The following is a 115,343-nucleotide window of genomic DNA, read 5'->3' on the forward strand; positions in this document are numbered from 1 at the left end:
TATGATATCCTTTTATGAATTTCAATGCTGTCTTTCCAAACATCCCTACCGAATATTTCTGCAATGCCAGCATCTCTCTTAATAATACCCAATAAAATTCGAACGGTTGTGGACTTGCCAGACCCATTGGGGCCAATAAAGCCGACAACTTCACCAGTAGCCACCCTGAAGGCCACATCACTCAACGCCTGAAATTTACCAAATTTCTTTTGTAATCCTTGTACTTTCACAACTTCAGTCATAACTTTTACAGTCCCCTTTTGAAGTTTATAGTCTTTCTTGTTTTTTGAATATGTGGCCTCAAACACCCTTGCATCTCATTCCTATTTATAAAAGCTGTACTTCAGTATCTCAGAATAACTTTTCCATTCTTTGAGGTAATGCTCCCCAAATTCACTAATGTTTTCAAATGTGTCTACTTGACTTAAGCCTTTCTCCCCAAATCCAAACATCGTCCAATTCAGGATTTCTATCGCCTTCCCAATATCAATATCTTCACGAAACATGGAATAATCAATGTTTTCATACATCCTCTTAGTACTTTCATCATAAACGGGGTCAATCTTTTCTTTGATGATTTCCCTTACTTCAGCCGATTCCTCTTGTTTGGCGGAAATGAGAAAATCAAATACTTGTGGAAATTTTCGTTGAATACCGAGTTTTTTCATCCCTATATTTTCTATTCTTTTAAATATATCGGTTTCATTCAAATCGATTTGTTCAACGACTATTTCAATGATTCGCACACAGTACTCAATTAAATATATATACAGATCCTTTTTGCTATTAAAATAGTTGAAAAGTGAACCTTTGGAAATGTCGGCTTTCTTTACAATTTCGTTTGTAGATGCCTTTTCAAAACCACTCTGGACAAATTCCTTTATTGCTGCATTAATAATGTCCTTTTGTTTTTCTGGTTTTAAGTTGATGAACTTGGAATAAATGATAATAATCTCCCTTCATTCAAATTTAAATTGACCATTGTGGTCAATAATAGCTTAACCCAAATGACCGAAATGGTCAATTATGAATGCGATCAGCTTTTCAACTCCATATTATGCAAATTAAAAAAGCCTATTTGAAGTTACATCAACCAAAATAGACTCTTCCTCCACGGTACTAAATTTCACCCGCTATCTACTCTCAAGAATTTATTTCCATAAAAAACGAGGTCTGCTCATCAGCAAACCCCGTCACTTCTATTATTATAAATTTTCGGCTTACATCATGCCCGGCATGCCGCCGCCCATGCCGCCACCCATGTCTCCGCCGCCATTCTCTTCTGGAATGTCGGCAACTACCGCTTCAGTAGTCAGGAACATGGCAGCAACTGAACCTGCGTTCTGCAATGCGGAACGTGTTACTTTTGTCGGATCGACGATACCTGCATCGATCATGTTGACCCACTCATCAGTCGCAGCGTTGAAACCGATGCCTATTTCTTGAGTCTTGAGGCGTTCAACAATGACTGAGCCTTCGAGTCCAGCATTTTCGACGATCTGACGAATTGGTGATTCGAGTGCTTTCAATACAATTTTAACACCCGTCTCAACATCGCCTTCAGCTTCTATTTCTGATACTTTACCGTAGATGTTGACAAGTGCTGTACCGCCACCAGCTACAATGCCTTCTTCAACTGCGGCACGTGTGGAGTTAAGGGCATCTTCGATGCGGAGCTTGCGTTCTTTCATTTCCGTTTCAGTGGCAGCACCTACTTTGATGACTGCTACACCGCCGGATAGTTTGGCAAGACGCTCTTGGAGCTTCTCTTTATCAAAGCTTGAAGTTGTGTCTTCAATCTGTGATTTGATCTGACCGATGCGCGCTTCGATATTATCTTTCTCACCGGCACCTTCTACGATTGTCGTATTATCTTTAGTCACATTGACTTTAGAAGCTGTACCAAGCATATCAACCGTTGCTTCCTTCAAGTCCAGACCAAGATCTTCTGTGATGACTTGTGCGCCGGTCAATACAGCGATATCTTCGAGCATTGCTTTACGACGATCTCCGAAACCAGGTGCTTTGACTGCGATTGCAGTGAATGTACCGCGCAGTTTGTTGAGTACCATATTCGCCATGGCGTCGCCTTCTACATCATCAGCGATGATGAGGATCGGACGGGATTGCTGGACGATCTGTTCAAGCAATGGCAGAACATCCTGGAAGTTGGAAATCTTTTTGTCTGTCACAAGGATATAAGGGTTATCCAAGTCTGCAATCATCTTCTCGGAATCTGTCACCATATAAGGAGATGTGTAACCGCGGTCGAATTGCATACCTTCAACGACTTCAAGTTCAGTTTTGAACCCACGGGATTCTTCAATTGTTATGACACCATCATTGCCGACTTTTTCCATCGCTTCTGAGATGTACTCGCCGATTTCCGGGTCGTCCGCAGAAATTGCGCCGACTTGTGCAATGGACTCTTTATCCTGCACTGGACGGGAAATGTTCTTCAACTCTTCTACCGCCACTTCGACTGCTTGGGAAATACCGGAACGGATGCCGACCGGGTTGGCACCGCTCGTTACGTTCTTCAGACCTTCCTGGATCATCGCTTGCGCTAGGACTGTTGCAGTCGTCGTACCGTCACCGGCGATTTCATTCGTCTGGTTGGCCACTTCAGCGACAAGTTTTGCGCCCATGTTTTCATAAGCGTCTTCAAGTTCTATTTCTTTTGCGATTGTTACGCCATCATTTGTGATGAGCGGGGATGTGAATGATTTATCCAGAACGACATTACGTCCTTTTGGCCCCAATGTCACTTTTACAGCATTCGCCAGTTTATCGACACCGGCGAGCATGGACTGTCTTGCATCTTCAGAGAATTTCAGTTCTTTAGCCATTACTTTTCATTCCTCCTGCGTAGTTTCTTTATATAAGTATTTCTTTGATTCATTTCATTTGATTAGTTGATGACAGCTAGGATATCAGATTCGGACAAGATCAGATAATCTTTGCCTTCATGTTTCACTTCAGTACCTGCAAACTTGGAATACATCACACGGTCGCCTTCCTTTACTTCAGGCTCGACACGATTGCCGTTATCCAGAACCAAGCCGGGTCCAGCTGCTACGACTGTGCCTTCCTGTGGTTTCTCTTTGGCGGATTCCGTCAGAATGATGCCGCTTTTTGTAGTTTCTTCCTTTTGGGTCAAATCAACGATGACTCTGTTGCCTAATGGTTTTAACACGTAAAAGCCCTCCTTTGAAATATTACAGATGTTTTTAGCACTCGAGCGTTCAAAGTGCCAACAATTAAATAATAATCAAAGTTGGTCAATAATGCAAGTATTTTCTCTTTGCTTTAACCACATTCTTTTTTATTGTAGAATAGCAGTATTGAAAAATGGAGGGCTTATCTTGAGAAAGCTATATAGTGCATTAATCATCGTCATATTCCTCGCCGTGCAATTTGCGGTTGTACCCGTATCTATGATCATGGCGTTCATCAATCCATCAATTACAGAAGAAGAATTGCTTAGCGGCGTACTCCCTTACCAAGTCGGTGCATTCGCCTTAGGCGTTGTGGCTGTCATTATTGTGGGAAGGCTCCATCGCAATAAAAACCGGATAGAGCGTGGCCCCCAATCGGATCTACCGGTGACTTTCGCCTGGATCGTCGGAGGTGTGTTCTTGGCTTATGCCACTCAGATAATCGCTGGCCTCATCAATACGAATATCCTCGGAAATCCAATGGAAAGTGAAAATACGATGGGCATCGTGGATATGATAGAGAATGCCCCATACATGATTCTTGTCGTTGCTCTGTTTGGCCCCATCCTGGAAGAATACGTCTTCAGACGGGCTATATTCGCTGAAATCTATGAAGTGATACCAGGCCCGAGAATCGTCGGTTTCCTTGTAGCCGGGCTGCTCAGTGGTTTTGTATTCGCCATCGCTCACTGGGATTTCACCCATATACTGATCTATGTCGTCATGGCATACACATTCAGTTTTCTATATGTCATCAGCGGCAGATTGCTGGTCCCGATCATGGTCCATATGATTATGAACGGTATCGTCGTCGTGCTGCAACTGACATTCAAGGATTATATAGAGCAGATTGAAGAAATGCGCGGTGGCCTCGGTACTATCATGCAGCTTCTATTCTGATAATGAACACCCCGGACTTTAATAGTCCGGGGTGTTTGTACATTCCGAGGCACATGACATTCATCTTTATGCCTTTAAGTTTTCAATTTCTTTTTTCAATCACCCGACTTCGCACTGATTCCGAGTCTTGCCTCACATGTCTCAATCACTTTTTTTAGCGCAGTGATTCTTGCGTATTTCTTATTGTTTCCTGGGATTACATGCCACGGGGCGAAAGCGGTATGCGTCTTTCTGATCATGTCTTCCGAGGCCTCGACATACTCATCCCATTTCTCCCTGTTACGCCAATCTTCATCGGTCAGTTTCCATTGCTTATCCGGATCATCCTCGCGGCTCTCAAACCGTTCAAGCTGTTCATCCTTATCCAAGGACAAGAAGAATTTAATGATGATTGCTCCTGAATTGTACAGTGATTTCTCAAAAGCATTGATTTCCTCGTAGGATTGCTGCCATTGCTGTTTTGAAGCAAGTCCTTCTATGCGCTCTACAAGCACCCGGCCGTACCAACTGCGATCATAGAAGGCCACATGGCCGCTTCTCGGAATATCTATAGCAAACCGCCATAGATAATGATGGAGCAACTCCACATCAGTCGGTGCGCCGGTTGCATTGACCGTATATCCGGTTGGGTCGAGATGTTCACGGATGCGTTTGATATTTCCACCCTTGCCGGCTGCGTCCATACCTTCATAGACGAGGATGAGCGGCACTTTTTCCTTGTAGAGCTGGAATTGGATTTCCCTCATCCTCGACTGAAGATCGGGCAGGATGGCTTTATAGTCTTTACCACTAATTTTTTCATCCTCAAAATCAAAGTCAAAGAACTCTGCTTCATATTTTTTCGTGAAATCACCATCAACTGATCCATCCTGTGTCTGATCTTCTTGCTCCAGACGTGCTTCAAGGCGTTCTACGACTGTGGAAAACAAAGTGTTTACTGCACCTTCTTTATCCTCGAAATCAATGACTGTCCATGGACACCCGGTCAGCATGTCTAAAAATTTCTTCATTTCCTTGATATAATCTGTTTTGTCCAGCTGTTCTTCAAATTCTTCAGCCTTCCATTTAAGTATCGGATTATCTTTGAGCTTTTGTATATGCCGTGCCCTGACTTCTTCTGGGGCGTCAACATAGAGCTTGATGATTTCATAGCCACTGTCCGTCAACATCTGTTCAAAATTCTCCATGTCTTGCCTGATGTCGGTATATTCCGTCCGGATATTTTCCTTGATGCCGTACGACTTATAATTGATGTACTGGGCATACCAGCTTCTGAAGTGGATATTGATGTCCCCGGCTTTAGGCAGATGGTTCCAGAACCGCTGCAGGAAAGGATATCTGAGATCGATCTCCCTAGGTGGTCGCGTGGCCATGAAATTTGTATATTTAGCATCCAGTGCCATATATAAAGCATTTGCCAGCCTCGACTTTCCGGAGGCTGGTGGTCCTTCTATCACAATCATCAGCGGTATGCCCCGATCCTTCGTCTCCCGCGTCAGTTCGCCTAGGCGATTTTCCAGTGCTTCATCAAATTCTGCCATACTATCGCTCCTTTCGTTCCATTATAGATGTGTACCCTTAAATCCCATTATCTGAACATACAGAAGATGATGGAATCTGTGTTACTATATTGTTAGAAACTTATAAGGGGATGAATTGATGGTACATACATTTTCAGAATATGAATATAAAAGGCCGGATATCAAACAGATAGCGGCGGAAGTCGACACATTGCTTAAAGAGTTTAAGGAAAAGGATTCGGCGGACGCCCAAGCCGAAGTCATCGACCGCCTCAACACATACTTTAATCACCTCTCCACAATGAGTAATCTGGCGCTTATCCGTTCAACAATAGATACAAGGGATGAATTCTACGATAAAGAGCGGAATTTCTTCGATGAATACGGGCCAGCCATCCAGGAGATTGATTTTAAATACTATGAGACGCTGATTGCCAGCCCCTATAAAAGCGAGTTGGAACAGCGTTACGGCAAGCAACTTTTTTCGTTAGCTGAAAAAGCTGTTAAAGGATTTGACCCTAAAGTCAAATCACTCCTTCAAAAAGAAAACAAGCTTGATTCAGAATACTCAAGACTGCTCGCTTCAGCAGAAATCGAATTTGATGGAAAGGTGCTCAACCTATCGGAATTCGGTCCCTATGCCCAGCATACCAACCGTCAAATGCGTCGCTCAGCCACTGAAGCGCTCCATGGATTCATGGAGATGCACCTCGATAAGATCGATCGGATTTATGACGACCTGGTTAAGACACGTCACCAGATTGCGGTGGAGCTTGGCTACAAAAACTTTATCGAACTGGGTTATATCCGCATGAACCGCATCGATTATGACAGTGATATGGTACAGAACTTCAGAGACCAGGTTGCAGAATACGTCGTGCCACTCGTCACTGAACTTAAGGAGAGGCAGCGCAGGCGGATCGGTGTCGAGAAACTGAAGATATACGACGAATCATTCGACTTTACGACCGGTAATGCTGTGCCCAAGGGGGACACTGAAGATATCCTGCAGGCGGGCGAAAATATGTATCTTGAATTATCCAAGGAAACTGGTGAATTCTTTAAATTCATGAGACAGCGCGAATTGTTTGATGTTGAGGCCAAAAAAGGAAAAGAAGGCGGCGGGTACTGCACTTTCATACCAGACTACTCCTCCCCTTTCATCTTCTCCAACTTCAACGGCACCCTTGATGATGTGACCGTTTTGACGCACGAAGCGGGCCATGCGTTCCAAAGCTATATGTCAAGCGGCTTCGAGGTGCCGGAGTATCAGTTCCCGACTCTTGAATCTGCAGAGATCCATTCCATGAGCATGGAGTATTTCACATATCCGTGGATGGAACAGTTCTTCAAGGAGGATACTGATAAATTTAAATATACGCATATGGCGGATAACATTTCTTTCCTGCCTTACGGAGTTGCCATAGATGAATTCCAGCATATTGTCTATGCGCATCCTGAACTGTCTCCTAAAGAACGGCGACAAGAATGGCAGAAACTCGAGGACAAGTATTTGCCGCATCGTGATTACGATGGCATAGAGCCGCTTGCCAGCGGGGCTTTTTGGCATAAACAGGGGCATGTCTTCAGCGACCCGTTCTACTATATCGACTACACCTTGGCACAAGTCTGTGCCATGCAGTTCTGGAAGCGCGCCAATGAGGACTTCGATAGCGCATGGAGCGACTACATCAACCTGTGTCGTCTCGGTGGCTCATTACCGTTCAATGCACTGGTTGAAAAAGCAAATCTCATCTCGCCGTTTGAAGATGGCTGCCTGCAATCAGTCGTTAAAGAAGCACAAGACTACCTCAATTTGATTGATGACAGTGCACTATAGATTGAAACGGGGCTGGGACATAAAGGCCCCTGAACACTAAGAAAAATGGCGATCCATCCCGATAAAGCGGATGGATCGCCATTTTTTGTGTCTGCTTCCAAAGCAGTGCGCATCATTCGGTTGAACTTCCCGAGGTTCCCGGCCAATAATGCGAGGCCGATTTCGATTTTCACTTTGCGTCTCCCGCGGAGTGAAAATCGCCTGAACGCCAAATTGGCCTTCAAATTGCCGAAAACCGTCTCAACATCCACCTTGCGCTGCTGATAGATGTTGCGGTGCCCTTCAACTGAAAGCTGCTTTTTCACCTGGGCTCTGAAGTAGTCCAGGTTCATATTCTTTTGGATGCGCTTGGTGGTCTGCTTGTCGCTTTTGATGCATATGTCATGGAGGGGACATCCGGTACAGTCTGCTGATGCATACATTTTAAACGCCCGGGTGTAGCCATATTTGTCGGTCCGATCGGCATAGCGTTCAAACTGGAGGGGCCGTCCGTCCGGGCAGATGTACATATCATTCTCATCATCATACACCCAGTTGTCCGGATGCATTTCATCGGGTTGGTGCCTCTGCTTCTGTTCCTTATGGTATGTATTATAGGGGATGAGCGCGGTGCGGCCGTAGTCGTCCATGATTATCTCATAATTGGATTCACTGCCATAGCCGGCATCGGCCACAATCTTTTCAGGCAGATGCTGGAAATGTTCCAGCATCGTATGGAGAAATGGCGGCAGGGTCCGGGTATCTGTCGGGTTGGGATAGAGGTCAAAGCCTAAAACGAATTGATTGTTGGTCGCAATCTGCAGGTTGTAGCCGGCTTTCAGCTGACCATTCTGCATATGGTCCTCCTTCATGCGCATGAATGTCGCATCGGGGTCGGTCTTCGAGTAGCTGTTGCGGGCACCGAGGATCTCCAATTGTTGGGTATATTTCAATTCCCGGTCCCGCAGGTCTGCACATTTCTTTTTAGTCTTTCGGATGACGGACCGTTCAGACCGGCGGGCTTTTCTTTTTTCCACGGTTTCCGTCGCCTCGATGGTCTCCGTCAAATCCGTTTCCACCGTCTCTAGCGCCTGGTGCATCGTGTGCAGGTGATCGGCCGTCACGATGGCTTCCGATTCTTCAAGGAGGGCCGTCACGATCTGCTCTTCATACAGCGTTTCATACATCAGCTTCGATTGGGCGCGGAGTTTCTCCTGGTGTTTCTCGACACTTCTCCGGAAGACGAATGTATATTTGTTGGCATTGGCCTCGAGCTTCGTACCATCGATGAAAATCGCATCCGTATCAATCAGCGCCTGGGCTTCCAGCTGCATCCTGAACTGGATGAACGCTTCCTGGATCAGCGCATCCATGTGGGGATGCACCCGGAACCGGTTGATGGTCCGGTAGGAGGGCGTCTGGTTTTGAGCCAGCCACATCATCCGGACGCTGTCTGTCAACAGCGCTTCAATTTTGCGCCCGGACGTCACCGATTGTGTGTAGCTGCAGAGGATGATCTTCATCATCATTCTTGGATGGTACGACGTCGCACCGAAGGCATGGTCAAAGGGCGCAAATTCAGTCTCTGGGATGCTTTCCACCAATGCATTGACGGCAAGGGCGATGTCATCTTCGGGTATGATGACTGCCAAATCGAGTGGCAGTGTCAGCTGGTTCATGGTATAATCTTTATACATAAGGCACCTCTTTTTCTGTTTGTGTGGTTACTTACATTATAAAGGGTGCCTTTTGTTTTGTCTTTCATTTATATACATAGGAATCCCCCGGGTTAAAATTTTCATTTTAACCCGGGGGATTCTGCTTGGATCGGGACTTATGTCCCAGCCCCGTTTCATTTTTTTATTCTCATACAAATGTTGTGTAGATAATCTATGTGCATTCACTTTATTGGCATTTCTTAGATTTTGATATTCCGGGCTTAATCCGCCCTAAGGATTTTGGAGCACATCAGTTCGTTGACCCGTTCATCCAACAGGTTCAATTCTTCGTCTGAGGCACCTGGCCGCAATGTGATTCCGGCCAGTATATCACCATGGTCATAACGATAGAACTTAGGTGCTGAGGCAGTTCCCGTAATGTTTTGCTTGGCAGGCGCGCTTTCATCATACTGTTCTGTTTCTCCAGTACTGTCATGGGAGGGATCCTTCGGGGAGGGTGCATTGTCGCCCTCTCCCATCTCACTTTGTACAGCCTCCCTCTCTTCTACAGCAGGGATCCCGTCAACTTCAGATTCTTCTTGTTCCGAGGTTCTGGATGCTGGTATATCAGTTGACTCTAATGTATTTTCCGTTGCATCGCCAGGCGGTTCTGGAGCAGCCGTTTCATCTGAAGATGATTTTGGCTCTTCTATCATATCTTCAGCATCTTCCACTATTGAATCGGCAATGGGAGGGGCTTCTCCCGTGGAAGGCTCAGATATGTCTGGAGTGTCTTTCTGTGTTTCTTCAGTCTCTTCTTCTGATGCGGGGACAGGGCCCGCTTCTTTGTTGCCGTTCGCTGCCTGCTTATGGATTGCTTCCTCCTGGCTCTGTTCCGGACCAGTCTGTACCAGCAACCCTTCTTCAGGCTCTATCGCAGGTGTTTCTGGCGTTTGTAGTGCCCCTTCCTGCTCAGGGGTATCTTTTATCATATCTTCCTGCCCGCGTGCCTCCTCTGAAGACGGTGCTTCATGGCCTCCATCTGCATCTCCTTCTACTTGTTCTGCCTCCATGACAGTATTTATATTAATGGCAAATAGAGTGGATATCATCAAAAGTGATGAAATACCGAGCCGTATTGTTCTATATATCAATTTAATGCCTCCAAACCGCCTCTATGTTCTCTGAACGATTAATGTCATAAACCGAGTATATTAGAAGAATGCATCGACAGCTATAAAAATGGAAGTTTGTTACACAACCTTAATAATGGCTGATTTATTTTAAAGATTATTGCAGATATGTTGCAGTCAGATGTCCTTCCCCCATCTCAATTTTCCTACAATAAAAGCCCCTCAATGAGGGGCTAGTGTGTGATATCATATGTCTTCATAATCGTTTCATAAGCTTTCGAACCCAATTGACGGCACGTATAGAAGAATAGCACATCACATATCGCGAGCTGTGCGATGCGGCTCGTCATATTCATATACTGAATATTGTTCTCTTCCTCGGTAATTTCTATTGCCACATCTGAATTGCGCTTAGCGATCGAGGCGTGGTTCTGGGTCAATATGACGGTCTTGATGCCCAACTTTTTGGCGAGTTTGACCACTTCTACCACTTCCCTGGTCTTACCGGATAAAGTGATGAGGAATAGTACATCATCTTCAGTTGCATTGGATAACCGGGTCATGCAGAAGTATTTATCCGTGGTGAAGAAAGCATTGATATTTATGCGGTGGAGATTCTGTTCGAACTCGGTACCGACACTCGCCGCCTCCCCTACTCCGAATATGAAGGTGTTGCGGGATTTCGCAAATAGTTCCGCCGCTTGCTTGATCGCATCGCGGTCCACTATCTTTTCGGTATTATAGAGTGCCTGGATGGTGTTCTTGAAGACCTTATCGAAAATCTCGCGATGGGTGTCCTCTTCCAGATCGATCACTCTTGAAATATTCTCTTTCTCAAGGGTATGTAACTCTTTGGCTAGTTCCACTTTCAATTCCTTGATACCTGCAAGTCCTATACGCTTTGAGAATCTGACGATGGCAGCATCACTCGTACTGCTGCTTTTAGCGATATCTTTGACTGGCATATTGATGACTTTGGCTGGATTTTCCAGCATAAAATTAGCAATGCGCTGCTCCACAGGTGTCATGTATTCAAACCGCTTACGAATCTGACTTAATACCGAAAACATAGTTTTTCCCCTCTCGCCTACCTTGTTACTTCCAATGATAACAAAATAATCAAAATATTATAAGAAGAAATGAAACTTTTTATCTTCCAATAATAAAATTTGTTTCATGCTGCAGGGCGAAGCGTTAATTATCATTGGTTGGCTTTATATCATATCTTGCCATCCTGACATGACACCCTCCTATTTCAGTCGAGAATTCTACGCCTGTAGATTCATTTGAAGGGAATATTCTCGCACTCATCACCGCTTCTCCGTGGTTGGCAAACACTTCTATGCTGGAGATGTCCATAAAGATATCTAGCTGCGATAATGGGGCCTCGAGCTGGACTTTCCGGGTTGTCCCATCAACGTTGCCAGGCAATTTGCCGCTGAAGGTCCTGTCCAGTGTCAAAACCTGCGATTCGCTGTCATAGATCAAACTTGTATGTTCGCGCCTGCTCACCCTCAAATCGATGTGGATGCGGTTTGCATTATTCTCTAGTATATCGAGGACCAATTCATAACTGTGGCCATAGAAGTCTTTAATCTTTCTTGGATAATGATCAAAATAACCTTCAGCGGTCAGTTCGTTCGTCCTATAGTTACACAGCCCATCAAAAGGCTTCTGTATCAGGTGCGAACCACGGACACTCACTTCCCTCGGTATTGTCAGACAATGATCCCATTCACCATTTGTTGGATAGTCCGTTTCTTCTGTCCCCATCCAACCGACTATCAGCCGTTTCCCTTCAGACATCACGGTTTTAGGAGCATAGAAGTCGAAACCGTGGTCCAGTTCATGGAACGCCCCATGTGTCATATGTAATTCATTAAAATCAATATCCCCTACAAGGTAGCCCGATTGATAGATGTTCCAATAGCTGTTCTGATACTTATCCAGACCTTTCACATTGAAGAGTAATACATCTTTGCCATCCAACTTGAAGTATTCAGGGTGGGTCCACATGAAACCGAACTGATCAAGCTCCGTAGCCAGAGGTCCATCATATTGGAAAGAGGATGGGCTGTCGCCGCTGAAGACTAGTATGCGTCCAAACTCATCCTCGGTGCCAGTCCCGAGCATCATGCGATATTTATCTTCGTGAAATACATACGGCGCGTTCATTACCGGCAGATAGCCTTGAGGTGTTCCTTTTATGATGGCCTCGGTCGTCTTGAATTCTTTTTGGGCATCCAATATGGAGTGATACTGAATGCACCTCCGCGATTTTAGGCCGGTGTAGAAAAGGTGTAGTCCATCTTGATTGTCGGTAACGAGCGCAGACCCTGGTGAATCACCGTCTGACAACATCTTTATGACGCCCTGGTCATCGAATGCCACCATATCCTTCGATGTAAGATGATACAGACATTTCGTTCGCTGACCATATACGGGCGTCCATTCATAGAACAATTGATATCCTTCAGCATCCGCCACAAGGCCTGCAAGGCCATCCAAGCTCCCTAGAGGGGGTTGCACATGATAATGCTGTCGCCATTCATCTGATACTTTTTTTGGGGTGTGTGCCTCAAGCTGCCCATCAGCCGATGGATGGCTGAACATCCTTCCATCTGAATCCAATGCCATCTCAAAAAACCTCCCAAATCTTAGTCCAACGATTCTTCAATTGCTTTTTGCTCTGCCTTTAAATGTCTGCGGTAACCAATTTTAGAAATATAGATACTGATTTCATACAAAACGATCATCGGGATCGTCAACATGATATGGGTCATCAAGTCAGGTGGCGCAATCAAAGCTGCTACGACCAACAAGATGAAATAGGCATACTTTCTGTTCTTCTTCAAAAACATTGGAGTCAGCAACCCCAGCTGAGTCAGGAAAAGTACCAGTATCGGCATTTGGAAGATCAGGCCGAATGGCAGGACTGTCCTGAACAGGAAACCAAAATATTGATTGATGCCGATTGTTGTCTCTATCCCCATATCCTCCGACAGTTCAAAGGTGAATTGTATAATATATGGTACAAGTATGAAGTAGCTGAAGGCCATTCCAAGCAGCATGAGCAGCATGACGATTGGAATGTATGATAGTGTCAGCTTCCTCTCATTGCTGTAGAGACCCGGAGAGACAAATGCCCATATCTGATACAGTATTACCGGGAGTACGATTACAAAACCGATGATCATGATGACCATCAGATATATTTTGAGCGGATCGGTCACTTGGAATGCGTGCATCTGTATGGATTCGGTCCATGGTGCTTCCTGAACCTGATATATTAACGGTTTGGAAAGGAAAAAGCCGACCAGCATTGCGCCTGCAAAAAAATATATGACAATCATAAGCCGTCTGCGCAATTCATCAAGATGCTCAGTGATTTCCTTCTTTTCCAATTCATTCATCGATTTTCCACCTCTTTAAAAAAAGGCGGCTTCCGCCACCTCAAGACCTTTATACTTCAGATTCGATTTTCTTCTGGTTTTTCTTCTTCTCTTCTTCGTCGTCATCGTCATCATCATCTGTAGCAAGGCCCTTTGTTGCATCTTTGAATTCCTTCAATGTGGAACCCATGGCTTTTCCGAATTGGGGCAGTTTCTTAGGTCCGAATATGATGAGCGCTACAACCGCAATTACAATCATACTCGTTGGCGTTACTACCATCAGTGTAGTCGGTATGAACATTTCGAGCACAGTATCCCTCCTAGATATGTTTCATATAAAAGAACAGTGCCTGCAATTCGACACTCAAATCTATATTGTGTACATAGATTCCATCGCTTACATCCAGCCTCATCGGTGTGAAATTAAGAATGCCTTTGATTCCGGCCGCTTCAAGACGCTCAGCCATCTCCTGGCTGACTTCTGCAGGCAGTGTAAGGATTGCCACATCTATGCCATGATCTTTAGCCATTTTTTCAATTTCATCCGAGTGGTGGACCATTGTATCATTGATTGTTGTTCCGACAATGCTGCTGTTGTTGTCAAATGCAGCAACTACGTTCATTCTATCATTTATGTTGCTGAATTTATAGTTCAATAATGCACTACCCAAGTTACCTGCACCGATGATGGCGACATTTCTCTTTTGATTACCTTGGATATGTTCCATAAAGAATTTCAACAGGCTTTTGACGTTATATCCGTAACCTTTTCGGCCAAGTTCACCAAAATAGGAGAAATCCCGCCGAATTGTTGCTGAATCTATATCCAGTGCTTCACTGATCTCCCGTGAAGAAACCCGATCCACCCCTGATTTTTCGGAGTTTTTGAAGAATCTGTAGTACAGGGGTAAGCGCTTCATCGTTGCATTCGGGATTTTCTTTTTGTTATTCAAATCTCGTACACCTCTTTTATTGCACTTTGTTGATATATTATATCATAATTGCACGCCTATAGTCCCATAAGAGTCACCTGATTTCATCGTTTTTTTACGCTATATATTGTAAACTTGAGGAAAGTGAGGGATTTATGATGATAGTGATGCAATTAGGGAACATAAAAAAATCTTTCGGTACAGATATGATTTTTGAAAATATGAACCTGGAAATTAAAACAGGACAGACAATCGGCATCGTCGGTAAGAATGGTGCCGGAAAAACAACTTTGATGAAGATGATGGCTGGTGAAATGAGTATTGATGAAGGACAGATCACCAGTCCAAAAGGCATTTCAATAGGATATCTGACACAACAGATGACACTTGAGTCTACACATAATGTCAGAGAGGAAATGCTCCGCCCTTTCTCGAGGTTGCTTGAGACCGGGAAGGAAATGGAGAAAATCGCCGAATGGCTTGCTGTACATGACTATGATGATCCAGACTATCAAGACCAGCTCGATAGATACGAGAAAGTGCAGAATATTTTCGAAGCTGAAGGTGGATATACGATAGATTCGGAAGTAAAGACAGTTCTGACCGGTCTCGGGTTCATGCCTGAGGACCTCTACAGAAGCGTAGAAGCTTTCTCCGGTGGTCAAAAGACACGTCTTGCACTTGGCCAGATGCTCCTATCCAAGCCTGATCTGCTGCTCCTGGATGAACCCACCAACCATTTGGACATGGATACCGTCGCGTGGCTCGAGCAGTATCTTAACAGCTTCTCGGGCGCTATTGCCATAATCAGTCATGACCGCTACTTCTTAGACCGTACTGTCGACAAGATATATGAAGTCGAGATGCATAGGGGCACCCTCTACCACACCGACTACTCGGGTTATGTAAAAGAAAAAGAAAAAAATCATGCACTGCATATGAAGGCCTTTGAACACCAGCAAAAGGAAATTAAAGAGCTCGAAACTTTTGTGGAAAAGAATATTGCCCGTGCTTCAACAAGCAATATGGCGAAGAGTCGCCGAAAAAAACTGGAAAGCATGGAACGTATTAATATGCCTAGGATGGACACGAAAAGTGCAGACTTCTCATTCGATATCAGACGAGAAAGCGGCAATGATGTGCTCAGAATCAAAGATCTGGCCATAGGATACGAAGAGACTTTAAACAGTCATATCAATCTGAACATCGATAAAGGCGACCGTCTCGCCATCATTGGTCCAAACGGTATCGGAAAATCAACTCTGGTCAAGACGATTGCCAAAAAATTATCACAACATGATGGGGAAATCATTTATGGAGCCAACATATCGATTGGTTATTATGATCAGAAACAGGCAGAATTCACTTCCGGTAGAAGTGTACTTGAAGAATTATGGCATGAATATCCGAATATGAACGAAAGCGATGTACGCAAAGTGTTGGGACGTTTCCTGTTCACCCAGGATGAGGTCATGAAACAGATCAATGATTTGAGTGGTGGCGAAAAGGCCCGCATACAGTTGGCTAAATTGATGCTTGAAAAAAATAATCTGCTCATACTTGATGAGCCGACGAACCACTTGGATATAGACAGCAAGGAAGTCTTGGAGCAATCATTGCACAATTTCCCCGGCACCCTACTGTTCGTTTCGCACGACCGCTATTTCATCAACCGCATTGCCAATAAAATTGTAGAAATGGGCGATCAGCACACTGATATATATAATGGCGACTACAGTTATTATCAGCATAAAAAAGAAGAACAAGCGGCAATGCAGATAAAAATCGAGCAGGAAGATAAAGAAGTAAAGAACACAAACAGTTATGAAGCGCACAAGCAAAGGCGAAATGAGATTCAAAAAACCAAAAAGAGTATAACTAAAACTGAAAAAGAGATACAAGAGAAAGAAGCTGAAATTGAATCAATTGAAGAGACACTCGCCTTGCCGGAAGTTTATGGAGATTATGAAAAGGCAGCGGAGTTCAATAAGCAATTGAATGACTCGGAAGCGGCACTCGAACGTCTTATGGAAGAGTGGGCTTCATTATCAGAATCATTGGAAGCAATGGAATGATGAACGTATGTTCGTCATTCTCTGGCTTTATACGTAATCCTTTTACCCACGATATTGTACACAGCCTAAATGCTTTTATACCAGTTCCTCCACATAGTTATCCACAGTGTTGATAACTATTAAGAACTACTTAACCACAAATATACCCACAATTATGTGCTTGATATTAGTGGTTATGCCATTTTCATCAACAAGTTATCCACAACCGTGGATAAAACAAACGTTCCGTATTGACAAAACATGTTTACAGAAAAAAACCTATATGGATAAATATCCATATAGGTTTTTTACATTGTATATTCTTCTATATCGATCGTATTGCGGCCATTTAGCCCTAAAGTTCCGAAGGCACCCTTATTATAGAGGTGATAAGCTACAGCCCCAATCATCGCTGCATTATCTGTACAGTACTTTAACTGTGGCACACTTAACTTTATACCCTCATCTTGGCACTTCTCTTCAAAACTCGCACGCAGACCACTATTGGCTGCGACACCACCAGCTACTATCAGATTTTTCACTCCATAATCTTTTACTGCCCTCAAAGTCTTGACAGTCAATACTTCTACGACACTTTCCTGAAAACTCTTTGCTACGTCCGCTGCATTCACTTCCTGACCTTTTTGCCTCTGGTTGTGAAGCGTGTTGATGACCGACGATTTCACGCCGCTGAAACTGAAATCGTAACTCTCCGGCTCAAGATAAGCCCGTGGGAATTCATAGATGTCATGCCCTTCTTTGCTGAGGCGGTCGACATGCGGTCCACCGGGGTAAGGCAAGCCTATGACCCGCGCAACTTTATCGTAGGCTTCCCCCACTGCATCATCACGCGTCTCGCCGATGACCTCAAAAGACAGATGGCTTTTCATATAAATCAGTTCTGTATGCCCTCCTGAAACGATGAGTGCCACCAACGGAAAGTTCAGTTCTTCATCCAATTGGTTGGCGTATACATGACCTGCAATATGATGAACAGGGATAAGGGGTAGATCATGAGCAAAACTAAATGCTTTAGCTGCATTGATGCCGATGAGCAATGCCCCTATCAATCCTGGCCCTTCCGTAACAGCAACAGCAGATAGGTCTGCAGGCGCCATATGTGCTGCTTCAAGCGCTTCTTCAATTACTACGGTAATGGTTTCCACATGGTGTCTGGAAGCCACCTCAGGCACAACGCCACCAAATCTTTTATGGCTATCGATTTGGCTGACTACTATATTGGATAGCACTTCATTACCATTCCGTATCACACTGCACGCTGTTTCGTCACAACTTGTCTCGATACTTAAGATGACTACATCTTCATTCATTCAAATTCACCCACATCACGTGGGCATCCTTGCCTGGACCATAATAGTCCTTCCGGATGCCTCCATATTTGAAACCTTCATTCTCATATAAGATCATTGCGCGTTCATTATCCACGCTCACTTCGAGCGATAGAATTTCGGCGGATTTTTTGGCATATGTTTTAGCGTGTTGCAAAAGGGCTTTACCGTAACCATGTCCGCGCATTCCTCTATCGATGGCTATTGTTGTGATTTGACTCTGATCAATGATGATCCAAGTGCCGCAATAACCTACTATTTCACCACGATGTTCTATGACGAAATATGTAGCAAATTCATTTGCCGTCAATTCACGCCTGAAAGCCTCAATACTCCAGGATGTATTAGGAAATGAAGCACATTCTATAGTGTACACAGTTTTTACGTCGTCTAGAGTCATCTTTCTTATGATTGCTGCTGATTCATCCAATTTTTCTCAGCCTCCGATATTTTTAGGTATTCGGGAACCATCTCATGAATATCTTCTCTTCTGAGAATTTCAGGATACTGTTCGACTGTGGTAATGCGTGGTACAGTATGCGTATATTCAGGCAAGTTTTCAGTGAAGGCTTCGTTTCCATCAGCCAATAAGCAAACTTCTTCATATTTCTTCATTTCTTCATAAACAGTCTCTAAGGATTTATATCCTGCTGCTTCAACTTCTTTGATATGCTCAGATACATGATACAATCCGCTGTAGACGTTCCCCCGCCTTCCATCGAACATCGGCAGAACATTGCCCTTGGCACCACTAGAAGCAGCTATGACAGCGAGGGAAGAGACGGAGTACAACTCTATTCCAAGAGCCTGAGCCAATGTTTTCGCAATGGTCACGCCAATTCTTACTCCAGTATAGGAACCTGGACCCCGTGCTACTACAATTCGATCGATGTCACTGCGCTTATAGCCTGAAGATTCAAGCAAATGATTGATATGCACCATAATTGTTGCTGAATGGGTTTTTTTAACCGTCGTATTTATTTCAGCGACCATACGGCCATCTTCATTAATGGCTGCAGATAAAGGTCTATTTGAAGTATCAATCATTAGCGTAATCATCTTCAAGGTCCTCCAATAGTTTAATGTAATGTTCCCCATATGCCTTAAAATGATAAAGGCGAGCATCTTCACTGAGGTATTCTATGTTAATATCCAGGTACTCAGGTGGCAGAAAATCTTGAATGAACTCAGGCCATTCGATGATCGCAACATCTTCACCATTGAAGTATTCATCGAACCCCATGTCTTCGTCACTGCCTTCGAGTCGATAACAATCCATGTGGTGCACTGTGAATTTCCCCTGATAACTTTTTATGATATTGAAAGTCGGAGAACTCATTCTGCGTTTCACATCTAAATGCACCCCCATGAACTGGGTGAAAGTGGTCTTTCCAGCACCGAGGTCACCGGAGAGGAGAATGACGGTCCCATTCATTATATACTTCGTTAAATTTTTAGCCAGTTTCTCAGTTTCCGTTAAACCAGTGACTTCAATACTGAATTCCATTATTCAACCACCTACCTTGATTATATCTTCATTATACAAAAAAAGAGACCTATAAAGGTCTCAATGCGGCTCATCGCATCCATAATGTAATTATGTACATACTGCCCGGCGGCGTCCTACTCTCACGGGACGTCAGTCCAACTACCATCGGCGCTGGAGAGCTTAACTGCTGTGTTCGGCATGGGAACAGGTGGGGCCTCTCCGCGATTGCCACCGGACAATATGGCATGCTTGAATGCCCCTTGGACATTCAAAACCGGATAGAAGCAATGCGTTTGCGTAGTAAACCATACACGGTTTTCTTCATTTGAATAAGTCATCGATCGATTAGTATTCGTCCGCTCAATGTGTCGCCACACTTACACGCCGAACCTATCTACCTCATCATCTCTGAGGGATCTAATGGGGAAATCTCATCTTGAGGGGGGCTTCATGCTTAGATGCTTTCAGCACTTATCCCGACCATACATAGCTACCCAGCGATGCCGTTGGCACGACAACTGGTACACCAGTGGTATGTCCATCCCGGTCCTCTCGTACTAAGGACAGCGCCTCTCAAATTTCCTACGCCCACGACGGATAGGGACCGAACTGTCTCACGACGTTCTGAACCCAGCTCGCGTACCGCTTTAATGGGCGAACAGCCCAACCCTTGGGACCGACTACAGCCCCAGGATGCGATGAGCCGACATCGAGGTGCCAAACCTCCCCGTCGATGTGAACTCTTGGGGGAGATAAGCCTGTTATCCCCGGGGTAGCTTTTATCCGTTGAGCGATGGCCCTTCCATGCGGAACCACCGGATCACTAAGTCCGTCTTTCGACCCTGCTCGACGTGTCTGTCTCGCAGTCAAGCTCCCTTATACCTTTACACTCTATGAATGATTTCCAACCATTCTGAGGGAACCTTTGAGCGCCTCCGTTACTCTTTAGGAGGCGACCGCCCCAGTCAAACTGTCCACCTGACACTGTCTCCCACCCGGATTACGGGTGCGGGTTAGAATCTCAACATCACCAGGGTGGTATCCCACCAGTGCCTCCACGTAGACTGGCGTCCACGCATCAACGGCTCCCACCTATCCTGTACAAGTGAGGTCGAGGTTCAATATCAGGCTACAGTAAAGCTCCACGGGGTCTTTCCGTCCTGTCGCGGGTAACCTGCATCTTCACAGGTACTATGATTTCACCGAGCCTCTCGTTGAGACAGTGCCCAAATCGTTACGCCTTTCGTGCGGGTCAGAACTTACCTGACAAGGAATTTCGCTACCTTAGGACCGTTATAGTTACGGCCGCCGTTTACTGGGGCTTCGATTCGCACCTTCGCTTACGCTGAGCGCTCCTCTTAACCTTCCAGCACCGGGCAGGCGTCAGCCCCTATACGTCACCTTTCGGTTTGGCAGAGACCTGTGTTTTTGATAAACAGTCGCTTGGGCCTATTCACTGCGGCTCATTTTCATGAGCACCCCTTCTCCCGAAGTTACGGGGTCATTTTGCCGAGTTCCTTAACGAGAGTTCGCTCGCTCACCTTAGAATTCTCTTCCCAACTACCTGTGTCGGTTTGCGGTACGGGCGGTAATGTATTCACTAGCGGGTTTTCTTGGCAGTGTGAACCCACAGCTTCGCCTACTATTTTCGGCTCCCCATCACATCTCGTCGTTACACAGGGCGGATTTGCCTACCCTGACGACTCGATGCTTGGACGTGCACTTCCTTCCGCACGCTCTGCTTCTCCTCCTGCGTCACCACATCGCTCAAACACACATCACCGGTACAGGAATTTCTACCTGTTATCCATCGCCTACGCAGTTTCGCCTCGGCTTAGGTCCCGACTAACCCAGAGCGGACGAGCCTTCCTCTGGAAACCTTAGTCGTTCGGTGGACGGGATTCTCACCCGTCTTTCGCTACTCACACCGGCATTCTCACTTCCGATCGCTCCACATGTCCTCACGATCATGCTTCTGTGCAATCGGAACGCTCTCCTACCATCAATATAATTGATCCACAGTTTCGGTAATATGTTTAGCCCCGGTACATTTTCGGCGCAGCGTCACTTGACTAGTGAGCTATTACGCACTCTTTAAATGATGGCTGCTTCTAAGCCAACATGCTAGTTGTCTGTGCAACGCCACATCCTTTTCCACTCAACATATATTTTGGGACCTTAACTGGTGGTCTGGGCTGTTTCCCTCTCGACAACGGACCTTATCACCCGCTGTCTGACTCCCGTGCATCACATAGGTGGCATTCGGAGTTTGTCTGAATTCGGTAACCCGGGATGGGCCCCTCGTCCAAACAGTGCTCTACCTCCACGATGCTAACACGAGGCTATACCTAAATATATTTCGGAGAGAACCAGCTATCTCCAGGTTCGATTGGAATTTCTCCGCTACCCACACCTCATCCGGTCACTTTTCAACGTAAGTCGGTTCGGCCCTCCATCCAGTGTTACCTGGACTTCAGCCTGGACATGGGTAGATCACCTGGTTTCGGGTCTGCAACCCCATACTAGACGCCCTATTCAGACTCGCTTTCGCTACGGCTCCACATTCGCTGCTTAACCTCGCATGCAATCACAACTCGCCGGTTCATTCTACAAAAGGCACGCCATCACCCATTAACGGGCTCTGACTACTTGTAAGCACACGGTTTCAGGTTCTATTTCACTCCCCTTCCGGGGTGCTTTTCACCTTTCCCTCACGGTACTGGTTCACTATCGGTCACCAAGAAGTATTTAGCCTTGGGAGATGGTCCTCCCAGTTTCCGACGGAATTTCTCGTGTTCCGCCGTACTCAGGATACACCGCCACAGATCAAAACTTCGCATACGGGACTGTTACCCCCTATGGTGCGACTTTCCAGTCGCTTCTGCTCGCTTCAATCTGCTTTTTCGGTGTCCTACAACCCCAGTCAAAGACTGGTTTGGGCTCTTCCCGTTTCGCTCGCCGCTACTCAGGGAATCGATTTTTCTTTCTCTTCCTCCGGGTACTAAGATGTTTCAGTTCCCCGGGTCTACCTCTCTCAGGCTATGTATTCACCTGAAAGTCGCACTAATGTGCGGGGTTCCCCCATTCGGAAATCTTTGGTTCAACGCTTACTTACAGCTCCCCAAAGCATATCGGTGTTGGTTCCGTCCTTCATCGGCTCTTGGTGCCAAGGCATCCACCGTGCGCCCTTCATTACTTAATCGCAATGAATTTGTGAGTGTGTCTTGCGACACAACGCGTGTTTTTATGAACTCTTCAGTTCTCGGTTTCTACGCTTGATTTCGGTTAAAATCATTTTTCGCATTGCTTCTATACGGTTTTCAATGTGCAAGGGTTGAATCGTCAATGAAGACCATTCAAAACTGAATACAATATGTCAATCGTTAATCCCGCCGTCCCAAAGGGACGTTCCGTTATATTCCTTAGAAAGGAGGTGATCCAGCCGCACCTTCCGATACGGCTACCTTGTTACGACTTCACCCCAGTCATCGGTCCCACCTTCGACGGCTGCCTCCATAAAGGTTGGCCCACCGGCTTCAGGTGTTACCGACTTCCGTGGTGTGACGGGCGGTGTGTACAAGACCCGGGAACGTATTCACCGTGGCATTCTGATCCACGATTACTAGCGATTCCAGCTTCATGGAGTCGAGTTGCAGACTCCAATCCGAACTGAGAACAGTTTTATGGGATTCGCTTGGCCTCGCGGCGTAGCTGCCCTTTGTAACCTGTCCATTGTAGCACGTGTGTAGCCCAAATCATAAGGGGCATGATGATTTGACGTCATCCCCACCTTCCTCCGGTTTGTCACCGGCAGTCTCACTAGAGTGCCCAACTGAATGCTGGCAACTAATGATAAGGGTTGCGCTCGTTGCGGGACTTAACCCAACATCTCACGACACGAGCTGACGACAACCATGCACCACCTGTCACTCTGCCCCGAAGGGAAGCCATGTCTCCATGGCGGTCAGAGGATGTCAAGATTTGGTAAGGTTCTTCGCGTTGCTTCGAATTAAACCACATGCTCCACCGCTTGTGCGGGTCCCCGTCAATTCCTTTGAGTTTCAGCCTTGCGGCCGTACTCCCCAGGCGGAGTGCTTAATGCGTTTGCTGCAGCACTAAGGGGCGGAAACCCCCTAACACTTAGCACTCATCGTTTACGGCGTGGACTACCAGGGTATCTAATCCTGTTTGATCCCCACGCTTTCGCACATCAGCGTCAGTTGCAGACCAGAGAGCCGCCTTCGCCACTGGTGTTCCTCCATATCTCTGCGCATTTCACCGCTACACATGGAATTCCACTCTCCTCTTCTGCACTCAAGTTCGCCAGTTTCCAATGACCCTCCCCGGTTGAGCCGGGGGCTTTCACATCAGACTTAACGAACCGCCTACGCGCGCTTTACGCCCAATAATTCCGGATAACGCTTGCCACCTACGTATTACCGCGGCTGCTGGCACGTAGTTAGCCGTGGCTTTCTGGTCAGGTACCGTCACCCGATGGACAGTTACTCCCACCGGCGTTCTTCCCTGACAACAGAGTTTTACGAGCCGAAACCCTTCTTCACTCACGCGGCGTTGCTCCGTCAGACTTGCGTCCATTGCGGAAGATTCCCTACTGCTGCCTCCCGTAGGAGTCTGGGCCGTGTCTCAGTCCCAGTGTGGCCGATCACCCTCTCAGGTCGGCTACGCATCGTCGCCTTGGTGGGCCCTTACCCCACCAACTAGCTAATGCGCCGCAGGCCCATCCATCAGTGGCAGTCAAAGACCGCCTTTCAACTTATCCCCCTGCGGGAATAAGGATTATCCGGTATTAGCCACGGTTTCCCGCGGTTATCCCAGTCTGATGGGTAGGTTGCCTACGTGTTACTCACCCGTCCGCCACTCGCAGACCCCAGAGCAAGCTCCGGGGCTGCGCGTTCGACTTGCATGTATTAGGCACGCCGCCAGCGTTCATCCTGAGCCAGGATCAAACTCTCCATAATTGGAGTGCTCTGACTCGTTGCGGTTTTACTTGTCGCCCAAGTTGAATGGTAAAACCATCCAGTTTTATTGGAATTAACGTTGACATATTGTCATTCAGTTTTCAATGTTCTAGTATTGACTATTAAAAATTAATGGAGCGGGTGATCGGAATCGAACCGACGACATCAGCTTGGAAGGCTGGGGTTATACCATTTAACTACACCCGCATTATAAAGTTGCTTATTCCAAAAAATAAATGGTGCGGCTGAGAGGACTTGAACCTCCACGGGATTAACTCCCACTAGGCCCTCAACCTAGCGCGTCTGCCGATTCCGCCACAACCGCATTTATAATATCTTTTGTTTTTAGCGACATACTCTATTGTATATCAACCGTTTTAAAAAGTCAACAACCTTTTAAAACTTTTTTTAAGAGAATGACCCGTACGGGACTCGAACCCGTGTTACCGCCGTGAAAGGGCGGTGTCTTAACCGCTTGACCAACGGGCCAAAGGAATATTGCAACGATATTTATAATAACGGGTTTTGTTTTGGAAGTCAACGCTTTTTATTGATTTTATTATATTTCTTTTAAAAAGCTTTGGATGTCGCTAAATCACTGGTCGTCTTTTCTTCATAATAACCGTGTTTCTACTATATAAATGTCCGATTTGGAATTGGACTTCCTCACCATTACTCACATACATCATATTGATAAGACCTTTCTAACATGCGGAAACTAACTTCAGTCATAAGGCAAGGTTTTGGAACGGTTGCCTATGTTACATTATACATATCTTCTGGTGCATTCTACTCATTTACTCCCAGTATCAATCCGTTTCAGATTCTTCAATGAATATGTAGGATTCATTAACCCCCATATAACTTTCATAGACATTCTTTAATTGGGACACTTCCCCACCCTCGTCTAATTTAACTTCATCACTTTCACCACTGTAACTATAATAATCAGCATCATTCTTTTCAAACTGGACAAATGTCATGGCTAAGCTTGCTCCATCATCTTTTAGTTCAATGTCCAATCGGTCTTCATCTAGCGTATAATGTCCTTGATACTCATTTCCCAGATATTCAAGTACTACTTCATCGTCTGTTTCAAAATCGAACACTGCCATGTGCGAATCGAAGATGACTTCCTTATCTTCTCCCTCTTCCTCAGTGATGGTCGGATTATAATTGATCAATCCCAATTTCTTACCTGCCAACTCTGACTCGCCGTCACTACACCCTACTAGAATTAAAAGAGCAAAGCTGCATATCATTATCAAATTTTTCATGATCGTTCTCTCCTTATAGAAGTGCATATACTGAACCCGCATCTATAATCTTATCATGAATATTCAGAAAAAAAGAAATGAGTTATATTTTTATCGTTTGTCTAGAGTAATTAGTTACAGCGCAATGTTCAATTGTATATATGATTTTCGAGTTTCAGCAGACGATTGATTATCAATTTCGAAGATACTTCTTTAGTAGTAATTTTCGTGCATAAAGATTGTTTTTTTTTCTCACTATGTTATTATTTATTTATAATCATTCTAAACAAGATTATAATATTTTCTTGGAGGGACTACATCTATGGATTTTGAAAATAACGGCAACAAGCCTGGTACTGCCCGCAGTGGTGGTGGCACTCAACCTAGGAAGCAAGGCAAAGGTGCATCCGAAGATCGTCTGACTACTCTCTTTGGAGCTCCAGTAGGTGACAGGGAAAATACAATGACTGCAGGACCGCGTGGCCCAGTAGTTATGCAAGATCCTTATTTCCTTGAACAGATGGCGCATTTTGACCGTGAAGTAATTCCTGAAAGACGGATGCACGCGAAAGGTTCTGGGGCATTTGGCACTTTCACTGTAACACATGACATTACACAATATACAAAAGCTAAAATATTCAGCGAGGTTGGCAAACAGACAGAAATGTTCGCGCGCTTCTCTACGGTAGCCGGAGAACGTGGTGCTGCTGATGCTGAACGTGACATTCGTGGCTTCGCACTTAAGTTCTATACTGAAGAAGGTAACTGGGATCTGGTCGGAAACAATACGCCAGTATTCTTCTTCCGTGACCCTAAACTTTTCGCAAGTTTAAACCACGTCGTTAAACGCGATCCTAAAACAAATATGCATAATGCTGAGAGCAACTGGGATTTCTGGACATTACTTCCTGAAGCACTGCATCAAGTCACAATATTGATGACAGATCGCGGCATCCCTAAAGGGTTCAGAAACATGCATGGATTCGGTTCCCACACTTACAGCATGGTGAATGCAGACAACGAACGCGTCTGGGTGAAATTCCACTTCCGTACAGAACAGGGTATCGAAAACCTGACAGCCGAAGAAGCTGAAGAAGTAATTGCGAAAGACCGCGAGTCATCCCAAAGGGATCTCTTCAACGCAATTGAAGATGGCAATTTCCCTAAATGGAAGATGTACATCCAGGTCATGACGGAAGAACAGGCTAAAAACCACTACCATAACCCATTCGATTTGACTAAAGTATGGTATAAAGATGAGTATCCACTTATCCCGGTTGGTGAATTCGAACTCAATCGCAACCCTGAAAACTATTTCGCAGAAGTTGAGCAAGCAGCATTCGCCCCGACCAATATCGTTCCGGGCATCGGCTTCTCACCAGATAAAATGCTTCAAGGACGCCTCTTCTCCTATGGAGATACTCAGCGTTACCGTCTTGGTGTAAACCACCACCAGATTCCTGTAAACTCCCCTAAAGGTGCAACAGGTGTCTGCCCATTCAGCCGTGATGGTGCAATGAGGGTTGATGGCAACTTAGGTTCACACACAAACTACTATCCTAACAGTTATGGTCAATATGAAGACGATCCGAGCGTTAAACAGCCACCTCTCGAAATGGATGGTTTGGTCTACGAGCATGATTTCCGTGAAGATGACGACCACTATTATGAGCAGCCAGGCAAACTCTTCAACCTCCAATCTGATGAAATGAAGCAACGCATATTCACTAACACAGCAAATGAGATGAGTGGCGTTTCCGACAAAGTGAAACACCGCCATATCAGAAACTGCTATAAAGCCGATCCAGCTTATGGTGAAGGTGTCGCAAAAGCAATGGGCATCAACATTGAAGATGTAGACATGGATAGTAATGAATAATAAATGAGAAATATCCCGATCGAGTCATTTCGATCGGGATATTTTTATTTCATGCTCAATGAGATTCTGCCTTTTCCTTCATCTATATCGATTACTGTGACATCTACTATGTCTCCGACACTGACTGCCTCCATTGGATGTTTGATGAATTTTTTCGTCAGTTTTGAAATGTGAACGAGTCCGTCCTGTTTTACACCAATATCGACAAACGCGCCAAAATCGGTGACATTGCGGACTGTTCCAGATAGTTTCATACCTTTTTTCAAGTCTTCCATCTTCAGCACATCAGATTTCAATAGAGGCACTTCGTACTCATCCCTGATATCACGCGTTGGCGCTTTCAGGCTATCTACGATATCAAGCAGTGTCGGAAGACCGATTCCAAGGTCTTCGGCCACCTCTTCCAAGTTCACCTGATCCAGCGCTTCCGCCAGTTCTTTTGTACCGATGTCAGACTCGGTCATGCCGATGAGGGAAATCAGTCTATAAGTTTCTTTATAGCGTTCGGGGTGGATAGGCGTCTGGTCGAGCGGTTCTTTTCCTTCTGCCACACGCAGAAAGCCGACACATTGCTCGAAAGTCTTTGCTCCAAGGCGGGGCACCTTTTTGATTTCATTGCGCGACTTGAAGCCTTCATTTTCTTCGCGGTATTTTACGATATTCATACTGATGGCTGGAGACAATCCCGCTACATGTTGAAGCAAAACATGCGAAGCCGTGTTTACATCGACTCCCACTTGGTTCACTGAAGTTTCAACGACAAAATTAAGCGATTCATTCAAAAACTTCTGGTTGACGTCATGCTGATATTGCCCGACTCCAATTGCCTTAGGGTCAATCTTGACCAGTTCACTGAGCGGATCCTGGACCCTTCTGGCTATGGATACAGCACTCCGTTCTTCGACATTGAAATGCGGGAATTCTTCACGCGCCACTTCAGAAGCTGAATAGACGCTGGCCCCCGCTTCGTTGACGATGATGAATTTGACATCTAAATCCTCAGATTGCACCAGCTCACTGATGAACAGTTCGGTTTCGCGCGAGGCTGTACCGTTACCGATTGCCAGAAGCGTAACTTCATGCTCATCTATCATCTTAAGCAGCTTATTTTTGGCTGCATCTTGCTTAGACTGTGGCGGATGCGGATAAATTACATCCTTATCAAGGAATTGACCGGCGGCATCGATTACCGCAAGTTTACACCCTGTCCTGAAGGCCGGATCCACACCAAGAATGACATGGCCTTTTAGGGGTGGCTGGAGCAGAAGCCGCTTCAAATTCTCTTCAAATATATGCACAGCATGCCGCTCACTCTTTTCAGTCAATTCTTGTCTGGTTTCCCGTTCGATGGAAGGGATGATAAGACGTTTTAAGGCGTCTTCAATAGCCTCCTGTATATATCGTCTGGTGGTTGACCCTTCTTTTATGGTCTGTTTGCCGATATATCTCTTGAAACGTTCTATATCGTAATCGAATTTTACAGTAAGCACACCCAATTCTTCACCACGGTTGATCGCCAATACCCTGTGCGGTACGATTTTACCGATTGGCTCACTGTAGGCATAGTACATTTCGAAGGTTTTTTGTTCATCTTCAGCATTCTTCTTCCTTTTGGTCATCAAATCCGCGCTTTCCTTGAACACTTTCAATATATACGCTCTATATTTGGGATTGTCTGATATATCTTCAGCAATGATATCAAGGGCGCCTTTGATGGCATCTTCTTCAGAAGTCACTTCTTCACTCAAGTAGCGGGTTGCTTCCGCTTCAACATTTTCTGAAGTCTGTCCCTTGATGAATTCGGCCAGGTTCTTCAGTCCCTTACGCTTTGCCTCGGTTGCCCGTGTTTTTTTCTTCTGCTTAAATGGCCTGTAGAGATCTTCTACCCTGTTCAATACAGTCTGCTTTTTTATGTCCTGTGCCAGTTCCGCAGTAAGGAGACCCTGCTCATCAATGCGTCTAAGCACTTCCTGCTTACGCTTCTCCAGATTTTCGAGATATGAAAAGCGGTCTGAAATTGCTTTAATTTCTTGTTCATCCATACCACCGGTCATTTCTTTTCGGTAGCGTGCTATGAACGGCACGGTATTCCCCTCTTGTAGAAGCCCGAGCACATTCCCTATATCCTTTGCTCGTTTTCCTGTTGTTTTTTCAAGTTCTTTAATCAGCGTTTCGTTCATCTTATCTCTCCTGTTTTAAATCTGGTTGATCCTTATATATTATAACACTGAAAACCCCCATCCTTAAGGACGGGGGTAGATATTCTACTCTTTCTCGCTCACTGCCTGGCGCAACTTATTGATTGCGGTGCGCTGAAGTCGTGATACATGCATTTGACTAAGTCCGATGCGCTCTCCCGTTTCTTTCTGACTCAAACCTTCCATGAAGGTGAACTGGATGATCTCCCGTTCTCTGTCTGAAAGTATCGGAATCACCTTTTCCAGAATCAGTCTTTTTTCTGATAGATCATAGTTGTCATCAGACTGTCCCATGACATCGAGCAACGTTACTGTCGATCCGTCTTTATCTGCCTCAATGGAATGATCGACACTCAATGCATTGTAGCTTTGTCCCATTTCCATCGCTTCCAGCACGTCTTCTTCTGAAACTTGCAGATGATCTGCAATTTCACTTATCTTTGGAGATCGTTCCAATCGATTGGTGAGTTCGTCATTCGCATTTTTGATCTTGGGGCCGATTTCCTTGATTCTCCTCGGGACATGTACGCTCCATGTCTTATCCCTCAGATACCTTTTGATTTCACCAACGACTGTCGGGACGAGGAATGCTTCGAAACGTCGATCAAAAGATACATCAAACCTTTTGATTGCGCCAAGAAGCCCAACCATGCCGACCTGCACAAGATCTTCATGATGGCTTTGACCCTTTGAATAGCGATAGGCGAGAGATTCGATGAGTTTCTTGTAGTGCTCTGCCAATCTCGCTTGAGCCGCATCATCCCCATTCTCCTGATGGCTGCGAATCAGTTCATTAATATCTTCCGGTATTAATTTTCTATCGATTGACGATTGTTTCTCCATTCGAATGCACCTGACTTTCATTAATAAACTTCGTCATGCTGATTGTGACGCCAGGATCTTTTTTAATATAGACTTCATCCATTAATGTTTCAATCAGGAATAGTCCCAAGCCTCCCTCTCTGAGGTAGTTGACATTGTCATCTTCAGTATAAGGACCCAGTTCTTCTTTTACTGCTTCATAATTGAAACTCTGCCCGTGATCTGCAACGATAATCTCCACTTTTTCAGTGTATATCGCAAAACCAATCAGCACTTCTCCACCCTTTTCTTCACCATAGGCGTGTTTTACTGCATTGGTGACAGCTTCTGACACAGCAATTTTGGAGTCTTCTATCTGATCATAGGTGGCTCCTACTCTTGAGAGAACGCCGGACAAAGTCAATCGTATCAATCCTACATACTCGGCGCTCGAAGGAAATTTCATTTCTATATAATCGTACTTCTCTGTCATACTATTCAACCCCCGACGCTTCGTTGATATGCATAAGGTCTCTCAAACCTGTAATTTCAAACAGCCTTAATATCCGCTTTGTCACTCCGGTGACATAAAGTTCTCTATCGTGTTGATTCAATTCCTTTAAAGTACCGACGAAAATGCCGAGACCCGTAGAATCCATATATTCGACATCCGTCAAATCTATTCTAATATCATGACTGCCAGACTGGCGGATGGGTTCCAAGATCTTCTGCAACTCAGGTGCAGTATAGACATCTAACTCCCCTTGAAGCACAATCACATATTCTTGTTCTCTCTCTGTTGTATCGATATTGAGATTCATTAAGTTCCACTCCCATTCAACTTAAATACATAAACACTTCAAGCTATACCCGTATATGAAAATTCTAAACACATAAAGTCTAATTTTTATTGTTTTTTAATATGAACAACGTCAAATCATCTTTTTTATGCGGGTTCTGAACACGCATGAGCGATTCGTAAATATACTGGACAATGTCCTGTGGATGATGATCCTTAACTTGTTTGATCATATCTTTTACATAGTCGAGCTCGATGAATGTATCGTCATGCTTCCTCAGTTCCGTCACACCATCGGTAAATACGATAATCATGTCCTTAGGCCCAAGGCGTGCTTCCTTCTGTTCATAGCGTGCATGCCGCTTTACTCCAAGAACGATCCCCTTGGCATCGATTTCTTCGAATTCATCCGTATCATGCCTGTAGAGCAGCGCAGGTTCATGTCCCGCCGAAGAGTAATAGAAACGATCCGTATTATGGTCGTACAAGCCATAGAACATTGTGACGAACATATTTTGATTGACGTTCTTCTCGACTACCCTGTTGAGCTTCCTCAGACTGTCGCTCGGCAGTTGGGAATACCCATACGAGTCCATGCCGAATTTTATCATGCTCATCGCGATTGCAGCCGGTATCCCTTTGCCGATGACATCGGCAATCGCAAAACTGAGCATGCCGTCATTGTGGTCGATGATGTTGAAATAGTCCCCACTGACTTTCCTGGCGGGCACGCTAATGGCGCCGATCTCCATCGTATCGAATGTTGGGATTTCGGTCTTCAGCATCGTTTCCTGAAGGCTGGCTGCGACGTCCATTTCCTTATCGTGGATTTTGAGCTTGTTCATCATGGATCTATAATCCCGGTATGTAAATCCGAACGAGATGATCACTTCCTGCAGAATATCTAAAGATTGTTTTATAAGGGCACCATCTTCTATCGCCATATCGTCAAGGAGTTCCATATGAAGCGAAACGATCTCCTCAGGGGAGGTGTCCATTTCAATGACTTCTTCACTGAATGATTGGCACAGATCCATAGCTTTGTCTGCATCTCCACCATAAAGGTAGAGCTGGATGATTTCTCTGTACTTATTTACAATATTATCAATATACGTCATGATTTCACCTCATACTGAAAAAAAGACTTTTGCACACAAAAGTCCATCAGCTTTTCATTTTCTTGGATTTCCTGGGTTTCTTCGGCAGGAGATCAAGGCTTATCATCAACGCCTTGTCCACTTCTTTCATCTTTTCTTCGTTCAAATATGTAAGTTTTTCCCTGAGCCGTTTCTTATCGATTGTCCGGACTTGTTCAAGCAGTATGACCGAATTCTTATCCAGATTATATGTATCCTTTGAAATCTCCACATGTGTAGGTATCTTCGCTTTGTCGATCCGACCAGTAATTGCGGCAACTATGACGGTGGGGCTGTGATAGTTGCCGACATTATTCTGGATGATCACTACTGGACGTTTGCCTCCCTGTTCAGAACCCTGCACAGGTGAAAGATCAGCAAGATATACTTCGCCTCTCTTCATCTATTCACCATCTTTACTGTAAACGAGGAAATCTTCGTTGCATTTTTGTGCTTCGCATTCAAGCTCATGACTTTCCGACGCAATGGAAAGGTTGATCTCGCTCATCTCTGTATACCCATGTTCAAGAGAAAGTACTGTGCTGCTGCACAATGTCGTATTCATCATTATCAGACCACTCCTCTATTACATCGTTATTCATAATAATGATAACATGTATAAAAAATCATTACTAGTTTATTTTAAAACTTCATTGCTGACACGGACCCCTTCAGCTCCATGATAAAGGCGCGGTAGCCTGCGGCCGAGTTTGCAAATCGATTCATAAGGTATCGTATCCACATAGTCACTGTAGGCCTCCATGGATTGTGCGGATTGCCGGTCCGGTGCGATGATATGCACTTTATCACCCAATTCAATGTAATCCGGCACACGAATCATGATGTAGTCCATACATACGGTTCCAACGACCGGACAGGAGGTGCCGTCCTCCAGGGCCACTTCATAGCCTGTACGTGAACGGAGGAAGCCATCCGCATAACCAATCGGCAGTGTGGCTATGGTCACTTTTTCATCTGCGATATATTTCAGTCCGTAACTGACTCCGTCCCCTTCCTGCAGGATATGCGTATCCACTACATGGGTCACCAGTCCAACGGATGGCTTCAACTCTACAGGTGATTTCCCCGCTATGAAGTCAGATGGATAATATCCATATAGGGAGATGCCGATTCGCATGGCAGTGCATTCATCTGCTTCAAGATGAAAAGCTCCGGCCGAATTTTGGAGGTGCACAAATTGGGGTCTTTTCACATGGGAAATGATGGATTTGAATGTTTCATACTCCTTGAAGGGCCGCTCCGTATCTACTTCCGCTGAGCTGAGGTGACTGAACAGTCCTTCATAGGTAAGGTAGGGGGATTGTTCTATCAGCGTGATCATCTGTTTGACTTCTTCAACACTGGACACGCCCAGCCGGTTCATGCCGCTGTTCACTTTGATATGGACCCAGACACCTTTTCCGTCATCATCCTCGATAGCTTCCTCTGCCCTTTTGAGCCATTCATAACTCGGTGCGGTGACGGCGATGCGGTGCTTTATGGCTTTGTTCATATCTTCCGGCCTGATCGGTCCAAGAATGAGTATCTTCTCCCTGATGCCATGCATCCTCAACTCGACCGCTTCATCCAGCGTACCGACTGCAAAGAAACCCACACCAATATGGGATAAGTACTCTGCAACAGCAGTGCTGCCCAACCCATATGCATTCGCCTTTATGACTGCGATGAAAGTCTTATCAGGGTGCATTCCACTGACAGCTTTATAGTTGTGTCCGATAGCTGCCAGATCGACATCGACAATTGTATCCCTATAGTACTTTTCCGACATATCTCAATCTCCTCGTCCCTTATTTTCAAGTATCACTGTGGCAGTGGCATAATGATTGGAGTGAGAAATTGATACATGTGCGCACTCCTCCCCGCTTATGAAGGGTTTTCCCGCCTCATCATTCAGACAAGTGATGTCTGAAAAAGTGATACGTTCCCCTATGCCACTGCCTAGAGCCTTACTATATGCTTCCTTGACCGCAAAGCGCCCAGCCAGATACTCCATCCTTCTTTTTTCGCTGCTTAATGTCCTGTAGACTTCCATTTCCTCCTCAGATAAAATCCGCTTCGACAACCGTCCACCTTTATCTTCCGCGGCTTTGATCCGTTCGATTTCAATTATATCGGTGCCTAGGCCTCTGATCATATGGTTCTCCCTGTCTTTTCATTGATTAATGTCCTGATATCATTGCGCAGACGATCAGCTTCATCCGACTCGAGTTCAGGGATGTGGACAGGTGCTGCAGACGTTCTCAGGGTGACCCCTTTGAGAGCGTACCGTTTCATCAACGGACCAACTGTCGTATCAATATTCTGAACCCTGAACAGCGGTACAGCAAGTTCTTCTTTGAATATGATTCCTTTATGGATACGTATTTCGTCGCGAGAAACATCATAACGGAAATATTTATATTTCAATTTCGGCATCAACCATACATTGATCAGGCTGATGTAGATGAAAATCACAAAAAGTATGAGCGGCACCCACCACGGTAGCCATTTCCATACATAGAAATGCAGTATCGTTGCGGCAACTGCCACCAGCAATGCAATCAACGCGGCAATCCCTTCACGAATCCGCCACACCGTGATCGATTTCGGTGATATCTTTTTCATTGGAAGCACTCCTTTCAGCCCACTGCCAGATAGTATCCACGTCTTTTTGGTCAATGAACTTCAAGGTCGCCCGGGATCCCATCATCCCCGCGGCCGTGACCAGCGTTATAATTCCGAGTTCAGACCGCTTAAGAAACGGGTTATACGCCCATTCCGCTTCTATCAACTTCTCTGACTTGATGATATAGTGCGAACGCTTGAAAAACGATGTGGTCATCAGATTGATCTCTTCATCCCGGATTGTATAGCCACTGTTATAGGCACTGTAAAAACCAGAGAGGGCGACAATTGTGAGTAATGCCAAGCCAATGGCCCACATATAATCAAACCAGAAATATTGGATGATGGCACTGACCGTGAAGATGCCTAAAGCCATCACTTGGAAGTATCTTCTGTACCCCCTGACCGGCACAATACGTGGAGGGACTTCTATATGATAATTCGGGAAAATCTCTTTTGTAATCCTATATAGGTCATCCCTTTTTATGAAAGGTAGGATTTCAACCTTGCCTTCGACATCATCCCCTTCCAGGGAGTCACTCGTAATCGTTGCGGCTAATGAATAATAGCCGATCATCCTACGGAGGATCGAGTCCCTTATAATGATGTTCTGGACCCGGTTGATGTTGATGCTTTGATGTTTCTTTTCAATCAACCCATATTCGACAACAAGATCATCGTCTTTCATCTTAAGCGTGTATTTATAATATTTGATCATAAGGATGAGTATGCCTATTGCATACCCCACAAGAATGAAGGAACCTACTGCAAGCATATAAGCCCACAAGACGCTTTGGAATGCCCCTTCAAAATAGTCGAAATAGCGCTCCAGCAAAAAGTCCGCTCCGATGATGTTGATGAAACCGAATGCCAGTGCAAGAAAAGTACCTAAAGCGCCGCTGGTCATGCTCATCAGAAGGAGCGAGCGGTTGCTCATAAGATAAAGTGTCGTGAACTCCTGGGGTTCCTCCTCCGCTTCTTGCCGAGGCCAGCCGCTCGAAGCACCGATAATCGCCTCACCTTCTGCCTGTGACTTCTCATCGTAGAGTATTCTCTGCAGTGATTCGGCTTGGGTTTTCTTCATTGTATCAATACGAATGGCGTCCCCCGGAGTGATGATCTCCAATTTCACAGCACCGAACATACGGTGGAATATGGGTTCGCTGAAATCAATCGATTGTATCCTCCCTATATCAAGTTCTTTCTCCCGGTTGGTAATGACCCCGTCCTTGTAGATGAATTTGCCCGCTTCTATCCAAAACCGTGTCCGATATTTATTCAGGAAATCCATCCCTCCGAACAGCACGATGACAAGAATCAGTATACTGATAAATATGAGAATATACTTGAGCGAGATCTCACCTGAGAATATGACGTCACGTGAATTAAAAAGGATTATGATCAATGGAATCCAGAGATTTCTGACGCCATTGACGATACTGCCAAGATAAGCGACCGGGTGGAGTTTCTGCGGGCTATACATCTGTATATGCCTCCTTCACCTGTTGTATGATGGTTGCTTTCATCTCACGTGCCTCGTGCAATTTTAAAGGAGGCATCACCATGCTTGAGCTGGCCGTTGATACTTCCAGTATGGCGAAATCATGCTTTCTGGAGATTGGACCTGTCGCCAATTTGGCACCCTGCACTCTCTGGATGGGCACCATTTTTGTTGCGATGCGGAAAAACCCCTTTTTGACTACGAGGCGCCCTTCATCGATTTCATAGCGGGTCACTTTTCTATAGATAAACGGTCTTATGAAGATGCCCATTATCAATAAAATGATAAGTACCCCGCCCGTTCCAAAGTATACCCAATGGCTCCATTCAAGATAAAAGGTGAGGACACTGGCCGCAATCCCTATGAGCAACCATAGGGTGAAAGATGCCAAATAACGTTTTTGCATATATAGAACTACTTCATCATGCACTTTTTTCATGTTTGCCTCCACTTATATATATCGATTATACATTATAACGATCAGCCTTATCCTTTAAATATACTACGTAGAATATAAAAAAAACACCCCTGTCCATTGGACAGGGGTAGGGAATTATTTGATGTGATCTTTAAATGTGCGACCGCCTTGGCGCTTGTTGTTCTGTGGTGGTCTGTTGCCCTGGCGCTTGTTGCCTGAGCGGTTATCATGATTACGGCCTTTCTTGAATGGCTTCTTGCCACCTGAAGGCTTGCCTCCGCGTCGATTTCCACCTTTTCGTGTAAGTGGTTTTTCAAATGACAGTTGGATATTGTCATCTGATGCATTGAATAGGAATTCATTGAGCAGTGCTGCAACGATTTCCTTCGCTTCACCTTGCTCGAGCAGACGTTCGGCCACTTCAAGCGTATGCGCATTGTTGTTGTTGGCCTTCCATTGATCCATCTTCTCATAGATCTCTTTTTCACGTGCTTTAAGCACTTCTTTTTTAAGAGGCGGTCTGAGCGCAGAGATCGTTTTCTTTTTGGCATTTTCAATCATTCTCAAATAATCCATTTCTACTGGATTGACGAATGTGAGTGCCACACCTTCTTTACCCGCACGTCCTGTACGGCCGATTCTGTGCGTATAACTCTCGGAATCTTGAGGGATATCGAAGTTGTAGACGTGGGATACGCCTGAAATATCGAGACCTCTAGCTGCAACATCTGTGGCAACCAATATATCCAAGGCATTGTTCCTGAATTTCTTCAGGACTTCAAGACGTTTCGATTGCGTGATGTCACCATGCAATCCTTCAGCGCGGTAGCCTTTAGCGACCAACGCACTCGTCAGCTCATCAACACGGCGTTTTGTACGTCCGAAGACGATTGCCAATTCCGGCTGATGGACGTCTAGGAAGTCAGTAAAGACTTCAAGCTTTTCGAGCTCTTTTACGATGGTGTAATGCTCAGTAATCTGCGGATCGCTCGCGCCACCCTGATTCATGGTTTTGATGATTTTTGCGTCTTTCATGAACCGTTTGACCAACTCTTGGATTGCTGGTGGCATTGTAGCCGAGAACAGCAACGTATGCCTGTCATCGGCAGGCATCTCGGACATGATGAACTTGACATCATCTATGAATCCCATGTTCATCATTTCATCCGCTTCATCGAGGACAAGTGTATGAATGCTATCGAGTTTCAATGTCCTTCTCTTGATGTGGTCGATGATACGGCCAGGTGTACCCACGATGATTTCTGGTTTTCTCTTCAAATCCTTAATCTGGCGTTCAATGCTCATTCCGCCAAATATAGTGGATACACCGAGTTTTTTGTACTTGGCAAATTTCTTGAGCTGGTCGCTTACCTGTGCGGCCAACTCACGTGTCGGTGTAAGGATCAGCACTTGAGTGCCGCCCTGCTTCTCGGTATTTTCAATAATCGGAATGCCGAAAGCACCTGTTTTCCCAGTACCTGTTTTTGCCTGCCCGAGAATATCTCTTCTTTCGAGCGCGAGAGGAATACTTTCCTCCTGAATTGGGGTTGGTGTTTCGAACCCTATGTCTTCCAGTGATTTCAAGGTTTCATCACTGACACCTAATTGTTTAAAAAACTTCAAATTAGAGTCTCCTTTGACTTATCGTTTCTCATTTTCGTTACGCATAACTACTCAATATTAACATTTTTATTGTCATTATACAAGTCTTATCTCTTCCGGGAACAGGAAGCGCTCAGTGAATATATTCAACTTAAGCTGATGCGCTTCTGTAAATGCAAAAAGATGCGGCGCACCCTCTATCAGTTCGAGTGTAGCCGATGGTATCTGCCCGCTCACTTCAATGCTTGATATCGAAGGCACAAGAAGATCCAGGGTACCATGGATGATTAATGTCTCCGCCTTGATCTCTTCCAAGTTCCCGGACTTCGTCTCTACAATCCGCTTGAACTCCTGATACGCTTTAAATGGAATATCTTTGAGTCGCTTCCTGATCTTCTGGTAGAGGTGCATCTTCATATGTTCGCTGAAATGTGCTGGAGTTAGGTTCAACCGCCCTAACCTTGAGAGCCTGATATGCTCGAAAGCCGGAGCGATGAGCACGAGTTTGTCTATAGATTCATGTTGTGCAATATAACTGGCGAAGACGCCTCCCATCGAAAAGCCGATGATGTAGACTGAATCTACACGTTGTTTAAGGTTTTTGTATGAATGCAGTGCTTCCTCATACCATAAATCTCCATCTGGTTCAGTGAGATTGAGCACTGTTCCATGCCCCGGGTAGACTGGAAATTCGTAATCGAATTCATACCTTGATTTCAAATAATCGAACAGAGGCTCCAATTCATACCGTCCTCCAGTGTAGCCGTGGAGAAAGAGCAGACCGATGGATCTAGATATAGTCGTTCACCCTTTCCAACGCCATTCCTCTGGACGCCTTCAATAAAATGACACTTTCAGGCGTCATCACTGATTTAAGTTCGGTGGCTAGCGATTTTATATCATCATGGTGTGACCGGTTATTGATATCGACAGTATCATGCACAACCTTCATTGCTTCCCCATAAGTCAGGATGTGATCAAAATGATGATCAGAGCTGTTTATATGTTCTGCTATCGACAGATGAAGCGGTGTCGAATACTCACCAAGTTCCAAAATATCCCCAAGGACAAGGATGCGGTTGTCAGCATCCATGCGCCCTATAGTATCAATCGCACTTTTGGTGCTGGATGGACTTGCATTATAGGCATCATTTATGATGACCGCTCCATTCTGATGAATCATGCGCTCCATGCGCATATCTGTTACGACCAGTGTCTGGAATTGGTCTTTGACGTCCTTCATGGAAAGGCCCACAGCTTCTGCTGCAAGTAAAGCCATCGAAGCATTGGCGGCGTTATGCACACCAAGCTGTGGTATCTGGACATCTATATTCCCTGGGCCTAATTCAAAATGGGTGCCTTCTCGGGTTTCTGAAACATCTATTATCCTAATATCATTACTCGGCTGCTCCCCTGCTGTCTTTAGATTATAGGGGACATCACGCTGCACCAATGCCTCAAGCAAAGGATAATCCCTTGAGTAGATGAAGGTGCCGTTTGGTTTCAAGCCATCTACAATTTCATACTTTGCATGGGCGATATTTTCCCTCGAACCTAATTTTTCGATGTGGGACTCCCCCACATTGGTCAAGATTGCGATATCAGGCTGCGTCATTGTACTCAGCAGATTGATGTCGCCTGCTTTGTCCATCCCCATCTCCAATATGGAAATTTCAGTGTCGGCATCAAGTTGAAGCAGCGTCAGCGGTAGACCGATCTCATTATTGTAGTTGCCGATCGTCTTCTTCACTTTGAAGTGTGGAGAAAGCAGACATTCGATCATATCCTTAGTGGTTGTCTTTCCGTTCGATCCCGTAATCGCAATGACTTTGGGAGACACCTCTTCAAGGTACTTTTGTGCAATGGTCTGCAGGGCAAGCAATCCGTCTGGAACATGGATGAGTGGCAAGGATGAATCAGACTGTGATGGCGCTTGTTCCGTCAGGCTGAGCGCCGCCCCTTTATCGAAAGCCTGCTCCATAAAACGGTGCCCATCCGTATTCTCTCCTTTGAAGGGAACGAACAGATTGCCTTTTTGCAGCGTCCTTGTATCTATAGATACCCCTTTTATGATTCTATCTTTTTGTGATTCTGCAGCAGCATTCATTTGTCCACCACAGAAGTTGGCGATTGTCCCTATTGTTGTCTCAATCATAACTACTGTACAACTCCATCATCGTTTTATTTTTGTGTTCATCAAATTCATATTGGATTAATACGCTTAATTTTATCATAAAATAGTGTATACTAAATGTCATGATTCCATAATGGGTTAGGTGAATTCTTTGGAAAATAATAATAATTATAAAAGGCAAAATGCCAATATATTCTTCAGGATGGACTGGTTGCTGATACTGCTTATTGCAGTCCTTGCGACCATCAGCGTCTTCATGATTCGTTCTGCAATGACCAGCGGACAGTACAATACCGATTTCGCCCTTAGACAGACTTTATTTTATCTGCTTGGTTTTCTGATGGTTTTTGTACTGACTTTTATCCCCGTCAAATGGCTGAAGCAGTATATCTGGCTCATATACACCACTGGCGTCCTATCGCTTGTCATTCTTTTCATCGCTCCTGTTTCTCCGATTACACCGATTATAAATGGTGCCAAAAGCTGGTATCAATTCGGATTCTTCAGTATCCAGCCGTCTGAGATCGTCAAGATCATCTACATATTGACTTTGGCCTATGTCATCAATCAGCATAATAAATATAAGATGACTAATGATCTGAGTGCAGATATTAAACTGCTTATAAAAATCGCCGCAACTTCCATTCTGCCGATGCTGCTCATACTATTTCAAAATGATTTGGGCACCACTTTAGTCATGTTGGCGATACTATTCGGAATGATTATCGTCTCAGGCATCAGCTGGTGGCTTATTGTTCCGACCTTGATTGCAGCAGTTACAATAGGAGGATCCTTGATTCTTGGCATCATCTACAGGCCGGATATACTTGAGCGTTACCTAGGCATTTATCCTTATCAGTTCGAACGAATATATTCTTGGCTGCGGCCGGAGGAATACGTGGCTGAAGGTGGCTTCCAACTCAGCAACTCATTGAAGGCGATCGGTTCTGGTGGCATTGATGGCAAAGGCTTTGGTGATGGCATCATCTACATTCCGGAAAACCATACGGACTTCATCTTTACGATCATCGGTGAAGAATTCGGATTCATCGGTGCCACTGCCGTCATCGTACTTATATTTATGCTTATGCTCCATCTCTTCAGGATTGCAACAGTCGTTGATGATAGTTTCTCATCTTATTTCATCATCGGCTACCTTTCCATGCTGATGTTTCATGTTTTCCAAAATATCGGCATGACTGTACAACTATTGCCGATTACCGGACTCCCTTTGCCTTTCATCAGTTATGGAGGAAGTGGGCTCTGGGCTAACATGTTGGCGATTGGAATCATAATGAGCATCTATTTCCATCAATATGACAAGAAAGCATAAAATAACCGCAGCTTAGTAGCTGCGGTTATTTTAGATGTTCTGTTCTTTCAACCGTAATTGTTCCTTATGTGCAATACCGTTCATGATTTCAAGTCTAGATCTTGAAACCTTTACTTTAACACCAAGTTCACTCAACATCGTGACAACTTGCTTCACTTTAGAACGGTCGTTTTTGTACATAATGACACTCCCCGTTTTTCAACTTACTCTTATTTTAACGTGAAATTTATATTTTTGCCATACAAATCAAAAAATAAATGTTACAGAATTTTAAATAATCTTGGTTTATAATAGAATACAAGTGAGGTGAAAATATGGAATTAGCTATATTTGAATTCCTATCCAGCGCAAAAGTGTTGAGTACCATCACCCTTATCATAATTGGAATCAACCTCCTTTTTGCCATAGGGCTGATATTTTTGGAACGGCGCAGCGCGCAGAGCATATGGGCTTGGCTTATGGTCCTTTTCTTTCTGCCGATCATCGGCTTCATATTTTATATCCTTTTCGGCCGCCAAATATACAACCAGAAGTTATTCCAGATCAATGAAGCAGACAAAGTGGGTCTTGAGCACCTGGTTGATGAGCAGCTCAGTGATCTACAGAACAACCGTATGTCTTTCGCAAACGACGTCACGAACCGTCATAGGAAAATAATCCATATGCTGCTCGATAATAATCAATCTTTTATGACCATCAACAACAAGATAGATATTTTCACAGACGGTAATGAAAAATTCGAGAAGCTGCTCGAAGATATCTACAACGCTCGAGACCACATCCATTTCCAATACTACATTTTGAAATTGGATGGCATCGGCCAAAGATTACATAAGGCATTGCTTGCAAAGCAACGAGAGGGAGTCTCTGTCAGAATTCTCTACGACGATATAGGTTCCAGAACACTCCGGTTGAGCAACTTTAAAGAATTGAAAGCAGCCGGTGGTCTGGTCGAAGCCTTCTTCCCAAGCATGCTCCGCCTCATAAATCCAAGGATGAATAACCGTAACCATCGTAAAATTGTGGTAATAGATGGCACCCTCGGATATGTAGGCGGCTTCAACGTAGGCGATGAATACATTGGTTTGAATAAAAAATTCGGCTATTGGCGCGATACCCACCTGAGGATTGAAGGGAACGCCGTTAAATCCCTCCAGTTGCGCTTTATGTTGGACTGGAATTCACATGATAAACGCAATAATATGTTCAGGGAAAATCGCTACTTCCCTGAAGTGAACCACTACTATGGCAACACGCCTATGCAAGTGGCTTCAAGTGGTCCTGATGAGAGATGGCAGCAGATCAAATATGGCTATATGAAAATGATCTACAGCGCAAAGAAGTCCATCTATATCCAGACGCCTTATTTCATCCCAGACCAATCCTTCTTGGAGGCAGTCAAAATCGCTATATTGAGCGGAGTCGAGGTACATCTGATGATTCCCAACAAGCCGGATCATCCTTTCGTGTACTGGGGCACCTACTCCAATGCAGGTGCGATAGCACGGATGGGGGCCCACGTCCATATCTACGAGAAAGGTTTCCTCCATCAAAAAGTGATGATGGTCGATGATGAAGTGTTGAGTGTCGGGACGACAAACGTCGACTCCAGAAGCTTCTTTTTGAACTTCGAAGTCAATGCTTTCATATACGATAAAAATGAAGCAACCAAATACCGTCTCATCTATGAAGCGGATATTGAGGCCTGTTCTCTGCTTACCGTTGAAAGATACGACTCCAGAAATAAATGGATCCGTATAAAGGAAGGTATTGCGAACCTCATTTCGCCCATCCTTTAATATCCAAATAAAAAGGCATGATATCTCTTGGATATCATGCCTTTTTCACTGCATTATTTTTTCTTTTTACGTTTTTTCTTCGGCATTACTTTAGCACTCTTCAAGCGTTGCTCTTTTTCTGCCTGTTCCCGTTCATGTGCTTCTATGATAGGTGCCATTTCTTCAGCCACTTTCTTTTTATAGAAGGTATTACCTGCCCAAGTCTGGAATATCAGGAAAAGACCGCCGACTGCCCAGTAGAGTGGAAGGGCTGAAGGTGAAATCAAGGAAATCCAGATGATCATAATTGGAGAGATGTACATGAATAGCTGCATCTGCTTGCGCTGTTCTGGAGATACAAACTGCATGGAAACGAATGCCTGTCCTGCATAGACGATTCCGGCAATGGCCACCATGAACAAATCCTGCTCAGTCAAATTCATCCAAAGGAAGGACGGGTACTCAGTAATTCCACCTTCAGAAGGGAATTTGAGGGAGAAATATAGCGCCATGACGATAGGCATCTGGATCAACATAGGTAAGCAACCCATGTTGAGCGGGTTGATGCCGTGTTTCTTGTAAAGTCCCATCATCTCCTGCTGCGCTTCCATCTTCTCTTCCTGAGTTGTTGCAACTTTGACTTTCTTTTGAATCTCTTCCATTTCAGGTTTAACGATTTTCATCTTCTCGCGCATCATCATCTGATTTTTATATGTACGCATCATGAATGGGAAAATTGCTAAGCGGACGATTAGGGTAACGGCTATAATAGCCAATCCATAGTTATTGTTCAGGTTTTCACCGAGCCAATGAACAAGACTATCCATCGGACGGACGAAAGTATTAAAGAAAAAACCATTTCTATTTTCTTCCTGGGAATAGTCACAGCCGGAGAGCACAAGCACCAGACCGATCATTAGCGGGAAGAGCCATTTTTTACTCATTTCTTCACCTCATAATTTGTCTCACATAAAAGAAATTGTAACATAAAAGAATGTCTAAAAAAACATATTATAAAATCTTACACATCCATTAGTGACAATTTAATGATACTTCTATCTATATTCTGAGTTTCCAATGAAAAACAGACCTAGCAATTGCTAGGTCTGGTTAGGAAGGTTCATTCCTAGAGTCTTGAGCCACATACAGGCCAAGGCTGGGATCCTCTTTGATCATATAGGATTTGAGCTCTTTTGGTTTGTTCTGCTGCCGATGCATTGGATGGCAGACCGCTTCCGCCTACAGACTGCCAAGTGCGGACATCGAATTGGTAAAGACCATGATAAAGGCCATTTGCGCTTACGATGCCTGGAGCGCCGCCAGATTCACACTGCGCTAATGCTCCCCAGTTCTGTGAACTTGAATTATTGGAAGTAGACACATTTTGTGTTTTAGCTTGTTGACGCTCTTCGGCTGTTGCTTGTGCTGCCGCACGCTCTTCAGCTGCTGCTTGCTCTGCTGCACGCTCTTCAGCTGCTGCCTGTTCTGCTGCACGCTCTTCGGCTGCTGCTTGTTCTGCCGCACGCTCTTCGGCTGAAACATTCGGCTGAACTTCTTCAACCGGCTGAACTTGAGCAGGTGTTTCTTCAACTGCTGGTGCTTGTGCAGGCGCTTGAGATATAGTCTCTCCAGAGACTGATAATGTTTTACCAGCAATGATGAGGTCTGATGACAGGTTGTTCCATGTCTTCAAGTCTGAAACGGAAACATCAAATTTTTGCGCAATCTCAAAAAGAGTATCTCCTGATTTTATTTTATAAACTCCTGCTTCTTTATCTCCTGAATCATTTGCTTTTGCAATTTCAAGCTCTTGGCCTGGGAAGATAAGGTTGGAAGTCAAATTATTGGTTGATTTAATCGCATCGACCGTTGTACTGCTCTGATGCGCGATTTCGGAAAGAGTATCTCCTTTATCTACTGTATGAGTTGCTGCTTCTGCACTGTAAGCGAGTGTGCCGGATACAGCAACTGCTGCACCGATAGATAGTACTTTCTTCATAATTAGTATACCCTCCGTATTCCCTTAAGCGGAATAATGTTTTCTTATTAGCTGAATAGTACTATATCAGATTTAAACATTTCTTAGGTTACAAGAATATAAAGAAAAGCATTTTTCATTACAGTTAGATTACAATATTATTTCTTGTTAAAAGATCTTTTTCTACAAATAGTGTATTTATAACTCCCTTGGGTTCACAGCTTATTGACCGAATAGGTAAATTCTTTTGTAAAATATGACGTTATTACCATTAAATTATCAATGGATTATATTTTTTATGGATGTCTGATTAATCTGTCATCAGTAATAAAATTCATTTATCCTCTAAAAGTTTTCATATAAAATACCCTGTCTAAGTCCGATCGCAGTAGTCGGCCTTGAGCAGGGTACGGTGAGTAGTGTGAGTGTAGATAGTGTGAATCGATTGGACCTGTTCAGATAAAGGCTTTTTCCTTCTTTTCATCTGAATCTTCGTTTGGCACAGGCTGCAATGTATTACTCTCATTCTTATGTTCGTTCAAAACTTTTTCCAAAGACTCCAGGTGGCGGTCCTTCAAAAGTGCCTTACCTGAATCATCGGAGCTTTCTAATGTATGGACTGTCCTTTCACCGATGTAGTCCCACTGGTCATAATGCTTTACTGCCTCCCTTATCATACGTGAAGGATTCATGATGTCTTTTTGTCGGCTCATCTTATCTGGAATATGTTTGATGCTTTCAGCCCATATTTCCATTCGATATTCTTTTTCACCTTCTTGAGTTGTATGGACCGTGGTGGCGACCTGACCACTGACGCACAGGATATCGCCTTCAGCAGCTTCTGTGAGTACCTTAGGTAGTGCTTTTCCAAAGGCTTTGCAGTAGATGAAATGTACTTCCTTGGATTTTCTTTCATCTTTGGGCACTCTGACGGTTGCAATGATGAATGAATTGATGCTGCCATTCACCGTTTTCTGCAACGTCACATTACGCACCAACTCCCCCACCAGCAAGACTTTGTTCATCATTAGTTCACCTCCTTCCTGTTCCAAAGATAAACTTAAAGTAAATATTCTGCAAAAGGCTGCAATTTGATTTTACAACCATTTCCTTTACAATTAGAATGAATATGATAATGATAAATAAATATTGAAGCGCATGATGATGCGATTTCAAAAAAATTGCATCCACGATTCATATATGAAGGGAAGGACTGGGATGAAGTCTTTTAAAGTAGTTGAATTGAAGCTGGAGCATGAGGAGAATTATATAATACTGGATATCATCGATGGCATCATAATCAATAAGGAAAAGGGAGAAGCTCCTTGGTTGATCGAGATTTCCACTTCTCCCGATTTTAAGGATATTCTTCAAGAGATGATTGGAACGGAAGTTGAAATTCTTGTTACGATTACGAGACATTCCAACGAACCGGCCAGATTCAGAGGAACGTTCAATGAAATGAATGAGTTGAATCAGGCACTATCCTTAATATTCAATGGCAAGATAATCGTACAAGGACCAACATATGCTGAAGATGTACTCACCCATCTGTTGAGTGAAGGGTATGAAGAGGAGACGTTGCTCCATGAGTTTAAATCCATCATGGAGTCTAAAAAAGAAATAAAAACATCCGATGATTAATCATCGGATGTTTTTTTGTCTTGTATGGCAAAGGTAATTTCACATTTACAGGCAATCTCCCCGTCAACTGTAGCCACTGCTTCCCCTTTGCCGATAGGACCCTTTATTTTTGTTATTTCAACTGTCAGTTCCAGAGTATCCCCAGGCCTGACCTGTTTTTTGAACCTACATTTATCTATGCCTGCAAAAAAGGCAAGCTTTCCTTGGAACTGTTCCTCCTGTAGGAGCGCGACTGCACCTACTTGAGCCAATGATTCAACAATCAGGACACCCGGCATCACAGCGTACTCAGGAAAATGCCCTTGAAAGAATGGCTCATTACCGGACACTTGTTTGATGCCCGTACACTTTGCACCTGGTTCTACTTCAGTGACTTTATCTATCAGCAGAAAAGGTGGGCGGTGCGGAATTATCGCCTTTATCTGGTCATAACTCAACATTGTATCATTCCTTAGTCATATTGATGATGTGTTCCCATGTTTCCAGACGAAATACTTCCATCGGATTATTCAATATACCATATCCGATCATAAGGCCCACAAAGAACACGATAATTGCCACATATACATAAAGCAGTATTCTGACAATCAACGGAAATCTGCGATGGACCAGTTTTCTTGATTCTTCGGCCATAACACTACCTCTTTATTTAGAAGTTATCACACTTTTTGTGTGTTGCTCATCTGTTCGCTCTATATCGGCTCCAAGTTTCTGTAACTTGCCATGGAAATCTACGTAGCCACGGTCCAGATGATTCAATTCAGTAACTTCAGTATACCCTTCTGCTACTAAACCTGCAAGAATCAATGCAGCTGCAGCCCTGAGATCAGTCGCTTTTACACGACCCCCGGTAAGTTTGCCGCCACCTTTGATGAATGCATGATTTTCTTCTACTTCTATATCTGCATCCATTTTTCTGAACTCATTGACGTGCATGAAACGATTCTCGAATATCGTCTCAGTTATGACGCTTGTGCCGTTGATGGTCGTAAGCAATGCCATCATCTGGCTTTGCATGTCTGTTGGAAAACCAGGATGGGGCATCGTCTTAACCCGGATGGGCTTGAGGTTCTCGGCTGGGATGACTTTGACACCATCCCCCGTAGCCTCTATACGTACACCTATTTCTTCAAGCTTGGAAATCAATGCACTCAAATGTTCGGGTACAACGTTTTTCAGTGTGATCTCACTGCGTGTTATTGCACCTGCAATCATAAAAGTGCCTGCTTCAATCCTGTCAGGTATGACGGTGTGATCTACTCCCTTTAGTGATTCGACACCTTCAATTTTAATGTGGGCAGTGCCTGCACCTTTTACATTACCACCCATTTCATTGATATAATTGGCCAAATCTTCAATTTCAGGTTCTTGGGCCGCATTTTCAAGCTCAGTAGTCCCCTCAGCCAGGCTTGCAGCCATTATAAGGTTCTGGGTTGCACCGACGCTTGGAAAATCCAAGTGAATTTTGGCACCTTTCAGACGGCCATCGACATGTCCTTCGAAACTACCATCTACAGTGCGGAAAGTGGTCCCCATCTTCTCGAGACCTTTGATATGCTGCTCCACTGGTCTTGAACCAATGGCACACCCTCCTGGCATTGCTACATTACAATACCCGTAACGTGCAAGTAGGGGACCCATAACAAGCATGCTCGCGCGCATTCTGCTTACGAGGTCGAAAGGTGCATCGCATGAAAGCTCTGCGCTGGCATCCACCGAAACGGTCCCTTCTTCCATTTCCACTTCAGCCCCCAAGTGGCGAAGCAAGGCGGCTAAAGTTCCGACATCGGATAAATCCGGAACATTATGTAGCCTCGATACGCCTTCTTCTGCTAATAAAGAAGCAGTCAAGACCGGCAGTACAGCATTTTTGGAACCTTCAATTTCAACAGAACCTGAAAGTTTTTTCCCACCTTTTACTATTATAGAATCCATTTTATTCACTCCATATTTTACTTACCATTTAATACTTCGTATACTATTCACTATTTTAGAGATGTATAAACACGTTTGCAAATTAAATGTCAAAACAACAGCGCTGCTTCTTGGATCAGTCTGAAGAAGTCCATTATAAAGTTGCTCAAGCCACTTCCTAAAAGAACTGCCAATAATATAAAGAACAATCTTATTCGGCCTGTCTCCGCTTTTTTGAACCACCCATCTATGTTCAGAGCGCCAAGTACCCAAAAGGCAAAGATTACGCACAACAAGTGCAATATGATATGCATGAATGCTAACTGGGAAAACAACATTATAATCACCCTTAAAAAAAGCCCGGGCCAGAGCCCGGGCAGAATCCTTACTTATGTTTTGATACATCCAATCGATTGATTGCGCGATTCAACGCAAGTTCAGCACGATATCTATCGACTTTTTCATCCTGTGACTGCTGAAGGAGTGCTTCGGCACGATCTCTTGCAGCGACCGCACGGTCTGTATCGATGTCTTGAGCAAACTCACCCGCCTGCACAAGAACCGTCACTTTTTCAGAACGGATTTCTACAAAACCTTCCGTTACAGCCATATATTCATACTGGCCGCCTATCTTCGCACGCAGACTGCCAATCTTGAGTGCAGCAACCGTCGGGACGTGGCCGGCCATGACACCGAGCTCACCCTGTTTAGTCTGGAGTATAATGATGTCACAGTCTTCTTCACTGAAAACCGAGCCGTTTGGTGTAACTACATCCAGTGCAATTGTACTCATTTGCTAACCCTCCCGATTTTAGACTTCTACACCCATCTCGCGTGCTTTATCCAGCACATCGGAAATGCCGCCGACAAGACGGAATGCATCTTCCGGGATATGGTCGTATTTTCCTTCAAGTATTTCCTTGAAGTCGTTGACTGTCTGTTCTACAGGCACGTATGAACCTTTTTGGCCTGTAAACTGTTCTGCTACGTGGAAGTTCTGGGATAGGAAGAACTGGATCCGACGTGCACGGGAAACAGTAAGCTTATCTTCCTCGGAAAGCTCATCCATACCTAGAATCGCAATGATATCCTGAAGTTCGCGGTATTTTTGGATGGTTGCCTGAACATCACGGGCCACTTCATAGTGTTCTTCTCCAACTACTGCTGGCGTCAACGCACGGGAAGTGGATGCCAGCGGGTCAACCGCCGGATAGATACCCATCTCAGAAAGCTTACGCTCAAGGTTCGTAGTCGCATCCAAGTGCGCGAATGTTTGAGCTGGTGCTGGGTCAGTATAGTCATCCGCAGGTACGAATACTGCTTGGATGGATGTAACCGATCCTACATTTGTAGAAGTGATGCGTTCCTGCAATTGTCCCATTTCAGTTGCCAATGTTGGCTGATAACCAACCGCTGAAGGCATACGTCCGAGCAAAGCAGATACTTCAGAGCCCGCTTGAGTAAAGCGGAAGATGTTGTCGATGAAGAGCAGTACATCCTGACCTTCCTCATCACGGAAGTATTCTGCCATGGTAAGACCCGACAAGGCCACACGCATACGCGCACCTGGCGGTTCGTTCATCTGGCCAAACACCATCGCAGTTTTCGCGATAACACCGGAGTCGCTCATTTCATAATAAAGGTCATTACCTTCACGTGTCCGCTCTCCAACTCCTGCGAACACAGAGATACCTCCGTGTTCCTGGGCAATATTGTTGATCAGTTCCTGGATTAGGACAGTCTTACCAACTCCTGCTCCTCCAAACAGTCCAATCTTACCGCCTTTAGTATAAGGAGCCAGTAAATCTACTACCTTTATGCCTGTTTCAAGTATTTCGACATTGGTCGAAAGGTTCTCAAATTTTGGAGCTTGACGGTGTATCGGATCCCTTCTTTCAGAAGCTGGTACAGCTTCTCCAAGGTCGATATGCTCCCCAAGCACGTTGAATACCCTGCCCAGTGTCAGCTGGCCGACAGGTACTGTGATGGGACTGCCTGTATCTTTAACTTCAGTTCCACGCTGCAGTCCATCTGTGGAACTCATCGCAATCGTTCTGACAACGTTGTCTCCGAGATGGAGGGCAACTTCCAGGGCGATCGTTTCTTCTTCATTTCCTTTTTCATGAGTGATGTACAATGCGTTATTCAATTCCGGCAATTCGCCCTCATTGAAACGCACATCAACCACAGGTCCCATGACTTGAACCACTTGACCTAAAGTCATTCGATTTCCTCCTAGTCTTTCTTTATTCAAGTGCTGATGCACCACCGACTATTTCTGTGATTTCTTGAGTGATCGCAGCCTGTCTGGCACGGTTATACTGCAATGACAGATCGTCAACCAGTTCCTTCGCATTATCCGTTGCAGCCTTCATCGCTGTCATACGCGCAGCATGTTCACTCGCTTTTGCATCGAGGAGTGCGCCGTAAACCAGACTTTCTGCATATTGTGGCAGAATCGTCTCCAGTATGGACTCCTTATCCGGTTCAAATTCGTATGTTGAGAGGTTGGAAGCCTGTGTTTCATTCGCGGTAACCGCACTCTCGGACAAAGGCAACAGTTGTCTTGTGTTGACCTTCTGCTCAAGCACATTAATGAATTTGTTATAGATGATATAGAGTTCATCAACGTCTTCATTCGCGAATTGTGCAACCGATTGTTGCGCAATTTCTTTGACACTGCTGAAGTCAGGCTGATCCTCAAGCCCAATGCGGTGATTTGTAATGCTGTAGCCCTGATTCTCAAGGAATTCGTAGCCCATTCTTCCAATTACGAAGAGATCATAGGATTCCGGGTTGTCATTATGACGCTCGCTGATCAGCCTAGTGATTTCTTTCATGATGTTCGCATTATATGGACCCGCAAGACCACTGTCTGACGTAATGATGACATAGCCGGTACGCTTGACCGGACGCTCCCTGAGCATAGGGTGGGAACTTGTATTGTCGCCTGAAGCAATGGCCTGGACAGCATCCTGTATCTTATCCATATAAGGCTGGAACCTCTTCGTGTTCTCCTCGGCCCGCCTCAATTTCGAGTTGGACACCATGTGCATGGCGCTAGTGATCTGGCTCATCTTTTTAGTTGATCCTATACGACCTTTTATTTCTCTTAGTGAAGCCATGAATTCACCACCTTATTCTATATTCACAATTCTTAATTGGAAGAGTTGAACAGCTTTTTGAAGCTGTTGATTGCTGTTTTATATGCTTCATCATCCGGAAGCTGTTTTGTCTCTTTTATGCCTTTTAGCAACTCCGGCTCATTTGAATCGAGCCAGTTGAGGAACTCGTCTTCAAACCTTGTAATATCTTCAACAGGAATCTCATCCAGATGGCCGTTGACAAGTGCGTATAGTATCGCAACTTGACGCTCTACAGGCAATGGATTGTTTTCACCCTGTTTGAGTACTTCGACGGTACGTTTACCACGTTCGAGTTTTGCAGCAGTCGCTTCGTCAAGGTCGGAACCGAATTGAGCAAATGCTTCCAGTTCACGGAATGCAGCGAGGTCGAGCCTCAATGTACCCGCTACCTTCTTCATTGCTTTGATCTGTGCAGAACCACCAACACGGGACACTGATAGACCGGCGTTGATAGCTGGTCTTACACCTGAGAAGAAGAGGTCTGACTGCAGGAAGATCTGTCCATCTGTAATGGATATAACGTTCGTAGGGACAAACGCACTGATATCCCCTGCTTGCGTCTCGATGAACGGCAATGCCGTAATCGATCCGCCACCCAATTCATCGTTGAGTTTCGCCGCACGTTCGAGCAGACGACTGTGCAGATAGAATACGTCACCTGGGTAAGCTTCACGGCCTGGTGGACGTTTCAGAAGCAATGACAGTTCACGGTAAGCCGCCGCCTGTTTAGTCAGATCATCATATACGATGAGGACGTGCTTGCCGTTAAACATGAACTCTTCCGCCATGGATACACCAGCATATGGCGCAATATAAAGAAGCGGAGCTGGCATGGAGGCACCAGCCGTTACTACGATCGTATAGTCGAGGGCACCGTTTTGACGGAGCGTTTCGACAGTAGACCTTACTGTAGATTCCTTTTGGCCGATTGCTACATATACACAAATCATGTCCTGATCCTTTTGGTTCAGGATTGTGTCGATCGCCACGGTAGTTTTACCTGTCTGACGGTCACCGATAATCAGCTCACGCTGGCCACGGCCAATCGGGACAAGTGCATCAATCGCTTTAATTCCCGTCTGTAGGGGTTCGTCGACTGACTTACGCGCCATGACGCCTGTAGCTGGACTTTCAATCGGTCTAGTCTTAGTTGCGCCGATTGGTCCTTTTCCATCTATAGCCTGGCCAAGTGGATTAACCACCCGTCCGATAAGTTCTTCACCTACAGGGACTTCCATGATGCGACCTGTGCGCTTCACTTCGTCGCCTTCTTTGATATCGTCGTATGGTCCGAGGATTACGATACCGATATTGTTTTCTTCAAGGTTCTGGGCAAGCCCCAGAACACCACTTGGAAATTCAAGCAGTTCTCCAGCCATTGCATCGTTAAGACCATGAGCAAGTGCGATACCGTCACCAACTTGGATGACTGTACCAACGTCTGTTACTTTCATATCTGCTTCATAGTTTTCGATCTGACTTTTCAGGAGAGCGCTTATTTCATCAGCTTTAATTGCCATCAATTGTCACTCCTTAATTAGCTATTAGTACTTTCTCTTAATTTGCTTCTCAAATCCGACAGTTTAGTATTCAATGAGCCATCATATACTTTTGTTCCGATGAACACACGGATTCCGCCGACCAGCTCTTCATTGACTTTATTTTCGATCAGCAGTTTAGAAAGGCCTGTTCTTTTGACAAAGACTTTCCCTATGCTTTCTATCTCTTCTGAAGAGAGTTCGTAGACGGACTCGATCACAACATTCTCTTGATTATGATGACGATTATATCTATCGATGAAGGAGTTGTAGACCGATGTCACTTCAGTTAATTTATTGCGATCTGACAGAATGAGCAGTGCGTTGCGCAAAGGTTCGACAATATCATTGAATGCTTCTTTAAGGACTTCTCTTTTCTTATTCATTGGGATGCGCGGATTTTCCGCGAACTTCGTGAACAGAGGAGTGTTCTTGAAAGCTTTCATCACTTCGTCAAAATCTCTGCGGGCTGCTTCAAGCTGTCCTGATTCTTCGACTGCATTGAACAGCGCCTCAGAGTATTTCTGTGCTGAGCTGGACATTATTTACCCCCTGCTTCCTGAAGGTATCTTTCAACCAGATCTTTTTGATCATCTTGATTGATTTCTTTAGCAATCATCTTCTCTGCAATCAGGACGGAAATTTCGCCGACCTGATCATTGATGTCGCGGATTGCTTTTTCTTTTTCTCTCTCAATATCCGCCTTAGCTGTCTCCATCATCTGATTCGCACGCGTATTCGCATCGTGGATAATTGCTTCCTGCTCTTTTTTGGCCTGGTTTTTAGCATTATCCATCATTGCTGAAATCTCAGTCTGTGTCTCTCTGAGCACAGCTTCATTTTCTTCTTTGAGTTTGACAGCATCCATTCTGCGCTGTTCAGCCTCATCTATCTCCGAATGGATCAGCTGCTCCCGTTCATCCATCACTTTCTTCAACGGCTTCCAGACAAAGTATGAAAGTGCGCCAAGAAGTACGAGGAAAGTTACAAGCTGTACCAAACTGCTCCCAATTGCTGATGGGATCGTCTCCGTAGCCCCTAAAATAAGAAATTCCACTTATGTACACTCCTTTCGCGAGAGTTTCAATCTATTTTACAATCTACATAATAAGACGGCGAAATCTTAAAAGAAGACTTCGCCAGATGTAACGGTTCTTAGAACATGAACATGAGCATGAATGAGATAACAATTGCGATGATCGGAACGGCCTCAACAACACCGATACCGATGAACATGATTGTCATGAGTGGGCCACGGGCTTCCGGCTGGCGGGAGACCCCTTCAACTGTTTTAGAAACGATAAGGCCGATACCGATACTTGCGCCAAGTGCTGCAAGACCAGCAGCGATACCTACTGCGAGTAGATTCATCATAAGAAATAGTTCCTCCTAAAATATTTTGAAAGTAAAATTTAATTTTTATATTAATGATCCTCGTTCACCTTATGGGAAAGATAGACCATTGATAACATAACGAATATAAATGCCTGGATTGCACCAATGTAGATTGAGAATCCTTGCCAGATCATCATTGGAATGAATCCGCCGATGAATCCTATAGCGCCTGAAGTCATTACCATGACTAGGAGTGCAAGCAATATTTCACCTGCATAGATGTTACCGTAAAGACGCAAGCCAAGTGTCAGATTGTATGTGAATTCTTCGATGAATTTAAACGGTGCCATGAACCACACCGGTTCTACGTAAGATTTGATGTATGCTTTCGTGCCACGCATCTTTATACCGTAGTAATGCGTCATGACTATCATCACACTAGCCAAAGTCAAAGTTACTGCTGGATCCGCAGTCGGTGACTTCCACCACAGTGTCTGATCGGCATCCGGCGCAACAAAGGCAAAAGGCAACCCAACCATATTTGATACAAATATGTATAAAATCAATGTCAGGGCAAGGAAGTGGAATCTTCCTCCTTGTTTCCAGGCCATGTTGCCCGAGATGATACCTTTAACGAAGTTCATCAGTACTTCCATAAGTACCTGACTCTTTCCAGTCGGTCTCACTGCCAGATTTCTCGTCATAAAGAAAGCGATTAGAAATACAATGAGCGATGAAATTACTATCATCAATACTGTAGACAGGTTGAATATAATTGGAAGACCCAAAACATCTATAGTCCATATTGGATTTCCGTGCTCCATTTTTTCACCTCTTTCACTCCGTCAATTCTTTAACAGTACGAAACAGGATCATGACATAGCTGAGCATGAGCCCCGACCCTATACCGAAAATGCTGAATATATCCGGGAAACGCACCCAGAATAAGCATGTAACAATTACAATGGCAAGTCTTGCCGCCGTCCCAGTCCTGATTTTTCCATCTACTGCCCCATAAGCCCTATCAAGGTTGTAATACCAATTGAACAACATCAATATGGACGCAAGGGTGCCTAGGGCGAACCCTGCTGCAAAAGTTGATGATGTAAACAGGTAGATGAGTAAGCTAATGACAAGGGGGAAAAGCAGAAACCTTAAAAAGTGGTGGGAAAATCGTCTCAGAAATGGCAATTTAACACTGTCTCCTAGTGTATTATACGGCTTTCGTTGTAAACCGTTACATTACTCTTGTAATGATATAGGAGTGCTTTTTTTATGTCAATATTATGGACATATTAATTTAATTTCAGTTTGATTCTGACATATTATAGACATAATTGGTCATGCTTTGAAACTTTCTGGTTTTTCATTGAGGATGCCGTAGTAGTACTTGATGTTTTCGCAGATCCTTAAAGAAGCCCGACCGTCCCCATATGGATTGTTGGCCTGAGCCATCTTTTTGTATACTTCCTCATCCGTGAGAAGCTCATTCACCAGTCTGTAGACGTCTTCCTTTTCTGTACCCGCCAGCTTTAGAGTCCCTGCTTCTATGCCTTCGGGACGCTCTGTGGTATCACGCAACACCAACACTGGTTTTTGTAGTGATGGCGCTTCTTCCTGGACGCCTCCGGAATCCGTCAGTATAATATGACTGTTTGCTGCAAAGTTATGGAAATCGACCACGTCCAGCGGTTCAATCAGTTCAATCCGGTCATGGCCTGAGAGGTGCTTATCTGCTATGGCCCTCACCTTAGGATTTTTGTGCATTGGATACACCACTGTAACATCTGCGAACGTCTCTACGATGTCCCTGACTGCACTGAAGATATTCTCCATCGGTGTACCGATGTTTTCTCTCCTATGCGCAGTGAGCAGGATGACCTTTTTGTCTTTGTGCTTGCTGATGATGTCGCTCTGGTATGAGGTGTCAACTGTCGTCCTCAGTGCATCTATAGCGGTATTGCCAGTGACTGAAATCGTTTCTGGTTTTTTATTTTCCTCAAGCAGATTGTTTCTTGATGTTTCTGTCGGTGAAAAATGCAGGTCTGCAAGGGCACCTGTCATCTGTCGATTCATTTCTTCCGGGAAAGGCGAATATTTATTGTGGGTCCTGAGGCCCGCTTCAACGTGCCCAATATCCACCTTACTGTAGAACGCAGCCAAACTTCCTGCGAATGTCGTCGTCGTATCCCCATGAATGAGCATCATATCTGGTTCCGCTTCTTTAATGATTGACTCAAGCCCTGTAATGACACGACCTGTCACCTCAGAGAGTGTCTGCCCCTGTTTCATGATATTCAAATCATAGTCAGGTGTAATGCCGAAGATCGACAGTACCTGATCGAGCATTTCCCTGTGCTGTGCCGTAACGACGACTATCGGTTCCAGTTCGGGATCGTCTTTAAGCGCCAATACAAGAGGTGCCATCTTGATTGCTTCCGGCCGCGTGCCGAAAACCGTCATAATTTTTTTCATGTTCTTTCTCCTCATGATCTATTTTCTCTATTTTGTGCCGAACAAACGGTCACCGGCATCTCCGAGCCCCGGTACGATGTAGCTTGCATCATTGAGCTTTTCATCAAGTGCTGCAATGTAGATGTCCACATCCGGATGTGCTTCTCTCAAAACGTCCACACCTTCAGGAGCCGCCACCAGGCAGATGAACCGAATTTTAGTCGCCCCGCGCTTTTTAACAGCTGTAATCGCTTCAACTGCAGAAGCCCCTGTTGCGAGCATTGGATCGATTACGAAGATATCACGTTCTTCAATGTCACCAGGGAATTTCGCATAATATTCTATCGCCTCCAACGTCTCCGGATCCCGGTATAGGCCAACATGGCCCACCCTCGCAGATGGAATCAGTTTCAATATCCCCTGCTGCATTCCAAGACCTGCGCGGAGAATTGGTACAATACCAAGTTTTTTACCACTCAACCGCTTCTCTGTAGTCCGTGTGACAGGCGTTTCCACTTCAACATCTTGAAGGGAAAGGTCCCGGGTCACTTCATATGCCATCAGCATACCGACCTCATCCACCAGTTCCCTGAACTCTTTAGTGGATGTGTTTTTATCTCTGATGTATCCCATCTTATGCTGGATTAATGGATGTTCCATTACTTGTACTTTAGACATATTTTTCCTCCTTTTTTCCCAATTGTGCCGGAGCAATGTTTTGCTCCGGCAGTTCGAATTTACTTATGCAGTGGGAAACCATCAGTAAGTCCAGTCACTCTTTCCCTGAGTTCCTCGAACTGCTGACCTTCTTTGACCGCTGTCAAAGCTTCTACGATGATATCCGCCACTTTTTCCATTTCCGCTTCCTTGAACCCGCGCGTCGTCATAGCTGGTGTACCCAGACGGATGCCGCTTGTAACGAACGGGGACTCCTCATCGAACGGAATGGTGTTCTTATTGCATGTGATGCCGATCTCATCAAGTGCTTCTTCTGCTTGCTTACCAGTAAGACCAAAGCTTTTGACATCGACAAGCACAAGGTGATTATCCGTTTTGCCGCCAACGATGCGCAATCCGCCATCAGCCAGTCTGGCAGCCAGAGCTTTTGCGTTTTTCAGCACCTGATCTTGATATTCCTTGAAACCAGGATTCAACGCCTCACCAAAAGCTACTGCCTTAGCAGCGATGATGTGCATGAGTGGCCCTCCCTGGATGCCTGGGAAAATCAATTTATCAACTTTTTTGGCATGTTCGCTTGTAGTGAGTATGAGGCCACCACGCGGCCCTCTCAATGTCTTATGGGTCGTCGAAGTGACAAAATCAGCATATGGTACCGGGTTTTGATGGAGTCCAGCTGCGACAAGCCCGGCGATATGTGCCATATCGACCATCAGATAAGCACCTACTTCGTCAGCTATCTCACGGAATTTCTTGAAGTCTATCTCTTGTGCATAGGCACTCGCCCCAGCCACAATCATTTTAGGCTTATGTTCTCTGGCTTTTTCCAGTACTTCATCGTAATCCAAGACTTCTCCATCTTTTACCACACCGTACTCCTCAAAGTTGAAGAGCTTACCACTGAAGTTCACAGGACTGCCGTGCGTAAGGTGACCACCATGATTCAAGTTCATGCCAAGCACAGTATCCCCTGGTTTTAGAACAGACATATAGACAGCCATGTTCGCTTGTGAACCTGAGTGGGGCTGTACGTTTGCATGCTCGGCACCAAACAGTTCCTTCGCACGTTCACGAGCCAGATCTTCTACGATATCCACATATTCACACCCGCCATAATATCGCTTGTGGGGGTAGCCTTCTGCATATTTATTGGTGAGTATTGAACCTTGTGCTTCCATTACCGCTTCTGACACAAAATTCTCAGAGGCAATCAGTTCAATATTATTTTTTTGACGGTTATGCTCATCTTCCATTGCTTCAAAAAGTTTAAGATCTTGAGACTCGATAAGTGACATGTTCTCTCTCCTTAATAATTAGGTTAATAGTGCGCGCGTGGACCTCCAATAAGCTTAGGTCTTGAGTAGGCGATTGTGACGTTAGCCTGTCCTATCGTCTTTTGTTCCACCCTGAGTGGAACGGCTACAGGCTTGATATGCATTCCAATCAGGGTCTGGCCGATATCAATGCCCCGATCTGCTGCCACATGTTCAGTAACCGCTGGGGAGTCGAAGTGATGGTAGGCATATTCACTCAGACTGCCTCCTGCCGAGCGGTGAGGCACGACACTGACAGCCGGGTAACGTCTATTTTCGGCGACGTGCCTTTCCATCGTAATTGCACGGTTGATGTGTTCGCAGCCCTGGAACATAAGGTTGACATTGTGCTGTCCAGCCTTTTCGCTGAACACATCAAATATCAACGCAGCCACTTCCTCTGAGCTATTTTCTCCGATGCGGTGACCCATCACTTCTGATGTTGAACAGCCAATCAGCACATCTTCTCCTGCTCTGAAAAAGTCTACAGCTTCAAGTTGTGAAACCAATGCGTCCAGGTCATTCTTCAATCTTGCAAACTCTTCGTTCATGTCTACCTCCTTCATATTCTGTCGCCAGCCAGACATCTACAATATCATCTGCAAGGCCGGGACCGATGACTCGTTCTCCCATCGCCAGAATATTGGAATTGTTATGGGCTCGGGTGGCACGTGCGGAAAATGTGTCGTGGACCAGAGCACAGCGAATACCTTTGACTTTGTTCGCACTAATGCTCATGCCGATACCAGTTCCGCAGATCAGTATGCCCCGGTCATATTCACCAGCAGCCACTTTCTCTGCAACAGGTCGTGCAAAGTCCGGATAGTCCACAGAAGCGTCGGAATCGGGACCGAAATCCGAAAAATCAACGTTTTTTTCACGAAGTTTCGCAACAATTGACTGTTTCAGATTGAAACCGCCATGGTCTGAAGCAATAATAACTTTCATATACGGTTCACCTCGTTTACATTATATAATAAAAGCTTACAGAGAAAAGGCTTCATAAGCAAATCACAAGTCAAATTCATCAATGAATTTTTTAAGTTGTACAAAAGTCTCCTCATAATCATCCATCGTACCGCCGTAAGGGTCCATGACGTCTTCAATCCCTTCCCCAGCATATTCGCTCATCATCCGCACATCTGCTTCTGGAAATTGTTTTTCCACTATATCTTTATGGCTGGCTGTCATAACAAGTAACAATGAATCGGCAGTATCTGCCGCCATCAATTGACTGGGTGCAGATGGCCGCTCCAGGTTTTCACGGTCGATGATTGCTGCTGAGCGATCATTGATGTCTGTAGCACCAGCCATCAATCCCCTCGATTCAAAAACAATATCCTTGTCCTTGAATCTGGCCTTTGCATAACTTTCTGCCAGCGGACTCCTGCAAGTGTTGCCAGTGCAGACGAAAATTATCCTCATGACGATTCTCCCTTGATTATTTCATTGCCGGTCGCTTTATAAATGCGGTTCATCAACGCTTCTGTTTCAGCATTTTTCGGGAATCCTTGAATATATATGATATCCACCTCGGATTTGTCCATCTTCCTTAATGCTGCGTACAAATTGCGTGCCGCTTCCCGATAGGCCTGCTCTGTGGAACATAGACTGATGAACTGCGCCCCTTCGGGCACATATTCCCTCGTTGTTTCTGGCGCAATGACACCCATTTTTTGGCCTTCTTCAACCTGTAGATGTGTATTGTTGCGAAGACCCCCCTCGATGACCACAAGCGGCTGGTGAGGAGCGTAGTGTTTATACTTCATGCCTGGTGCAATCGGTTGGTTGTCGGCAGATTCATGCCTTCCGACAACTTCTTCCAAAACATCTTCCAAGTCTTCCCGTGTGATGCTCCCCGGCCGCGCGATGCGATAAGGGAACCTTGTGCAATCGAGCACTGTACTTTCCAATCCATAGGTTGCCGGTTCACTTGCGACTACTCCGTAGACTTTGCCGTTCAAGTCGTCTATAACATGACTGTAATCTGTAGGGGAAGGTTTTCCGCTTAAGTTCGCACTCGGCGCGGCCAAAGGAAAACCGACTTCACGAAGCAGTGCGCGACCGACCGGATGACTTGGCATCCTGACTGCCACCGAGTCCAGTTCTGCCACCGCATTGCTTGCAAGCATATTCCCCTTCAGCGGCAGAATGAAGGAAATCGGCCCTGGCCAAAAATGTTCCATCAATGTTTCTACTTTGACATCGAGCGGCTCAGTGAATTCGGATAATTGTGCCACATCATATATATGTACTATAAGAGGATTGTCACCAGGCCGGTTTTTGGCTGCAAATATCTTCTGTATCGCCTCAGGATTTCGTGCATCGCCCGCCAGACCATAGACTGTTTCTGTGGGAATGCCGATCACTTCCCCATATTCGAAGGCGGTCTTTATTTCATCCATCTTTTCAGAAGTTTCAATTGTATCCAGTTGACCCGTTTCAACTTCCCATATTTTTGTGTCCATACTACCCCTCCCATCTGAAGTGAAGTATTCTGTCGTTTCCGTTTATATCTTTTAGAATTTCAGGTTGCGTACCCGGCCAACATTCCGTTACATAGCGACTCAAAGCTTCAGCCTGCTTCCAGCCAATCTCGAAATAGACGCGCCCGCCCTGTTTCAAAACATTGGCCAGCTGCCTGATCATTTTTTTATACAGCCCGAGTCCGGCCTCCTCTGCATAGAGTGCCAGTTCCGGTTCGTGCAGAATTACTGAGTCGTCCATATATCTTTGCTCTGATCGACTGATGTACGGGGGGTTTGAGACGATGGCATCCACTTTGATATCGCCTTCGATGAGTGGAACAAAGAGGTCTCCTGACAACATCTGCGGACTAACCCCGTGCCTTTTGGCATTCTCTGCAGCTACATGCAGGGCTTCAACCGATAGATCAGTTAAAATCACTTCATTCTTTTTCCAAACCTTGCCCAAAGTGATTCCGATTGCGCCTGTGCCCGAACCGATGTCCACTATCGTGCGCCCATCATCCTTCTCTTTTTCGAGCACCAGTGCCACAAGCTCTTCGGTTTCATTGCGCGGTATCAGCGTATGGGCATTCACTTTGAACGCCTCGCCGTAAAACCACGCCACGCCCGAAACATATTGGTAGGGTTCCCCTTGCTCCACCCTCTCCAACGCTCGCTGATATAATTCCCGCGCTGCATCCGGCACTTCAAGATGGCCATTCACAAGTCGACTCGTTGTGTCCATCGCAAGCAAATCTTCCAGCAGGAGAACGGCTATGCGTGGTTCTTTCCCATGCGCGATAAGAGAAGCTTCTGCTTCCCTCACCATATCCCGATAGCTATAGGGAGGCATTGTTCAATTCTTCCAGTTTGCTCGTCTGCTCTTCGATTGTCAGCGCTTCAATGATTTCATCCAGCTTACCTTCTATGATCTGGTCAAGCTTCTGGATAGTCAGTCCTATTCTGTGGTCTGTGACCCTGTTTTGCGGATAGTTGTATGTGCGTATCCTTTCAGAACGGTCCCCGGTACCGACTGCGCTTTTTCGTTTTTCAGCATACTCTGCTTCCGCTTCGCGCTGCATCATGTCGTATACACGTGCTTTGAGGACTTTCATGGCGCGTTCACGGTTTTTGATCTGTGATTTTTCGTCTTGGGAAGTCACTACCGTTCCTGTAGGAAGGTGGGTGATCCGCACTGCTGAGTCGGTTGTATTGACGTGCTGTCCCCCTGCACCACTTGAACGATAAGTATCTATTTTCAAATCTTCGTTGCGGATATCTATTTCGACATCCTCCACTTCCGGTAATACAGCAACAGTCGCGGTGGAGGTGTGGATTCTGCCACCAGATTCAGTCTCAGGCACCCGCTGGACACGATGTGCGCCATTTTCGAACTTGAGTTTTGAAAATGCTGCATCTCCCTGGATCATGAAGCTGATCTCCTTGTATCCTCCGTGATCACTGGCATTCGCCTCAACGACCTCTATCTTCCAGTTGTTTTCTTCTGCATAGCGCGAATACATCCTGAATAGGTTGCCTGCAAAAATCTGCGCTTCGTCTCCTCCTGCTGCACCCCTTATCTCGATGATGACGTTCTTGTCGTCATTTGGATCTTTTGGAATAAGGAGCAACTTCAATCTGTCTTCGAGTTCAGGTATCTTCTTCTCCGAATCCGAAATCTCTTCTTTAAGCATTTCGAGCATTTCCTTGTCATCCGTCTCCTGCATCATCATCCGCGATTCTTCAATAGTCTCCTTATGTTGCTTATATTCCCTGAATGCTTCGACGGTTTTCTGCAGATCGCTCTGCTCCTTCGAATACTCTCTCAGCTTATCTGAATCACTGACCACTTCCGGGTCGCTCAACAGTTCATTCAGCATCTCATAACGATTTTCAATTATTTCAAGTTGATCGAACATATATTTTCACCTTTTCGTCTCTTTAATCTCGTTAATTATATCATATTCGGAAATAAAAAAACTGTATCGGAATATAACCCGATACAGTTTGGATACTCTTATTCGTTTGCGCTTTTGAAACCGAATTTTTTGTTGAACTTTTCAATACGGCCATCCGCAGATGCGAATTTTTGACGTCCAGTATAGAATGGATGACATTCAGCACAAACCTCTACTGTAATGTCCTCGCTGTTAACTGATCCTGTTTCAAAATCGTTGCCACATGAGCACTTTACAGTCACTCTGTGGTATTCCGGGTGAATTCCTTGTTTCATTACCTTTTCAGCTCCTTTGCCCTGAACCATCTGGAACAGAGTTATTAGTGGGTTGCCCACTTCGATACTTTTGCATTATACACGTTGGAATAGAAAGAATCAACCGTTCTGTTCAATTCAGATGACCGGGCGGCCCGTCGAATGGGAAGACAGCATCCGCTGGCGCAGCACATCGAAAAATTCCTCATTTGTTTTGGTCTGCTTCAATATCTTCAGGAACCTCTCGGTAAAGTCCGGAGAGTCCGTGAACAAGTTCCGGAGCTGCCATAATACTTCGAGCTGCCCCTTATCGAGAAGCAGTTCTTCTTTACGGGTGCTCGAGCGCCGGATATCGATTGCCGGATAAATCCTCCGTTCACTCATGTTGCGGTCCAGATGCAGTTCCATATTGCCGGTCCCTTTGAACTCTTCATAGATTACATCATCCATGCGGCTGCCTGTGTCCACCAATGCGGTCGCCAGGATGGTCAGGCTGCCCCCGGCCTCTATATTTCTCGCCGCACCGAAGAAATGCTTCGGTCGATGCAGGCTTGCCGGATCAAGTCCACCGGATAACGTACGGCCGCTTGGCGGAATCACAAGATTATACGCCCTCGCGAGCCGGGTGATGGAATCCATCAGCACCACGACATCCTCGCCCATCTCCACAAGCCGCTTCGAACGTTCAAGAAGCAGTTCAGCAACTTTGACATGGTGTTCAGGCGGTTCATCGAAGGTCGAATGCACAACTTCCGCATCTTCAACAGACCGCTCGAGATCTGTCACTTCCTCAGGCCGTTCGCCGATGAGGAGGATGAATAATTTTGATTCAGGATGGTTTTTGGTGATCGCATTGGCGATCTCTTTAAGAAGGGAAGTCTTACCTGCCTTAGGTGGGGCGACGATCATCCCCCGCTGACCAAAACCGATCGGAGTGACAAGGTCCATGATCCGCGTCGATAGATCTTCAGGTCGATTCTCCAGATGCATGCGCTCATCGGGATAGAGCGGCGTAAGTGCCTGGAAGTGCGGGCGCTTTTTTATCTGCTCTGCATTATGGTCATTGACGAAGTCGACCTGCAGCAATCCGTAGTATTTCTCGTTCTCTTTCGGCCGGCGTACTTTACCTGTGACTTTATCGCCCTTTTTGAGCTCGAACCGACGGATCTGTGAAGCAGAAATGTATATGTCCTTCTCCCCTTTGGAGAGGTTGACCGTCCTCAGGAAACCATAGCCATCCGGTTGGATGTCATCGAGTACACCTTCCATATAATAGTTGCCGTCTTTCTCCATCTGGGCTTCCATGATGGCGAGGACCAGTTCTTTCTTGTTCAGCCGGCTGTAGTTGGAGAGGCCGAGCTCTTTGGCGCGCACTGTCAGTTCTTTTGTATTATTTTTCTTGTATAGGGCATCAAAGGACTCATATTTAAGTCCATTTTCATCTCTCTCAGCCATATATTCACGTCACTTTCATTTTTAAGTAGATGGTTAGGTGTGTTTTTAATTGAGGATGTGCTACAGAGGCTTTCCAAGGAGAATTACCTTTACATATTCTACACTAGAGGGTGCTAAAGATAAAGGTTCGATACGGCCACCCTCCTTTCCCGATTAAAGGCCCGGACAGTTGTCCGGGCCTTTAATCAGTTTTCTTTTATTTCTTCGCGCCAGATGTCAGCGCCTAAATCCTTCAGTTTTTTGACGATATCCGTGTAGCCGCGATCTATATGGTTCACATTGTGGATCGTTGTCACACCTTCAGCGATCAAGCCTGAGATGAGAAGACTCGCTCCAGCACGAAGGTCACTTGCATAGACGTCGGCCCCGTTTAATTTTGATGGGAAAATCAGTGCCGAGCCGCTGTTTTGTTCTATTTTCGCATCCATACGGCTCAGTTCATCGACATGTCTGAAACGGGCCGGATAAATCGTCTCTGTAATCTTGCTTACCCCGTCCGCCATAAAGAGTATCGGGGTTAGAGGCTGTTGCAGATCAGTCGCAAATCCTGGGTATACTTGGGTCTTAACTGAAATCGGCCGATAATTTTCAGGTTTGCTGATGGTCGCCCAATCATCTCCCATTTCAATCTGGACGCCTAGTTCTTCGAGCTTCGCCGTAAGTGACTCCATATGGGTCGGAATGATGTTTTGCACCGTAAAGTCCTCTCCTGCCGCCGCCGCTGTAATCATATAGGTACCCGCTTCTATGCGGTCTGGGATGATATTATGGGTGGTGCCATGGAGTGATTCCACCCCATGGATCTTGATGGTGTCTGTTCCAGCACCTCGGATATCAGCCCCCATATTATTGAGCAGCGAAGCTACATCGACGACTTCCGGTTCTTTAGCCACATTTTCAAGGACCGTCTTTCCTTCTGCACTACTCGCAGCAATCATAAGGTTGATTGTCGCCCCTACCGAAACCATATCGAAGAATATTCTCGCACCTTCCAACTTTTCTGCAACAAGGTACATGGCACCATGTTCATTCGTCACTTTGGCGCCAAGTTTTTCAAATCCTTTAATGTGCTGGTCGATCGGTCTGGGACCGAGCGGACATCCTCCCGGGAGTCCGATCACACACTTCTTAAACCGTGCAAGCATCGCCCCCATCATATAATAGGATGCTCTTAGGGATTGTACTTTTGTATTTGGCAGCGGCATATTTTCTGCTTTTTCAGCATTGATGCGCAATGTTGTGCCGTCGAGTTCCGTGGTGACGTTCAGGTCATTAAGAAGACTCATCAATGTCTTTACATCGGAAATCTCCGGCAAACCTTCCAGGATCACTTCCCCTTCTGACGCCATTAATGATGCAGGTATCAGGGCGACCGCACTATTTTTCGCCCCGCTGATCTCTACTTCGCCGGAGAGTTTCCTGCCTCCTCTGACTTTTATCACTTCTTTAACCATAGTCGTTCTCCTTAATTTAGAATGCCTACTGGCCCTTTTGGCTGTTCCAGTCTTTCAGGAACTGGTCGATGCCTTTGTCAGTCAATGGGTGACTTGTGAGTTTCTTCAATACTTTATAAGGGATTGTAGCAATATCTGCACCTGCTACCGCTGCGCCATGGACGTGGCCTTCATTTCTGATTGAGGCAGCGATTATTTCCGTACCTATTCCATGAACCGTGAAGATGTGTCGGATGTCCGCGATGAGATTCATGCCATCGAGGCCGATATCATCCAGTCTGCCGATGAACGGAGACACATAAGTAGCGCCGGCATGGGCTGCGGTGAGCGCCTGGACAGTATTGAATACGAGCGTCACGTTTGTCTTTATGCCTTCAGATGACAGGACATTCACTGCTTTCATTCCTTCATCAGTCATCGGAATCTTGACGATGATATGCTCGTGAAGCTTCGCGAGTTCACGTCCCTCTTCAATCATACCTGCTGCATCAAGCGCAATCACTTCGCCGCTTACCGGCCCTTGAACCAACTCGCATATTTCCACAAGACGGTCATGGAAGGATATATCCTTCTCCTTGGCCACAAGCGATGGATTGGTGGTAACACCACGCAATACGCCCCATTCGTGTATCTCTTTGATTTCATCCATGTTTGCTGTATCGATAAAGTATTTCATAAACTTAAGGCACCTCCATTTAGGTTATTCATTCATTATAAAACAGTCACGCCCAGTCGGCAATGGCTGCCAGATCTTCTCAAACTGTATACATATCTGCTTCAATAATCAAATAAAAGCCATCCTTAGTGGATGGCTTTTCATGGACTGTTACGCTTGACCTGAAGTGCCGAACTCCCGGATTTTACCGCGTACAGTCTCTTTGACTGCTTCCCTTGCAGGCCCGAGGTATTTACGTGGATCATATACTTCAGAATCATTGGCCAGGACTTCTCTGACCTTCTGTGCTGACGCAATCTGGTTGTCGGTATTGACATTGATTTTAGCGGTTCCAAGAGAGATTGACCTTTGGATGTCTTTAGTCGGAATCCCCGTACCACCGTGCAACACCAATGGAATATCGGACTGGTTGCCGATTTCCTCCATTTCCGCAAACCCAAGATTCGGTTCTCCCTTATATGGACCATGCACCGAACCGAGTGCAGGTGCGAGGCAATCGATGCCTGTCCTCTCAACCAGTTCGCGGCACTCTGCAGGATCGGCATAGATCACACCGTCAGCTATAACATCATCTTCCTGGCCTCCAACGACACCGAGCTCGGCTTCGACGGAGACGCCCCTTTCATGGGCATACTCAACAACCTTCCTTGTTGTGGCGACATTGTCTTCAAATGGGCCATGTGAAGCATCTATCATGACTGATGTAAATCCAGCACCAATCGCCTCGACACATTTCTCATAGCTCGACCCGTGGTCCAGATGGATGGCCACCGGTATTGTGATGTCTAGATCGTGCATGAGGCCTTCAATCATTTTAACGACAGTTGTCATGCCGCTCATATATCTCGCCGCACCTTCTGAAACGCCCAGGATGACCGGGGCATTCTCTTCTTGTGAAGCTGTCAGGATCGCTTGGGCGAACTCCAGGTTATTGACGTTATACTGGCCAACTGCATATCCTTCTTTTCTTGCTTTATTAAGCATTTCCGTCATTGATACTAAAGGCATCTAATTTTCCTCCTGTAGATTGTTTGCTTTATTGCATAACTGTGATTATAGCAAATACATTTTATTTCGGGTAATGATTTGGTACCATTGAAATACTGACTACCATGAATGGAGTGATCTTATGGATAAGATTCTACAGACTCAACTGACGAATATATATAATCATATAAACGCCCAGGAAGAAGAAATCGAAATGGCAGCACGCCTGATTGCCCAGGCTGTCGGCAGCGAGGGGGAAGTCCGGCTGGCCACTTTCCACGATTTCACCGGCATCCAATCATACCTTCTGGAAGGGGCACTCTCCCTGCCGAAGGCCAAACCATTCGAAACAGTCGAATCCTTGGACGCCCCGGACCGGACCCTGGTTATAGCAGACCAGTTTGATGAACCCGTCAAACAGTTGGTCAATGCGCTTGGAGAAGCGGACAAGGAATTCGTACTCATCTCGAATTATAATAAGCATGAAGCAGAAATACTGGACTCACTCCACCATTATATCGACTTATCCTCCCCGCGTCCCCTGGTTCCGACACCTGATTTCGACAAAATTGTTAACCCTTATATTTCTGCATTCCTATACCTGTATGATCACCTGTTCATCCTTGTGGACGAAATGACGAATGAAGCGTACTGAACTCCTGATCTGAAAGCATCCTCAGGCCGTTCAGGATGACCAAGATGGTGCTCCCTTCATGACCGATGACACCTAGGGGCAGATTGATTGCCTGAAAGAAGTTCGAAATGATCAGAATGGTAATGACAGCGACTGAAAATAACAGGTTCTGTGCGATTATGCGATTCAATCGAGCTGATGCAGCCATCATCTCGGGTATGCGCTTCAACTGCTCATTCATCAAAACGATGTCTGCCGTCTCTAACGCAATTCCCGTACCTTTACCCATGGCGACTCCGATATCGGCTTGTTTGAGGCCTGGCGCATCGTTGACGCCGTCACCCACCATCACCACTATCCCTTTTTCCTTATAGGCATTTATGTGCTTCACCTTGTCTTCAGGGCTCTGGTCCCCTATCGCTTTAGTTATACCAATTGAATGCGCGATTGATTCTGCTGCCTTCTGGTTGTCACCAGAGATCATAATCGTCTCCTTGCCAAGCTTATTAAGTGTTCCGATTATATCTGAAGCCTCTTCCCGCTCTACATCCTTAAGAGCGATGAGCGCTTTTTTTATGCCATCTTCGATATATATCGTAACAGTATGCCCACTATCCAAAAGCTGTGATTTATAAGGCTCCATGAAATCATCATCCTGTGCTTTGAACACTTGGACATGTCTCTCTCCAATCATACCTTCTACACCTTTACCTACCACATCACGGACATCTGTTGCCGTCACACCTTCTTGCTTCATGCCTTCAAAGTGATTCTTGATCTTGACTGCGAGCGGATGGTTGCTGGAGCGTTCAAGTTCATAGATGAACGCCGCTATGCGTGACCGTTCGGATTCTTTCACTACTTCAAAATGTGTAATGGCGGGTTCTCCCTTAGTCAGTGTGCCTGTTTTATCAAACAGGACGAAATCCACTTCATTCAACTGCTCCATGTATCTCCCACCCTTAATCAGCACACCTTTTTTGGCACTGGTCGATATAGCTGAAAGGGTAGCTGGCGTAATGGAAGCCACCACTGCACATGGCGAAGCGACGACCAGAAGCACCATTGCACGGTAGAAGGTCTCATTCCATCCCCATCCAAAAATGTAATGTGGCATAAATAGCATGAAACCTGTTGTGATCAACACTATCCAAACGTACCTGTTTTCGAACCGTTCTATGAATTGTGCGCGCTTCGAAGGTACACTTTCGCTTTCCTTCACCAGTTCTATCATCCGATTGAAGATGGTTTCCTCATTGTCCACCGTCATCCTGACAGATACTACGCCCCCTTCATTGATGGAACCTGTCAACACAGTGTCATCAACACTTTTATCAACCAGTATGGACTCGCCCGTCAGAGATGCCTCATCGACTTCTGTCGAGCCCTCTATAACAATACCGTCTATCGGAAAGACGTCTCCCCGCATGACGACTACTACATCTCCTATTTCCAGCGAATCCACTTCCACTGTTTCATATCCTCCGTCTGCCGACAGTTTTTTGGCAGTGTTCGGCTTCATTTTGATCAATGACCCAACAGCATCACGGGTCTTGGTCTCAGCATAGGCCTCAAGTGTCCCACTGACACTGAAGATGAATATGAGGATCGCTCCTTCAAACCAATACCCTATAATGGATGCGCCGGTCGCTGCAATAATCATGAGCAGTTCAACATTCAGCTTCCGCTCCCTCACTGTGTGCTGCACGCCCTCTTTAGCCTGGAACCATCCCCCGATGACAAATGCCAAGATAAAGATCAATGGATACCATGACACTTCCGTGAAACGTTCCAGGTAGAATCCTGCAGCAATCAATAGACCTGAAATGACTGTGAAGTACAACTGGAGCTTGTTCATTCGACCACTCCTTAAGTATTATCCTTGTACTTCAATTATACCCACCCCCCTGATCGGTTTCATGATCTGTCAGCATGTTTGTTTGTATTTTATGTGGATGATGACAATGATTATCGTTACCGCATATAAAAAGAGCCACGCAACCCTAATGGTTGCGTGGCTCTTCAACATGTTAATCCAAACATGCATTGATAAGCCCTTGGAACAGGGGATGCGGCCGTGTCGGCCGGGATTGGAATTCAGGATGGAACTGGACGGCGACAAAGTATGGATGATCTTTAAGTTCGATCATCTCAACGAGCCTGCCGTCTGGAGAAGTGCCGGAGAATATCATGCCCTTCTCCTCAAGCTGCGTCTTGTATTTGTTGTTGAACTCATACCTGTGGCGATGACGCTCATCTACATGCGAAACGCCATAGAGCTTGCGCGCTTTAGTGCCTTCTTTGATTTCACAAGGGAAGCTGCCGAGCCTCAATGTACCTCCGAGGTCCACGACATCTTTTTGGTCCGGCATCAGATCGATGACAGGATGCGCAGTGTCCTCATCCAGTTCACTTGAATGGGCACCTTCAAGACCAGCTACATTGCGTGCAAATTCCACAGTGGCAAGTTGCATGCCGAGACATATGCCAAGAAGCGGGATGTTGTTCTCACGTGCATATTGGAGTGCATATATTTTCCCTTCCACACCGCGTTCACCGAAACCACCTGGTATCAGGATGCCGTCGACGCCTTCGAGCTCAGCTTCGTGATTTTCCGGTGTCAGGAATTCTGAGTTGATCCATTTGATGTCGATGTCGGTCTGACGTTCATAGCCAGCATGTCTCAATGACTCCGCCACCGATAAGTATGCATCCTGAAGCGTCACATATTTACCGACAAGACCGATGGTCACCTTCTTATCGATATTTTCAAGGTTCTGCAGCAGGTGCTTCCAGTCTGTCAGTTCCGCTTCCCTATGTTCACCAAGTTTAAGTCTATCGATGACGAGTGAATCCATCTTCTGTTCCTGCAGCCTGATCACTATGTTGTAGATGGTTGACTCGTCTCTCGCTTCTATGACGCTGTCTTTATCGATATCACAGAAGAGTGCAATCTTATCACGCAGATCTTCGCCCATGGCATGTTCGGAGCGCACGACAATCATGTCAGGCTGGATGCCGAGCCCTCTGAGTTCCTTGACGCTGTGTTGGGTCGGTTTGGTCTTCATTTCACCGGCCGCTTTAATGTATGGCAGCAATGTACAATGGATGTACATGACATTCTCACGTCCAAGGTCGCTCCTCACCTGTCTGATGGCTTCCAGGAAAGGCAGTGATTCGATATCTCCGGTCGTACCGCCGATTTCAGTTATCACGATGTCCGCATTCGATTCCTCGCCGGCTTGGATCAGACGGGATTTAATTTCATTGGTGATGTGTGGAATCACCTGGACTGTGCCGCCGAGATAATCCCCACGACGTTCTTTGCGTATTACTTCAGAGTAGACTTTCCCCGCTGTGACGTTTGAATATTTATGGAGATTGATGTCGATGAACCGTTCATAGTGCCCCAAATCCAAATCCGTCTCCGCCCCGTCCTCTGTGACGAAGACTTCACCGTGCTGATATGGGCTCATGGTCCCTGGATCTACGTTCAAATACGGATCGAATTTCTGTATTGTGATCGAAAAGCCACGATCTTTCAAAAGCCTTCCAAGTGATGCTGCCGTAATGCCTTTGCCCAGAGAAGAAACAACCCCGCCGGTCACAAAAATATATTTAGTCATTGCACTTCCTCCTGTGAAAAATAAAAATAGCTCCCTTCCACACTTGGTGAAAAGGAGCCGTTCTTTACAATCCCTTTTTCAGGGAGCCCAATAAAAATAATATCACTTTTAACCTGAATGTCAACTGGAAGTTGTTTTTCTAGAGATCGGGTTTATCTTCGTAGGAGTCTTCAAGTTCATCCGTATCATCGTACTCTATATCTTCATCGATGGTCTCATCGACTTCTTCCTTGCCTGAGATTTCATTTTTTGACAATGGGGAATCAAGATCTTCTGTATCGTCTTCCACAAGTTCCTTATCCTGATCGATGATATCTTCTTCAATCGGCTCATCCTCCACGGCAAGCTCGATCTTATGGATTGTTGGTGCGATCTTATCGGATATGTCATCTACCGAGTACCAATCCCTGAGTCCCCACAGGCCTTCGCCTGTACTCAGAAAACGGCCATCTGTATTCAAATCGGTGTAGAATTGCACAATGCGGTTTTCAATCTCCTTATCTGAATATCCGCCCAACTCCTTGAACTTGTCGACAATATCATACAAGTTCACTTCCTTGCCTACATCTTCAAGGTATATATGTGCCATTTCGATAAAGGAGTTTTCATCCAGCATCTGCTTGGAGTAGTCATCCAGTCTCATCTCATTCATCCTTTCCAGTCTCGAATATCACAGGATATCTTACATGTAATTGGAACATGAATCAAGCACTTATTCAATAGTTTACATACTTCACGAATTTCTGCTGTCCACCTTCATCTTCCATCATGACGAATCCACCCTTTTCAAACAGCTTATGCCACCCTGCTGCATCATCGGTCAAAATGGTCAGCTGCTTGATTTCTGGCATATCGCGTCTGAGGAAAGTGGCGATCTGACGCATTGCACTTGAGGCAACACCGCGTTCACGTTCCTGAGCCTTGACATGCAGATGCGTAATCCGAAGCTCCGCCCGATCGACCTTGCCCTTTATCTCCCCGATCGTCTCCTTCTGGTTCCTGACTATATCGATTTTGATGGCCGGCAACTGTACAGCGTCATCCCTCCCCAGCTTGATGTTATGTACATACTTGCTATCCAAATCCAGGTAATAAAGACGTTCCTTCCCTATCGGACCATCTTCCTTTGTTGCCGTATGTGTAAACCCGGCTCGTTCATAAAGATTCCAGGCTGCTGTATTTTCAGCATCCACAACAAGGTATAGGTGATCGAAATTCGAAAAGTTCTCCTGTATATAGATGGGCAGCCGCATCGCCACCTGCGTTCCATATCCGCGGCCCTGCAGCTTTTCATCAATCGATAGCGACCTTATATAGACCACTTCGTGTGGTGTGTCGTAACCTTCATGCTGATAATGCTTATGAAGCACGAAAAACCCAATGATCGTTCCTCCCCCGTTCAATACCACACAAGGTACACGATCAGGGTCATCAACAGCATCATCGACCACATCAGTCGGCAAGCTGGAATATACTTGTTGCTGTTCACTCAATCTGAAAGCCGCTAGAGTCTCACGATCATTCTCCTGAAACGGCCGGATACTTATCTGGTCCATAATCCAAAACCCCTTTTTGACATGTAATGTCATTTTGTTATGATAACTATTATACCCTTTCCAGTATAAAAATAGTCAGCTTGATATTCAATGTTTTAATGGTGTTTAATCTCGACACAACGGGGGTACAACGGTATATAATAAGATATTTTAGGGGGAGAAATTTTGGACAATGACAATTTAGACAGTAATCCCAAAAAGGGGGATAAGTCGAAGAAAAGTTCCAAATTCGAAAAAGAGAAACGACCGGATAAGAACCTGGAGCCAAAAAAAGGGTCAAGCCTAGGGTTGGTGTTCTGGACCGCCGCTTCAATCATCATCGCTGCTGCCTTGGTGGCAACGATCATACCTGGCAAGTTCGAAGCCGCATCAAGCTCAGTCTATGGCTGGATTGCCGGATTGTTCAGCTGGTTCTTCATGATTGCAGTATTTGGTTTTGCTTTATTCTTGATTTTCCTGGCACTCTCGCCATACGGTCGCATCAAGCTCGGAGGAGATAATTCGAAGCCTGAATTTTCCTTCCGCTCATGGATTGGCATGCTGTTCTCCGGCGGACTGGGTGTAGGGCTCGTATTCTTCGGTGTCGCAGAACCGATGAGTCATTATATGATCTCACCTTTTCCGGGTGGAGAGACTGAAACCGTCGAGGCGGCGCGCATGGCCATGGGCTATTCGTTCTTCCACTGGGGGATTTCCCAATGGTCCATCTTTGGTGTAGCCGGTCTTGCCATTGGCTACAACCAATATCGCAAGAAGAAAGACGGCCTCGTTTCGACCTCACTCGAGCCGATACTTGGCAACGACTATAATCAGAAGCTGAGAAAGTCCATAGATATACTTGCCGTGGTCGCGACTGTCACAGGTATGGCCACATCAGTCGGCCTTGGCATCATGCAGATGGATGGCGGCTTGAACATAGCCTACGGCATCCCATCGGGTCCATTGACTCAAATCATACTTACCGCTCTGATGACAGGCTTCTTCATACTATCGACGACGACTGGGCTGAAACGCGGCATCAAATGGTTGAGTAACCTTAATATGCTGCTTGCCGCTGTCATCACCATCTTCATAATGGCCGTTGGTCCCTTCACGTTCATTATGGAGAGCATCGTTGTGGGACTTGGTGATTATTTATCCAACTATGTCGGGTATTCGTTGCGCATGCAACCCTATACCGGTGAAGTCTGGGTGCAGGAGTGGACGGTATTCTACTGGGCGTGGGTCATCGCCTGGAGTCCTTTCATCGGTTCCTTTGTCGCCCGGATCTCCAAGGGACGTTCCATACGCGAGTATGTAATGGGGATCCTCATCATTCCACCTATACTTTCCTTCCTCTGGATCGGAGCTCTCGGTGGTACGGCAATCTACTCTGACCTCTTTAATGGCACGAATATCGGAGCGCTCGTTCTGGAGGATGATACCGCTGCACTTTTCGCGTTGTTCGATCAGCTGCCGCTGACTGAATTATTCTCTGCTCTGGCTATACTGCTGATCTTTACATTCCTTGTGACATCAGCAGACTCTGCAACGTTCATCGTGGCAGGTATGACTTCCGGGAATACTGATGCACCAAGTACACGCCTTAAAGTCATCTGGGGTGTACTACTTGGTTTCCTTACAGTCACTCTGATCATCGCTGGTGGTCTGACAAGCCTACAGGCCGCTTCGCTATTGGCGGGACTGCCATTCGGGCTCGTCCTTATCGCCATGATCATCGCAGTCTCCAAATCACTCAGACGAGAACCAAATGACTCGATGAAGCGCCGTCAGCGTAAAGATCGGACAAGGGCTTGAATTTAATGTTACTAAGTTGGAATGTCATTGGTATAATACAACCAATGACATTCTTTTTTTGGAGGCTTTTATGAAAATTGGAATAGACGCAGGAGGCACACTGATCAAGGTCGCCTACATCGATGACGAGGGACGCAGTTTCGAAAGGTGGCCATCTGCCCAAGTGGATGCTTTGATAGATCGATTGAACGCAGAACATACAGATGATCTGATATACCTGACAGGCGGCAAGTCTGCATATATGGCAGAAAAATTGAAGCATCATGAAGCCATATCGGTCGAATTTGAAGCGACATACCGTGGGCTGCTCAAACTGATGAAGGAGCAGGACGTCCGCCTTGGACATTTCATCTACTTGAATGTCGGCACCGGTACTAGCTTTCACTATGCCGGCCCCTCCGGTCAACAGAGGGTAGCGGGATCTGGAGTGGGCGGCGGCACGCTGATCGGCCTATCCACCCTGCTTGCCGGCGTCCACGACTATGATTCAATCATCCATCTGGCCACCCAAGGCAACCGGGATGAAATCGACCTTAAAGTCCATCATATCTATGCTGGACGCCCGACACCGATTCCAGGTGATCTGACCGCGAGCAACTTCGGTAATGTCCTCTCCGGGGAAGTTTCTAAACTGCAGCCTGCCGATAAAGTACAAGCCGTCATTGGTCTTGTTGCCGAAACTGTAACAGCCATTGGAATAAGCCTCGCTGAAGGCTTCGAGACGGATGATATCGTCTTCATCGGCTCCACCCTGCTCGACAACACGGTGATGAAAGATATCATCAATCGCTACGCCGGGCTGAAGGACGCAAGGGCCCACATCATTCACAATGGTGAATACTCAGGGGCATTGGGTGCCATTCTATAGTGGACTGTGATAGATGGATACGGCGTTTCTATGCCGTTCCATAGTCAATCTGATGTTGTAGCACCTTGAGAGCTGTCCGCTCGTCACCTGGGCTGCAGGCAGCGGACCTTCCGCGCGTCCTGCCTGAAGAAGTGTGATCGTGTCTCCATAAGTCATCGCCAACTGTGCTTCATGCATGGTGGTGATGACTATTTTTTTCTGTCCTTCCCTCGTCAGCCACTTCATCATTTCGTGCTGATGAAATAGATCAAGTCCTTGTTCTATTTCATCAATCATGATGATCGGCTTATCTTCGAGGGCGATTTGAGCGCATTGCACCCTTTTGAATTCGCCGCCGGATAGTTCCTCTATCGAACGCCCTAGAAGGTGGCCGATGTGGAAACGCCTGATGATTTCAGCCACCCGTTCCTCCGCGACCTTCCCCGCAGCTGCAGTCATGATCAGATACTCTTCGACGCGTATTCTGAAGCGGGGATTCTCCTGCGGCAGGAACGATATGATGTCTGAGATGTCCCCCAAGGCCGAACCATGATAAGCGATCTCACGGCTCAGAATATGGCTCCCACCGTAACCGAGCATCCCCTTCAGAAGCGTGCTTTTGCCACCCCCGTTAGGCCCTAGGATGATATTTACACCTCTATGAAATGTGACGTTTTCAATATCAAGGCTGAAGTTCCTCTGCATCGTTTCCAGATGATCGATTTTCAGCATAAGCTGTTCCTCCGCTAGTATTTTAGTTGGTACTCAATTATAATTATATATACAAATATCAGGTGAAAGGGGGTTTTTGATGGATGTCCAGCTAGACTATCCGATCTTGTTGATTGCCATACTGCTGGTCTTGGGCGTTGTGATGACACGTTTTTCGTCCAGACTCGGTGTCCCCTCGCTTGTACTCTTCATAATCATAGGTATACTTCTGAACCAGGTCATCTACTACGATAATGTGGAACTCACCCAACTGATTGGTATGATAGCACTTGTCGTCATACTTTTTGAAGGTGGCCTCCAAACCAATATCATGACCATCAAAAAGGTGGCTGGTTCAGCGGTACTTCTTGCGACCATCGGCGTATTGCTGACAAGTTTCATACTCGGTCTGTTTGCCTATCTGATCCTGGACCTTGATTTCATGACATCGATGCTGCTCGGGTCCATCGTCGGCTCGACTGATGCTGCTGCAGTATTTGCAGTATTCGGCAGTAAAAACATCAAGGAAAAACTATCTTCAACGATTGAAGCGGAATCCGGAACGAACGACCCGATGGCTGTGTTCCTTACCGTCACCATCATATCGGTCATCGAAATGCCAGGAGAGAGCAATGTTTTATATCTCTTACTTACCTTCTTTTGGCAGATGGGTGTTGCCATCATAGCCGGTATCATTATAGGCCGGCTTGCGGTTTTCGTCATCAACCGGATCGACCTCGAAGCTTCTGGACTCTATCCGGTGCTCTCCCTTGGATTTGCGATGCTGACTTTCGGTGTTACAGAAGTCATCGGTGCAAGTGGATTGCTCTCTGTGTATGTTATGGCGGTACTGATGGGGAATCGGCCCCTTACCTATAAACATTCCATACTGCGCTTCAATGAAGGATTGGCGTGGATGATGCAGATTGTCATGTTCATCATGCTCGGCCTGCTGGCCTTTCCTGGGGAATTGATCAACTATACATTCCAGGGGATCCTGATGGCACTCATCCTCATATTCATCGCCAGGCCAATCGGTGTCTTCCTCACTTTGATTGCGAGCAAGTACGACCTCAAGGAGAAAATATTCATTTCGTGGGCTGGTCTGCGTGGCTCTGTGCCGATCGTTTTAGCGACTTATCCACTAGTCAGTGACATCGAGAGCGGATACCTCGTCTTCAACGTAGTCTTCTTTATCGTCTTGTTCTCTGCCTTGCTGCAAGGGAGCACCATCACACCAGTAGCCCGCTGGCTGGGATTTGACGAAGGGGAAGCGGAAGCTCCGGCCTATTCGGTCGAACTGCTGGCTTTAGGCCAGACGCAGAACGATATATACGGGATTGAACTCCCTTCGCATTCTGCCCATCAGAACGTGCAGATCAAAGACTTGGACTTGCCGACTGATGTCCTCGTCATCGCCATCATAAGAAATGATGAGTTGATTACACCTAACGGAGAAACGAAGATGCTTTCTGAAGATTTCATCTATGTCATGATGCCAAGAAAGCTACGTGAGCGTACAGAAGCATATTTCAGTAAACCAAAAGAACCACCTAAGAGCAAAAAGGCACGTCAGAAGCCGTTTCCCAAGAAAAAAGTGACAAAAGAGGGGGATTAAATGAAATTCATCATTGTCCTACTCGCCATTCCACTGTTCATCCCGTCATGTGTAGGCTTGTTCATTCCAGATGATTCAAACCAGAGCGCTACGGAGGACACCGGAGAATCTGCTAGTGAAGAATCAACAGAAGAGACTACAGAAGTCGCCAGCGAAAAAGAACCCACAGAAGTAACACCCATCGATGTAACGCGCGATGCCTTCGTCTCAAACTTGTTCTCAGCCAATTATGAGTACAGAACGATTTCACTCCGCTCCAGTTACGAATATATGACGCGCATACTGGGAGAACCGGTTGGAAACGGTCAAAGCATTGATGGTGTCTATTACCACTATGATCATATCGCCTTCAACTTCCCTGAAAAAAGGGAGGGGGCCGATGATTTAAGCGAACTTAAAATCAACGGCATCATCATCTTTCCGGAAAACCTCACAAAGCAGGAGGCCGTTGAAACATTCGGCTGGCCGACGCGTGACGAGGTTTCCGACTTCTGGATGATCTATGATGCCGATGATTCAAACGAGCAGTATGTCATGCTGAAATATGATCAGGAGGACAAGATTACAGAAATCATCCTCCAGCACAAAAACCTTGAAGATACTGGGTTTTACGGAAGTTAAAAGGAGGAGCGTCTGGACGCTCCTCCTTTTTATTTCATTTCTCCATTCAGTTCAAGCTTGGTAGAAATTGTGGCATTCAATGAGTTGATTGCGGAACAGTATTTATCCGCTGATAATTTTACTGCACGCTGCGCCACCTTCTCAGTGACGTCCCCTTTGATCCTGACGACGATTACGACATCGGTGAAGCGCTTCGGTTCAGTGTCTGCACGTTCAGCTTCGATATCTATATCAATGCTTTCCACTTTATCCATGCTATGCCTCATGATGACATTAAGATCGATGCCCATGCAGCCGGCTACACCATGCAGCACCATTTCCATCGGCCTTGGACCACTGTCATTACCGCCGACACTGCTGCTGGCGTCCATCGTCACATCATAGCCCGAACTGTCACCTTTAGAATTGTAGGCCATTCCGCCTGTCCATTTCGCATTAACTTTCATATTCTCACCCTTTCAATGTGTTAACCATCATTATAAGCAATTTCATCTTCCAGTGACAGCCATGCGCTTACATCAAAGAAGTAACCGCATCAATCAGACTGTAGAGCCCAAGAAAAGAAACCACTGCCGTTACCGCCCAGCCAACGACATTCAGCCATAAGGCGTTGACATGCTTTTTCATCACTGCTTTTTTATTGATGATGATCATAATCAGCACGGCAATGATTGGAAGTATAAGCCCGTTCAATGCCTGTGCGAAAAGTAATACTTCCAGAGGTTCGAAACCAATGGCTGAAGTCACGATGCCGAGACTGATCACAGAAGCAAAGACAATCTTATACTTCCTATTGTCAAAACCACCCTTCCAGTGCATGAAGCTGCTCACCGTCACCGCTGCCCCCATCGGTGAGGCGATTGCTGAGGATAACCCTGCCGAAAATAGCCCGACACTTATGAAAAATGGTGCAAGGTCACCCATCAAGGGCTCGAGTGGCGCTGCCAATTCGACGACATTGGTCACTTCTTGACCTTCAATCAGCGCACCTGCAGTAATAAGTATTGCTGCAGTGATGAACCCACCTACGGTGATGGTGAGGATTGTATCGATTCTGGACTCATTCAAGCCATCTGCACTGTCCCACTTTTCGCTGACCGTCGAGGCATGTATGAAAAAATTATACGGTACCACCGTAGTGCCGATCAGCGCAATGATCATCAGAATCGAACCATCAGGGATGCCGGGAACGAAAGCCCCTTTGAATATCGCGCCGACATCAGGTGCTGATACTATCATCGTCGTTATGAATGTAATGCTCATCAGGACGATTAGCCCAATCATCACCTTTTCGATGATTTTGTAGCTTCCGCTCAGCCCAAGAGTGAGTATGATGATTCCAATGATCGGCGCCACGTAGTTCTCCGGTATTCCAAATAAATAGGAGACACCGAGGGAAGTGCCGAGCAGGTCGCCGCTGATGTATGCAGCACATCCTACGCACACTGCAATCATGACCAGCCAGACTGCAGCGAATTTCAATATGACATTATCGAATAACCCGCGTATATTTTCCCCCAGCCCTTCACCTGTCACCATACCGATCCTTGCGACCATCTCCTGCAGTACGATTGTCGCCAGAATCGCAAAAACCACTGCCCACAGGAGGGCGAACCCAAACCCTGCACCTGCACGTGTGGCTGTCGTCACGGTGCCTGGTCCGATGAACGAAGCCGTGATGATTGCACCTGGCCCTATCACTTTCAGCTTTTCAATAATTTTCTGTCCATTCAATGCTTCCACCCCTTTGGATACAGAAGACAGTCTCCCATCGCCCGTTCATCTATCAAGCATGACCACCATGTACATGGCCCGCCAGCACATATAAAACCGCTGTTGATACAAAGTGCGCTGAGTTCTGGTTCGCGTCCTGCTGAGGGTACACTTCGACAAAATCCATTCCACATAATCCCCGTTTACCGAATTCATAGATCATCGTCACCAGCTCATGGGATGTGAGCCCATTGCCATCGACGGGACCTCCTGGGTTGAACGCAAAGTCCAACACGTCGCTGCAGATCGTCAAATAGACGACATCCACCTCTTGTGCTGCCATATCATATATTTCATTCGCATAGGCTTTCAGGTCATGTGCCCCCTTGATGTCATTGATCGAAAGCGTCACGGCTCCCGCTTCCTGAGCATAGGCTCCCGTCTCCGGTTTATTTCTCGGACCCTTGATGCCTGCATGTATAAGACTCTCATTCCTGACTCCGTCGGTCTCGTAAAGGCGCATGAATGGCGTACTTCTGGCAAACCTGTCTCCTTCATAGTGAGGCATATTATCATAGTGGGAGTCCAGATGGATGATCCCCACCTTTTTGCCGGTGTTGGTCAAGGCTTTGACGACAGGATATGTGATGCCGTGGTCGCCACCGAGACCTACCAGGAACTTACCTGAGCGCCACAGGTTTTCGGCGAATGCTTCAATGCGGTCCATGGTGCCCGGCACATCATGCGGTATGACGCTGACATCGCCAACATCCCCAAGGCTCAAATGGTCTTCCACATTGATATGATTCAGCTCGGGCAAGTAAGTGCTGTACCGCGCAGAGGACAATCTGATCTGTTTCGGGCCCAGTTCGCACCCTGTGTAGTCTCCCCAAGTACAGGCCCCCTCCCACGGTACACCGTAGACCAGTACATCCGTATCGTATTCGTCAGTCTTTGTAAGATTTTTCGCCCCCAACATCGGAGGGGTGTTGCCATAAATATTTGATTGCATCCTTTAACGCCTCCTGAGTTTTCTGAATTGTCATTCTATATATCATGATAAAAGTAATGAAAATGGAAATCCACCGATATACTTCATTTTTAAGATCATTGTTGAACATATAACCATAATCTTATATAATTCAACCTATTACATAATAAAAAAATTATATGATTGAGGTGCGATCCAATGGAAACGACAGTTGATATTAATGATGTTGCGGAACTTTTCAAAGTTCTGGGCGATCATTCACGATTATCGATGGTTGCGATGATGTATAAGAAGGAATGTTGCGTCTGTGATTTCACAGAATGCTTCAATATGAGCCAACCTGCTGTAAGCCAGCATCTTAAAAGGTTGCGGACACTTGGCTTGATCACGGAACGGAAAGATGGGTATTGGACCCATCTTTCCTTGAACTCCGATAGTCCATTCATGGAAATGCTGTCAAAATTATTGGCGACGACACCTGGCCTTGATGCACATGTCGACCGTCTGCTCGCTTCATGCACAAGGGAGGCATGCTGCTGATGGTGAATTCTGTAATTGCAGTCCTGATTTTCCTCATCACGTTGTTTCTTGTCATCCGTCAGCCTAAAGGCCTCGGCATCGGCTGGTCGGCGGTTGCTGGGGCAGTTGCAGCCTTGGTCTTCGGCGTCGTAAGCTTTGGGGATGTCGGAACCGTATGGGGCATAGTCTGGAATGCGACACTGACTTTCGTCGCTGTCATACTGATTTCATTGGTACTCGATGAGATCGGATTTTTTGAATGGTCTGCACTACATATGGCACGTTTTGCCAAAGGCAGCGGATTGAAGCTGTTCATCTACATCATCCTGCTGGGCGCGATAGTGGCTGCATTGTTTGCCAATGATGGAGCCGCCCTGATTCTGACACCGATTGTTCTGGCGATGGTCAGGAACCTCAATTTCACGGAGAAGATGATCATGCCGTTCATCATGGCAAGCGGATTCATCGCCGATACCGCCTCCCTGCCATTCGTCGTCAGTAACTTGGTGAATATCGTCTCGGCAGACTTCTTTGGCATCGGGTTCATCGAATACGCTTCAAGGATGCTTGTTCCCAATCTGTTCTCTATCCTGGCAAGCATTCTTGTACTGTGGCTCTTTTTCAGAAAAGACCTACCGTCCAATTACGGGGTATCTGAGTTGAAGCGCCCTTCTGAAGCCATCCGTGACCAAAGAATGTTTACCTGGTCGTGGGTGGTGCTCGCTTTGTTGCTCATTGGATATTTCCTGAGTGAGCCGTTTGAGATCCCTGTTTCCATCATTGCCGGCCTCATTGCATTCTTTTTTGTGATGATGGGAAGAAACAGTCCCGCTGTGCCTGTTAAGGATGTTGTGAAGGGGGCACCTTGGGACATCGTCTTCTTCTCCCTCGGCATGTACGTTGTCGTATATGGTTTGCAAAATGCAGGGCTGACTGCCCTACTCGGCCGTTTTCTGGCTACCGCAGGAGAACATGGGTTATTTGCCGCCACAATGGTCATGGGCTTCACAGCTGCAATACTGTCATCGGTCATGAATAATATGCCGACCGTTATGATTGATGCCCTCGCCATAACTGCATCAGGTGCACAAGGTTCCATTAAGGAGGGTCTGGTATACGCCAATGTCATCGGCTCTGACCTTGGTCCGAAGATTACACCGATCGGGTCACTTGCTACACTGCTGTGGCTGCATGTGCTCAAAAAGAAAGGGGTCAATATTTCTTGGGGATACTATTTCAAAATCGGTATCATCCTGACGATTCCCGTTCTATTCATAACTTTATCCGGCCTATACCTATGGCTGCTCATCATTTCATAAACTAAAGGAGTGTCATCATGCAAAAACCCATTATCTATTTTTTATGCACCGGAAATTCATGTAGAAGTCAGATTGCAGAGGGCTTTGCCCACAAATATTTAGGCGATAAATATGAGATTCATTCAGCAGGCATCGAAGCCCATGGAATTAATCCAAGGGCGGTAAGCATCATGAGAGACGCCGGCATTGATATCACTGGTCAGCAGTCAAGCATCATAGACCCTGAAATTCTGAACCATGCAGATTATGCAATCACCCTGTGCGGGGACGCCCGTGATAATTGTCCTGTCACGCCATCGGACGTCATCCACCTGCATTGGGGGTTCGAAGACCCAGCCAAAGCCAAAGGCAGTGAAGAAGAAATATATTCAGCATTCCGCCAAGTAAGAGACGACATCGAAAAAAGAATCATCCAGTTTAAAAACGAAGGAAAATAAAACAGGCCCTTTAAGGGCCTGTTTTTGTAATCTATGATGCCGTGCGCATTTCCCGTTTCCATTTGATGCGATTCATCACCAATATAATCACTGCCGCTGCTACACCGATGAGGTTAGTATATGTTTCCGGTGCGATCAGAAGCAATGCGCTTGCTATCAGTACAATTCTGAACACCACATTAATATGCGTTTTGAAATATCCTTCTAACCCAGTGGACTTATTACAGTTGTCATTGAATATAACATTATTCAAAACTGCTAAATTCAAAGCCTCTTTATATTTGAAATTTTCTCTAAATTTAATACAATGGAGTTAACCACTGAGGAGGAATTGGATGAAATCACTTTTTGAACCCTACACACTGAAGGCTTTAACGACAAAGAACAGGATTGTAATGGCCCCCATGTGCCAATACAGCGCGACTGACGGCATACCTGACGAGTGGCACTTCACGCACTACACCTCACGGGCGGTCGGCGGTACTGGTCTGATCATGTTGGAGATGACCAATGTCGAATCACGGGGTCGCATTACCGACCATTGTCTAGGTATCTGGTCCGACGGACATGTGCCCCACTACAAACGAATCGTCGACGCTTGCCATCGCCACGGGGCAAAGGTGGGCATCCAACTCGCTCACGCAGGGCGCAAGGCTCAGGATACGGAGACTCCAGTATCAAGTACGGATGAAGCATATAGCTCGGACTTCCATCAGCCACATGAACTGACGAGAGAAGAGACGGAAGAGATTATCGATGCATTCAAATGGGGGGCCCAACGTGCAGTTGAGGCTGGATTTGACACCATCGAACTTCATGCTGCCCACGGTTATCTCATCCATCAATTCCAATCCCCACTCACCAACAAGCGCTCCGATGAATATGGTGAAGATTTCAGCCTATTTGGACGCAGGGTCATTGAAGCAGTCAAATCTGTCATGCCTGCAGGGATGCCGCTCATGCTACGCCTCTCAGCTGTCGAGTATGCAGATGGTGGTTACGACATCGACCACGGGACCCATCTGGCGCGCGAGTATGCGGCAGCTGGGGTTGATATGATCGATGTATCAGCTGGAGGAGACGGTAAGCCTTCACCAGAGCGTTTCAATGGGGCTTTCCCCGGCTACCTTGTCGAGTATGCCAGAGCGGTGAAAGAAGCTGCTTCAGTCCCTGTCATAGCTGTCGGTCTTCTCGATGATGTCAATCTGGCTGAGCACGCCGTCGCATCGGAATCTGCAGATCTCGTCGCCATCGGCCGTGGACTGCTGCGCGACCCTTATTGGGTGCTCAACGCTTCCCAGGACAAAAATGCAGAGGATGACGCCTTCATCCCTGTGCAGTATAAAAGAGCATATTAGAATGGAGAATGATCATGAAACATTCATTGAATAAATCAAACTTATTTTATGCGATGTCAAAGGATAATCCAGCTGCTTTAAAGGTTGATGCTGGGGATACAGTAACGATTGAGACGAACGATTGCTTCCTCGGACAGATCACTTCCAGTGATACCGTGTTGGACCAGTTGGACTGGGACCGCATCAACCCTGCAACGGGTCCTATCCATATAGATGGCATCCAAGCCGGAGATGTGCTCAAAGTCACAATTGAAGACATCACCCTCGAACCAAACGGTGGCATGCTGACAGGCCCTGGGCTTGGCGTCATGGGGGATGATATGGAGAAGATGGAGGCCAAAATGTTCGATATTGATACATCGGAAGGCACTGTTTCGTTCAATGGCCTGTCTCTTCCCCTGAACCCGATGATCGGCGTCATTGGAGTGGCACCAGAGGGAGAAGCGGTCAATAATGGGACACCGGGCCGACACGGCGGCAATATGGACAGTAAGAAGATCACGACTGGCGCCACCCTCTATCTACCTGTTGCACACGATGGGGCCTTGTTTGGCCTTGGAGATGTCCACGCCAAGATGGGGGACGGCGAAGTGAGCGTAAGTGGACTTGAGACGGGTGCATCGATCACAGTAACCCTCGATAAAGCACACAATATAAAAACACGCCATCCGATCGTCGTCGATGCGGATGGTGTCTACATGACAGTATCGAGCGAAAGTCTCGACACCGCAGTCGACGAGTCCGTCAAGGAAATGATTGCATTACTCCGTCCCCACACAGACTTGAGTCTGTCTGAAATGACCATGCTCATGAGTCTGGTCGGCGAGGCGCAGATCAATCAGGTAGTCGATCCTTTGAAGACTTCCCGCTTCTTTGTACCGCACCATGTCCTTGATCATTACGGAATTACCTTGGAGTAGATATCATGAATATTGTTGTAGCACCAGATTCCTATAAAGGGACGTTCAATCAATATGAGATTGCAACAATCATGGGAGAGGCCCTCACAGATTTGGGCCATCAAAGCATTTTGAAACCGATGAGTGACGGTGGAGATGGCCTTCTTACGTGTTTTCGGAATGAGGATTATGAGGAGGTCACCACCAATGTTACAGGGCCAGAAGGCCAGACGGTCGAAGCCTCCTATTGTCGCAAGGGACAGACTGCAGTGATTGAAACGGCCGAGGCATGTGGTCTTCATCTGGTCGGCAGTTCAAACCCAGGCGATCGGACGTCATTCGGCGTCGGCGAACTGATTTTGGACGCGGTTGATAACGGGGCACAACACATCATACTGGGTTTGGGTGGTTCTGCAACAAACGATGGCGGCTACGGGATGCTGCTCGCTCTAGGAGGTGCTGCAGTGGATACAGGTGGCATGCCAGTTGGCGTGTTCACTCGTGATATAGGACATGTTGCTGAAATCAGCCTAAGATCACTTCAGCCCCTGGAAGGTGTACAGTTGACTGTCGCGTCCGATGTCACCCATCCATTGTTCGGAGTCCGAGGGGCTACCCGTGCGTTCGGTCCCCAAAAAGGCGTGCAGGAAGCGGATGTCGCTTTCTTCGAGTCACTGCTCTCACACCTCCGTACCAAAATATCGGATGTTTTCCAAGATGACTTCAGTGACTGCCACGGCGCAGGTGCCGCTGGTGGACTTGGGTGGATGCTGATGAATCTCGGGGCAGAGATGAAACCGGGAGGTCTACTGGTTGCTGAGATGATCCACTTGGAGAATGCAATAATGAAAGCCGATATGGTAATTACAGGTGAAGGGAAAACCGATGCTTCCTCAGTGCACGGAAAAGTCCCTGCGACTGTGGCACAACTCGCCGATCGCCATCAAAAGCCGTGCCACCTCATCTCTGGTCAGGTAACCGGTGCTGATACTACAGCTTTCGCTTCTGTCCATCCATTGAGCGATGGCACCAGAAAAATTGAGGACATCATTGAAGAAACACCACGGCTGATAAGGCAAAAGATACAGCGCATAGTGACATAGAAAAGGTCTGGAATGACATTTCCAGACCTTTTCTATGCCTTAAATCTGTATATGCTGGATTGCTGATTTAAACTCGACCCAAACCGATCATTCATATCTCCGTGTCCCATAGCTCTAAACTCGCCATCCATCCATTTTCTGCTAAAATACATATTGTATGCTTTTACTATTTGGAGTATGGATCAATAGGAGTTTTTTTATGAACATTATGTATGCAAATCATGGATTGATACAGAATCCACACAGCGTGGCCATATGAGAAAAACCATCTTTCTGTTGATGGTGCTGACCATCGTTTCAAAAGTCTCTGGGTTCTTGAGGGATTTGACGCTCGCCTATTTCTACGGAGCAAGCGAAACCAGTGATGTCTTCCTATTATCGATCAGTATCCCAACTGTCGTTTTTGGTGTGGTGGCAGCAGGCATTTCGACCGGCTACATCCCGCTCTATTCACGGATAACAGAGCAGTCCGGCGACAAGGCGGGGCTCGAATATACCAACAACCTAATTAATATATTGCTGATTTCCACTACATTCATCGTCATACTCGCTCTTATTTTTACTGAACAGCTCGTTAAGGTATTCGCAATCGGATTCCAGGGAGAAACATTGGCACTTGCAGTAATGTTCACCCGCTTCAGCATATTCGGCATCTACTTTACACTCATCACCCGGATTCTAAGTGCCTATCTGAATTATAAAAAGATGTTTGCTATCCCTTCCTTGATAGGCATTCCCATGAATCTGGTGCTGATTGTGGCCATAATCCTGAGCAGCAGATTAGAACTGATCTACATTCTCGCCGTGGCTAATGTAGTCGCACTATTTATCCAGTTCCTGATCATCCTGTTCTTTGCCTATAGATATTCTTTCCGCTTCCAGCGGGTGTTGCGTCCGGGAGATGAACATATAAAAGAAATGGCTGTATTGGCTTTCCCGGTCATCCTTGGTTCCGGTGTGGGTCAATTGAACCGTCTGATTGATCGTTCACTTGCATCCTGGATTTCCATAGGTGGAATTTCCTCAATTAACTATGCCAGCACTTTGAATGTATCCTTCCTCGGTATCTTCGTCTCTTCATTCGTTACAGTGTTTTATCCAGACATATCCAAAAAGGCAGCCCGAGGAGACATGCCGGGGCTAAAGCACACTTTGAACCAGACCATACTGGGTGTGCTGACCCTAATAATTCCTGCCACAATCGGTGCGATGATATTCGCAGAGCCTATTGTCCGTTTCCTGTTCGACCGCGGCGCCTTCGATGAAACCGCCGTAACATTGACGACTTCGGCGTTCTTCTTCTACTCACTCGGTCTTGCCGGTACAGGTGTCAACCTGATTTTAACCCGGACTTTCTATGCACTGCAGGATACAAAAACACCTATGCTCAACAGCACAATCGGGGTGAGCATCAATATTGCCCTGAACTTCCTGCTGGCGCCAATCCTCGGGATAGGTGGTCTAGCTCTTGCGACCAGCCTTTCTGCACTGATGACCGTTCTGCTACTGACACGGAGCCTACGCAGAAAATTTGGCCGGCTTAATCTGACACATCTTATACCGACTGCGTTACGGATTACAGCCGCTGCATTTTTTGCTGCTGCATCATCTTATGGATTTTTGATCCTTATGAATCCTTTTGTTGGAAGTGATGTCAGCCTGGTGCTTGCATTCGCACTGATGGCTGTACTCTATATCTCTATGTTACTGCTGATGGGAGTCGACGGCGTCCGTACCTTCCTTGAGGCCATGCTGAATAAGTTCAAGAAAAAACAAAAGTAGGAGACCCTGATTTTGGCTCTTTACCCCCCTGCATATCACAACAGAAGCGCACCATAACCTAAACCAAAAATAATCACAAGTGCGGGGTGGACTTTAAATTTCACCAATAGCAGGAAGCTGGCCGCAACCAGAAATATTGTGTGTACGGTTCCGGAGGCATCATATGCATTGAAGATGAAATCGTATGCTATCAACCCAAGAAGGATTGCAATCACCGGTCGGATCAGTGTGGTCAGAGTTTCGAATTTCTGTGTGCCTTTCAATCTGTAGAGCAGTCCCGCGAGAAAAATCATCAGCATTAGTGAAGGCAAGACTGTAGCAGCAACTGCAACAATCGATCCCCCCAGCCCTCCAACTTCATAACCTATAAAGCCGGCCATTTTGGTCGCAATCGGGCCGGGTAAGGCATTACCAAGTGCCAGAACCTCGGCAAATTCACGGGAATCCATCCACCCATAATTCTGTACAACTTCCTGCTCCACCAATGGAATGGAAGCGGGGCCGCCCCCATAACCCAGAACTCCGGGGATGAAGAAAGCCAGGAATATATGTATATAGATCATACTCTCCCCTCCCTTCTGAACATGCTGAAAACAACAATGAGCAGGATGATTAGGGCAGGGTGAATTCCTACCACCACCAACATGAAGAATGCGATAGCCGTAAACAGGAAGAGGAAGTGCCACGTCGTTTTCGCCTTTGCCTTGGCGAGGAACTCATACGTCAATACAAACAACATGACGCCCACTACGGGCATCACCCCGTTGCTCATACCTTGCACCCACTCGAGGTCCTTAAATTCCGTAAACAGTTTTAATAGTACAATCATCAATATGATTGTCGGCAGAATTGTGGCCAATACAGCATTGACCATCCCGAGCCACCCTTTTTGCAGGTAACCTATGTATCCTCCAAGTTTGGTGGCAATGGGACCAGGCAGAACATTACCTATAGCCAGGGCATCCTGAAAGGTTTCATCTGTCATCCATCCGTGTGTATCGACCACTTCTTTATGGACAAGCGGAATGGACGATGGGCCACCACCATACCCAAGCATTCCGACTTTAAAAAACACCCAGAATATTTTAAAATGCATTATACGCCCTCCATCACGTCAAACTATTCCGATTATTAAGAATTATTGACTTGTCTGCTTATTTGCTTTAGATTATATACTATTATGCGGCAACCAAACGTATAGTCATTTACTTTCAACTCCCCCTTCAAGGGGGAGTTTGAGGCTCTTTCAACCTCTCATTCCCGATCAAATTCAATATTAAGGAAGTAATCATGAAACTAGTAAAAAATTCAACTTTCCTTCTAGGCCTGTTAGCAGTATTCTTACTCAACAGTAGATACTGGATCCAGACCTTCCCCACAATTTTATATGATGGAAAAACCGTGCCGGTTGAAGAAATCAACGAACACACTTTTCAGGGGATATCCATCATATTCCTTTTCATATTGCTGGTCTACGGCCTGATCGGCAAACCGTTGACCACATTATTGATCTCCAATATGTCACTATTTCTTTTTTATTATGCCAACAAATTGAAATTCGAACAACGCGGCGAAGTCGTCAACTATAACGAAATCAAAGAAGTCATCAACATCAGGGAACTTTCAAATATAGTCGACCTGAAGATGCTGTTTGTTCTTGTCACCGTTCTTTTGTTGGCATCATTCGTTTTATTTTATCTGGAAAGCAAGTTATATAGAAAATTGGGGCTGTCCAGATTCAGGATCATTCGAATTACAGCTTTGGTGGGCATCATAATTGTTTCAGTGATCTTCTATACGGACACTGAAAAATATTCCTATGAATATTTCGGGATTGAAGAGAAGGATTCATATATCTTCAACCCGATTAAAGAGATTAAAAGGGTAGGCTTCGTGCCAAATTTTCTGATCAATATTTCGAGGAACTTCATGGAACCTCCAGATGATTATTCCAGGTCGAATATTAACGCCATTTCAGAAAAGTATAAAAAAGAATCCGCTGAATATAACGATGCCAGAAAAAATGATATCACCGACGAACATACCATCATTTATCTCAGCGAAAGCTTTTGGCAGAATGAGGTTCTGATACAGAACAAGATGCCTGCACCATTCATCAAAAAGCTTGAGGAACAGCGCGGAGGAGAAATGCGCTCACTGTTCATCGGAGGCGGAACAGCAAATATAGAATTTGAGATGCTGACTAGCATGTCGCTTGAACTCCATCAGCAACCTACAGTCACCTCGCCCTACATCGAGTACTTCGAAAAATCCAGTGACAGTTCATCTATACTTACACTGGTCGAGCAGAATGCCGTGATCCACCCCTATACTTTCAGCCTCTATAACAGAGTTGATGTGTACGACAAGATGGGGGTTTCCAAGCTGTTCAGCCAAGAGGATATGAACGACTTGGAGAAGCTTGAAGGAACAGGCAGGGCAAGCGACCGCTATCTTACGGACCTGGTGGACAATAAGATGGATGATTACCGCATGATGAATGTCATGTCTATGCAGAATCATTCGCCCTATTCACCCGGAGTTCTCGAAGATATCGCCTATGAGCCGGTTCTAAAGCCTGGCATACTCTCCGAGGAGCCTACTGCAAGCAAGTATGGTGACTATATAGAATATGCAAAATCATATTTCAGGCAGCTGGTGAAAACCGACTCTGCAATCGAGAAGCTGATCGCCGATATGGAAGACCAGAAGTACGATGTAAACCTGATATTTTATGGAGATCATGCACCTAGTTTCCTCAGGGGAAAGGGGGCGCAATTACAAGGGCATACTAACCAGGCCCCCTACTTCATCTATCAGAACCATGATAGGGGCGACACCAGTGATGCAGATTTATTGAGCCCCATGTTCCTCGTGCCGAAACTGCTGGCAGACGGCCAATATAAGACAACACCCTACTACTATATGCTGGTGCAGCTTTATCAGAAAGGTGTGACTGGCATCGCCTCAAGTGGTGCATATATAGGAGATACATTCGTACCAGATGAAGCGCTCGAAGAGGATATTAAAGTACTGGTAAGCGATTATAGAAATGTCTCATACAACCGTTACTTCGACAAGAACTCCATCGGCAGACCTTTTTTCAATAAACAATTCTAGACTTATATTAAAGCAGGCCCCCTGGGCCTGCTTTAATATATCAGATGACTTCCAGAATCCCTTCAACTAATAAGATGAAATGGCCCCATCCGTACGCGACTCAGTTCCTCCGATAAGCACCCCATCAGGGTTCTTTAAGATTACCTGCCCACGACCGAAACTATTGGGTTCAAGATTCACTTTGATATGGTGTCCCCGCCTGATCAGACTGCGGGCGATATCTGTGTCGAAACGATCTTCAACTTCAACTTCGAGCCCTGCCTTGAATTGCCATCTTGGCGCATCGAGGGCGCTCTGTGGATTCATCCCGTAGTCGATCAGATTCATCGCCACCTGCAGATGGGCCTGCGGCTGCATAAATCCACCCATTATGCCAAATGGGCCAACCGCCATCTCGTCCTTGGTGATGAAGGCAGGTATAATCGTATGGAAAGTCCTTTTACCGCCGCCTATGAAATTAGCGTGTTCCGGATCCATGGAAAAGTTATGTCCCCTATTCTGCATGGCGAGCCCGGTGCCGGGAATCACTACACCTGAACCAAAACCCATATAGTTGCTTTGGATATAAGATACCATATTACCTTCACCGTCTGCTGTGGCAAGATAGACAGTTCCCCCCTCAGGCAGATTCCCATGTTCCCGCTCCTCTGCCATTTCTGTAATATGGCTTCGACGATTTTGGAGATATTCCTGGTCCAGCAGTTGCGAGACCTTAATGCGCATGTTATCCGAATCCGCTACATGTTTGGTCGTATCGGCGAACGCCAATTTTATCGCTTCAATCTGATGATGAAAAGTGCGCTCATCCAAAGCAGGGTGGTCATCATTCTTGAGCATGCCGAGGGCCATCAATGCCGTGATGCCCTGACCGTTCGGGGGAAGTTCGTGGATAACATGACCTTTATAATCCATGCTTGCAGGCTGGACATATTCCACTTCGAATCCAGCCAGGTCGTCATGTTCAATTAACCCGCCCGTCTCATTACTGAATTGGACGATTTTATCTGCAAGATCTCCCGTATAGACGCTTTCCGCATCAGTAGCGGCAATATCTTCCAATGTCTGCGCATGCTCCGGCAGAGTTTTGATGGTACCTGCTGATGCGGTGCCAAAAGTCTCGAGCCATGGTTTCAATTCTTCGTGATTGTCCGCTTCCCGACTGTAGGTTTGATAAGCCGCCTGCCAGTATCTGGCCACTACCGGTGTGATGACGAAACCGTCACGTGCAGCACGTATTGCTGGTGCGAGCACTTCCTTTAAAGTCAAATTGCCGAAATCACGGATAAGTGCGGCCCAAGCCTTCGGCACTCCCGGTACTGTTACCGGTAGCCAACCAAACTTTGGCAGTGCATCAAACCCCCTCGCCTTAACTTGCTCCATCCCCAACCTTTTTGGCGAGCGGCCGCTGGCGTTCATGCCGTACAACTTTTCATCCATCCATGCAATCATGAATGCGTCTCCGCCTATGCCGTTGCTCGTCGGCTCTACTACGGTCAATGTCGCTGCTGTAGCAATTGCCGCATCCATTGCATTACCCCCTTGCTTCATCACTTCAATCCCCGCATCCGTCGCCAATGGGTGAGTGGTGGCCACCATGCCATTCTTTGCATATGTGCTGTATCTCGAGTTTTTATACGGATAACTATAATGATTCATCTAAAATCCCCTTGTTTTGAATATTCAATTATTTAACTGCGTAGAAAAAGGTCCGCTAAATACCGGACCTTCATCTGCCGCAGCATTTCTTATATTTACGCCCGCTGCCGCATGGACAAGGGTCATTCCGACCCACTTTGACTTCCTTGACGACTGTCTGGGAGTTCAATTCCGACTCCTTGTGGCCACGATATTTGAAGTGGCGTGTGTTCTCAACGATCTCAGCCATCATATCCATCAATTCGCGTTGGCTGTCAGCATTCTGCAACTCGACATTCAAGGTCATCAAGTATTGGAGGATGTCATCTTTCTTAGACCCCTGCATAATCAGCTGAAGCAGTGAGATATATACACTGTAATGTTTGTCCCTCGGTACATCGACATTATCCTTCACCCACTCTTTGAGTGCACGATGGGCTTTCGATTCATCGATATAGTTGGGATCGCTGAACTTGATGAATTTGCCGAATTCCGGCTCGTAGTAAGGTAGATCTCCCTGGAGTTTTTTGACCATTTCATACTGTGCATAATTCATGTCATCAATGATGATCTGTTCATTATCTTCATCAATTGAAATATCATAAGGTGATTCTCCAAGAAAGCTCACCAGTTCCGCTGAAGTCATTTCCATATCATAATATTTTTTGAATAGGTGTTGGAGCTGACTGAAGCTCACAATACCGTAAAGATGAAGCGCTGCTCTTATAAGCTTCAATTTACGTTGGACTTTAAGCCGCGCTTCCCTATTCTCTTCATTGTCCACCATAGCGAACAGCTCCGGTATTCCTTCTGCAATAAAGAACTTATCCTCCTGTTCAGAATCTTCAAAGGCATAGCCCAATATATACAGCCCGAACAGTTCTTCCAAATTATATCGCGACTCGGTAGGCCCACGGCCTCCCGTGTTCTTCCAGGCTTCAAAAGAATGGTCATCGATGTATTTATACGCGTACACTGCCGCTTCTGTAGTATGTTGACGCTCGATTATGGCATCAATCAGATCATCCTTTTTATATTTCGAGAAGTTTTTCACTGAAATGGTACGCGCAAGACGCTTCAGATCATTCATATTGTACGACTTTAGATGGCTCTTTGTACTTTTCACATTAAAACTCCTTCGCTCCTTGATTATTCCCTTCATTTTACCACATGACCCGCTCCTTGGTAACCAATCAGGTCCCCCTAAGGTCGCTGTCATGCCGGTTTAGGCCCAACAAATGGATATGCTGAAATCTAAGGCACCTCAAGTTATCAGATAGACAAACACGATTGTGCCTAGCACGATAAAGAAAAGCGGCACCCGAAACAATGCCAACAACATGGCGAACGCCCCTCCCAAAAGACCATGCAATGGATTTTCGAGGGCATCTAATATACCCGGGAAGATAAGCACGCCGAGTGCGGCATAAGGGATGTAGTTCAAATATGTTACAAGCCATTCCGGCAACGGGAAAACATCGATTATAAATGCCGGTAGAATACGTGTTATAATCGTCACAGCAAACATGGCAACAACCAGTAGGGTCATCTGGACACCTCCGCTCTTTCAAGTATCGATCCGAGTGCTGCTGCAATGAGTATCGCCAGCACGATGGCGATGCCGGATGGCACGAAGGAGAGCTGTCCCATTATGTAATGGATGATCATGCCTGCCATGGCGATGATGCCGAAGCGGTAGTGGATACGCACAGCTGGAATGAGCAGGGCGATGAACAGTGCATATAAAGCGATGCCGCTGGCTGCAACCCACCCCTCGCTCATCCACTCACCCGCCAGGTAACCAATGGCAGAAAACGTCACCCAAAAAAGATAGGCTGTAAGGAAAGTGACTGCATAGCTGCTGAAATGCCGCTGTTCTGGTGTGCTGTTGGCGGTCACTGCAAAGCCCTCATCCGTAACATATGAAGATAGGAACAGACGTTTCAAAAAGGATTCATGCTTCAAATCATAGTTTACCTTGAACGACATGACAAAATGCCTTGAATTTAGGATGAATACGGCAAATACAATGGCTATTGCGCCGCTCGTAGACATCATCTGGAGGGCCAGAAATTGGCTTGCGCCTCCATACACCATGAAACTCATCAGCACCGCGTCAAAAAAGGACATAACCGGTTTCGCTGTTATGCCAAAGGCTACAGCAACCGGCACGTAGCCCATGCCGATGGTCAATCCGTCCATCAGCGGCTTCTTCAAATCCGTTCGCACTACTTCTTCACCCCGCCTGAATCTATAATTATAAAAATATACTTCGCAATAAGAAGGCATTACAATTCAACTTCAGCATAAAAGGAGAATCATTTCATGAAAGCATTGGTTCTGGATATGGACGGCACGATACTCGACCACAGTGGCCGTTTCCCAAGATCCCTCGTTGCGGTACTGGCAGCACTCAAAGAAAGAGGGATGCTCATATTCTTCGCAACGGGACGGACACATCACGAAATCACAAAAATCACTCCCGAAGACTGCCCACTTGACGGTTATGTTGCGGCAAGCGGCATGGGGGTCTATGTCGATGGCCAGTTGATCGATTCCGCTTCCTTCGATCCTGACTTCGTTGCCGATATGATAGCTGCTGCACGCAGGCGGGAGATCTATTACGAAATCCATACGCTTGAAAATTCAAGCCGCACCCTTCTTGAAGATAAAGAGTACTCGGCTGCGGACATCAGCCAACCCCAACCGGAAACGATGAAGCATTTTGAATACCTCTACGCCCAAAAGACACTCGAAAGTACAGTCCAATGGGTGCCGACCCTGTCATTGGAACATGTCGTAAAGATATTCTTCTTCAGTACAGACACACACAAGATCGCCAGTTGGTACGACCATCTGAAGACGCATCAAGATGAGTCCGACTATGCCCTTTATACCACCAGTGTCCATAATGCCGAAATCATGTTGAAGGGACGCGACAAGGCAACAGGCCTTGAAACTTTAATGATTCGATACGGACTGTCGTATGAGGATGTGCATGTCGTGGGAGATTCGATGAACGACCTTCCCTTATTTGACAAAGCCGGCAAGCGTACCGCCATGAAAAATTCAGTCCCGTCAATCCTTGAAGCCGCAGACGATATCACTGAATATACGTGCGACGAAGATGGCCTCTCGCGCTATCTGGCTTCCGTATACCTTTGATCAATCAGGAGTCATTTAACCCCCAGATACCAGACATGCCCCTCCATCAATTCCTCCGAATCGATTTCGTGGCCGCCGTCGGTCAGCTTGATGCTGACTTCGGCGCCTTTTTGTTCGAGGTGCCGTTTCAATTGATATGCATCACCGGCAGTCGTCTGGACATCTCTTGCGCCTGCTGTTATAAGGACCTTCTTCCCATTCAGCTCAATCTCTGCTGCTTGCTCACCATTGTAGGATGGATGCATGAGCATGGCACCTGCCACCGGCAGGTCGTGATGCATCAACAGATGCGAAGCCATATCCGCTCCATGTGAGTAGCCGACATATGTCGCCTGATTGAGATCCAAACCATATTCTTCAGCCAGATCCTCCATCAGTCTTTTGATGGCCGTCCCTTCTGCCTTGAGGCTATCCTCATCATATCCTGCTCCCTGACGAGCGAAGAAGCGTGCACGGCCTGCTTCATCAACATTCCCGCGGAATGCGAGTATATTGGCTGAGCCGTCCACCATAGCTGCAATCTCCAAAAGATCCGTTTCGCGGCCGCCACTGCCATGAAAAAGTATCAGTGTATTCCTCTTCTCGTTTTTAGCTTTTATAAATAAATGTTCCATTCCGACAACTTCCTTTATTAGAGTTTACTTCCTCTATATTATATAATATCAGTGATAAGTGGAAGGAGCGATTTTTATGACACCAAAAGGGTTGCATCATGTGTCAGCAATTACTGCAAACATCACCGACAACCACAAATTCTATACAGATGTGCTTGGACTCCGACTCGTCAAAAAGACTGTAAATCAGGATGACACAAGCATGTATCATCTGTTTTACGCAGACTATGAAGGCCATCCGGGCACAGACATCACTTTCTTTGAAATAACCGGAGCACCAAAGTACCAACCAGGCAGCAACGGCATCAGCCGCACATACTTCAGAGTCCCTTCTGAGGAGGCGCTCAAATTCTTCAAGACCCGATTTGAAGAGAAAAATATCCATCATGAAGAGATCACGGAAGAATTCGGCAAGACCGTCTTGAAATTCGAAGATCACGAAAAACAACGTCTGGCCCTTATGGTGGATCAGCAGGGGCCGAAACACCCGAATATTCATCCGGAGATTCCTGAAGTCCATGCCTTGACGTCGATTGGTGCTGTGGAACTGAGCATCCAATACTTGAAACCCATGGTCCAATTCTTCGAACTGCTCGGCGGCGTTTCAGATCACCCCTACAAAAACGAGGACACAGCCGTCGAAATGAAGTTCGGCGACGATTCTCTATACCTTATCGAAAAGCGGACCAGCCAGCTCGAAAAAGAAGGATATGGCAGCGTACACCACCTTTCCCTACGTGTCGCCGATGAAGCAGCCCTCCTCAATATCAAGGAGAAGGTTGATCATGAAAAGTGGTTGAATTCAGGCATCGTCGACCGCTATTACTTCAAGGCCCTATATATCACGACGGTCGGTGGGATAACTGTAGAATTGTCGACAGAAGGGCCGGGCTTCGATATTGACGAACCCATCGATGCCCTTGGAGAGAAACTCTCCCTTCCGCCTGCCATCGAAGAACAGCGTGATTTCATTGAAATGTATCTGACGCCCATCAACTAAAAGGGGTGAGTGTTTTGAAACATGATAAAAAAGCAATAGAATCCTTTTTCAACAGGCTTGATCGCAGCAGATATATGGATACGCAAAGACATCTGGCAGGAGCCGACATGCCGTGCCCGATCGGCCACGGCCAGACGATTTCACAACCTTCGCTTGTGTTGTCCATGACGCTTGCGCTCGAGCTCGCACCACAACATGATGTGCTCGAAATAGGCACCGGTTCAGGCTTTCAGACCGCCATGCTCGCAAAGTTTTCAAAAAACGTCTACACTGTTGAACGCATTGAGGCATTGTATGAACGTGCTAAAGAAAGACTCCGGACCGAGGGGTTTTCCAATATCCATTTCCATTACGGCGATGGCAACCAGGGGTGGTTGGAATATGCTCCCTACGACCGCATCATCGTCACCGCGGCCGCCGAAAGAACACCTCAGGCATTGGTTGACCAGCTCGCCCCAGACGGTAAGATGGTCATACCTGTCGGAGATGATTTCGCCCAGGAACTGAAATTGATCGAGAAAGATAGGAATGGCTCCGTCCACGTTTCTACCCTTGAATATGTCAGGTTCGTCGAGCTGAAGAAAGATACTGAATAAGGAGTCGTTTTAACTGAAGGATGTAAAATAAATGATGACGAGGGGGAAAACCGAGTCATTGGAGCTAAAAAATAAGAAGAGGCGATCCCATGAGAATCGCCTCTTCTTACTTCCTTAAGTCACCCGCACAGGTGACATTACCTTCTCATACCATCTCTGCACCTGGACTAGTCGACTGACTCAGGCAACTGTATCGCACCTATATCATTGAATGATTTAAACTCGACCTCTCCGGATAATTCATAACGCCCTTCTGCATCTTCTCCTGTCGCTTCATACTGGATGGACTTTATGCGCGAATTCTCCTTGTCGATGACGACTTCCACCTCATTATTCGGATTGGAGGTATCTATGGCACTGAATTCAGCTGCAAAGAGTGATTCAAACACTTCAAAGATTTCAGTGCTTTCCCCCTCAAATGTATAGATCAGCTGATTTTCCTCTTCAGTCAGCTTCATCTCATCTTTAATATCAGAAAAAGCGATGACGGCATTTTTGTATGTTACATGAAAAAGCTGTTCTATTTCTATGGACTCTGAGATGTCTACCCAATCGTCTCCGTTATTGTAGTAGGTTTCACCATCTTTCGAGATGGTCCGGTCCTCCCCTTCTGACTTAAGATGCAAAGACGGTGGCGTCCCCTCTTTATACTTTACGTCCGCATCAAGAGTTTGGGAGGATTCATCGTCCACCAAAGCCTCCAGGTCCACCATGGCTTGGTAACTTTCTATATTCTGGGCTTCTTCAATCAAGTCGGCAATTGCGGAATCATCTGTTTCGATTCCTTTCAATGTCCGGTTTGCATCATCTGTGGTGTCCATTGATTGCTTCCCTTCGGTCGTTTCCTCTTGGGCGACCCCGGCCTCTCCTGATGTCTGATCTGTTTTCTCCTCTTCCCCCTGACAACCAGTCAGTAACGCAACTGCAATCGGAACGGCAAACAGATATTTCGAAAACTTCATATCCCCTACTCCTTAGAAAACTCATTTTCAATAAATCATATCATGACTATAGATGCTTCCCCTAACAATATGCTAGTGCGTGACGCGCCGTCTCGGCTTGCGTCCTGTGTCCCGCCGCATTTCCTTGAAGCGGGTGAATGTATACAGCCCGAGCCCGCCCCATATCAATATATAGGCGACACCATGTATGCGGGTAAATGCCTCACCATACATGAAGACCCCAAGCAGAAGCATTACAGTCGGTGCAAAATACTGAAGTATACCCACTAGGGACAGTCGGATACGCTGTGCACCGATCGAGAACAGCAACAATGGTACGGCAGTGACGACGCCTGTCCCCATCATGACCAGGCTATCCTGATCGAATCCGAAATGCCCCTCCCCGCCGACTTCAAGGAATAGGATATAGAATAGCGCCACCGGCGCCAAAACAAAAGTTTCCACAGCCATAGCAAAGACGGCATCCATATTGACTACTTTTTTGATTAATCCGTAGATACTGAAGGACAGAGCCAGGAAAAGTGATATCCACGGCGCAGAACCCAGACCTACCGTCATGTAGGCGACTCCCAGAAAGACGATTATGATGGCGACCCATTGAGATTTTGAAAATCGTTCCCCAAGAACTGCGAACCCGATGAGAATGCTTATGAGGGGATTTATGTAATAGCCGAGACTCGCATCCAGTATATGGCCACTGTTGACTGCAATGATGTATAGCAACCAATTGGAAGTGATGACCACTGAAGCTACGAATAATGCCGCTACTTTCTTTTTATCCCGGAATATGAACTTTAGATCTTTATAGAAAAGGTGCATACGGTTCGTCACGAGGATGAATACAATCATGAAGATGAACGACCAGAATACGCGATGGGCAATGACTTCGTATGAAGATATATGCTCCAGCTGCTTCCAATAGATTGGTAGGAACCCCCATATCAGATAGGCGCTCAGGGCAAACAATGCCCCCTTTTTACTGCTTTCCATACAGACCACCCCTTTTACTGTTCTCCTTTTGCATATGGACCCATCCGCTACACTTGAATATTCCGGCAATTATACCATGATATCCCCCCTTTTAATCACTAACTTATGTTTTGGCAATATCAGTGTGCCAAAACTGCGTTTTGTTTATATTGTAAGCGTTATCGTTTTGCCTTATGATTTAGTTATACTATAAATCATCTAAAAAGGGGTGGCTTTAATGTCTGAAGAAAAAAAAGGTCTTTCACGTAAAGTTCAAGCTTTCGGTTCATTTTTAAGCAGTATGATCATGCCGAACATCGCTGCATTCATTGCTTGGGGACTCATCACTGCGTTATTCATCGAAGTCGGTTGGCTTCCAAATGAAGATCTTGCTGGAATGGTAGACCCGATGATCACCTATCTTCTGCCACTATTGATTGCCTACACCGGAGGGAAACTGATCCACGACGTCCGTGGCGGAGTCGTCGGCTCTACTGCAACCATGGGTGTAATCACTGCTTTCCCAGACTCTCCAATGCTTCTTGGCGCAATGATAATGGGACCGCTCGGTGGCTATCTCATTAAACAAGTCGACCGTATACTCGTCCCAAGAATCAGGCAAGGCCTTGAAATGCTGGTCAATAATTTCTCAGCCGGAATTCTTGCGTTCCTGTTGGCACTCTTTGGCTTCTATGGCCTTGGTCCTGTCGTAACCTGGTTGACGGATCTGCTCGGCAAACTTGTCGACCTTATTGTAGAAGCGGGGCTGCTGCCACTCGCCAGCATATTCATAGAACCTGCAAAAGTCCTTTTCCTGAACAACGCAATCAATCACGGCGTGCTGACCCCGCTTGCTTCTGAAGAAGTCCAGGAAGCCGGCCGCTCCATCCTGTTCACCCTTGAGACGAATCCCGGACCTGGTTTCGGCATCCTGCTGGCCTATATGGTCTTCGGCAAAGGGACTGCCAGGGCGACTGCACCAGGCGCTGCCATCATCCAGTTCATTGGTGGTATCCATGAAATCTACTTCCCTTACATCTTGATGAAACCGCTGCTCGTTGTTGCACCGATACTCGGTGGTGCCACTGGAATCTTGGTTTTCAGCCTATTCGACTTCGGACTTTCCGGCCCACCTGCACCAGGAAGCATCCTTGCCTACTTCGCCATGACACCACGCGGAGAACTTCTAGTCATGTTGCTCGGTGTCGCCGCAGCGACTCTAGTATCATTTATTGTTGCTTCGATCATCTTGAAGTTCACGCGTCAACCAGATGATGATATTGCGGGAGCCACTGAAAAGATGGAAGCCGCCAAAGGTAAGAAATCCACCGTTGCAGGTTCTTTAGCCCAATCTGAAACAGCTGGCCCGGAAGAGTCGGTATTCGATTACGGAAACGTCGAGAAAATCGTATTTGCCTGTGATGCAGGTATGGGTTCAAGCGCCATGGGAGCGGGTATGTTAAAGAATAAGTTTAAAAAAGAAAATCTTGATATCGATGTCACCAATTCTGCAATCAACCAATTGAAAGGCGATGAGGATATAATCATCACCCAAAAGACATTGACGGAGCGGGCAGAAAGCAAAGTGCCGACTGCAAAACATATTTCAGTCGACAATTTCCTTAACAGTCCGAAATATGATGAGTTGATTGAAGCGCTTAAGAAACATCAGGAATAACCATCATTTAAATGAGGAGGTGCCACTATGATCAGTTCGCGGGAAAAGAAAATCATCACCGAACTCATCCATCATAACGGCAACTTCCTCCTTATCAAAGAACTTGCCACAAAATTAGGGGTCTCCTCCCGCACCATCCATAGAGAATTGAAGAATGTCACTCATACATTGGAATCGCTCGGCCTCATTCTTATAAAAGAATACAATAGAGGAGTCAAACTGGACCTTCCATCAAATGAAGTGGAGACACTTATTAAACATCTGAATGCAAATGCTGTAGAGGATTTGAGTACTGAGGAGAAAAAAGTTGCACTGCTGTATCATCTGATGCTGAATAATGAAGGCCTTAAGAAAAACGCCCTAGCAGTTGAACTCGGCATCAGCGAGCATGTTGTTGATGACCTGATTGAACAGATGCGCCCCCAACTTGAGGCATTTGAACTCACCATAACCAAAACCCGGTCGATCGGCATCCAACTTATTGGCGATTCGATCAACAAGCAGAACTTCCTAGCTGATATGATGGTTAACGAACTTAACTCCAACAGCATCTATTCAGTCATCGAAAATAACTTTGTATTCAGCTCTCTTGTCAACAATAGAGTAATAGGGACGCTTGAAGCAGATACAATTTTTAAAGTCGAAAGATTGCTCATGGACGAACTCGAAGTGCTGCCCTATCAACTAACAGAAAATGCATATTTAAACCTCGCCTTGCATATCGTCTTGGCGATAGATCGCACGAAAAATGATTCCTTCCTTGAAATCAGACAGGATCTGATGGATGAGCTATCAGGCACCCAGGAATTTCAAGTCTCACGCTCGCTCATTAAAAATATAGAAGCGGAATTCAGCATCGAATTTCCAGATGAGGAAACATATTTCATATCGATGCACCTAAGAGGAAGCAGAAGAAAGTTTCAAGGCCACGATATAGTTGAATCCCTTGAACAGAGGACCATCTCATTCATTGATGCCGTCAGCCAAAGGATGAACTATCCCTTCTTTGCGCATCCTGAACTTAAAGATGGGTTGATCATGCATATCGAGCCAACGTTACATCGTATGGAGTCAGGAATCATCACTGATAATCCGCTATTGGAATCTATTCGTGAAAGCTATCCTCGCCTTTTTGAAGTGGTCGGTGAATGTTTTGCCATGCATTTCAAAACAAGACGACTCAGTGATGCAGAAATTGGTTTTTTGACAATTCATTTCGGAGGCGCACTTAGCAGTACACCAAACATTGAAGTGACGACAGTCTGTTCAAGTGGCATAGGTACAAGCAGAATACTCGCTAACCAGTTGAAAACCAGGTTCAGCAATATATCCATCAGGCAGGAACTCTCCATTTCAGAACTTCGTGAAGCCAAATTGCGGGATGATGAGCTTGTCTTAAGTACCGTACCGCTCGACTTGGAGCGTTATATACTTGTAAGTCCGCTGCTCGATGACCAGGATGAGAAGAAGATTACAGAAGCAATCAACCAGATGCACGTGGGGCCTACGACCATCGATACTCACTCACAGATCAAGACTGCCATCGACCCAATCCATGTCATCCAAGCATCTGAATTGTATCTGAACCGCTCTCATATCACGCTGACTAAGAGAATGGACGCATTGGAGACCATCCAGCATGTACTGCATACCCAGGAGGTTGCGGATGAATACTCCAGAGATCGAATATTGACTTCGCTGTCTAAACGTTTTAAAAAAACAGGGTTTATAATTGGTGAACACGGTCTTTCCTACCCTCATGTACGGTCTTCTTTGCTGAAATCACATCACATTTTTCTCATCGAAAACAAAGCAGGCATAATCGATCGGAACTATTTGGGTGATGAGATCACCACTACACATCAAATTCTGGTACTTGTGCCAGAAGATTCATTAATCATAGACCTCATCAGCGAAATCAGTATACTGTTTGGGGAACATCATGACGACACTGACACTTTATTTGAAAATCCTGCACTTCTGGAAAACATCATAAAAAATTATATAAGTACACTATATTAATGGAAAAGGATTGATCAACATGTTAAAAAAAGAAAATATACTCCTCAATGAAAAGGTAGCTACCAAAGAAGAAGCAGTTAAAAAAGCGGGGCAGATGCTCGTCGATCAAGGGGCTGTAGAGCCAGCTTACATCGATTCAATGCTTGAACGCGAAAAAGTTGTTTCAACATTCATGGGAAATGGTCTTGCAATCCCCCACGGGACAGATGAGGGTAAATCCTCAATAATAAAAAGTGGGTTGTCACTCGTACAGGTGCCTGGCGGCGTCGATTTCGACGGCAACGAAGCGAAAGTCATCCTCGGAATTGCAGGAAAGGATGGCGAACACCTGGATATGCTCCAAAAAATAGCAGTGCTGTTCTCTGAAGAAGAGAATGCAGACAAGGTCATCCACTCATCCTCAGCGGACGAGATCATAGCGCTGTTTGAAGAGGAGCTGTAACCATGAAAGCTCTACATTTTGGGGCGGGTAACATCGGCCGCGGATTCATAGGAAAGATCCTCCATGATAATGGCTATTCGGTGACATTTGCGGACATCGATGCTGAAATTATAGACGCACTTAATGAGGATGGGAAATATACCGTTCATATCGCAGAAGAAGATGGTGAAACATTTGAAGTTACGAATGTCGCAGGGGTCAATACAATTACTGATGATGATGCGTTGAAAACAGCTATTCTGGAAGCAGACCTGATAACCACTGCCGTGGGCGTCAACATCCTTCCTGTAATCGCAAAATCAATAGCGCCAAACCTCGCCGGGCGTGGCAACAGCCCGCTCAACATCATTGCTTGCGAAAACGCCATCCTTGCCACAGATACACTTAAAGCGGAAATCTTGAAGCATACTGATGAACTTGATGGCATAGGTTTTCCGAATTCAGCTGTAGATCGGATCGTACCCATCCAAAAAAATGATAATCTGCTGGATGTAAAAGTGGAACCATTCTACGAGTGGGTGATAGAGAAAGCTCGCTGGATAGGAGATGCGAGACTGGACGGGGTCACTTATGTAGAAAATCTGATACCCTTCATCGAACGCAAACTGTTTACGGTCAATACCGGTCATGCAGCGATAGCCTATTATGGAAAGACACTTGGATTTGAGACCGTCTCTGAAGCAATGACCAATGAAAAGGTCGAAGCATTCCTCAAGGATGTCCTGAATGAAACGATGCTCTATCTGACTTCAAATTATGATTTCACAGAGGCACAGCAACTTTCATATATTGAAAAAATAATTGCGCGATTCAAAAACCCCCATCTGTCCGATGATCTGGATCGTGTCGGGCGTGGTGTGATGCGCAAGCTAAGCGCGGGCGACCGCATCATGAAGCCACTGATCTATTTGGAGCAGAACAATCTCAGTTGCAATGCCCTCACAGAACTTGCTGCATATGCACTGGAATTCAATAATCCCGATGATCCGGAAGTCAAAGAAAGAGATGAACAAATTGCACAGCTGGGAATGCAGGAATTCTTGACTAGCCATAGCCACCTCAACGATGGATTGATACAGAAAATTAAAGAATATCTTTAGATAAAAGGTCGTGCCAAAATGTGCACGACCTTTTCTTATACCCGCTTGGAACACGAAAAAACTCGATACAGTAAATACATGCAAAGCGCATGCGGGGTTGCTATAGTAGATGTGTAAGGTAGTCAATTCAATCTTTCAAGGAGGCACGACCATTAATGAACAAGAAAAAGGAAGATCTCCAGAAGAACACAATCGACAATACCAAAAAGGCACATATGACAACGAATCAGGGACTTAAAGTCAGCAACGATGAATTCTCCCTGAAAGCGGGTGAACGCGGCCCTACATTGATGGAAGATTTCCATTTCCGCGAAAAGATGACGCATTTCGACCACGAGCGCATTCCTGAGCGTGTAGTCCACGCCAGAGGATTCGGGGTCCATGGGGAATTCGAATTATACGAATCACTGGAAAAATATACAAAAGCCGGCCTTTTCACTGATACGAGCAGAAGGACACCTGTCTTCGTAAGATTTTCAACGGTCGCCGGAAACCGTGGTTCAATGGATATTCCGCGGGATGTCCGCGGGTTTGCGACAAAGTTCTATACGGAAGAAGGCAACTTCGATCTCGTCGGAAATAATATGCCGGTCTTCTTCATGCAGGATGCCATCAGATTTCCAGACATGGTTCATGCTGTAAAGCCTGAACCCCATAATGAAATGCCACAGGCAGCATCCGCCCACGATACATTTTGGGATTGGGTCTCACAGAATACCGAGAGTGCCCATATGGTGATGTGGTTGATGAGCGACCGCGCCATCCCGAGAAGCCTAAGGATGATGGAAGGGTTCGGCGTCCACACATTCAGACTGGTGAATGCTGAAGGCAAAAGTCATTTCGTTAAGTTCCACTGGAAACCAAAACTGGGGACCCACCAGGTGGTATGGGACGAAGCGCAGCTCATCAACGGAAAGAATATGGACTTCCACCGACAAGATCTATGGGAGAATATCGATAAAGGCAATGCGGTTGAATTTGAACTCGGCATGCAGTTGATTCCCGAAGAAGATGAATTCAATATGGATTTCGATATTTTGGATCCAACCAAGTTATGGCCTGAAGAAGATGTCCCGGTCCAGATTGTAGGTAAAATGACGTTGAATCAAAATGTCGACGACTACTTTGCAGAGACGGAACAGGTCGCTTTCCACCCAGGCCATGTCGTGCCGGGCATCGACTTCTCGAATGACCCGCTTCTACAGGGTAGACTCTTCTCCTATACCGATACGCAGTTGATCCGTCTTGGTGGGCCGAACTTCCACCAGATTCCAATCAACCGTCCAATCTGTCCATTCGCAAACAACCAGAGGGAAGGCTACAACCAGATGAATGTTACGAAAGGCCAGACTTCCTACCATAAGAATTACCTCAATAACAACCAACCGGAACCGGCCTCGCCGGAAGAAGGCGGTTATGAGCATTATGATGAGAAAGTCGAGGGCCGGAAGATCAGGGCACGAAGCGAGAGCTTCAAAGACCACTTCAGCCAGGCGAAGATGTTCCTCAATTCAATGACAGAGCATGAGAAACAGCATATGTTCGATGCTCTAAGCTTTGAACTTGGCAAGTGTAAAAGTCTTGGTGTCAGACAGAATGTCGTAGACTATCTGCTCAATCCCATCGATCGTGAAATGACCGAATACGTGGTAGATAAAATAGGTGTGGACTTGCCTGATACCGTAGAAGAATCGACTTATGAAAAGAGTTCTCCAGCGCTCAGCATGGCGAATACCCCTTCATCTCTTGAGACGCGTCAGATCGGAATCATGATAACACCTGATGTACCGAAAGAAAAAATGTTGAATCTGCAGCAAAAACTGGAAGATAAGGGTACAGCAGTCACTTTCATCTCCGATAAGATACGTAAAATAGGCGATGATGTCATGACGGAAACGTTCGACACGGTCCATTCGGTGCTTTTCGATGCTGTGATTGTTCTGAAAGGACAGGAAAACCTGCATCCTGAAGCTGTAGAAAACCTCGAGATTGCATTCAAGCATAAGAAGGCGATCGGCTTCAGTACAGATGACGGTGATATATTCAGGGCTCTCTCATTCACAGACGATGACAAAGGCGTTACGAATATTGAAGAAAACCTTGAACAATACTTGGAAGATGTAAAATCACATCGTATCTGGGACAGATAATAATTCTTGCAAGGGCCTCTACGGAGGTCCTTTTTCTGTTCGTAAAACTGTCACATCATATACTTTGACCCTGTCCTTTATTACATGGTAGACTGTTGAAGTCTTCGATTGGTTTAGTACTCTCAACTAAAATACAGAGGGGTGGAAATATGACAGAAAAAAGTGACGTTATACATAACCTCAAGCTTATCTATGGTTACGGCTACACGAAAGTATTCAATGATGTCACCGACTCGATAACCCGAATGCACATATCAAAGACCCAGATGGATATCATGCAATTCATCTATCTGAATGGGCATGCCACCCCCTCGGATCTGGCCCTGGAACTTAATGTCCAACGTAGCGCCATCACACATACAGTAAAGAAGCTGATCCAGAAGAATCTGGTCAGGAGTGAAGGTAATAAAATGACCAATGACAAAAGATCGAAGTTGATCTATATGACCAGAGATTCCGAGCAACTGGTGGAGGAATTTCTGGATAAAATCCATCATAAAATCACGACTGATATTGGCATATTGACGAAAGAAGAAGAAGAACAGCTCTATCACGCGACCATGACAATTTTGAAATATATACCAGGAGGCACCCCCGATGAAACACATACTTAAGTTCAAATGGCCCGTCACCGTACTGATGCTGATTTTCGCCATCACTACTTTTATCCTCTCTCCTAACTTGACGCAACTGGCAACAGAAAAAGGTGACGTCCAGCTAGCGGACGACTCACCAAGTGAACAAGCCAGGCAATTCCTCGAAAAATACGATCAGGATAAGGAATCGATGTCACTCGTCCTCGAATTTGAGGGGAAAGTCTCGGCAAACGAAGGGGATATCGTCGATTACATTGAAGAAATAAAATCTATGGATGACGTTGATAATGTCGTCAATCCATTCGAATTTGAGGATGATGTGGAGGAGAATTTCATCAATGAAGATAATGGTGTCGCCATCATTCCGATGGATTATGTAGGTTCAGTCGATGATATCGGCAATGTCGCCGAATCCATCGAGGAAGCGAACACGACTGAAGCAAAAACATCCATGACTTCAAATGAGCTCATCCAGAATACAGTCGAACAAGATGCGATGGAAGGCATCCAATCCACTGAAATGTTTACAGTAATCATAGTAGTTGCTGTACTGTTGATCATGTTCAGATCCGTCGTGACTCCGTTCGTACCTGTAATGGTTGTCGGCATCGCCTACCTGATTGGCCAGTCTTTCGTTGCATGGTTCGTCGAATGGTTCGGCTTTCCGATTTCGCCACAGACCCAGAGCTTCCTTATCGTTATCCTGTTCGGTATCGGTACAGACTACTGTATATTGCTGCTGAACCGTTTTAAAGAAGAACTTGAACATCATGATAAATATGACGCAGTCATACGCACTTTCTCCACAGCTGGTAAAACTGTATTCATCAGTGGCCTCTCAGGCGCCATCGTATTCGGTGTCCTGTACTTCGCCAACTTTGAAATCTACCGTTCAGCTGTAGGCGTGGCATTAGGGGTAGTATTCCTGCTGCTCGCCCTCTTTACACTATTGCCAGTGCTCATGTATCTGCTCGGCAGATATATCTTCTGGCCGAACATCAAGAAGACGGAATTCAAGGAGAGCCGCTTATGGACACCGCTCGGGATATTCTCATTGAAATATCCGACACGCATCATCTTTACAGTATTTGCGATCTTGATCGCAGTCGCCCTGTTCTATAACGATGAAGTCAATTTCGATGCCATCGAAGAACTCGATGACGATTATTCCACTGTCCATGCCACTAATGTTGTAAGTGAAAACTTCGATGAAGGCCAGCTCTTCCCTCTTAAAGTCATCCTGTCGACTGGAGAAGATATGCTCAAGTCGGAAAACCTATCAAGACTTGATGCTGTGGCCTCCACTGTTTCAAATCTTGACGGGGTAAAGGAAGTCCAGACACTCACGCGCCCATCCGGTGAAGCGATAGAAGACCTCAATATCCGCAGCCAGTTGAAACAGGCGAACGAAGGCATCGCCGATATGCAGGATGGACTGACCGAAATAGCCGATGGTCTGGATGAAACGAGCAGCAACCTGAGCAATACTGAAACACAAGGCGGAGACCTCTCTGCGCTCGGTGACGGCATTGAAGACATAAACAGCAGCCTCAACCAGATTACTGAATATATGACCCAAACAGGTGATGCCGAAGGGGCAGCACAGCAATTGGGTCAAGTGCAGCAAGGTTTGACAACATTGTCGGACGAAGTTGCTGTAGCCAACGAAGAAATCACCGCGCAGCAGGAAGCGGCCAGCCAGCAATTGACGGAACTTGGCAACGGCTTGTCCGACTCCTCAGAAGGCATCCGAGAAATCAAAGATGGGCTTGAAGATGTATCTTCACTGATGACGGAAATCAATGACAATGAAGCAGTCGATCAGACAGGCGTCCATGTGCCTCAGGAATTCATCGACAATCCGGATATTGAAGATGCAGTCGATCAATATGCCTTCGGTGACAATGAAGCGTTGATCATGAATGTCATACTGGAAGACGATCCGTATAGTCATCAAGCCATGGACACTTTAAATTCGGTCGAAGATACGATAGACGGAGAACTGCAGCGTCTTGACAGGGAAGAGACCGAGTCCTACTTCTCGGGAGTAACGAGTATGAACCGGGACTTGAACCAAATCTCCAATGATGACTATAACCGGGTTGTGACCATCTTTATCGTGACCTTGTTCGTCATCTTGGCTGTCATATTCAGATCCCTGGTGTTGCCAATTTCAATGATCAGTTCGATATTCATCACCTACTTTGCATCTGTAACCATTACACAATGGCTGCTTGGCCTATTCGGATATGGTGAATTGAATTGGGCCGTGCCATTCTTCAGTCTGATCATATTCGCAGCACTCGGCATCGACTATTCAATATTCATCATAGACCGGTTCAGGGAAGAACTTGCAGACCGCACTATAAGAGGCGCAATCGAACAGTCCATCAGACGTATGGGCGGTGTGGTAATCACTGCTGTCATCATACTGTCCGGAACATTTGCTGCACTCCTGCCTTCTGGCATGATCATATTGATACAAGTCGCAAGCATCATCATATTCGCACTGTTGCTATACGCATTCGTTGTACTGCCCCTTCTGGTCCCTGCGTTCGTCATCACCTTCCGACGCGGCAACTGGTGGCCGTTCAGAATGCCTGGCGGACGGGAACGTGAAGAGAAGTTTAGGGATGAAGATTAAGGGTATATTATAAAAGTCTCAAAAAATGGGAGTGAATGCATTGCCTACACAAAAAAGTCCAGGTGTTTCAGCAGTACTCAGTGCTCTGATCAATGGCCTTGGACAAATCTACAACGGGCAGATTTTAAAAGGGGTCATCATCATGATCCTCCAGCTCATCAATGGTGCTCTTACAGTAATCCTGATCGGCTATCTGTTCCTGCCACTCGTATGGCTCTATGCAGTCATCGATGCATACCGCAGCGCCGAGAAGATAAACAAAAGAAATTTCCGTAAATATAATATGTAAAAAAAGCAGACCCCAGGTCTGCTTTTCGTTTCAATAGAACCTTTCCCCTATGGTATAATTTAAGAAAGGATGTGATTTCACATGGAATTGTTCGGACTTTTTGCAGGACTCGCCATCATCGGAATATTACTTGCGCTATTCCTGTTCCTCCTCGGCATCGTCAAATGGTTGTTGCAAGGTTATTTCCTCTACCGCATCGCTGAGAAGAAGAACTTGGATATCCCGTTACTCGCCTTTGTGCCTTTCGGGACATTCTACCTCGGTGGACAGATGTTCGATGGACATGTTCTGGACCGTGGAAAATTCGAGCCTAAGACGCTCGGTATCGTATTCGCCATCGCCGGAATCGTTCTATATATCATGGGACTCTCCATCGGCGATATCGCAGTCAGCTATGTGCTGATTGAGGCCATTGCTTTCCTTGGGGTATTTACGGCATATACGAAAAATATCGGCACTGCAGCACTGCTTGCACTGTTGAACTTTGTAACCGCCGGTATCGCAGCTATAGTCATACTCTTCCTCTACAACCGGAAACTTGAAGAAGAAGCGTTCGGCATCGTGGATGAAGATGATGAAGAATACCGCAGCGTATAAGTAAGTGTAAACACCTCCAGGGCAGCTGTCCTGGAGGTGTTTTATTTTATTTTTTCAATTAACCAGCAGAGAGGTTCCAACATTATTCGGCGTTGATGATCGCTTTATGCAATATCTCCATTCCGTTCTTCAGTGCAGAATGCTCGAAAGTCATATGCGGGTGATGAAGGCCCGGTTTGAGATCGCAGCCCAGCCCGAGCATGGCACCTTTAAGTTCCGGAAGCTTCACTGTATAGTAATGGAAGTCGTCTCCGCCACTCGTGATGATCGGCTCTAGACACTTCTCTTCACCCAACGTCTCTACAATCGATCTGCGCAACACATCAATTGCATCCTGATGGCTCTCACTGGCAACGATGCCCGAGTAATCGACATCTTCTATCTTTACAGAATAGAAATCTTCGATGGTTTTCAGCACATCATATACGCGTTCCTTCAATTTCGCCATCTGCTCATTCGTCTGAGCCCGCATATCGATGCCGCATTCTGCATTACCGGGTATGATATTCAATGATCTCCCACCCGCAAGGAATTTCGTCATCTTGACTGAAGATGGAATGACCGGATTGATATGGATCTTCGACAGCATATTGACGATATCGGCACCGATTTCTATGGCATTATGGTTGAGGTGGGGCCGCGCACCGTGGGCATCATCGCCCGTGATGCGGAACTCGAGGGAAGATGCTGCACCGTGTTCGATGCTGCATGCTGCATAACCGTCACGCGCTTCCTCCACTGGCCGCAGATGGATGCCGAAAAAGTAATCCAGGTCATCTATAACACCTTCATCTACCACCGCCAAGGCTCCTGTGCCGACTTCCTCTGCTGGTTGAAAGATGAAACGCACCCCTTTCGATTCAAGGGCCGGGTCATCCTTGATCTTCAGCATGGTGCCGATCACCATCGCCATATGGGCATCATGCCCGCATGAATGATTCGCCTGCTTTACACCGTCAACTTCCTGATAGAGGGCATCGATATCAGCGCGCACACCGATGATGTGGCCTTTATCGAAATTTCCCATATCACAATAGAGTCCGGTCGTATTCTTGAACCGGACAGGCGTGAATCCTTC

Annotated in this window: 114 protein-coding genes, 3 tRNA genes, 3 rRNA genes and 1 pseudogene (2 of these 121 only partly in view); 32 read left to right on the forward strand and 89 right to left on the reverse strand. The window is 45.9% G+C overall.

The window, feature by feature from the left end:
- The 5 genes and pseudogenes from ACZ43I_RS09735 to groES all read right to left on the reverse strand — a co-directional run.
- A protein-coding gene (locus ACZ43I_RS09735; RefSeq protein WP_344704077.1) for an ABC transporter ATP-binding protein crosses the window boundary here: on the reverse strand, positions 1-242 show its start. It extends 640 nt beyond the left edge of the window; only the first 242 of its 882 coding nucleotides appear in the window; it begins with the start codon at positions 240-242; its stop codon lies off the left edge, out of view.
- An 81-nt stretch (positions 243-323) separates the two neighbouring features.
- The gene (locus ACZ43I_RS09740; protein WP_344704079.1) at positions 324-746 is read right to left on the reverse strand and encodes a hypothetical protein; all 423 of its coding nucleotides are present in this window, start codon (positions 744-746) and stop codon (positions 324-326) included.
- Between the two features lie 78 nt (positions 747-824).
- Positions 825-953 (reverse strand): annotated as a pseudogene (locus tag ACZ43I_RS09745) (TetR/AcrR family transcriptional regulator); the annotation flags it as partial.
- 267 nt (positions 954-1,220) lie between these two features.
- A complete protein-coding gene (groL, locus tag ACZ43I_RS09750; protein WP_344704081.1) occupies positions 1,221-2,849 on the reverse strand; it encodes a chaperonin GroEL in 1,629 nt (542 codons plus the stop codon).
- Between the two features lie 62 nt (positions 2,850-2,911).
- On the reverse strand, positions 2,912-3,196 hold the full coding sequence (groES, locus tag ACZ43I_RS09755; protein ID WP_344704083.1) for a co-chaperone GroES: 285 nt from the start codon (positions 3,194-3,196) through the stop codon (positions 2,912-2,914).
- Positions 3,197-3,365: 169 nt separating this feature from the next.
- Here groES and ACZ43I_RS09760 point away from each other — a divergent pair, with 169 nt between their 5' ends.
- Positions 3,366-4,118, forward strand: coding sequence for a CPBP family intramembrane glutamic endopeptidase (locus ACZ43I_RS09760; protein ID WP_344704084.1), 753 nt, complete (start codon positions 3,366-3,368; stop codon positions 4,116-4,118).
- 95 nt (positions 4,119-4,213) lie between these two features.
- On the opposite strand, the gene ACZ43I_RS09765 is transcribed toward ACZ43I_RS09760, so the two are convergent.
- Positions 4,214-5,659, reverse strand: a complete 1,446-nt coding sequence (locus ACZ43I_RS09765) for a phosphate--AMP phosphotransferase (RefSeq protein ID WP_344704086.1) — start codon at positions 5,657-5,659, stop codon at positions 4,214-4,216.
- Between the two features lie 118 nt (positions 5,660-5,777).
- Between ACZ43I_RS09765 and ACZ43I_RS09770 the strand changes: the two genes are divergently transcribed.
- On the forward strand, positions 5,778-7,478 hold the full coding sequence (locus ACZ43I_RS09770; RefSeq protein WP_344704088.1) for a M3 family oligoendopeptidase: 1,701 nt from the start codon (positions 5,778-5,780) through the stop codon (positions 7,476-7,478).
- Here ACZ43I_RS09770 and ACZ43I_RS09775 read toward each other — a convergent pair.
- The 7 genes from ACZ43I_RS09775 to ACZ43I_RS09805 all read right to left on the reverse strand — a co-directional run bounded on the left by ACZ43I_RS09775 (position 7,445) and on the right by ACZ43I_RS09805 (position 14,560).
- Positions 7,445-9,154, reverse strand: a complete 1,710-nt coding sequence (locus tag ACZ43I_RS09775; protein WP_464761535.1) for an IS1182 family transposase — start codon at positions 9,152-9,154, stop codon at positions 7,445-7,447. The genes ACZ43I_RS09770 and ACZ43I_RS09775 overlap by 34 nt on opposite strands.
- Positions 9,155-9,396: 242 nt before the next feature.
- Positions 9,397-10,269, reverse strand: a complete 873-nt coding sequence (locus ACZ43I_RS09780) for an ICP22 family protein (protein ID WP_344703255.1) — start codon at positions 10,267-10,269, stop codon at positions 9,397-9,399.
- A 212-nt stretch (positions 10,270-10,481) separates the two neighbouring features.
- Positions 10,482-11,318, reverse strand: a complete 837-nt coding sequence (locus tag ACZ43I_RS09785; protein WP_344703254.1) for a MurR/RpiR family transcriptional regulator — start codon at positions 11,316-11,318, stop codon at positions 10,482-10,484.
- A gap of 124 nt (positions 11,319-11,442) precedes the next feature.
- On the reverse strand, positions 11,443-12,885 hold the full coding sequence (locus ACZ43I_RS09790; protein ID WP_344703252.1) for a glycoside hydrolase family 32 protein: 1,443 nt from the start codon (positions 12,883-12,885) through the stop codon (positions 11,443-11,445).
- A 20-nt stretch (positions 12,886-12,905) separates the two neighbouring features.
- Positions 12,906-13,661 carry a twin-arginine translocase subunit TatC gene (gene tatC / locus ACZ43I_RS09795; RefSeq protein ID WP_344703250.1) on the reverse strand — a complete coding sequence of 252 codons (756 nt, stop codon included), beginning with the start codon at positions 13,659-13,661 and terminating at the stop codon, positions 12,906-12,908.
- Positions 13,662-13,710: 49 nt separating this feature from the next.
- Entirely contained in the window at positions 13,711-13,941 is a 231-nt protein-coding gene (locus tag ACZ43I_RS09800; protein ID WP_344703261.1) for a twin-arginine translocase TatA/TatE family subunit, read from the reverse strand.
- A gap of 19 nt (positions 13,942-13,960) precedes the next feature.
- Positions 13,961-14,560: a redox-sensing transcriptional repressor Rex gene (locus ACZ43I_RS09805; RefSeq protein ID WP_464761762.1), complete on the reverse strand. Its 600-nt coding sequence runs from the start codon at positions 14,558-14,560 to the stop codon at positions 13,961-13,963.
- Between the two features lie 170 nt (positions 14,561-14,730).
- On the opposite strand from ACZ43I_RS09805, the gene ACZ43I_RS09810 reads away from it, so the two are divergent.
- Positions 14,731-16,647 carry an ABC-F family ATP-binding cassette domain-containing protein gene (locus ACZ43I_RS09810; protein ID WP_344703259.1) on the forward strand — a complete coding sequence of 639 codons (1,917 nt, stop codon included), beginning with the start codon at positions 14,731-14,733 and terminating at the stop codon, positions 16,645-16,647.
- A gap of 287 nt (positions 16,648-16,934) precedes the next feature.
- On the opposite strand, the gene tsaD is transcribed toward ACZ43I_RS09810, so the two are convergent.
- The 11 genes from tsaD to ACZ43I_RS09865 form a co-directional block, all read right to left on the reverse strand.
- The gene (gene tsaD / locus ACZ43I_RS09815; RefSeq protein WP_344703246.1) at positions 16,935-17,957 is read right to left on the reverse strand and encodes a tRNA (adenosine(37)-N6)-threonylcarbamoyltransferase complex transferase subunit TsaD; all 1,023 of its coding nucleotides are present in this window, start codon (positions 17,955-17,957) and stop codon (positions 16,935-16,937) included.
- Positions 17,950-18,375, reverse strand: a complete 426-nt coding sequence (gene rimI / locus ACZ43I_RS09820; RefSeq protein ID WP_344703257.1) for a ribosomal protein S18-alanine N-acetyltransferase — start codon at positions 18,373-18,375, stop codon at positions 17,950-17,952. Before rimI ends, tsaD begins: the two co-directional genes overlap by 8 nt.
- A 5-nt stretch (positions 18,376-18,380) precedes the next feature.
- A complete protein-coding gene (tsaB, locus tag ACZ43I_RS09825; protein ID WP_344703244.1) occupies positions 18,381-19,034 on the reverse strand; it encodes a tRNA (adenosine(37)-N6)-threonylcarbamoyltransferase complex dimerization subunit type 1 TsaB in 654 nt (217 codons plus the stop codon).
- On the reverse strand, positions 19,015-19,482 hold the full coding sequence (gene tsaE / locus ACZ43I_RS09830) for a tRNA (adenosine(37)-N6)-threonylcarbamoyltransferase complex ATPase subunit type 1 TsaE (protein ID WP_344703242.1): 468 nt from the start codon (positions 19,480-19,482) through the stop codon (positions 19,015-19,017). Before tsaE ends, tsaB begins: the two co-directional genes overlap by 20 nt.
- Positions 19,483-19,585: 103 nt before the next feature.
- Positions 19,586-19,700 (reverse strand): 5S ribosomal RNA (gene rrf, locus ACZ43I_RS09835).
- An 89-nt stretch (positions 19,701-19,789) separates the two neighbouring features.
- Positions 19,790-22,666 (reverse strand): 23S ribosomal RNA (locus ACZ43I_RS09840).
- A 224-nt stretch (positions 22,667-22,890) separates the two neighbouring features.
- Positions 22,891-24,443 (reverse strand): 16S ribosomal RNA (locus ACZ43I_RS09845).
- Together the 16S, 23S and 5S rRNA genes with 3 tRNA genes alongside form the textbook arrangement of a ribosomal RNA operon.
- A 133-nt stretch (positions 24,444-24,576) precedes the next feature.
- Positions 24,577-24,650 (reverse strand) — tRNA-Gly (locus ACZ43I_RS09850).
- A gap of 30 nt (positions 24,651-24,680) precedes the next feature.
- Positions 24,681-24,768: transfer RNA gene (locus tag ACZ43I_RS09855), tRNA-Leu, on the reverse strand.
- Positions 24,769-24,860: 92 nt separating this feature from the next.
- Positions 24,861-24,932: transfer RNA gene (locus tag ACZ43I_RS09860), tRNA-Glu, on the reverse strand.
- Between the two features lie 320 nt (positions 24,933-25,252).
- Positions 25,253-25,720 (reverse strand): hypothetical protein, encoded by a 468-nt coding sequence (locus ACZ43I_RS09865; RefSeq protein WP_344700760.1) that lies wholly within the window; start codon positions 25,718-25,720, stop codon positions 25,253-25,255.
- 442 nt (positions 25,721-26,162) lie between these two features.
- On the opposite strand from ACZ43I_RS09865, the gene ACZ43I_RS09870 reads away from it, so the two are divergent.
- Positions 26,163-27,578 (forward strand): catalase, encoded by a 1,416-nt coding sequence (locus ACZ43I_RS09870; protein WP_464761763.1) that lies wholly within the window; start codon positions 26,163-26,165, stop codon positions 27,576-27,578.
- 44 nt (positions 27,579-27,622) lie between these two features.
- Here the strand turns inward: ACZ43I_RS09870 and ACZ43I_RS09875 are convergent, their stop codons facing one another.
- The 15 genes from ACZ43I_RS09875 to ACZ43I_RS09945 form a co-directional block, all read right to left on the reverse strand.
- The gene (locus ACZ43I_RS09875) at positions 27,623-29,758 is read right to left on the reverse strand and encodes a Tex family protein (protein WP_344700762.1); all 2,136 of its coding nucleotides are present in this window, start codon (positions 29,756-29,758) and stop codon (positions 27,623-27,625) included.
- Positions 29,759-29,842: 84 nt separating this feature from the next.
- A complete protein-coding gene (sigB, locus tag ACZ43I_RS09880; protein WP_344700763.1) occupies positions 29,843-30,619 on the reverse strand; it encodes an RNA polymerase sigma factor SigB in 777 nt (258 codons plus the stop codon).
- Positions 30,594-31,070 carry an anti-sigma B factor RsbW gene (gene rsbW / locus ACZ43I_RS09885; protein ID WP_344700764.1) on the reverse strand — a complete coding sequence of 159 codons (477 nt, stop codon included), beginning with the start codon at positions 31,068-31,070 and terminating at the stop codon, positions 30,594-30,596. The genes sigB and rsbW overlap by 26 nt, the downstream gene beginning before the upstream one ends.
- A 1-nt stretch (position 31,071) precedes the next feature.
- Positions 31,072-31,398, reverse strand: a complete 327-nt coding sequence (locus tag ACZ43I_RS09890) for an anti-sigma factor antagonist (RefSeq protein ID WP_344700765.1) — start codon at positions 31,396-31,398, stop codon at positions 31,072-31,074.
- A 79-nt stretch (positions 31,399-31,477) separates the two neighbouring features.
- Positions 31,478-32,494: a PP2C family protein-serine/threonine phosphatase gene (locus ACZ43I_RS09895; protein ID WP_344700766.1), complete on the reverse strand. Its 1,017-nt coding sequence runs from the start codon at positions 32,492-32,494 to the stop codon at positions 31,478-31,480.
- Positions 32,495-32,540: 46 nt separating this feature from the next.
- Positions 32,541-32,915, reverse strand: a complete 375-nt coding sequence (locus tag ACZ43I_RS09900; protein WP_344700767.1) for a type II toxin-antitoxin system PemK/MazF family toxin — start codon at positions 32,913-32,915, stop codon at positions 32,541-32,543.
- Complete coding sequence (locus ACZ43I_RS09905) at positions 32,916-33,080, reverse strand: hypothetical protein (RefSeq protein WP_344700768.1); 165 nt, start codon at positions 33,078-33,080, stop codon at positions 32,916-32,918. It lies immediately after the preceding gene.
- 69 nt (positions 33,081-33,149) lie between these two features.
- Positions 33,150-34,301, reverse strand: a complete 1,152-nt coding sequence (gene alr / locus ACZ43I_RS09910) for an alanine racemase (RefSeq protein WP_344700769.1) — start codon at positions 34,299-34,301, stop codon at positions 33,150-33,152.
- Positions 34,302-34,304: 3 nt separating this feature from the next.
- The gene (acpS, locus tag ACZ43I_RS09915; protein WP_344700770.1) at positions 34,305-34,667 is read right to left on the reverse strand and encodes a holo-ACP synthase; all 363 of its coding nucleotides are present in this window, start codon (positions 34,665-34,667) and stop codon (positions 34,305-34,307) included.
- Positions 34,664-35,137, reverse strand: coding sequence for a PH domain-containing protein (locus ACZ43I_RS09920; RefSeq protein WP_344700771.1), 474 nt, complete (start codon positions 35,135-35,137; stop codon positions 34,664-34,666). Before ACZ43I_RS09920 ends, acpS begins: the two co-directional genes overlap by 4 nt.
- On the reverse strand, positions 35,091-36,620 hold the full coding sequence (locus tag ACZ43I_RS09925) for a PH domain-containing protein (protein WP_344700772.1): 1,530 nt from the start codon (positions 36,618-36,620) through the stop codon (positions 35,091-35,093). The genes ACZ43I_RS09920 and ACZ43I_RS09925 overlap by 47 nt, the downstream gene beginning before the upstream one ends.
- Positions 36,613-37,077, reverse strand: a complete 465-nt coding sequence (locus ACZ43I_RS09930) for a PH domain-containing protein (RefSeq protein WP_344700773.1) — start codon at positions 37,075-37,077, stop codon at positions 36,613-36,615. The genes ACZ43I_RS09925 and ACZ43I_RS09930 overlap by 8 nt, the downstream gene beginning before the upstream one ends.
- 114 nt (positions 37,078-37,191) lie before the next feature.
- On the reverse strand, positions 37,192-38,679 hold the full coding sequence (locus tag ACZ43I_RS09935) for a DEAD/DEAH box helicase (protein ID WP_344700774.1): 1,488 nt from the start codon (positions 38,677-38,679) through the stop codon (positions 37,192-37,194).
- Positions 38,680-38,754: 75 nt separating this feature from the next.
- Positions 38,755-39,399 (reverse strand): alpha/beta hydrolase, encoded by a 645-nt coding sequence (locus ACZ43I_RS09940; protein ID WP_464761541.1) that lies wholly within the window; start codon positions 39,397-39,399, stop codon positions 38,755-38,757.
- A gap of 49 nt (positions 39,400-39,448) precedes the next feature.
- Positions 39,449-40,813 (reverse strand): UDP-N-acetylmuramoyl-tripeptide--D-alanyl-D-alanine ligase, encoded by a 1,365-nt coding sequence (locus ACZ43I_RS09945; protein ID WP_344700775.1) that lies wholly within the window; start codon positions 40,811-40,813, stop codon positions 39,449-39,451.
- A gap of 181 nt (positions 40,814-40,994) precedes the next feature.
- Between ACZ43I_RS09945 and ACZ43I_RS09950 the strand changes: the two genes are divergently transcribed.
- Complete coding sequence (locus tag ACZ43I_RS09950) at positions 40,995-42,125, forward strand: FtsW/RodA/SpoVE family cell cycle protein (RefSeq protein WP_425568269.1); 1,131 nt, start codon at positions 40,995-40,997, stop codon at positions 42,123-42,125.
- Positions 42,126-42,155: 30 nt separating this feature from the next.
- Here the strand turns inward: ACZ43I_RS09950 and ACZ43I_RS09955 are convergent, their stop codons facing one another.
- Positions 42,156-42,305 (reverse strand): Lmo0850 family protein, encoded by a 150-nt coding sequence (locus tag ACZ43I_RS09955; RefSeq protein WP_344700777.1) that lies wholly within the window; start codon positions 42,303-42,305, stop codon positions 42,156-42,158.
- Between the two features lie 134 nt (positions 42,306-42,439).
- Here ACZ43I_RS09955 and cls point away from each other — a divergent pair, with 134 nt between their 5' ends.
- The gene (cls, locus tag ACZ43I_RS09960; RefSeq protein ID WP_344700778.1) at positions 42,440-43,924 is read left to right on the forward strand and encodes a cardiolipin synthase; all 1,485 of its coding nucleotides are present in this window, start codon (positions 42,440-42,442) and stop codon (positions 43,922-43,924) included.
- A 53-nt stretch (positions 43,925-43,977) separates the two neighbouring features.
- On the opposite strand, the gene yidC is transcribed toward cls, so the two are convergent.
- The 3 genes from yidC to ACZ43I_RS09975 form a co-directional block, all read right to left on the reverse strand.
- A complete protein-coding gene (gene yidC / locus ACZ43I_RS09965) occupies positions 43,978-44,847 on the reverse strand; it encodes a membrane protein insertase YidC (RefSeq protein ID WP_344700779.1) in 870 nt (289 codons plus the stop codon).
- A gap of 182 nt (positions 44,848-45,029) precedes the next feature.
- Positions 45,030-45,902 (reverse strand): LysM peptidoglycan-binding domain-containing protein, encoded by an 873-nt coding sequence (locus ACZ43I_RS09970; RefSeq protein ID WP_344700780.1) that lies wholly within the window; start codon positions 45,900-45,902, stop codon positions 45,030-45,032.
- A 434-nt stretch (positions 45,903-46,336) separates the two neighbouring features.
- Positions 46,337-46,909, reverse strand: coding sequence for a single-stranded DNA-binding protein (locus ACZ43I_RS09975; protein ID WP_344700781.1), 573 nt, complete (start codon positions 46,907-46,909; stop codon positions 46,337-46,339).
- Positions 46,910-47,099: 190 nt separating this feature from the next.
- Between ACZ43I_RS09975 and ACZ43I_RS09980 the strand changes: the two genes are divergently transcribed.
- Positions 47,100-47,525 (forward strand): YwpF family protein, encoded by a 426-nt coding sequence (locus tag ACZ43I_RS09980; protein WP_344700782.1) that lies wholly within the window; start codon positions 47,100-47,102, stop codon positions 47,523-47,525.
- On the opposite strand, the gene fabZ is transcribed toward ACZ43I_RS09980, so the two are convergent.
- From fabZ to ACZ43I_RS10115, 27 genes are all read right to left on the reverse strand, one after another.
- On the reverse strand, positions 47,522-47,965 hold the full coding sequence (gene fabZ, locus ACZ43I_RS09985) for a 3-hydroxyacyl-ACP dehydratase FabZ (protein ID WP_344700783.1): 444 nt from the start codon (positions 47,963-47,965) through the stop codon (positions 47,522-47,524). The genes ACZ43I_RS09980 and fabZ overlap by 4 nt on opposite strands.
- 4 nt (positions 47,966-47,969) lie before the next feature.
- The gene (locus ACZ43I_RS09990) at positions 47,970-48,158 is read right to left on the reverse strand and encodes a DNA-directed RNA polymerase subunit beta (protein WP_344700784.1); all 189 of its coding nucleotides are present in this window, start codon (positions 48,156-48,158) and stop codon (positions 47,970-47,972) included.
- A gap of 12 nt (positions 48,159-48,170) precedes the next feature.
- Positions 48,171-49,460: a UDP-N-acetylglucosamine 1-carboxyvinyltransferase gene (gene murA, locus ACZ43I_RS09995; RefSeq protein ID WP_344700785.1), complete on the reverse strand. Its 1,290-nt coding sequence runs from the start codon at positions 49,458-49,460 to the stop codon at positions 48,171-48,173.
- Between the two features lie 89 nt (positions 49,461-49,549).
- Positions 49,550-49,777, reverse strand: a complete 228-nt coding sequence (locus tag ACZ43I_RS10000) for a DUF1146 family protein (protein WP_344700786.1) — start codon at positions 49,775-49,777, stop codon at positions 49,550-49,552.
- Positions 49,778-49,824: 47 nt separating this feature from the next.
- Positions 49,825-50,232, reverse strand: a complete 408-nt coding sequence (locus ACZ43I_RS10005; RefSeq protein WP_344700787.1) for a F0F1 ATP synthase subunit epsilon — start codon at positions 50,230-50,232, stop codon at positions 49,825-49,827.
- Between the two features lie 18 nt (positions 50,233-50,250).
- Positions 50,251-51,663 carry a F0F1 ATP synthase subunit beta gene (gene atpD / locus ACZ43I_RS10010; RefSeq protein WP_344700788.1) on the reverse strand — a complete coding sequence of 471 codons (1,413 nt, stop codon included), beginning with the start codon at positions 51,661-51,663 and terminating at the stop codon, positions 50,251-50,253.
- A gap of 22 nt (positions 51,664-51,685) precedes the next feature.
- Positions 51,686-52,564, reverse strand: a complete 879-nt coding sequence (gene atpG / locus ACZ43I_RS10015) for an ATP synthase F1 subunit gamma (RefSeq protein WP_344700789.1) — start codon at positions 52,562-52,564, stop codon at positions 51,686-51,688.
- A gap of 32 nt (positions 52,565-52,596) precedes the next feature.
- Positions 52,597-54,105: a F0F1 ATP synthase subunit alpha gene (gene atpA, locus ACZ43I_RS10020; protein WP_344700790.1), complete on the reverse strand. Its 1,509-nt coding sequence runs from the start codon at positions 54,103-54,105 to the stop codon at positions 52,597-52,599.
- 17 nt (positions 54,106-54,122) lie between these two features.
- Entirely contained in the window at positions 54,123-54,665 is a 543-nt protein-coding gene (gene atpH, locus ACZ43I_RS10025) for an ATP synthase F1 subunit delta (protein WP_344700791.1), read from the reverse strand.
- Positions 54,665-55,180: a F0F1 ATP synthase subunit B gene (locus ACZ43I_RS10030; RefSeq protein WP_344700792.1), complete on the reverse strand. Its 516-nt coding sequence runs from the start codon at positions 55,178-55,180 to the stop codon at positions 54,665-54,667. Before ACZ43I_RS10030 ends, atpH begins: the two co-directional genes overlap by 1 nt.
- Positions 55,181-55,278: 98 nt before the next feature.
- On the reverse strand, positions 55,279-55,494 hold the full coding sequence (gene atpE / locus ACZ43I_RS10035; RefSeq protein ID WP_031545243.1) for a F0F1 ATP synthase subunit C: 216 nt from the start codon (positions 55,492-55,494) through the stop codon (positions 55,279-55,281).
- A gap of 53 nt (positions 55,495-55,547) precedes the next feature.
- Positions 55,548-56,282, reverse strand: a complete 735-nt coding sequence (gene atpB, locus ACZ43I_RS10040) for a F0F1 ATP synthase subunit A (protein ID WP_344700793.1) — start codon at positions 56,280-56,282, stop codon at positions 55,548-55,550.
- Positions 56,283-56,295: 13 nt separating this feature from the next.
- Positions 56,296-56,649 (reverse strand): ATP synthase subunit I, encoded by a 354-nt coding sequence (locus tag ACZ43I_RS10045; protein ID WP_344700794.1) that lies wholly within the window; start codon positions 56,647-56,649, stop codon positions 56,296-56,298.
- A gap of 150 nt (positions 56,650-56,799) precedes the next feature.
- Positions 56,800-57,933, reverse strand: a complete 1,134-nt coding sequence (gene wecB / locus ACZ43I_RS10050) for a non-hydrolyzing UDP-N-acetylglucosamine 2-epimerase (RefSeq protein ID WP_344700795.1) — start codon at positions 57,931-57,933, stop codon at positions 56,800-56,802.
- A gap of 27 nt (positions 57,934-57,960) precedes the next feature.
- The gene (upp, locus tag ACZ43I_RS10055) at positions 57,961-58,590 is read right to left on the reverse strand and encodes a uracil phosphoribosyltransferase (RefSeq protein WP_344700796.1); all 630 of its coding nucleotides are present in this window, start codon (positions 58,588-58,590) and stop codon (positions 57,961-57,963) included.
- A 59-nt stretch (positions 58,591-58,649) separates the two neighbouring features.
- Entirely contained in the window at positions 58,650-59,885 is a 1,236-nt protein-coding gene (gene glyA, locus ACZ43I_RS10060; RefSeq protein WP_344700797.1) for a serine hydroxymethyltransferase, read from the reverse strand.
- 23 nt (positions 59,886-59,908) lie between these two features.
- Positions 59,909-60,454 carry a TIGR01440 family protein gene (locus ACZ43I_RS10065; RefSeq protein ID WP_344700798.1) on the reverse strand — a complete coding sequence of 182 codons (546 nt, stop codon included), beginning with the start codon at positions 60,452-60,454 and terminating at the stop codon, positions 59,909-59,911.
- On the reverse strand, positions 60,423-60,851 hold the full coding sequence (gene rpiB / locus ACZ43I_RS10070; protein WP_344700799.1) for a ribose 5-phosphate isomerase B: 429 nt from the start codon (positions 60,849-60,851) through the stop codon (positions 60,423-60,425). The genes ACZ43I_RS10065 and rpiB overlap by 32 nt, the downstream gene beginning before the upstream one ends.
- A gap of 63 nt (positions 60,852-60,914) precedes the next feature.
- Positions 60,915-61,328, reverse strand: coding sequence for an arsenate reductase/protein-tyrosine-phosphatase family protein (locus ACZ43I_RS10075; RefSeq protein WP_344700800.1), 414 nt, complete (start codon positions 61,326-61,328; stop codon positions 60,915-60,917).
- Positions 61,325-62,371, reverse strand: a complete 1,047-nt coding sequence (locus ACZ43I_RS10080) for an L-threonylcarbamoyladenylate synthase (RefSeq protein ID WP_344700801.1) — start codon at positions 62,369-62,371, stop codon at positions 61,325-61,327. Before ACZ43I_RS10080 ends, ACZ43I_RS10075 begins: the two co-directional genes overlap by 4 nt.
- 1 nt (position 62,372) lies before the next feature.
- Positions 62,373-63,224 (reverse strand): peptide chain release factor N(5)-glutamine methyltransferase, encoded by an 852-nt coding sequence (prmC, locus tag ACZ43I_RS10085; RefSeq protein ID WP_344700802.1) that lies wholly within the window; start codon positions 63,222-63,224, stop codon positions 62,373-62,375.
- Positions 63,211-64,290 carry a peptide chain release factor 1 gene (gene prfA / locus ACZ43I_RS10090; protein ID WP_344700803.1) on the reverse strand — a complete coding sequence of 360 codons (1,080 nt, stop codon included), beginning with the start codon at positions 64,288-64,290 and terminating at the stop codon, positions 63,211-63,213. Before prfA ends, prmC begins: the two co-directional genes overlap by 14 nt.
- Before the next feature lie 98 nt (positions 64,291-64,388).
- The gene (gene rpmE / locus ACZ43I_RS10095; protein WP_344700804.1) at positions 64,389-64,604 is read right to left on the reverse strand and encodes a 50S ribosomal protein L31; all 216 of its coding nucleotides are present in this window, start codon (positions 64,602-64,604) and stop codon (positions 64,389-64,391) included.
- A gap of 117 nt (positions 64,605-64,721) precedes the next feature.
- Positions 64,722-66,038 (reverse strand): transcription termination factor Rho, encoded by a 1,317-nt coding sequence (gene rho, locus ACZ43I_RS10100; protein WP_344700805.1) that lies wholly within the window; start codon positions 66,036-66,038, stop codon positions 64,722-64,724.
- 185 nt (positions 66,039-66,223) lie between these two features.
- On the reverse strand, positions 66,224-67,492 hold the full coding sequence (locus tag ACZ43I_RS10105) for a UDP-N-acetylglucosamine 1-carboxyvinyltransferase (RefSeq protein ID WP_344700806.1): 1,269 nt from the start codon (positions 67,490-67,492) through the stop codon (positions 66,224-66,226).
- Positions 67,493-67,517: 25 nt separating this feature from the next.
- Positions 67,518-68,168 carry a fructose-6-phosphate aldolase gene (fsa, locus tag ACZ43I_RS10110; protein WP_344700807.1) on the reverse strand — a complete coding sequence of 217 codons (651 nt, stop codon included), beginning with the start codon at positions 68,166-68,168 and terminating at the stop codon, positions 67,518-67,520.
- 150 nt (positions 68,169-68,318) lie between these two features.
- Positions 68,319-69,176 (reverse strand): class II fructose-bisphosphate aldolase, encoded by an 858-nt coding sequence (locus ACZ43I_RS10115; protein WP_344700808.1) that lies wholly within the window; start codon positions 69,174-69,176, stop codon positions 68,319-68,321.
- 121 nt (positions 69,177-69,297) lie between these two features.
- On the opposite strand from ACZ43I_RS10115, the gene ACZ43I_RS10120 reads away from it, so the two are divergent.
- On the forward strand, positions 69,298-69,810 hold the full coding sequence (locus ACZ43I_RS10120) for a DUF2529 family protein (RefSeq protein WP_344700809.1): 513 nt from the start codon (positions 69,298-69,300) through the stop codon (positions 69,808-69,810).
- On the opposite strand, the gene ACZ43I_RS10125 is transcribed toward ACZ43I_RS10120, so the two are convergent.
- From ACZ43I_RS10125 to ACZ43I_RS10140, 4 genes are all read right to left on the reverse strand, one after another.
- Positions 69,773-71,647, reverse strand: a complete 1,875-nt coding sequence (locus ACZ43I_RS10125) for a heavy metal translocating P-type ATPase (protein ID WP_344700810.1) — start codon at positions 71,645-71,647, stop codon at positions 69,773-69,775. The two genes, ACZ43I_RS10120 and ACZ43I_RS10125, sit on opposite strands and share 38 nt — an antisense overlap.
- A 172-nt stretch (positions 71,648-71,819) precedes the next feature.
- Positions 71,820-73,415, reverse strand: a complete 1,596-nt coding sequence (locus ACZ43I_RS10130; RefSeq protein WP_344700811.1) for a CTP synthase — start codon at positions 73,413-73,415, stop codon at positions 71,820-71,822.
- A gap of 139 nt (positions 73,416-73,554) precedes the next feature.
- Positions 73,555-74,058 carry a DNA-directed RNA polymerase subunit delta gene (gene rpoE / locus ACZ43I_RS10135; protein WP_344700812.1) on the reverse strand — a complete coding sequence of 168 codons (504 nt, stop codon included), beginning with the start codon at positions 74,056-74,058 and terminating at the stop codon, positions 73,555-73,557.
- Positions 74,059-74,131: 73 nt separating this feature from the next.
- Positions 74,132-74,971: a GNAT family N-acetyltransferase gene (locus tag ACZ43I_RS10140; protein WP_344700813.1), complete on the reverse strand. Its 840-nt coding sequence runs from the start codon at positions 74,969-74,971 to the stop codon at positions 74,132-74,134.
- Between the two features lie 165 nt (positions 74,972-75,136).
- Here ACZ43I_RS10140 and ACZ43I_RS10145 point away from each other — a divergent pair, with 165 nt between their 5' ends.
- Positions 75,137-76,768 carry a BCCT family transporter gene (locus tag ACZ43I_RS10145; protein ID WP_344700814.1) on the forward strand — a complete coding sequence of 544 codons (1,632 nt, stop codon included), beginning with the start codon at positions 75,137-75,139 and terminating at the stop codon, positions 76,766-76,768.
- Between the two features lie 70 nt (positions 76,769-76,838).
- The gene (gene coaW, locus ACZ43I_RS10150) at positions 76,839-77,636 is read left to right on the forward strand and encodes a type II pantothenate kinase (RefSeq protein WP_344700815.1); all 798 of its coding nucleotides are present in this window, start codon (positions 76,839-76,841) and stop codon (positions 77,634-77,636) included.
- Here the strand turns inward: coaW and ACZ43I_RS10155 are convergent.
- Entirely contained in the window at positions 77,631-78,347 is a 717-nt protein-coding gene (locus tag ACZ43I_RS10155; RefSeq protein ID WP_344700816.1) for an ABC transporter ATP-binding protein, read from the reverse strand. The two genes, coaW and ACZ43I_RS10155, sit on opposite strands and share 6 nt — an antisense overlap.
- A gap of 79 nt (positions 78,348-78,426) precedes the next feature.
- Here ACZ43I_RS10155 and ACZ43I_RS10160 point away from each other — a divergent pair, with 79 nt between their 5' ends.
- Both ACZ43I_RS10160 and ACZ43I_RS10165 read left to right on the forward strand, forming a co-directional pair.
- Entirely contained in the window at positions 78,427-79,944 is a 1,518-nt protein-coding gene (locus tag ACZ43I_RS10160; protein WP_344700817.1) for a potassium/proton antiporter, read from the forward strand.
- Positions 79,945-80,565 (forward strand): hypothetical protein, encoded by a 621-nt coding sequence (locus ACZ43I_RS10165; protein ID WP_344700818.1) that lies wholly within the window; start codon positions 79,945-79,947, stop codon positions 80,563-80,565.
- Between the two features lie 29 nt (positions 80,566-80,594).
- Here ACZ43I_RS10165 and ACZ43I_RS10170 read toward each other — a convergent pair whose 3' ends face one another.
- The 3 genes from ACZ43I_RS10170 to ACZ43I_RS10180 form a co-directional block, all read right to left on the reverse strand.
- Positions 80,595-81,011 (reverse strand): OsmC family protein, encoded by a 417-nt coding sequence (locus ACZ43I_RS10170; protein ID WP_344700819.1) that lies wholly within the window; start codon positions 81,009-81,011, stop codon positions 80,595-80,597.
- Between the two features lie 67 nt (positions 81,012-81,078).
- Positions 81,079-82,299, reverse strand: coding sequence for an Nramp family divalent metal transporter (locus tag ACZ43I_RS10175; protein ID WP_344700820.1), 1,221 nt, complete (start codon positions 82,297-82,299; stop codon positions 81,079-81,081).
- A 52-nt stretch (positions 82,300-82,351) separates the two neighbouring features.
- Positions 82,352-83,290 (reverse strand): agmatinase family protein, encoded by a 939-nt coding sequence (locus ACZ43I_RS10180; protein ID WP_344700821.1) that lies wholly within the window; start codon positions 83,288-83,290, stop codon positions 82,352-82,354.
- Positions 83,291-83,467: 177 nt separating this feature from the next.
- On the opposite strand from ACZ43I_RS10180, the gene ACZ43I_RS10185 reads away from it, so the two are divergent.
- From ACZ43I_RS10185 to arsC, 3 genes are read left to right on the forward strand one after another with little or no spacing between them, the layout of a single operon-like run.
- Positions 83,468-83,809 carry an ArsR/SmtB family transcription factor gene (locus tag ACZ43I_RS10185; protein ID WP_344700822.1) on the forward strand — a complete coding sequence of 114 codons (342 nt, stop codon included), beginning with the start codon at positions 83,468-83,470 and terminating at the stop codon, positions 83,807-83,809.
- On the forward strand, positions 83,809-85,107 hold the full coding sequence (locus ACZ43I_RS10190; protein ID WP_344700823.1) for an arsenic transporter: 1,299 nt from the start codon (positions 83,809-83,811) through the stop codon (positions 85,105-85,107). The genes ACZ43I_RS10185 and ACZ43I_RS10190 overlap by 1 nt, the downstream gene beginning before the upstream one ends.
- A 17-nt stretch (positions 85,108-85,124) precedes the next feature.
- Positions 85,125-85,544 carry an arsenate reductase (thioredoxin) gene (gene arsC / locus ACZ43I_RS10195; protein WP_344700824.1) on the forward strand — a complete coding sequence of 140 codons (420 nt, stop codon included), beginning with the start codon at positions 85,125-85,127 and terminating at the stop codon, positions 85,542-85,544.
- A 31-nt stretch (positions 85,545-85,575) separates the two neighbouring features.
- On the opposite strand, the gene ACZ43I_RS10200 is transcribed toward arsC, so the two are convergent.
- Positions 85,576-85,812 carry a hypothetical protein gene (locus ACZ43I_RS10200; protein ID WP_344700825.1) on the reverse strand — a complete coding sequence of 79 codons (237 nt, stop codon included), beginning with the start codon at positions 85,810-85,812 and terminating at the stop codon, positions 85,576-85,578.
- A gap of 67 nt (positions 85,813-85,879) precedes the next feature.
- Here ACZ43I_RS10200 and ACZ43I_RS10205 point away from each other — a divergent pair, with 67 nt between their 5' ends.
- The 4 genes from ACZ43I_RS10205 (at position 85,880) to murJ (ending at position 90,686) form a co-directional block, all read left to right on the forward strand.
- Positions 85,880-86,902 (forward strand): NADH:flavin oxidoreductase/NADH oxidase, encoded by a 1,023-nt coding sequence (locus tag ACZ43I_RS10205; RefSeq protein WP_344700826.1) that lies wholly within the window; start codon positions 85,880-85,882, stop codon positions 86,900-86,902.
- 14 nt (positions 86,903-86,916) lie between these two features.
- On the forward strand, positions 86,917-87,822 hold the full coding sequence (locus tag ACZ43I_RS10210) for an acetamidase/formamidase family protein (protein ID WP_344700827.1): 906 nt from the start codon (positions 86,917-86,919) through the stop codon (positions 87,820-87,822).
- Between the two features lie 5 nt (positions 87,823-87,827).
- Positions 87,828-88,904 carry a glycerate kinase gene (locus ACZ43I_RS10215; RefSeq protein ID WP_344700828.1) on the forward strand — a complete coding sequence of 359 codons (1,077 nt, stop codon included), beginning with the start codon at positions 87,828-87,830 and terminating at the stop codon, positions 88,902-88,904.
- 255 nt (positions 88,905-89,159) lie between these two features.
- Complete coding sequence (gene murJ, locus ACZ43I_RS10220) at positions 89,160-90,686, forward strand: murein biosynthesis integral membrane protein MurJ (protein WP_344700829.1); 1,527 nt, start codon at positions 89,160-89,162, stop codon at positions 90,684-90,686.
- A gap of 35 nt (positions 90,687-90,721) precedes the next feature.
- Here the strand turns inward: murJ and ACZ43I_RS10225 are convergent, their stop codons facing one another.
- Together ACZ43I_RS10225 and ACZ43I_RS10230 are read right to left on the reverse strand one after the other, a co-directional pair.
- Positions 90,722-91,249: a chromate transporter gene (locus ACZ43I_RS10225; RefSeq protein WP_344700830.1), complete on the reverse strand. Its 528-nt coding sequence runs from the start codon at positions 91,247-91,249 to the stop codon at positions 90,722-90,724.
- Positions 91,246-91,782, reverse strand: coding sequence for a chromate transporter (locus tag ACZ43I_RS10230; RefSeq protein ID WP_344700831.1), 537 nt, complete (start codon positions 91,780-91,782; stop codon positions 91,246-91,248). Before ACZ43I_RS10230 ends, ACZ43I_RS10225 begins: the two co-directional genes overlap by 4 nt.
- Before the next feature lie 194 nt (positions 91,783-91,976).
- On the opposite strand from ACZ43I_RS10230, the gene ACZ43I_RS10235 reads away from it, so the two are divergent.
- Positions 91,977-93,806 (forward strand): LTA synthase family protein, encoded by a 1,830-nt coding sequence (locus ACZ43I_RS10235; RefSeq protein ID WP_344700832.1) that lies wholly within the window; start codon positions 91,977-91,979, stop codon positions 93,804-93,806.
- A gap of 66 nt (positions 93,807-93,872) precedes the next feature.
- On the opposite strand, the gene ACZ43I_RS10240 is transcribed toward ACZ43I_RS10235, so the two are convergent.
- The 4 genes from ACZ43I_RS10240 to ACZ43I_RS10255 form a co-directional block, all read right to left on the reverse strand.
- The gene (locus ACZ43I_RS10240) at positions 93,873-95,462 is read right to left on the reverse strand and encodes a gamma-glutamyltransferase family protein (protein ID WP_344700833.1); all 1,590 of its coding nucleotides are present in this window, start codon (positions 95,460-95,462) and stop codon (positions 93,873-93,875) included.
- Positions 95,463-95,532: 70 nt separating this feature from the next.
- Positions 95,533-96,567, reverse strand: coding sequence for a Rho termination factor N-terminal domain-containing protein (locus tag ACZ43I_RS10245; protein WP_344700834.1), 1,035 nt, complete (start codon positions 96,565-96,567; stop codon positions 95,533-95,535).
- Positions 96,568-96,705: 138 nt separating this feature from the next.
- The gene (locus ACZ43I_RS10250) at positions 96,706-96,990 is read right to left on the reverse strand and encodes an AzlD domain-containing protein (RefSeq protein ID WP_344700835.1); all 285 of its coding nucleotides are present in this window, start codon (positions 96,988-96,990) and stop codon (positions 96,706-96,708) included.
- The gene (locus tag ACZ43I_RS10255) at positions 96,987-97,670 is read right to left on the reverse strand and encodes an AzlC family ABC transporter permease (protein WP_344700836.1); all 684 of its coding nucleotides are present in this window, start codon (positions 97,668-97,670) and stop codon (positions 96,987-96,989) included. The genes ACZ43I_RS10250 and ACZ43I_RS10255 overlap by 4 nt, the downstream gene beginning before the upstream one ends.
- Positions 97,671-97,766: 96 nt before the next feature.
- Here ACZ43I_RS10255 and ACZ43I_RS10260 point away from each other — a divergent pair, with 96 nt between their 5' ends.
- A complete protein-coding gene (locus tag ACZ43I_RS10260) occupies positions 97,767-98,606 on the forward strand; it encodes an HAD family hydrolase (RefSeq protein ID WP_344700837.1) in 840 nt (279 codons plus the stop codon).
- An 11-nt stretch (positions 98,607-98,617) separates the two neighbouring features.
- Here ACZ43I_RS10260 and ACZ43I_RS10265 read toward each other — a convergent pair whose 3' ends face one another.
- Complete coding sequence (locus tag ACZ43I_RS10265; protein WP_344700838.1) at positions 98,618-99,220, reverse strand: alpha/beta hydrolase; 603 nt, start codon at positions 99,218-99,220, stop codon at positions 98,618-98,620.
- Between the two features lie 76 nt (positions 99,221-99,296).
- Between ACZ43I_RS10265 and ACZ43I_RS10270 the strand changes: the two genes are divergently transcribed.
- Together ACZ43I_RS10270 and ACZ43I_RS10275 are read left to right on the forward strand one after the other, a co-directional pair.
- Positions 99,297-100,220: a VOC family protein gene (locus ACZ43I_RS10270; protein WP_344700839.1), complete on the forward strand. Its 924-nt coding sequence runs from the start codon at positions 99,297-99,299 to the stop codon at positions 100,218-100,220.
- 14 nt (positions 100,221-100,234) lie between these two features.
- On the forward strand, positions 100,235-100,816 hold the full coding sequence (locus tag ACZ43I_RS10275) for a protein-L-isoaspartate(D-aspartate) O-methyltransferase (protein WP_344700840.1): 582 nt from the start codon (positions 100,235-100,237) through the stop codon (positions 100,814-100,816).
- A gap of 167 nt (positions 100,817-100,983) precedes the next feature.
- Here ACZ43I_RS10275 and ACZ43I_RS10280 read toward each other — a convergent pair whose 3' ends face one another.
- Both ACZ43I_RS10280 and rarD read right to left on the reverse strand, forming a co-directional pair.
- Positions 100,984-101,778, reverse strand: a complete 795-nt coding sequence (locus ACZ43I_RS10280; protein WP_344700841.1) for a hypothetical protein — start codon at positions 101,776-101,778, stop codon at positions 100,984-100,986.
- Between the two features lie 72 nt (positions 101,779-101,850).
- Entirely contained in the window at positions 101,851-102,768 is a 918-nt protein-coding gene (gene rarD / locus ACZ43I_RS10285; RefSeq protein ID WP_344700842.1) for an EamA family transporter RarD, read from the reverse strand.
- Positions 102,769-102,985: 217 nt separating this feature from the next.
- On the opposite strand from rarD, the gene ACZ43I_RS10290 reads away from it, so the two are divergent.
- The 9 genes from ACZ43I_RS10290 (at position 102,986) to ACZ43I_RS10330 (ending at position 114,265) form a co-directional block, all read left to right on the forward strand.
- Positions 102,986-104,425 (forward strand): PTS mannitol transporter subunit IIBC, encoded by a 1,440-nt coding sequence (locus ACZ43I_RS10290; RefSeq protein WP_344700843.1) that lies wholly within the window; start codon positions 102,986-102,988, stop codon positions 104,423-104,425.
- 27 nt (positions 104,426-104,452) lie between these two features.
- Entirely contained in the window at positions 104,453-106,447 is a 1,995-nt protein-coding gene (locus ACZ43I_RS10295) for a BglG family transcription antiterminator (protein WP_344700844.1), read from the forward strand.
- Between the two features lie 10 nt (positions 106,448-106,457).
- Positions 106,458-106,889, forward strand: coding sequence for a PTS mannitol transporter subunit IIA (locus tag ACZ43I_RS10300; protein WP_425568268.1), 432 nt, complete (start codon positions 106,458-106,460; stop codon positions 106,887-106,889).
- Positions 106,890-106,891: 2 nt separating this feature from the next.
- Positions 106,892-107,989, forward strand: a complete 1,098-nt coding sequence (locus ACZ43I_RS10305) for a mannitol-1-phosphate 5-dehydrogenase (protein WP_344700846.1) — start codon at positions 106,892-106,894, stop codon at positions 107,987-107,989.
- Between the two features lie 155 nt (positions 107,990-108,144).
- Entirely contained in the window at positions 108,145-110,139 is a 1,995-nt protein-coding gene (locus ACZ43I_RS10310) for a catalase (protein ID WP_344700847.1), read from the forward strand.
- Positions 110,140-110,288: 149 nt separating this feature from the next.
- Positions 110,289-110,753, forward strand: a complete 465-nt coding sequence (locus ACZ43I_RS10315) for a MarR family transcriptional regulator (protein ID WP_344700848.1) — start codon at positions 110,289-110,291, stop codon at positions 110,751-110,753.
- A complete protein-coding gene (locus tag ACZ43I_RS10320; protein WP_344700849.1) occupies positions 110,737-113,379 on the forward strand; it encodes an MMPL family transporter in 2,643 nt (880 codons plus the stop codon). Before ACZ43I_RS10315 ends, ACZ43I_RS10320 begins: the two co-directional genes overlap by 17 nt.
- A gap of 31 nt (positions 113,380-113,410) precedes the next feature.
- On the forward strand, positions 113,411-113,668 hold the full coding sequence (locus ACZ43I_RS10325) for a hypothetical protein (protein WP_425568270.1): 258 nt from the start codon (positions 113,411-113,413) through the stop codon (positions 113,666-113,668).
- Between the two features lie 81 nt (positions 113,669-113,749).
- Complete coding sequence (locus ACZ43I_RS10330) at positions 113,750-114,265, forward strand: hypothetical protein (RefSeq protein WP_344700851.1); 516 nt, start codon at positions 113,750-113,752, stop codon at positions 114,263-114,265.
- 82 nt (positions 114,266-114,347) lie between these two features.
- On the opposite strand, the gene ACZ43I_RS10335 is transcribed toward ACZ43I_RS10330, so the two are convergent.
- Positions 114,348-115,343: the 3' portion of an amidohydrolase gene (locus ACZ43I_RS10335; protein WP_344700852.1), read on the reverse strand. The gene runs 108 nt beyond the window's last position; only the last 996 of its 1,104 coding nucleotides appear in the window; its start codon lies beyond the right edge, outside the window; the stop codon is at positions 114,348-114,350.

The sequence above is a fragment of the Salinicoccus jeotgali genome, from assembly GCF_055379195.1.

What these genes read in the sequence shown, in the direction of transcription:
- ACZ43I_RS10235 (WP_344700832.1), top strand. Translation starts at nt 91,977, where the DNA reads ATGAAACTAGTAAAAAATTCAACTTTCCTTCTAGGCCTGTTAGCAGTA.
- ACZ43I_RS10240 (WP_344700833.1), bottom strand. Translation starts at nt 95,462, where the DNA reads ATGAATCATTATAGTTATCCGTATAAAAACTCGAGATACAGCACATAT.
- fabZ (WP_344700783.1), bottom strand. Translation starts at nt 47,965, where the DNA reads ATGTTGAGTTATGACCAGATAAAGGCGATAATTCCGCACCGCCCACCT.
- upp (WP_344700796.1), bottom strand. Translation starts at nt 58,590, where the DNA reads ATGTCTAAAGTACAAGTAATGGAACATCCATTAATCCAGCATAAGATG.
- ACZ43I_RS10005 (WP_344700787.1), bottom strand. Translation starts at nt 50,232, where the DNA reads ATGAGTACAATTGCACTGGATGTAGTTACACCAAACGGCTCGGTTTTC.
- rpiB (WP_344700799.1), bottom strand. Translation starts at nt 60,851, where the DNA reads ATGAAAGTTATTATTGCTTCAGACCATGGCGGTTTCAATCTGAAACAG.
- rpoE (WP_344700812.1), bottom strand. Translation starts at nt 74,058, where the DNA reads ATGAGACTGGATGACTACTCCAAGCAGATGCTGGATGAAAACTCCTTT.
- ACZ43I_RS10190 (WP_344700823.1), top strand. Translation starts at nt 83,809, where the DNA reads ATGGTGAATTCTGTAATTGCAGTCCTGATTTTCCTCATCACGTTGTTT.
- tatC (WP_344703250.1), bottom strand. Translation starts at nt 13,661, where the DNA reads ATGAATGAATTGGAAAAGAAGGAAATCACTGAGCATCTTGATGAATTG.
- atpA (WP_344700790.1), bottom strand. Translation starts at nt 54,105, where the DNA reads ATGGCAATTAAAGCTGATGAAATAAGCGCTCTCCTGAAAAGTCAGATC.
- ACZ43I_RS09900 (WP_344700767.1), bottom strand. Translation starts at nt 32,915, where the DNA reads ATGAAGAGAGGCGAAGTATATCTTGCTGATCTTTCACCTGTGCAGGGT.
- cls (WP_344700778.1), top strand. Translation starts at nt 42,440, where the DNA reads ATGGAATTAGCTATATTTGAATTCCTATCCAGCGCAAAAGTGTTGAGT.
- ACZ43I_RS10130 (WP_344700811.1), bottom strand. Translation starts at nt 73,415, where the DNA reads ATGACTAAATATATTTTTGTGACCGGCGGGGTTGTTTCTTCTCTGGGC.
- arsC (WP_344700824.1), top strand. Translation starts at nt 85,125, where the DNA reads ATGCAAAAACCCATTATCTATTTTTTATGCACCGGAAATTCATGTAGA.
- ACZ43I_RS10260 (WP_344700837.1), top strand. Translation starts at nt 97,767, where the DNA reads ATGAAAGCATTGGTTCTGGATATGGACGGCACGATACTCGACCACAGT.
- ACZ43I_RS09955 (WP_344700777.1), bottom strand. Translation starts at nt 42,305, where the DNA reads ATGTACAAAAACGACCGTTCTAAAGTGAAGCAAGTTGTCACGATGTTG.
- ACZ43I_RS10295 (WP_344700844.1), top strand. Translation starts at nt 104,453, where the DNA reads ATGATCAGTTCGCGGGAAAAGAAAATCATCACCGAACTCATCCATCAT.
- ACZ43I_RS09785 (WP_344703254.1), bottom strand. Translation starts at nt 11,318, where the DNA reads ATGTTTTCGGTATTAAGTCAGATTCGTAAGCGGTTTGAATACATGACA.
- ACZ43I_RS10000 (WP_344700786.1), bottom strand. Translation starts at nt 49,777, where the DNA reads ATGTTGTTTTCCCAGTTAGCATTCATGCATATCATATTGCACTTGTTG.
- ACZ43I_RS09870 (WP_464761763.1), top strand. Translation starts at nt 26,163, where the DNA reads ATGACTGCAGGACCGCGTGGCCCAGTAGTTATGCAAGATCCTTATTTC.
- ACZ43I_RS10330 (WP_344700851.1), top strand. Translation starts at nt 113,750, where the DNA reads ATGGAATTGTTCGGACTTTTTGCAGGACTCGCCATCATCGGAATATTA.
- ACZ43I_RS10140 (WP_344700813.1), bottom strand. Translation starts at nt 74,971, where the DNA reads ATGGACCAGATAAGTATCCGGCCGTTTCAGGAGAATGATCGTGAGACT.
- ACZ43I_RS10225 (WP_344700830.1), bottom strand. Translation starts at nt 91,249, where the DNA reads ATGATCTATATACATATATTCCTGGCTTTCTTCATCCCCGGAGTTCTG.
- ACZ43I_RS10280 (WP_344700841.1), bottom strand. Translation starts at nt 101,778, where the DNA reads ATGAAGTTTTCGAAATATCTGTTTGCCGTTCCGATTGCAGTTGCGTTA.
- ACZ43I_RS10210 (WP_344700827.1), top strand. Translation starts at nt 86,917, where the DNA reads ATGAAACATTCATTGAATAAATCAAACTTATTTTATGCGATGTCAAAG.
- groL (WP_344704081.1), bottom strand. Translation starts at nt 2,849, where the DNA reads ATGGCTAAAGAACTGAAATTCTCTGAAGATGCAAGACAGTCCATGCTC.
- ACZ43I_RS10080 (WP_344700801.1), bottom strand. Translation starts at nt 62,371, where the DNA reads ATGGACACAAAAATATGGGAAGTTGAAACGGGTCAACTGGATACAATT.
- atpE (WP_031545243.1), bottom strand. Translation starts at nt 55,494, where the DNA reads ATGAATCTACTCGCAGTAGGTATCGCTGCTGGTCTTGCAGCACTTGGC.
- sigB (WP_344700763.1), bottom strand. Translation starts at nt 30,619, where the DNA reads ATGGAGAAACAATCGTCAATCGATAGAAAATTAATACCGGAAGATATT.
- ACZ43I_RS10105 (WP_344700806.1), bottom strand. Translation starts at nt 67,492, where the DNA reads ATGGTTAAAGAAGTGATAAAAGTCAGAGGAGGCAGGAAACTCTCCGGC.
- ACZ43I_RS10250 (WP_344700835.1), bottom strand. Translation starts at nt 96,990, where the DNA reads ATGACCCTACTGGTTGTTGCCATGTTTGCTGTGACGATTATAACACGT.
- rimI (WP_344703257.1), bottom strand. Translation starts at nt 18,375, where the DNA reads ATGACTCTAGACGACGTAAAAACTGTGTACACTATAGAATGTGCTTCA.
- atpG (WP_344700789.1), bottom strand. Translation starts at nt 52,564, where the DNA reads ATGGCTTCACTAAGAGAAATAAAAGGTCGTATAGGATCAACTAAAAAG.
- ACZ43I_RS10315 (WP_344700848.1), top strand. Translation starts at nt 110,289, where the DNA reads ATGACAGAAAAAAGTGACGTTATACATAACCTCAAGCTTATCTATGGT.
- ACZ43I_RS10230 (WP_344700831.1), bottom strand. Translation starts at nt 91,782, where the DNA reads ATGCATTTTAAAATATTCTGGGTGTTTTTTAAAGTCGGAATGCTTGGG.
- alr (WP_344700769.1), bottom strand. Translation starts at nt 34,301, where the DNA reads ATGTCGGAAAAGTACTATAGGGATACAATTGTCGATGTCGATCTGGCA.
- ACZ43I_RS09950 (WP_425568269.1), top strand. Translation starts at nt 40,995, where the DNA reads ATGGACTGGTTGCTGATACTGCTTATTGCAGTCCTTGCGACCATCAGC.
- ACZ43I_RS09905 (WP_344700768.1), bottom strand. Translation starts at nt 33,080, where the DNA reads ATGATGAATACGACATTGTGCAGCAGCACAGTACTTTCTCTTGAACAT.
- rarD (WP_344700842.1), bottom strand. Translation starts at nt 102,768, where the DNA reads ATGGAAAGCAGTAAAAAGGGGGCATTGTTTGCCCTGAGCGCCTATCTG.
- ACZ43I_RS10205 (WP_344700826.1), top strand. Translation starts at nt 85,880, where the DNA reads ATGAAATCACTTTTTGAACCCTACACACTGAAGGCTTTAACGACAAAG.
- tsaE (WP_344703242.1), bottom strand. Translation starts at nt 19,482, where the DNA reads ATGGAATTCAGTATTGAAGTCACTGGTTTAACGGAAACTGAGAAACTG.
- ACZ43I_RS09890 (WP_344700765.1), bottom strand. Translation starts at nt 31,398, where the DNA reads ATGAATCTCAATATCGATACAACAGAGAGAGAACAAGAATATGTGATT.
- ACZ43I_RS10305 (WP_344700846.1), top strand. Translation starts at nt 106,892, where the DNA reads ATGAAAGCTCTACATTTTGGGGCGGGTAACATCGGCCGCGGATTCATA.
- prmC (WP_344700802.1), bottom strand. Translation starts at nt 63,224, where the DNA reads ATGCCTCCCTATAGCTATCGGGATATGGTGAGGGAAGCAGAAGCTTCT.
- ACZ43I_RS09990 (WP_344700784.1), bottom strand. Translation starts at nt 48,158, where the DNA reads ATGGCCGAAGAATCAAGAAAACTGGTCCATCGCAGATTTCCGTTGATT.
- ACZ43I_RS10115 (WP_344700808.1), bottom strand. Translation starts at nt 69,176, where the DNA reads ATGCCTTTAGTATCAATGACGGAAATGCTTAATAAAGCAAGAAAAGAA.
- ACZ43I_RS10290 (WP_344700843.1), top strand. Translation starts at nt 102,986, where the DNA reads ATGTCTGAAGAAAAAAAAGGTCTTTCACGTAAAGTTCAAGCTTTCGGT.
- ACZ43I_RS10125 (WP_344700810.1), bottom strand. Translation starts at nt 71,647, where the DNA reads ATGAACAAGCTCCAGTTGTACTTCACAGTCATTTCAGGTCTATTGATT.
- ACZ43I_RS09770 (WP_344704088.1), top strand. Translation starts at nt 5,778, where the DNA reads ATGGTACATACATTTTCAGAATATGAATATAAAAGGCCGGATATCAAA.
- rsbW (WP_344700764.1), bottom strand. Translation starts at nt 31,070, where the DNA reads ATGACAGAGAAGTACGATTATATAGAAATGAAATTTCCTTCGAGCGCC.
- ACZ43I_RS09945 (WP_344700775.1), bottom strand. Translation starts at nt 40,813, where the DNA reads ATGATTGAGACAACAATAGGGACAATCGCCAACTTCTGTGGTGGACAA.
- ACZ43I_RS10310 (WP_344700847.1), top strand. Translation starts at nt 108,145, where the DNA reads ATGAACAAGAAAAAGGAAGATCTCCAGAAGAACACAATCGACAATACC.
- atpH (WP_344700791.1), bottom strand. Translation starts at nt 54,665, where the DNA reads ATGTCCAGCTCAGCACAGAAATACTCTGAGGCGCTGTTCAATGCAGTC.
- prfA (WP_344700803.1), bottom strand. Translation starts at nt 64,290, where the DNA reads ATGTTCGATCAACTTGAAATAATTGAAAATCGTTATGAGATGCTGAAT.
- ACZ43I_RS10165 (WP_344700818.1), top strand. Translation starts at nt 79,945, where the DNA reads ATGAAATTCATCATTGTCCTACTCGCCATTCCACTGTTCATCCCGTCA.
- ACZ43I_RS09800 (WP_344703261.1), bottom strand. Translation starts at nt 13,941, where the DNA reads ATGTTCATACCGACTACACTGATGGTAGTAACGCCAACGAGTATGATT.
- ACZ43I_RS10180 (WP_344700821.1), bottom strand. Translation starts at nt 83,290, where the DNA reads ATGCAATCAAATATTTATGGCAACACCCCTCCGATGTTGGGGGCGAAA.
- ACZ43I_RS09930 (WP_344700773.1), bottom strand. Translation starts at nt 37,077, where the DNA reads ATGAAAAAAGTGCATGATGAAGTAGTTCTATATATGCAAAAACGTTAT.
- ACZ43I_RS09765 (WP_344704086.1), bottom strand. Translation starts at nt 5,659, where the DNA reads ATGGCAGAATTTGATGAAGCACTGGAAAATCGCCTAGGCGAACTGACG.
- rpmE (WP_344700804.1), bottom strand. Translation starts at nt 64,604, where the DNA reads ATGAAACAAGGAATTCACCCGGAATACCACAGAGTGACTGTAAAGTGC.
- acpS (WP_344700770.1), bottom strand. Translation starts at nt 34,667, where the DNA reads ATGATCAGAGGCCTAGGCACCGATATAATTGAAATCGAACGGATCAAA.
- ACZ43I_RS10265 (WP_344700838.1), bottom strand. Translation starts at nt 99,220, where the DNA reads ATGGAACATTTATTTATAAAAGCTAAAAACGAGAAGAGGAATACACTG.
- yidC (WP_344700779.1), bottom strand. Translation starts at nt 44,847, where the DNA reads ATGAGTAAAAAATGGCTCTTCCCGCTAATGATCGGTCTGGTGCTTGTG.
- ACZ43I_RS10120 (WP_344700809.1), top strand. Translation starts at nt 69,298, where the DNA reads ATGGATAAGATTCTACAGACTCAACTGACGAATATATATAATCATATA.
- ACZ43I_RS09865 (WP_344700760.1), bottom strand. Translation starts at nt 25,720, where the DNA reads ATGAAAAATTTGATAATGATATGCAGCTTTGCTCTTTTAATTCTAGTA.
- ACZ43I_RS09975 (WP_344700781.1), bottom strand. Translation starts at nt 46,909, where the DNA reads ATGATGAACAAAGTCTTGCTGGTGGGGGAGTTGGTGCGTAATGTGACG.
- ACZ43I_RS09895 (WP_344700766.1), bottom strand. Translation starts at nt 32,494, where the DNA reads ATGACGTATATTGATAATATTGTAAATAAGTACAGAGAAATCATCCAG.
- ACZ43I_RS10155 (WP_344700816.1), bottom strand. Translation starts at nt 78,347, where the DNA reads ATGCTGAAAATCGATCATCTGGAAACGATGCAGAGGAACTTCAGCCTT.
- ACZ43I_RS09875 (WP_344700762.1), bottom strand. Translation starts at nt 29,758, where the DNA reads ATGAACGAAACGCTGATTAAAGAACTTGAAAAAACAACAGGAAAACGA.
- tsaB (WP_344703244.1), bottom strand. Translation starts at nt 19,034, where the DNA reads ATGATTACGCTAATGATTGATACTTCAAATAGACCTTTATCTGCAGCC.
- ACZ43I_RS10065 (WP_344700798.1), bottom strand. Translation starts at nt 60,454, where the DNA reads ATGAACGAAGAGTTTGCAAGATTGAAGAATGACCTGGACGCATTGGTT.
- ACZ43I_RS09810 (WP_344703259.1), top strand. Translation starts at nt 14,731, where the DNA reads ATGATAGTGATGCAATTAGGGAACATAAAAAAATCTTTCGGTACAGAT.
- tsaD (WP_344703246.1), bottom strand. Translation starts at nt 17,957, where the DNA reads ATGAATGAAGATGTAGTCATCTTAAGTATCGAGACAAGTTGTGACGAA.
- ACZ43I_RS10320 (WP_344700849.1), top strand. Translation starts at nt 110,737, where the DNA reads ATGAAACACATACTTAAGTTCAAATGGCCCGTCACCGTACTGATGCTG.
- ACZ43I_RS10160 (WP_344700817.1), top strand. Translation starts at nt 78,427, where the DNA reads ATGGATGTCCAGCTAGACTATCCGATCTTGTTGATTGCCATACTGCTG.
- ACZ43I_RS09980 (WP_344700782.1), top strand. Translation starts at nt 47,100, where the DNA reads ATGAAGTCTTTTAAAGTAGTTGAATTGAAGCTGGAGCATGAGGAGAAT.
- atpB (WP_344700793.1), bottom strand. Translation starts at nt 56,282, where the DNA reads ATGGAGCACGGAAATCCAATATGGACTATAGATGTTTTGGGTCTTCCA.
- fsa (WP_344700807.1), bottom strand. Translation starts at nt 68,168, where the DNA reads ATGAAATACTTTATCGATACAGCAAACATGGATGAAATCAAAGAGATA.
- rho (WP_344700805.1), bottom strand. Translation starts at nt 66,038, where the DNA reads ATGGCTGAGAGAGATGAAAATGGACTTAAATATGAGTCCTTTGATGCC.
- ACZ43I_RS09790 (WP_344703252.1), bottom strand. Translation starts at nt 12,885, where the DNA reads ATGGCATTGGATTCAGATGGAAGGATGTTCAGCCATCCATCGGCTGAT.
- ACZ43I_RS10170 (WP_344700819.1), bottom strand. Translation starts at nt 81,011, where the DNA reads ATGAAAGTTAATGCGAAATGGACAGGCGGAATGGCCTACAATTCTAAA.
- glyA (WP_344700797.1), bottom strand. Translation starts at nt 59,885, where the DNA reads ATGTCACTTATCGAGTCTCAAGATCTTAAACTTTTTGAAGCAATGGAA.
- atpD (WP_344700788.1), bottom strand. Translation starts at nt 51,663, where the DNA reads ATGACTTTAGGTCAAGTGGTTCAAGTCATGGGACCTGTGGTTGATGTG.
- coaW (WP_344700815.1), top strand. Translation starts at nt 76,839, where the DNA reads ATGAAAATTGGAATAGACGCAGGAGGCACACTGATCAAGGTCGCCTAC.
- ACZ43I_RS09970 (WP_344700780.1), bottom strand. Translation starts at nt 45,902, where the DNA reads ATGAAGAAAGTACTATCTATCGGTGCAGCAGTTGCTGTATCCGGCACA.
- ACZ43I_RS09925 (WP_344700772.1), bottom strand. Translation starts at nt 36,620, where the DNA reads ATGTATAGCCCGCAGAAACTCCACCCGGTCGCTTATCTTGGCAGTATC.
- wecB (WP_344700795.1), bottom strand. Translation starts at nt 57,933, where the DNA reads ATGAAAAAAATTATGACGGTTTTCGGCACGCGGCCGGAAGCAATCAAG.
- ACZ43I_RS09775 (WP_464761535.1), bottom strand. Translation starts at nt 9,154, where the DNA reads ATGTATAAAGATTATACCATGAACCAGCTGACACTGCCACTCGATTTG.
- ACZ43I_RS09805 (WP_464761762.1), bottom strand. Translation starts at nt 14,560, where the DNA reads ATGAAGCGCTTACCCCTGTACTACAGATTCTTCAAAAACTCCGAAAAA.
- ACZ43I_RS10075 (WP_344700800.1), bottom strand. Translation starts at nt 61,328, where the DNA reads ATGAGGATAATTTTCGTCTGCACTGGCAACACTTGCAGGAGTCCGCTG.
- ACZ43I_RS10270 (WP_344700839.1), top strand. Translation starts at nt 99,297, where the DNA reads ATGACACCAAAAGGGTTGCATCATGTGTCAGCAATTACTGCAAACATC.
- murJ (WP_344700829.1), top strand. Translation starts at nt 89,160, where the DNA reads ATGAGAAAAACCATCTTTCTGTTGATGGTGCTGACCATCGTTTCAAAA.
- ACZ43I_RS09920 (WP_344700771.1), bottom strand. Translation starts at nt 35,137, where the DNA reads ATGAAAAAGATATCACCGAAATCGATCACGGTGTGGCGGATTCGTGAA.
- murA (WP_344700785.1), bottom strand. Translation starts at nt 49,460, where the DNA reads ATGGATTCTATAATAGTAAAAGGTGGGAAAAAACTTTCAGGTTCTGTT.
- ACZ43I_RS10215 (WP_344700828.1), top strand. Translation starts at nt 87,828, where the DNA reads ATGAATATTGTTGTAGCACCAGATTCCTATAAAGGGACGTTCAATCAA.
- ACZ43I_RS10185 (WP_344700822.1), top strand. Translation starts at nt 83,468, where the DNA reads ATGGAAACGACAGTTGATATTAATGATGTTGCGGAACTTTTCAAAGTT.